General features: G+C 37.7%; 118 protein-coding genes and 2 riboswitches (2 of these 120 only partly in view). Of the genes, 48 read left to right on the top strand and 70 right to left on the bottom strand.

Going from position 1 to position 115,343, the window contains the following annotated elements; translation table 11 throughout:
• Positions 1–226, bottom strand: partial view of a VLRF1 family aeRF1-type release factor gene (locus J2S78_RS16115; protein ID WP_306900197.1) — the 5' portion only. The gene continues 575 nt to the left of window position 1, outside the view; the window shows 226 of its 801 coding nt (coding positions 1–226); the start codon lies at positions 224–226; its stop codon lies beyond the left edge, outside the window.
• Positions 227–413: 187 nt separating this feature from the next.
• Positions 414–842 (bottom strand): YtxH domain-containing protein, encoded by a 429-nt coding sequence (locus J2S78_RS16110; RefSeq protein WP_306900196.1) that lies wholly within the window; start codon positions 840–842, stop codon positions 414–416.
• A 256-nt stretch (positions 843–1,098) separates the two neighbouring features.
• On the opposite strand from J2S78_RS16110, the gene J2S78_RS16105 reads away from it, so the two are divergent.
• On the top strand, positions 1,099–1,251 hold the full coding sequence (locus J2S78_RS16105) for an FbpB family small basic protein (protein ID WP_306900194.1): 153 nt from the start codon (positions 1,099–1,101) through the stop codon (positions 1,249–1,251).
• Between the two features lie 282 nt (positions 1,252–1,533).
• Here J2S78_RS16105 and J2S78_RS16100 read toward each other — a convergent pair whose 3' ends face one another.
• From J2S78_RS16100 to J2S78_RS16030, 15 genes are all read right to left on the bottom strand, one after another.
• Positions 1,534–2,400 carry an alpha/beta hydrolase gene (locus J2S78_RS16100; RefSeq protein ID WP_306900192.1) on the bottom strand — a complete coding sequence of 289 codons (867 nt, stop codon included), beginning with the start codon at positions 2,398–2,400 and terminating at the stop codon, positions 1,534–1,536.
• Between the two features lie 149 nt (positions 2,401–2,549).
• Entirely contained in the window at positions 2,550–2,984 is a 435-nt protein-coding gene (locus tag J2S78_RS16095) for a ferritin-like domain-containing protein (RefSeq protein ID WP_306900190.1), read from the bottom strand.
• Positions 2,985–3,101: 117 nt separating this feature from the next.
• The gene (gene msrB, locus J2S78_RS16090) at positions 3,102–3,536 is read right to left on the bottom strand and encodes a peptide-methionine (R)-S-oxide reductase MsrB (RefSeq protein WP_306900188.1); all 435 of its coding nucleotides are present in this window, start codon (positions 3,534–3,536) and stop codon (positions 3,102–3,104) included.
• 2 nt (positions 3,537–3,538) lie between these two features.
• On the bottom strand, positions 3,539–4,072 hold the full coding sequence (gene msrA, locus J2S78_RS16085; RefSeq protein ID WP_306900186.1) for a peptide-methionine (S)-S-oxide reductase MsrA: 534 nt from the start codon (positions 4,070–4,072) through the stop codon (positions 3,539–3,541).
• A gap of 114 nt (positions 4,073–4,186) precedes the next feature.
• Positions 4,187–4,696, bottom strand: coding sequence for a type 1 glutamine amidotransferase domain-containing protein (locus tag J2S78_RS16080; RefSeq protein ID WP_370871580.1), 510 nt, complete (start codon positions 4,694–4,696; stop codon positions 4,187–4,189).
• Positions 4,697–4,782: 86 nt separating this feature from the next.
• Positions 4,783–5,388: a ribonuclease H1 domain-containing protein gene (locus tag J2S78_RS16075; protein WP_306900183.1), complete on the bottom strand. Its 606-nt coding sequence runs from the start codon at positions 5,386–5,388 to the stop codon at positions 4,783–4,785.
• Positions 5,389–5,413: 25 nt separating this feature from the next.
• The gene (locus tag J2S78_RS16070; RefSeq protein WP_306900181.1) at positions 5,414–5,794 is read right to left on the bottom strand and encodes a hypothetical protein; all 381 of its coding nucleotides are present in this window, start codon (positions 5,792–5,794) and stop codon (positions 5,414–5,416) included.
• 232 nt (positions 5,795–6,026) lie between these two features.
• Positions 6,027–7,334 (bottom strand): Na+/H+ antiporter family protein, encoded by a 1,308-nt coding sequence (locus tag J2S78_RS16065; RefSeq protein WP_306900179.1) that lies wholly within the window; start codon positions 7,332–7,334, stop codon positions 6,027–6,029.
• 74 nt (positions 7,335–7,408) lie between these two features.
• The gene (locus J2S78_RS16060; protein ID WP_306900177.1) at positions 7,409–7,870 is read right to left on the bottom strand and encodes a precorrin-2 dehydrogenase/sirohydrochlorin ferrochelatase family protein; all 462 of its coding nucleotides are present in this window, start codon (positions 7,868–7,870) and stop codon (positions 7,409–7,411) included.
• Positions 7,863–8,633: a sirohydrochlorin chelatase gene (locus tag J2S78_RS16055; RefSeq protein ID WP_306900176.1), complete on the bottom strand. Its 771-nt coding sequence runs from the start codon at positions 8,631–8,633 to the stop codon at positions 7,863–7,865. Before J2S78_RS16055 ends, J2S78_RS16060 begins: the two co-directional genes overlap by 8 nt.
• Before the next feature lie 41 nt (positions 8,634–8,674).
• The gene (gene cobA / locus J2S78_RS16050) at positions 8,675–10,117 is read right to left on the bottom strand and encodes a uroporphyrinogen-III C-methyltransferase (protein ID WP_306900174.1); all 1,443 of its coding nucleotides are present in this window, start codon (positions 10,115–10,117) and stop codon (positions 8,675–8,677) included.
• 42 nt (positions 10,118–10,159) lie between these two features.
• Complete coding sequence (cysC, locus tag J2S78_RS16045) at positions 10,160–10,756, bottom strand: adenylyl-sulfate kinase (protein ID WP_125556727.1); 597 nt, start codon at positions 10,754–10,756, stop codon at positions 10,160–10,162.
• A gap of 33 nt (positions 10,757–10,789) precedes the next feature.
• Positions 10,790–11,932, bottom strand: a complete 1,143-nt coding sequence (sat, locus tag J2S78_RS16040; RefSeq protein WP_306900172.1) for a sulfate adenylyltransferase — start codon at positions 11,930–11,932, stop codon at positions 10,790–10,792.
• A 20-nt stretch (positions 11,933–11,952) separates the two neighbouring features.
• A complete protein-coding gene (locus J2S78_RS16035; protein WP_125556725.1) occupies positions 11,953–12,657 on the bottom strand; it encodes a phosphoadenylyl-sulfate reductase in 705 nt (234 codons plus the stop codon).
• Positions 12,658–13,113: 456 nt separating this feature from the next.
• The gene (locus J2S78_RS16030; RefSeq protein ID WP_306900170.1) at positions 13,114–13,248 is read right to left on the bottom strand and encodes a hypothetical protein; all 135 of its coding nucleotides are present in this window, start codon (positions 13,246–13,248) and stop codon (positions 13,114–13,116) included.
• Positions 13,249–13,507: 259 nt separating this feature from the next.
• On the opposite strand from J2S78_RS16030, the gene lplA reads away from it, so the two are divergent.
• Together lplA and mreBH are read left to right on the top strand one after the other, a co-directional pair.
• Positions 13,508–14,503 (top strand): lipoate--protein ligase, encoded by a 996-nt coding sequence (lplA, locus tag J2S78_RS16025; RefSeq protein WP_306900168.1) that lies wholly within the window; start codon positions 13,508–13,510, stop codon positions 14,501–14,503.
• Between the two features lie 162 nt (positions 14,504–14,665).
• Positions 14,666–15,673, top strand: a complete 1,008-nt coding sequence (gene mreBH / locus J2S78_RS16020; protein ID WP_306900164.1) for a rod-share determining protein MreBH — start codon at positions 14,666–14,668, stop codon at positions 15,671–15,673.
• Between the two features lie 55 nt (positions 15,674–15,728).
• Here the strand turns inward: mreBH and J2S78_RS16015 are convergent, their stop codons facing one another.
• Complete coding sequence (locus J2S78_RS16015) at positions 15,729–17,249, bottom strand: BCCT family transporter (RefSeq protein WP_306900290.1); 1,521 nt, start codon at positions 17,247–17,249, stop codon at positions 15,729–15,731.
• Between the two features lie 299 nt (positions 17,250–17,548).
• Entirely contained in the window at positions 17,549–19,180 is a 1,632-nt protein-coding gene (locus tag J2S78_RS16010; protein ID WP_306900163.1) for a glutathione ABC transporter substrate-binding protein, read from the bottom strand.
• Positions 19,181–19,500: 320 nt separating this feature from the next.
• On the opposite strand from J2S78_RS16010, the gene J2S78_RS16005 reads away from it, so the two are divergent.
• From J2S78_RS16005 to J2S78_RS15980, 6 genes are all read left to right on the top strand, one after another.
• Complete coding sequence (locus J2S78_RS16005; RefSeq protein WP_306900162.1) at positions 19,501–20,391, top strand: ABC transporter permease; 891 nt, start codon at positions 19,501–19,503, stop codon at positions 20,389–20,391.
• Between the two features lie 18 nt (positions 20,392–20,409).
• Positions 20,410–21,330, top strand: a complete 921-nt coding sequence (gene nikB, locus J2S78_RS16000) for a nickel ABC transporter permease (protein WP_306900161.1) — start codon at positions 20,410–20,412, stop codon at positions 21,328–21,330.
• Between the two features lie 39 nt (positions 21,331–21,369).
• On the top strand, positions 21,370–22,404 hold the full coding sequence (locus tag J2S78_RS15995) for an ABC transporter ATP-binding protein (RefSeq protein ID WP_306900160.1): 1,035 nt from the start codon (positions 21,370–21,372) through the stop codon (positions 22,402–22,404).
• Positions 22,376–23,386 carry an ABC transporter ATP-binding protein gene (locus J2S78_RS15990; RefSeq protein ID WP_306900158.1) on the top strand — a complete coding sequence of 337 codons (1,011 nt, stop codon included), beginning with the start codon at positions 22,376–22,378 and terminating at the stop codon, positions 23,384–23,386. The genes J2S78_RS15995 and J2S78_RS15990 overlap by 29 nt, the downstream gene beginning before the upstream one ends.
• 150 nt (positions 23,387–23,536) lie before the next feature.
• Positions 23,537–24,121: an EAL and HDOD domain-containing protein gene (locus J2S78_RS15985; RefSeq protein ID WP_306900156.1), complete on the top strand. Its 585-nt coding sequence runs from the start codon at positions 23,537–23,539 to the stop codon at positions 24,119–24,121.
• Between the two features lie 36 nt (positions 24,122–24,157).
• Positions 24,158–25,093 carry a PD-(D/E)XK nuclease family protein gene (locus tag J2S78_RS15980; protein WP_306900154.1) on the top strand — a complete coding sequence of 312 codons (936 nt, stop codon included), beginning with the start codon at positions 24,158–24,160 and terminating at the stop codon, positions 25,091–25,093.
• Here J2S78_RS15980 and manA read toward each other — a convergent pair whose 3' ends face one another.
• The gene (manA, locus tag J2S78_RS15975; protein ID WP_306900152.1) at positions 25,094–26,056 is read right to left on the bottom strand and encodes a mannose-6-phosphate isomerase, class I; all 963 of its coding nucleotides are present in this window, start codon (positions 26,054–26,056) and stop codon (positions 25,094–25,096) included.
• Positions 26,057–26,128: 72 nt separating this feature from the next.
• Here manA and J2S78_RS15970 point away from each other — a divergent pair, with 72 nt between their 5' ends.
• Positions 26,129–26,584, top strand: a complete 456-nt coding sequence (locus J2S78_RS15970; RefSeq protein WP_306900150.1) for a DUF6884 domain-containing protein — start codon at positions 26,129–26,131, stop codon at positions 26,582–26,584.
• A gap of 2 nt (positions 26,585–26,586) precedes the next feature.
• Here J2S78_RS15970 and J2S78_RS15965 read toward each other — a convergent pair whose 3' ends face one another.
• The gene (locus tag J2S78_RS15965; RefSeq protein WP_306900149.1) at positions 26,587–27,357 is read right to left on the bottom strand and encodes a 3-hydroxyacyl-CoA dehydrogenase; all 771 of its coding nucleotides are present in this window, start codon (positions 27,355–27,357) and stop codon (positions 26,587–26,589) included.
• A gap of 176 nt (positions 27,358–27,533) precedes the next feature.
• Between J2S78_RS15965 and ytvI the strand changes: the two genes are divergently transcribed.
• Both ytvI and J2S78_RS15955 read left to right on the top strand, forming a co-directional pair.
• Entirely contained in the window at positions 27,534–28,655 is a 1,122-nt protein-coding gene (gene ytvI / locus J2S78_RS15960) for a sporulation integral membrane protein YtvI (RefSeq protein ID WP_306900148.1), read from the top strand.
• Between the two features lie 308 nt (positions 28,656–28,963).
• Positions 28,964–29,872: a peptidoglycan-binding protein gene (locus tag J2S78_RS15955; RefSeq protein ID WP_306900147.1), complete on the top strand. Its 909-nt coding sequence runs from the start codon at positions 28,964–28,966 to the stop codon at positions 29,870–29,872.
• Positions 29,873–29,922: 50 nt separating this feature from the next.
• Here J2S78_RS15955 and mnmH read toward each other — a convergent pair whose 3' ends face one another.
• Positions 29,923–30,960 carry a tRNA 2-selenouridine(34) synthase MnmH gene (gene mnmH, locus J2S78_RS15950; RefSeq protein ID WP_306900146.1) on the bottom strand — a complete coding sequence of 346 codons (1,038 nt, stop codon included), beginning with the start codon at positions 30,958–30,960 and terminating at the stop codon, positions 29,923–29,925.
• Between the two features lie 316 nt (positions 30,961–31,276).
• Here mnmH and J2S78_RS15945 point away from each other — a divergent pair, with 316 nt between their 5' ends.
• Positions 31,277–31,717 (top strand): hypothetical protein, encoded by a 441-nt coding sequence (locus tag J2S78_RS15945; protein ID WP_306900145.1) that lies wholly within the window; start codon positions 31,277–31,279, stop codon positions 31,715–31,717.
• Here J2S78_RS15945 and J2S78_RS15940 read toward each other — a convergent pair.
• Positions 31,714–32,379, bottom strand: coding sequence for an MBL fold metallo-hydrolase (locus tag J2S78_RS15940; RefSeq protein WP_306900144.1), 666 nt, complete (start codon positions 32,377–32,379; stop codon positions 31,714–31,716). The genes J2S78_RS15945 and J2S78_RS15940 overlap by 4 nt on opposite strands.
• A 360-nt stretch (positions 32,380–32,739) precedes the next feature.
• On the opposite strand from J2S78_RS15940, the gene J2S78_RS15935 reads away from it, so the two are divergent.
• Both J2S78_RS15935 and J2S78_RS15930 read left to right on the top strand, forming a co-directional pair.
• On the top strand, positions 32,740–33,759 hold the full coding sequence (locus J2S78_RS15935) for an ABC transporter substrate-binding protein (RefSeq protein ID WP_306900143.1): 1,020 nt from the start codon (positions 32,740–32,742) through the stop codon (positions 33,757–33,759).
• A 3-nt stretch (positions 33,760–33,762) separates the two neighbouring features.
• On the top strand, positions 33,763–35,796 hold the full coding sequence (locus J2S78_RS15930) for an iron ABC transporter permease (RefSeq protein ID WP_306900141.1): 2,034 nt from the start codon (positions 33,763–33,765) through the stop codon (positions 35,794–35,796).
• Between the two features lie 50 nt (positions 35,797–35,846).
• Here the strand turns inward: J2S78_RS15930 and J2S78_RS15925 are convergent, their stop codons facing one another.
• Together J2S78_RS15925 and J2S78_RS15920 are read right to left on the bottom strand one after the other, a co-directional pair.
• Positions 35,847–36,632, bottom strand: a complete 786-nt coding sequence (locus J2S78_RS15925; RefSeq protein ID WP_306900140.1) for a hypothetical protein — start codon at positions 36,630–36,632, stop codon at positions 35,847–35,849.
• A 2-nt stretch (positions 36,633–36,634) separates the two neighbouring features.
• Entirely contained in the window at positions 36,635–37,474 is an 840-nt protein-coding gene (locus J2S78_RS15920; RefSeq protein WP_306900139.1) for an ABC transporter ATP-binding protein, read from the bottom strand.
• Positions 37,475–37,676: 202 nt separating this feature from the next.
• On the opposite strand from J2S78_RS15920, the gene J2S78_RS15915 reads away from it, so the two are divergent.
• The 4 genes from J2S78_RS15915 to J2S78_RS15900 all read left to right on the top strand — a co-directional run bounded on the left by J2S78_RS15915 (position 37,677) and on the right by J2S78_RS15900 (position 40,100).
• Positions 37,677–37,853, top strand: coding sequence for an SE1832 family protein (locus J2S78_RS15915; protein WP_306900138.1), 177 nt, complete (start codon positions 37,677–37,679; stop codon positions 37,851–37,853).
• Positions 37,854–37,986: 133 nt separating this feature from the next.
• Positions 37,987–38,877, top strand: coding sequence for a DMT family transporter (locus tag J2S78_RS15910; protein ID WP_306900137.1), 891 nt, complete (start codon positions 37,987–37,989; stop codon positions 38,875–38,877).
• A 697-nt stretch (positions 38,878–39,574) separates the two neighbouring features.
• Positions 39,575–39,973, top strand: a complete 399-nt coding sequence (locus tag J2S78_RS15905) for a helix-turn-helix domain-containing protein (RefSeq protein ID WP_306900135.1) — start codon at positions 39,575–39,577, stop codon at positions 39,971–39,973.
• Positions 39,966–40,100, top strand: a complete 135-nt coding sequence (locus J2S78_RS15900) for an anti-repressor SinI family protein (RefSeq protein WP_306900133.1) — start codon at positions 39,966–39,968, stop codon at positions 40,098–40,100. The genes J2S78_RS15905 and J2S78_RS15900 overlap by 8 nt, the downstream gene beginning before the upstream one ends.
• Positions 40,101–40,229: 129 nt before the next feature.
• On the opposite strand, the gene J2S78_RS15895 is transcribed toward J2S78_RS15900, so the two are convergent.
• From J2S78_RS15895 to J2S78_RS15870, 6 genes are all read right to left on the bottom strand, one after another.
• Positions 40,230–40,556 carry a helix-turn-helix domain-containing protein gene (locus J2S78_RS15895; RefSeq protein ID WP_125556701.1) on the bottom strand — a complete coding sequence of 109 codons (327 nt, stop codon included), beginning with the start codon at positions 40,554–40,556 and terminating at the stop codon, positions 40,230–40,232.
• 202 nt (positions 40,557–40,758) lie between these two features.
• Complete coding sequence (locus J2S78_RS15890; protein WP_306900131.1) at positions 40,759–40,884, bottom strand: anti-repressor SinI family protein; 126 nt, start codon at positions 40,882–40,884, stop codon at positions 40,759–40,761.
• Positions 40,885–40,922: 38 nt separating this feature from the next.
• Positions 40,923–41,013, bottom strand: a riboswitch (cyclic di-GMP riboswitch).
• A 61-nt stretch (positions 41,014–41,074) separates the two neighbouring features.
• Entirely contained in the window at positions 41,075–41,965 is an 891-nt protein-coding gene (locus tag J2S78_RS15885; protein ID WP_306900130.1) for a diacylglycerol/lipid kinase family protein, read from the bottom strand.
• Between the two features lie 182 nt (positions 41,966–42,147).
• A complete protein-coding gene (locus tag J2S78_RS15880; RefSeq protein WP_306900129.1) occupies positions 42,148–42,636 on the bottom strand; it encodes a hypothetical protein in 489 nt (162 codons plus the stop codon).
• A 24-nt stretch (positions 42,637–42,660) separates the two neighbouring features.
• Positions 42,661–42,984 (bottom strand): DUF2325 domain-containing protein, encoded by a 324-nt coding sequence (locus tag J2S78_RS15875; protein ID WP_306900128.1) that lies wholly within the window; start codon positions 42,982–42,984, stop codon positions 42,661–42,663.
• 129 nt (positions 42,985–43,113) lie between these two features.
• The gene (locus J2S78_RS15870) at positions 43,114–44,949 is read right to left on the bottom strand and encodes a cation:proton antiporter (protein WP_306900126.1); all 1,836 of its coding nucleotides are present in this window, start codon (positions 44,947–44,949) and stop codon (positions 43,114–43,116) included.
• A gap of 393 nt (positions 44,950–45,342) precedes the next feature.
• On the opposite strand from J2S78_RS15870, the gene J2S78_RS15865 reads away from it, so the two are divergent.
• Positions 45,343–45,765: an AhpC/TSA family protein gene (locus J2S78_RS15865; protein WP_306900125.1), complete on the top strand. Its 423-nt coding sequence runs from the start codon at positions 45,343–45,345 to the stop codon at positions 45,763–45,765.
• A gap of 158 nt (positions 45,766–45,923) precedes the next feature.
• Here J2S78_RS15865 and J2S78_RS15860 read toward each other — a convergent pair whose 3' ends face one another.
• Complete coding sequence (locus J2S78_RS15860) at positions 45,924–46,478, bottom strand: 3-dehydroquinate synthase II domain-containing protein (RefSeq protein ID WP_306900122.1); 555 nt, start codon at positions 46,476–46,478, stop codon at positions 45,924–45,926.
• A gap of 99 nt (positions 46,479–46,577) precedes the next feature.
• Positions 46,578–46,778: a hypothetical protein gene (locus J2S78_RS15855; protein WP_306900120.1), complete on the bottom strand. Its 201-nt coding sequence runs from the start codon at positions 46,776–46,778 to the stop codon at positions 46,578–46,580.
• A gap of 152 nt (positions 46,779–46,930) precedes the next feature.
• Here J2S78_RS15855 and J2S78_RS15850 point away from each other — a divergent pair, with 152 nt between their 5' ends.
• The gene (locus J2S78_RS15850; RefSeq protein WP_306900119.1) at positions 46,931–47,575 is read left to right on the top strand and encodes a superoxide dismutase family protein; all 645 of its coding nucleotides are present in this window, start codon (positions 46,931–46,933) and stop codon (positions 47,573–47,575) included.
• A 66-nt stretch (positions 47,576–47,641) separates the two neighbouring features.
• Here the strand turns inward: J2S78_RS15850 and J2S78_RS15845 are convergent, their stop codons facing one another.
• From J2S78_RS15845 to J2S78_RS15830, 4 genes are all read right to left on the bottom strand, one after another.
• Positions 47,642–48,427, bottom strand: coding sequence for a TerC family protein (locus J2S78_RS15845; protein ID WP_306900118.1), 786 nt, complete (start codon positions 48,425–48,427; stop codon positions 47,642–47,644).
• Positions 48,428–48,539: 112 nt separating this feature from the next.
• The gene (locus tag J2S78_RS15840) at positions 48,540–50,447 is read right to left on the bottom strand and encodes an ABC-F family ATP-binding cassette domain-containing protein (RefSeq protein WP_306900117.1); all 1,908 of its coding nucleotides are present in this window, start codon (positions 50,445–50,447) and stop codon (positions 48,540–48,542) included.
• A gap of 114 nt (positions 50,448–50,561) precedes the next feature.
• On the bottom strand, positions 50,562–52,004 hold the full coding sequence (gene cshA / locus J2S78_RS15835; protein ID WP_370871579.1) for a degradosome RNA helicase CshA: 1,443 nt from the start codon (positions 52,002–52,004) through the stop codon (positions 50,562–50,564).
• A gap of 241 nt (positions 52,005–52,245) precedes the next feature.
• The gene (locus J2S78_RS15830; RefSeq protein ID WP_306900116.1) at positions 52,246–54,420 is read right to left on the bottom strand and encodes a DNA topoisomerase III; all 2,175 of its coding nucleotides are present in this window, start codon (positions 54,418–54,420) and stop codon (positions 52,246–52,248) included.
• A 145-nt stretch (positions 54,421–54,565) separates the two neighbouring features.
• On the opposite strand from J2S78_RS15830, the gene J2S78_RS15825 reads away from it, so the two are divergent.
• From J2S78_RS15825 to J2S78_RS15805, 5 genes are all read left to right on the top strand, one after another.
• Positions 54,566–56,140 (top strand): ATP-binding protein, encoded by a 1,575-nt coding sequence (locus tag J2S78_RS15825; protein ID WP_306900114.1) that lies wholly within the window; start codon positions 54,566–54,568, stop codon positions 56,138–56,140.
• A 17-nt stretch (positions 56,141–56,157) separates the two neighbouring features.
• Positions 56,158–56,853, top strand: a complete 696-nt coding sequence (locus J2S78_RS15820; protein WP_306900112.1) for a response regulator — start codon at positions 56,158–56,160, stop codon at positions 56,851–56,853.
• 351 nt (positions 56,854–57,204) lie between these two features.
• Positions 57,205–58,233, top strand: a complete 1,029-nt coding sequence (locus J2S78_RS15815; RefSeq protein ID WP_306900111.1) for a tripartite tricarboxylate transporter substrate binding protein — start codon at positions 57,205–57,207, stop codon at positions 58,231–58,233.
• An 87-nt stretch (positions 58,234–58,320) separates the two neighbouring features.
• Positions 58,321–58,779: a tripartite tricarboxylate transporter TctB family protein gene (locus J2S78_RS15810; RefSeq protein ID WP_306900109.1), complete on the top strand. Its 459-nt coding sequence runs from the start codon at positions 58,321–58,323 to the stop codon at positions 58,777–58,779.
• Positions 58,780–58,797: 18 nt separating this feature from the next.
• The gene (locus tag J2S78_RS15805) at positions 58,798–60,294 is read left to right on the top strand and encodes a tripartite tricarboxylate transporter permease (RefSeq protein ID WP_306900108.1); all 1,497 of its coding nucleotides are present in this window, start codon (positions 58,798–58,800) and stop codon (positions 60,292–60,294) included.
• 111 nt (positions 60,295–60,405) lie between these two features.
• Here J2S78_RS15805 and J2S78_RS15800 read toward each other — a convergent pair whose 3' ends face one another.
• Complete coding sequence (locus J2S78_RS15800) at positions 60,406–60,822, bottom strand: organic hydroperoxide resistance protein (RefSeq protein WP_125556787.1); 417 nt, start codon at positions 60,820–60,822, stop codon at positions 60,406–60,408.
• A gap of 181 nt (positions 60,823–61,003) precedes the next feature.
• Between J2S78_RS15800 and ytvA the strand changes: the two genes are divergently transcribed.
• Both ytvA and J2S78_RS15790 read left to right on the top strand, forming a co-directional pair.
• The gene (ytvA, locus tag J2S78_RS15795) at positions 61,004–61,798 is read left to right on the top strand and encodes a YtvA family blue-light photoreceptor (protein ID WP_306900107.1); all 795 of its coding nucleotides are present in this window, start codon (positions 61,004–61,006) and stop codon (positions 61,796–61,798) included.
• A gap of 152 nt (positions 61,799–61,950) precedes the next feature.
• On the top strand, positions 61,951–62,151 hold the full coding sequence (locus tag J2S78_RS15790; RefSeq protein WP_026703289.1) for a cold-shock protein: 201 nt from the start codon (positions 61,951–61,953) through the stop codon (positions 62,149–62,151).
• Between the two features lie 261 nt (positions 62,152–62,412).
• Here the strand turns inward: J2S78_RS15790 and J2S78_RS15785 are convergent, their stop codons facing one another.
• Positions 62,413–62,559, bottom strand: coding sequence for a hypothetical protein (locus J2S78_RS15785; protein WP_306900105.1), 147 nt, complete (start codon positions 62,557–62,559; stop codon positions 62,413–62,415).
• A 61-nt stretch (positions 62,560–62,620) separates the two neighbouring features.
• Positions 62,621–64,408, bottom strand: coding sequence for a DNA helicase RecQ (gene recQ / locus J2S78_RS15780; protein ID WP_306900104.1), 1,788 nt, complete (start codon positions 64,406–64,408; stop codon positions 62,621–62,623).
• 150 nt (positions 64,409–64,558) lie between these two features.
• Here recQ and J2S78_RS15775 point away from each other — a divergent pair, with 150 nt between their 5' ends.
• A complete protein-coding gene (locus tag J2S78_RS15775; protein ID WP_306900101.1) occupies positions 64,559–65,683 on the top strand; it encodes a PQQ-dependent sugar dehydrogenase in 1,125 nt (374 codons plus the stop codon).
• Between the two features lie 179 nt (positions 65,684–65,862).
• Here the strand turns inward: J2S78_RS15775 and J2S78_RS15770 are convergent, their stop codons facing one another.
• The 5 genes from J2S78_RS15770 to J2S78_RS15750 form a co-directional block, all read right to left on the bottom strand.
• A complete protein-coding gene (locus tag J2S78_RS15770) occupies positions 65,863–66,432 on the bottom strand; it encodes a manganese catalase family protein (RefSeq protein ID WP_306900099.1) in 570 nt (189 codons plus the stop codon).
• 15 nt (positions 66,433–66,447) lie between these two features.
• Positions 66,448–66,714, bottom strand: a complete 267-nt coding sequence (locus tag J2S78_RS15765) for a spore coat protein CotJB (RefSeq protein ID WP_125556678.1) — start codon at positions 66,712–66,714, stop codon at positions 66,448–66,450.
• On the bottom strand, positions 66,711–66,938 hold the full coding sequence (locus tag J2S78_RS15760; RefSeq protein ID WP_306900097.1) for a spore coat associated protein CotJA: 228 nt from the start codon (positions 66,936–66,938) through the stop codon (positions 66,711–66,713). Before J2S78_RS15760 ends, J2S78_RS15765 begins: the two co-directional genes overlap by 4 nt.
• A gap of 52 nt (positions 66,939–66,990) precedes the next feature.
• Complete coding sequence (locus J2S78_RS15755; protein WP_306900096.1) at positions 66,991–67,650, bottom strand: hypothetical protein; 660 nt, start codon at positions 67,648–67,650, stop codon at positions 66,991–66,993.
• A 177-nt stretch (positions 67,651–67,827) separates the two neighbouring features.
• A complete protein-coding gene (locus J2S78_RS15750) occupies positions 67,828–69,198 on the bottom strand; it encodes a dipeptidase (RefSeq protein ID WP_306900095.1) in 1,371 nt (456 codons plus the stop codon).
• Between the two features lie 221 nt (positions 69,199–69,419).
• Between J2S78_RS15750 and J2S78_RS15745 the strand changes: the two genes are divergently transcribed.
• Positions 69,420–70,355 (top strand): NADP-dependent oxidoreductase, encoded by a 936-nt coding sequence (locus tag J2S78_RS15745; protein ID WP_306900093.1) that lies wholly within the window; start codon positions 69,420–69,422, stop codon positions 70,353–70,355.
• A 233-nt stretch (positions 70,356–70,588) separates the two neighbouring features.
• Here J2S78_RS15745 and J2S78_RS15740 read toward each other — a convergent pair whose 3' ends face one another.
• Positions 70,589–71,353: a 3-oxoacyl-ACP reductase gene (locus tag J2S78_RS15740; protein WP_306900091.1), complete on the bottom strand. Its 765-nt coding sequence runs from the start codon at positions 71,351–71,353 to the stop codon at positions 70,589–70,591.
• Between the two features lie 344 nt (positions 71,354–71,697).
• On the opposite strand from J2S78_RS15740, the gene J2S78_RS15735 reads away from it, so the two are divergent.
• The gene (locus J2S78_RS15735; RefSeq protein WP_306900089.1) at positions 71,698–72,414 is read left to right on the top strand and encodes an NAD-dependent protein deacylase; all 717 of its coding nucleotides are present in this window, start codon (positions 71,698–71,700) and stop codon (positions 72,412–72,414) included.
• Between the two features lie 41 nt (positions 72,415–72,455).
• Here J2S78_RS15735 and J2S78_RS15730 read toward each other — a convergent pair whose 3' ends face one another.
• From J2S78_RS15730 to J2S78_RS15720, 3 genes are all read right to left on the bottom strand, one after another.
• On the bottom strand, positions 72,456–72,923 hold the full coding sequence (locus tag J2S78_RS15730; RefSeq protein ID WP_306900086.1) for a flavodoxin: 468 nt from the start codon (positions 72,921–72,923) through the stop codon (positions 72,456–72,458).
• A gap of 152 nt (positions 72,924–73,075) precedes the next feature.
• The gene (locus J2S78_RS15725) at positions 73,076–74,326 is read right to left on the bottom strand and encodes a YeeE/YedE family protein (protein ID WP_306900085.1); all 1,251 of its coding nucleotides are present in this window, start codon (positions 74,324–74,326) and stop codon (positions 73,076–73,078) included.
• Positions 74,327–74,428: 102 nt separating this feature from the next.
• Positions 74,429–75,013: a DNA-3-methyladenine glycosylase gene (locus J2S78_RS15720; protein WP_306900084.1), complete on the bottom strand. Its 585-nt coding sequence runs from the start codon at positions 75,011–75,013 to the stop codon at positions 74,429–74,431.
• Positions 75,014–75,128: 115 nt separating this feature from the next.
• Positions 75,129–75,314: riboswitch (cobalamin riboswitch) on the top strand.
• A 239-nt stretch (positions 75,315–75,553) separates the two neighbouring features.
• Between J2S78_RS15720 and metE the strand changes: the two genes are divergently transcribed.
• The 4 genes from metE (at position 75,554) to J2S78_RS15700 (ending at position 82,637) form a co-directional block, all read left to right on the top strand.
• The gene (gene metE, locus J2S78_RS15715) at positions 75,554–77,839 is read left to right on the top strand and encodes a 5-methyltetrahydropteroyltriglutamate--homocysteine S-methyltransferase (protein ID WP_306900082.1); all 2,286 of its coding nucleotides are present in this window, start codon (positions 75,554–75,556) and stop codon (positions 77,837–77,839) included.
• 30 nt (positions 77,840–77,869) lie between these two features.
• Complete coding sequence (locus J2S78_RS15710) at positions 77,870–80,164, top strand: ribonucleoside-diphosphate reductase subunit alpha (protein WP_306900081.1); 2,295 nt, start codon at positions 77,870–77,872, stop codon at positions 80,162–80,164.
• Between the two features lie 101 nt (positions 80,165–80,265).
• Positions 80,266–81,303 carry a ribonucleotide-diphosphate reductase subunit beta gene (locus J2S78_RS15705; protein ID WP_306900080.1) on the top strand — a complete coding sequence of 346 codons (1,038 nt, stop codon included), beginning with the start codon at positions 80,266–80,268 and terminating at the stop codon, positions 81,301–81,303.
• A 128-nt stretch (positions 81,304–81,431) separates the two neighbouring features.
• Entirely contained in the window at positions 81,432–82,637 is a 1,206-nt protein-coding gene (locus J2S78_RS15700) for a CynX/NimT family MFS transporter (RefSeq protein ID WP_306900079.1), read from the top strand.
• A 163-nt stretch (positions 82,638–82,800) separates the two neighbouring features.
• On the opposite strand, the gene J2S78_RS15695 is transcribed toward J2S78_RS15700, so the two are convergent.
• Positions 82,801–84,000 carry a DUF2515 family protein gene (locus J2S78_RS15695; protein ID WP_306900078.1) on the bottom strand — a complete coding sequence of 400 codons (1,200 nt, stop codon included), beginning with the start codon at positions 83,998–84,000 and terminating at the stop codon, positions 82,801–82,803.
• 106 nt (positions 84,001–84,106) lie between these two features.
• Here J2S78_RS15695 and J2S78_RS15690 point away from each other — a divergent pair, with 106 nt between their 5' ends.
• Entirely contained in the window at positions 84,107–85,435 is a 1,329-nt protein-coding gene (locus J2S78_RS15690; protein WP_306900077.1) for a DUF2254 domain-containing protein, read from the top strand.
• A gap of 40 nt (positions 85,436–85,475) precedes the next feature.
• Here J2S78_RS15690 and J2S78_RS15685 read toward each other — a convergent pair whose 3' ends face one another.
• Positions 85,476–86,018, bottom strand: a complete 543-nt coding sequence (locus tag J2S78_RS15685) for a hypothetical protein (protein ID WP_306900076.1) — start codon at positions 86,016–86,018, stop codon at positions 85,476–85,478.
• A gap of 189 nt (positions 86,019–86,207) precedes the next feature.
• Here J2S78_RS15685 and J2S78_RS15680 point away from each other — a divergent pair, with 189 nt between their 5' ends.
• Complete coding sequence (locus J2S78_RS15680; protein ID WP_306900288.1) at positions 86,208–86,918, top strand: DUF421 domain-containing protein; 711 nt, start codon at positions 86,208–86,210, stop codon at positions 86,916–86,918.
• Between the two features lie 30 nt (positions 86,919–86,948).
• Here the strand turns inward: J2S78_RS15680 and J2S78_RS15675 are convergent, their stop codons facing one another.
• Entirely contained in the window at positions 86,949–87,680 is a 732-nt protein-coding gene (locus J2S78_RS15675; protein WP_306900075.1) for a CAP domain-containing protein, read from the bottom strand.
• Positions 87,681–87,788: 108 nt separating this feature from the next.
• Between J2S78_RS15675 and J2S78_RS15670 the strand changes: the two genes are divergently transcribed.
• Together J2S78_RS15670 and J2S78_RS15665 are read left to right on the top strand one after the other, a co-directional pair.
• The gene (locus J2S78_RS15670) at positions 87,789–88,391 is read left to right on the top strand and encodes an RsiV family protein (protein ID WP_306900074.1); all 603 of its coding nucleotides are present in this window, start codon (positions 87,789–87,791) and stop codon (positions 88,389–88,391) included.
• 60 nt (positions 88,392–88,451) lie between these two features.
• A complete protein-coding gene (locus tag J2S78_RS15665; RefSeq protein WP_125556660.1) occupies positions 88,452–88,910 on the top strand; it encodes a hypothetical protein in 459 nt (152 codons plus the stop codon).
• A gap of 199 nt (positions 88,911–89,109) precedes the next feature.
• Here the strand turns inward: J2S78_RS15665 and J2S78_RS15660 are convergent, their stop codons facing one another.
• From J2S78_RS15660 to J2S78_RS15620, 9 genes are all read right to left on the bottom strand, one after another.
• Positions 89,110–91,086, bottom strand: coding sequence for an ABC transporter permease family protein (locus tag J2S78_RS15660; RefSeq protein WP_306900071.1), 1,977 nt, complete (start codon positions 91,084–91,086; stop codon positions 89,110–89,112).
• The gene (locus J2S78_RS15655) at positions 91,061–91,966 is read right to left on the bottom strand and encodes an ABC transporter ATP-binding protein (protein ID WP_306900286.1); all 906 of its coding nucleotides are present in this window, start codon (positions 91,964–91,966) and stop codon (positions 91,061–91,063) included. Before J2S78_RS15655 ends, J2S78_RS15660 begins: the two co-directional genes overlap by 26 nt.
• Positions 91,932–92,342: a GntR family transcriptional regulator gene (locus J2S78_RS15650; RefSeq protein WP_125556658.1), complete on the bottom strand. Its 411-nt coding sequence runs from the start codon at positions 92,340–92,342 to the stop codon at positions 91,932–91,934. The genes J2S78_RS15655 and J2S78_RS15650 overlap by 35 nt, the downstream gene beginning before the upstream one ends.
• A 179-nt stretch (positions 92,343–92,521) precedes the next feature.
• Positions 92,522–93,916: a tetratricopeptide repeat protein gene (locus J2S78_RS15645; protein WP_306900068.1), complete on the bottom strand. Its 1,395-nt coding sequence runs from the start codon at positions 93,914–93,916 to the stop codon at positions 92,522–92,524.
• Between the two features lie 102 nt (positions 93,917–94,018).
• The gene (locus J2S78_RS15640; RefSeq protein ID WP_306900067.1) at positions 94,019–95,002 is read right to left on the bottom strand and encodes a Gfo/Idh/MocA family protein; all 984 of its coding nucleotides are present in this window, start codon (positions 95,000–95,002) and stop codon (positions 94,019–94,021) included.
• A gap of 75 nt (positions 95,003–95,077) precedes the next feature.
• Positions 95,078–95,452 (bottom strand): YbaN family protein, encoded by a 375-nt coding sequence (locus tag J2S78_RS15635; RefSeq protein WP_306900065.1) that lies wholly within the window; start codon positions 95,450–95,452, stop codon positions 95,078–95,080.
• 228 nt (positions 95,453–95,680) lie between these two features.
• Positions 95,681–96,601: an aldo/keto reductase gene (locus J2S78_RS15630; RefSeq protein WP_306900064.1), complete on the bottom strand. Its 921-nt coding sequence runs from the start codon at positions 96,599–96,601 to the stop codon at positions 95,681–95,683.
• 185 nt (positions 96,602–96,786) lie between these two features.
• The gene (locus J2S78_RS15625; protein ID WP_306900062.1) at positions 96,787–97,359 is read right to left on the bottom strand and encodes a nitroreductase family protein; all 573 of its coding nucleotides are present in this window, start codon (positions 97,357–97,359) and stop codon (positions 96,787–96,789) included.
• A gap of 164 nt (positions 97,360–97,523) precedes the next feature.
• Positions 97,524–98,264, bottom strand: coding sequence for a sulfotransferase (locus tag J2S78_RS15620; RefSeq protein WP_306900061.1), 741 nt, complete (start codon positions 98,262–98,264; stop codon positions 97,524–97,526).
• A gap of 148 nt (positions 98,265–98,412) precedes the next feature.
• Between J2S78_RS15620 and J2S78_RS15615 the strand changes: the two genes are divergently transcribed.
• Positions 98,413–99,294: a glycosyltransferase gene (locus J2S78_RS15615; RefSeq protein ID WP_306900060.1), complete on the top strand. Its 882-nt coding sequence runs from the start codon at positions 98,413–98,415 to the stop codon at positions 99,292–99,294.
• A 4-nt stretch (positions 99,295–99,298) separates the two neighbouring features.
• Here the strand turns inward: J2S78_RS15615 and J2S78_RS15610 are convergent, their stop codons facing one another.
• Both J2S78_RS15610 and J2S78_RS15605 read right to left on the bottom strand, forming a co-directional pair.
• Positions 99,299–99,991 (bottom strand): glycosyltransferase, encoded by a 693-nt coding sequence (locus J2S78_RS15610; protein ID WP_306900057.1) that lies wholly within the window; start codon positions 99,989–99,991, stop codon positions 99,299–99,301.
• A 40-nt stretch (positions 99,992–100,031) separates the two neighbouring features.
• Positions 100,032–101,354 carry a nucleotide sugar dehydrogenase gene (locus J2S78_RS15605; RefSeq protein ID WP_306900055.1) on the bottom strand — a complete coding sequence of 441 codons (1,323 nt, stop codon included), beginning with the start codon at positions 101,352–101,354 and terminating at the stop codon, positions 100,032–100,034.
• Positions 101,355–101,611: 257 nt separating this feature from the next.
• On the opposite strand from J2S78_RS15605, the gene J2S78_RS15600 reads away from it, so the two are divergent.
• Positions 101,612–102,301: a galactosyltransferase-related protein gene (locus J2S78_RS15600; protein ID WP_306900054.1), complete on the top strand. Its 690-nt coding sequence runs from the start codon at positions 101,612–101,614 to the stop codon at positions 102,299–102,301.
• A 44-nt stretch (positions 102,302–102,345) separates the two neighbouring features.
• On the opposite strand, the gene J2S78_RS15595 is transcribed toward J2S78_RS15600, so the two are convergent.
• Positions 102,346–103,281: an SDR family oxidoreductase gene (locus J2S78_RS15595; protein WP_306900052.1), complete on the bottom strand. Its 936-nt coding sequence runs from the start codon at positions 103,279–103,281 to the stop codon at positions 102,346–102,348.
• 192 nt (positions 103,282–103,473) lie between these two features.
• Here J2S78_RS15595 and J2S78_RS15590 point away from each other — a divergent pair, with 192 nt between their 5' ends.
• The 5 genes from J2S78_RS15590 to J2S78_RS15570 all read left to right on the top strand — a co-directional run bounded on the left by J2S78_RS15590 (position 103,474) and on the right by J2S78_RS15570 (position 107,890).
• Positions 103,474–104,169: a galactosyltransferase-related protein gene (locus tag J2S78_RS15590; protein WP_306900051.1), complete on the top strand. Its 696-nt coding sequence runs from the start codon at positions 103,474–103,476 to the stop codon at positions 104,167–104,169.
• A gap of 22 nt (positions 104,170–104,191) precedes the next feature.
• Positions 104,192–105,097 carry a glycosyltransferase family 4 protein gene (locus J2S78_RS15585; protein ID WP_306900050.1) on the top strand — a complete coding sequence of 302 codons (906 nt, stop codon included), beginning with the start codon at positions 104,192–104,194 and terminating at the stop codon, positions 105,095–105,097.
• 23 nt (positions 105,098–105,120) lie between these two features.
• A complete protein-coding gene (locus J2S78_RS15580) occupies positions 105,121–106,080 on the top strand; it encodes a glycosyltransferase family 4 protein (protein WP_306900048.1) in 960 nt (319 codons plus the stop codon).
• Between the two features lie 252 nt (positions 106,081–106,332).
• Positions 106,333–106,914: a hypothetical protein gene (locus J2S78_RS15575; protein WP_306900046.1), complete on the top strand. Its 582-nt coding sequence runs from the start codon at positions 106,333–106,335 to the stop codon at positions 106,912–106,914.
• 205 nt (positions 106,915–107,119) lie between these two features.
• On the top strand, positions 107,120–107,890 hold the full coding sequence (locus tag J2S78_RS15570) for a polysaccharide pyruvyl transferase family protein (RefSeq protein WP_306900043.1): 771 nt from the start codon (positions 107,120–107,122) through the stop codon (positions 107,888–107,890).
• A 156-nt stretch (positions 107,891–108,046) separates the two neighbouring features.
• On the opposite strand, the gene J2S78_RS15565 is transcribed toward J2S78_RS15570, so the two are convergent.
• The 3 genes from J2S78_RS15565 to J2S78_RS15555 form a co-directional block, all read right to left on the bottom strand.
• A complete protein-coding gene (locus J2S78_RS15565) occupies positions 108,047–108,496 on the bottom strand; it encodes a M67 family metallopeptidase (RefSeq protein ID WP_306900041.1) in 450 nt (149 codons plus the stop codon).
• A 102-nt stretch (positions 108,497–108,598) separates the two neighbouring features.
• Complete coding sequence (locus J2S78_RS15560) at positions 108,599–110,026, bottom strand: coiled-coil domain-containing protein (RefSeq protein WP_306900039.1); 1,428 nt, start codon at positions 110,024–110,026, stop codon at positions 108,599–108,601.
• Positions 110,027–110,129: 103 nt separating this feature from the next.
• Complete coding sequence (locus tag J2S78_RS15555; RefSeq protein ID WP_306900037.1) at positions 110,130–111,287, bottom strand: BMQ_0737 family morphogenetic spore coat protein; 1,158 nt, start codon at positions 111,285–111,287, stop codon at positions 110,130–110,132.
• 184 nt (positions 111,288–111,471) lie between these two features.
• Between J2S78_RS15555 and J2S78_RS15550 the strand changes: the two genes are divergently transcribed.
• Positions 111,472–112,668, top strand: coding sequence for a hypothetical protein (locus J2S78_RS15550; RefSeq protein ID WP_306900036.1), 1,197 nt, complete (start codon positions 111,472–111,474; stop codon positions 112,666–112,668).
• Positions 112,669–113,006: 338 nt separating this feature from the next.
• The gene (locus J2S78_RS15545; RefSeq protein ID WP_306900034.1) at positions 113,007–113,858 is read left to right on the top strand and encodes a coiled-coil domain-containing protein; all 852 of its coding nucleotides are present in this window, start codon (positions 113,007–113,009) and stop codon (positions 113,856–113,858) included.
• Positions 113,859–113,860: 2 nt separating this feature from the next.
• On the opposite strand, the gene J2S78_RS15540 is transcribed toward J2S78_RS15545, so the two are convergent.
• From J2S78_RS15540 to J2S78_RS15530, 3 genes are all read right to left on the bottom strand, one after another.
• Complete coding sequence (locus tag J2S78_RS15540; protein ID WP_306900032.1) at positions 113,861–114,502, bottom strand: nuclease-related domain-containing protein; 642 nt, start codon at positions 114,500–114,502, stop codon at positions 113,861–113,863.
• A gap of 94 nt (positions 114,503–114,596) precedes the next feature.
• A complete protein-coding gene (locus tag J2S78_RS15535; RefSeq protein WP_306900031.1) occupies positions 114,597–114,815 on the bottom strand; it encodes a YdbC family protein in 219 nt (72 codons plus the stop codon).
• Positions 114,816–115,052: 237 nt separating this feature from the next.
• Positions 115,053–115,343 carry the 3' portion of a hypothetical protein gene (locus J2S78_RS15530; RefSeq protein WP_306900029.1) on the bottom strand. The gene runs 54 nt beyond the window's last position, so the window shows 291 of its 345 coding nt (coding positions 55–345); its start codon lies beyond the right edge, outside the window; the stop codon is at positions 115,053–115,055.

Raw genomic sequence — 115,343 nt, 5'->3', positions numbered from 1 at the left:
TATGCTGATTCGCCATATCTGCTAATTTTTTATATGCTTTTTGTTCCTCCTTTGTACCGCTTGTATCTATATATTCTTTAATTTTTTTTAAACCATTTTTCAATCGAATTTTCCATTCTCCGCCATGTTGAGACCCATCTGCAAAGTCTGTATTTAAGTATATCGTTAGTATCCCAGTTTCGTCTGTCTGATGCTTAAAATCATTTAAATCTTCAATCAAAGCCATAGAAAAAATCCTCCTTGCCCTTTAAATAATCTTCTACACTTTCTAGTTGTTAATATTACCTTTACAAAAGCAAGCTAAACTGAGAATTTAGGAAGAATTGCAACAAACCTTTATTGGCTCGAGATACGGTGTCACTAATGCAAAAAAACAGGGGATGCCATTCATCGTGGTATCCCCTGTTTTATAATTAAGAATTATTATTTGTTGGCAATTGTTTTACATTATCTGTTCGATTCAATGATATCGACTCGTCATCGTCAACATCCTTTAAGTCTTTAATCTCATCAGCTGCCTGTAAAGTCCTATCTTTCATATTTACTGATGTTTCTTTTAAATGATTAGCTTTATCTGTAATAAATTGAATATCATGGGTTGCCGACTTTAATAATTCAGACAAGTCATTGGATGTTGTTTTCACTTTTGCGATGATTTCTTCCCTATTGTTCGACAAAAAACTACTTGCTTCATTTACTGTTGAAGCTGTTTGTTTTGTTCCATCAACAATCTTTTCTCTTGTTTTTCGGTTAGCAAACATAACGAGTATTGCCGAAATACCACTCACGATGATGCCAAGTTTCCACCTCTTATACCATTTGATATCTTTTTTCTCCATCATTGTGCCCGCCTTTCTTATTAGACCTTCCCTATTTCCATACCACGAACGAACCTGAAATATTCCTTAAATTAATTTGTACTTCATGAACTTCACTCTTTATTATATACTGTTTTTCGTCTGTTTCAAAATTTCCTCCGCCTATTTTTATATAAATTTGAAGTATTCAAAAAATAGTAACATTTCAAATCTCGACAACATCTGTTTATTCATTATAATGAAGACGGAGGGATGAGTACAGAATAAAGGATGGTGGAGTATGAGAAAACCTATGCGCTCTACAATGAAAGACTTAATTGATGAAAATAAGAGAGAGCTTTTAAGTGATCCGTCTGCGATAAACGAGATAGAAAAAAAACTGGACGATAAAAAAGCAAAAGAAGTTTATATTGACTCGGAATATAAAGAATAAGTCTATACCTAAGTAGGGGCTGTCCCCTGTTTAGATATAGGGAATTATTATAATAATTCAGGCATTCACTGCCCCCGAACGCTATAAGTCGGCAGCGCCTTTTGAACAAACAGGGGGATATTGCCTTGCTGCCTTCATCAACAAGTCCTGTTATTAAAAAAGCAACCGTATTGTACTGCACCAAACAGTAAAATAAAATCTGACGTTTCGGAGGTGTTTATTCATCACGGTTGCTTTTTATTCTTTTTACAAATGCCCTTTGGAACAGACCCTCTGTATTGCTTATTTCTTGTTAAGATATTCTAACAGCAATCGATAAATAATATCTTTTTGTGCTTTCCGCTCATTTAACAAATGATGACGCCCATTATCAATTAATATTCTCGTCGAGTCAGGAAATAGGGTGTGATACACATTCATATTATGTTTCCACTCTACCGTTTGATCGTTTGTTCCCTGTAAAATCAATATCGGTTTGGAAGACGGGGTTTTTTCCATTATTTCTTTTTCCCATTCAAACATCGCAAGTACCCACTTTACTGGTATCTTTCTTCCTTCTAGAGGATCTTGTTTTAAACTTTCCATAAAAGCAGATTCGCCAGTGTCTCTTCGAAATGTTCGAGGCAGTTCTTTTTGAAAAGTGGAAACAAGCGGTGCAGCTATTTTAGAGAGCCACCATTGATTCGAACGGATTAACGGAGAAATTAAAGCAGCCTTGTGAAACAACGTATCATTATTCGATAACAGATAATCCGCAATCACTGCCCCTCCCGTACTATGTCCAACTCCATGGACATCATTCATTCCCTGCCCACGTAAATACTCCAACACAGAACGCAATGCCTCTTGATAATCTTGAAAAGACTCTATTTCAAAAGGAGGACCTCCTGATTGACCATGCCCAGGCAAATCAAAAGCAGCCACATTAAAATTTTTAGCTGTTAAATACCGAATCCACTCTGCATGAGTTCCGGTATGATCGAAAAATCCATGTAGAAACAAAATTGTCCTTTCTGCCTCTGGAGGAGAAAACATTTGGAAAAACAATTGAAAGTCCTTATGATCAATAAACTTCCATGTATGATTTACGTTATCACCTGGCAAATTGTAAGTTTTTCTATACTTTTTTATGTCAAAATCTGCATTCATGCGTCTAAGAAGTTCCTTTCTATATGTTATAGGAAACAAAACTATATGTTATGCAATGCCTTTAGGCCGATGCTAAACATCACATGTTAGCTTGTACAAAAAACTGTTCACCTCTCCATTAAGAGGCGAACAGTTTATCGTGAAAAGGATTATTGCATGCGAGGATCAGACAATAAGCGTTCCAATTCCTCCATATGACCCGTTTCATCTGTAATAAAGTCTTCCAGTTTATTTTGTAACTCAATTAAACCGAGTTCATCTGCCTGCTTAGCTCTTGTTTTATACCGAGCTATCGTGTCCGCTTCTGATTGGCGTGCTGCTTCAAGCATTGTTTTTACATCATCCGTTTGTTTTACTTCAGCGGGTTTTGTTGTAGGCTCTCCGCCAAGCGTTTTTATTTTTTCGGCAAGGTAAAGGGCATGCCCTTGCTCATCAGTAACTTCCCCTTCGAAAAAAGGTTTTAACACTTGGCGATACATTCCGGAAACTACCGCCGCATAGTTATTATACATAATAATAGCAGCATATTCGTTCGCTAAATCTTCATTCAAACCTTCAACAAGCTCTTGCGTTTGTTTATCCATGGGAATCTTCCTCCTTGACATCTGTTCTATTTATTATTTTTTATGAATTCTCCACTATCATTTCTACCCTTCCGTTCAACGAAATAAACATATTTTTCCCATTAAAAAAAGATAAGGTTATTTTTCGAATAAAGACTTATACTCTCCATAACCTTCTTTTTCAAGATCATCTTTCGAAATAAACTTGAGAGCAGCTGAGTTAATGCAATACCTTAATCCTTCTGGAGGAGGACCATCCGGAAACACATGACCTAAGTGAGAATCAGAGTTTTTACTTCTAACTTCTGTCCGTCTCATTCCCATTGTTGTATCAAGGTGTTCAACGATTTTTTCGTCACTTAATGCTTTTGTAAAACTAGGCCAGCCACAATTGGATTCAAACTTCTCCACAGAGCTGAACAAAGGTTCACCATTGATAATATCCACATAAAGTCCATCATCCATTAAGTCCCAATACTCGTTTTTAAACGGCTGTTCCGTCCCATTTTTTTGAGTTACTTCGAATTGAATCGGTGTTAGTCGTTGTTTTAGTTCTTCTTTGTTTTCAGCCATAATTAAGCTCCCCCCCAGTATTGTTTGATAAACCCTTCTCGGCCGGAGCCTTTTTTATACAATTGATAATGAAATTTATTTTTTTTATGGTAGTCTTGATGGTGTTCTTCCGCCAAATAAAACACTTTTGCAGGTCGTATCGGTGTAACGATTGGCTCCGTAAATGGTCCGTTTTGTTCCAGATTTTGAATGGATGCTTCGGCCATTTGTTTTTGGTCTTCATCGTGATAAAAAATCGCGGTTTGATATGATTCACCACGATCATTAAACTGACCGCCCTTGTCCGTTGGATCAATTTGTCTCCAAAATGTGTTCAACAGTTCCTCATAACTTACTTTATCCGGATCATACCTCATTTGAATCGCTTCAACATGTCCTGTAGTGTCCGAACATACTTCTTCATAGGTTGGATTTTCAGTGTGCCCTCCTGTGTAACCAGAAACGATGGAATCAACTCCATCTAACTGCTCAAAAGGTCCAACCATACACCAAAAACATCCACCCGCAAACGTTGCAAGCTTTGTGTCCGCACTCATCTTCTCACCTCTTATTGAAGAAAACTTCTTTAGTTTATTATATCACTTTTCATATAGACAGAAATGAAATCTGCTTCGTTAAAAAGGACAACCTTTAAACGGCTGCCCTTTTGCTTATTGAAGCTGTTTCAGTGATTCGCGATTAAAGGCCGGTAAATCGTCTGGCGTCCTACTTGTCACCAAGTTATGACATACAACAACCTCTTCATCGTGTACATTCGCTTTCGCATATTCCAAGTCAACTTGAATAGAAGTGAAACCTGTAACTTTGCGACCTTCTAATGCCTTAGCTGTAATCAAAAGCTGCGGCCCATGACAAATAGCAAATACTGGTTTATTTTCATCTATAAAATGCTTTGCAAAACTAACAAAACGTTGATCGGCTCGCAGGATATCTGGAGAAAATCCGCCAGGAATAAACAGTGCATCAAAGTCTTCCGGGTTTACATCATTAATAGACGCATCTACCGTCACCTCTGCTTCTTTATTCTTTCCTGTCACCGTTTTCCCTTTCTCTTTTTCAATAACAGTTAACGTGTGCCCTTCTTTTTCAAAAGCTTCTTGTGGGCTTGTATATTCGGAGTCTTCAAACATATCAGTCATAACAGTTGCGATACTACTCATTATTACATCACTCCTTAACTAATATCCTGTTCCAATCTAAAGTATACCCAAGCTGAGTTAGTCATTAAACATTTTGAATACAACATTCACTTTCGACCGTAATCCGCCTTTATCTCTCCCCACGCCTTTGTATTCCATTTTAAAATTCGATTGTTCCAGCTATTATGTTTCAGCCATTTTTCGGCTTTTTCTACGAGACTCCAAATCTCCTCTGTTTCTTTCGTATGTTTTAAGCTTGAATTTGCTTTACCTTTCTTCACCCAAATGATTGCTGTGTCAGAATCGCTATATACAGGTATATCGCTCTTCTTTTCCGTTAAATACTGAAGAGCATGAACAATGGCTAAAAATTCTCCTAAATTATTCGTTCCCTTTTGAATACCTGGATGTGAAAATAATACTTCACCGTTTTTCGTATAAACTCCCTTGTACTCAACAAATCCCGGATTTCCGTGTGAACCCACATCTACAGACACGCTATTTTCTATGTAAGAAGAACGTCCTGTTTCTGAATTTGAAACGGCAGAAGTTTCTCCGTTCTCCAATGCATTGGCTGCTTCTTCTTTTGTTTTGAACGATTTAAAGGAAGCACCTGCGTATCCCTTCACTTGTTTTTCGCAATCTGCCCAGTTATCATATATACCGGTTTGTCTTCCTTTCCAAACCACATAGTATTTTTTTTTACCTGCCATGTGACAGTCCCTCCTCCCCTGTTTCTCACCTTATTCGTCTTGTTTTTAAATAAATGACATTACTGTGTTTACTAATACGGTATGGTTGTATCGATGTCTGAAAAAACTTAGCTGCACTTATGTACGATACAAATAATATCGGCAATGGATATACATAGGCATACAGGGAGACAACTCCCCATCCTTTTTCATTAATGGCATCCAACATAAATCCATGAAAGACGACCGAGCTCGTCCCGCACATCATCATAATTAAGATAACATTAATAATGTGAAAAGGGAAAAAGGATTTTTTATTATTCACTTCTTTTTCTAGCATCCATTTTAAAGGTAGCAATGTCGCCATCGTAACAACAGAAATAACCGAAGGAATAACAACGATACAAAGAAAAGATGGGAGCATCACAATTCTAATCTCCTTTTTTGAATATATCAATTCAGCTGTGATGTTATGTTTTCCAGCTCCCCGTTGAATTATCCCCATTCTAGAGTGTATGAAGGTGATTGAACCTCAAGCCCTAAGTTCGTCCCTCATCCACTTCTACTCGGGGTGTTTGTACTGCATGAAATGAGCTACTAAAAAAGACTGACCCCAAAAGTTGTTTTCCATCACTTTTGGGCCAGCCCCTTAAAATACATCATAATACAATTGTAGCTATCAATCCAAATAAAAACAGCGGAATATTGTAATGGATAAATGTTGGTACACAAGTATCCCATATGTGGTGATGCCTTCCATCTGCATTTAAACCGGATGTCGGTCCTAATGTACTGTCAGAAGCAGGTGACCCAGCATCTCCCATTGCTGCTGCTGTACCTATTAAAGCAGTCGTTGCTAAAGGGGAATACCCGATACTTAAACAAAATGGAACAAATAAAGCTGCTAATATAGGGATTGTTCCAAATGAGGTTCCAATCCCCATTGTAACTACTAGGCCTACTAACAACATAATAGCAGCAGTCGCTACATTTGCACCACCCGATACGCTTACTGCCTTCTCTACCATTTCATCAACTGCACCTGTTTCTGTGAGTACGTTGGAAAAGCCGGATGCAATCAACATAACAAACGCTATCATGCCCATTAACTTAACGCCATCATTAACCATATCATCTCCATGGCGGAATGGAACTACTTTTAATGCAAACATTAGAATAATTCCACTTAGTGCACCAAAAATAAGGGAATCCAGTAATATCTGAATAATAAGAGCCCCAACTATAGCTACTAACGTCAATATTTGTTTTAAGCCAAATGAAGGTGCTTGTTCCACTTCAAAATTAGAAGGATCAATGGCTTTATCTATACTTTTATTAAGTGTTCTAGGTTTTCTATACGTAATAAATACAGCAACGAAAAGGCCGACAATCATGCCGCTTCCAGGAATAAGCATTGCTTTCCATATATTGTCGAGAGGCATATTCATACCGTTCGATATCATTTCCTCAGACATCGTTTCGTGAAAGATATATCCAAAACCAACAGGAATCATTACATACGGTGCTTTTAAACCAAATGTTAAGGCAGACGCAACAGCTCGTCTATCCACATTCATTTCATCAAATATTTTTAACATCGGTGGAATTAAAATCGGAATAAAAGCAATATGGACAGGGATTGCGTTTTGAGATAAACAGGCAGCTGCCGCTATCGTCATAATTAAAAATCCTCGTTTTCCTTTAAGTACGTGTAAAAGAGACGAAACTAGTACCCCAGTAATTCCCGAATATCCAATCATCATCGCAAATACTCCAAGAAGGATGTAGCTAAGTGCGGTTTCTGCCTGTCCCCCCATTCCTTCTACTAATAATTGTAATGAATCATTTAAATTCAAGCCCGACATAATCCCTGCCGTTATACCGGCAACGAGTATTGCAAGCACTACATTCACTCGAAGAAGGCTTAACAGAATCATAATTAACACAGATACAATAACGGTTACCATTAAAAAAGACCCCTTTACTCTTTTAGCTCTCTGCCAAAATAAAGTATAAGGGTCTTATTCTCATGGTGCAATCCTTAATTTTTATATTTCTTTTCTTTAAACCATTTTTTTAACTTTTGTTTTATTGATTTGGCTTTTGCAGGAGATGCTCCATTTGTTGAAACGGCGACGTGAAACATATCCTCTTGAAAAGACGCCGGGAATGCCACGTTACCAAGCTTTTGATTATCCGCACCATTTACCAGTTGATATGGACTACTAGATTGGCGGATAATGTCTTGTGCTTCTTTATTTCCGGAAGCAGAAATAATAATAAAAGCAGAAGTTAAATAATCTGCTTTACATACATCTTTTATCCAATGTATATTCTCTTTTAAATAATGACACATCAAGTCATCATGAAGTTCCGGTGCGATAACCGTTATTTTAGCTCCTGCATCTAACAGTTTATTCACCTTTCGACAAGCGATTTTACCGCCACCGACAACTACTGCGGATTTTCCTTCCATATGTATAAAGAGCGGGAAATTAAACATTTTCCTCGCTCTTTTCGAATAGAAATGGTTGATCAAATGTTTCTACTGCTCTTTCTTTCAAAACTTCTATCAACTGTTTATCATACCCAAGATAATCACATAAATACAAAGAAGATTCACTTATTTGATTCGCTTTTTCTATCTTTTCCTCCATTTCTTGCATGAGGAGGCCGGTGAATAATAAGTATGGTAGCACATAAACACTTTTCGCCTTGCTTTTCGTCTTATTTGCTAGTCCTTCATCAAAAGTAGGTTTTGCTGCCGCCAAAAACGCAGTATCAACTTTTTCAACAGCAGTTCGATTTTGTAAAAGAGAAGCAATTTCATGAAAATCGGAAATCGCATTAGAGTCACTGCTTCCCCGACCGACTAATAAAATTTCAGCATCTTCACCTTTTTGCCAACCTTTGCTTTCCAAGCGTTGCTGTAACACTTCAATCATTTTTGTGTGAAGTCCAAAAGGCGCCCCGTATTGTATTGTAAGTTCCGGATATGCTTTTTGCACTTTCTCAAGTTCTTTTGGGATATCCTCTTTAATATGTCCAGCAGATAGTAATAAAACAGGGATGACCGCTATAGAATCTGCCCCCCGTTCAACACAACGAGCGACTCCTTCCATAATATCGGGTTCAGAAAGTTCTAAAAAACAGGTCTCTTGAATGTCATAGGGAATATCTTTCTTCGCATCCTCTACAAACTTTTTCAACTGTTCACTTCCTTTAAGCACTCTAGTTCCATGCCCTACATAAAGGACGGCTTTCATACTATTCCCCCCAGCGCAAAAGTGTACATCTCCTAACTAACCTAAAGGTCACTTCGTAAGGTACTAACCAATTCTTTACTATTCGGAGACGTTAACGTGCTGTGTACCGTCAAACCTTTTGCTATTGCAGCTTCTTTCGTATGTGGACCATAACAAATAATTGTCTTATTGTTTAACCATTCTACAGCAGAAACACCTGCGTTGTACAGTTCTTCAATCACGGTATTTATAGCTTTCGAAGAAGGAAGAACAACAGCATTAATAAGATCATCTTGAATCAGTCTATCCAGTGTCTCACGGGTTTTAGAGCTTTTAATGACAGTATGAGTACAATAAGAAGAAAGATTTGTAATACTAGACAACGATTCTTCAGATCCGATACACAAACAATAATCTGGGTTATCTATATTTTGAATATTCTGTTTTTCTGCGAAAATTCCATATTCGGCTAATTTATTTACAATTCTTTGAGTACTCCCAGAAATATTTTTTGGCAAAAACCTAATATCAATCTGCCTTTGTTTTAACATGTCAAAAAAATACGAGACACTTTCAAAAGCATTGAAATATAGGGAATGATAACGACTTACCTCATCAGGAAATGTTACCTTTGATTTATTAAATAAATAACACGGCGCCTCTAAAACTTCAGCCCCGTTTTCTCGCAACACATTCGCTATTTCACCTGGAAATGATGATGTTTTTACGACCCATACAAATTGCCCAAACAAAGGTTTTTTCTCAAACCAATTCAACTGTTTATGAAGAGAAGCCACTTCTCCAACTAAAGTCATTGCAGGGTTTTTCACATTCGCTTCGTCGGCCTTTTCTTTTATAGTAGATAGTGTTCCTTCAATCGTACGCTGTCTTCCTGTCGTTCCCCACTCAACAGTGAGGACAGGAGTATGAGGAGATTTTCCGTATGTTGTTAGCTGCTCTACAATAGTTTCAAGGTTTTTCCTCCCCATATAAAAAGCAATTGTATCTATACCTTCTGCTAACGCTTTCCAATTCGGTGAAGGTTGTCCATTTTCCGCTTTTGTATGTCCTGTTACAGCAGCAAAACTTCCCGAAAAATCACGATGAGTGACCGGAACCCCGGCATATAACGGAACTGCCATGCCAGCGGTAATGCCTGGAACCATTTCATAGGTTATCCCAGCATCTACTAAAGCCTCTGCCTCTTCACCTGCTCTTCCAAACATTCCTGGGTCTCCACCTTTTAAGCGAACAACCCGGAGTCCTTCTTTTGCTTTGTCAATTAATAACTGTTGGATAGCTTCTTGACGGAGGTGATGACGATCCGGAAGTTTTCCACAATAAATACACTCTGCTTCTTCATTCACTCTCTCTAGTAGAAGTGGATTTACTAGACGATCATATAAAACAACGTCTGCTTTTTCCAAACATTCTAAACCTCTCACTGTTATAAGTCCTGCATCACCGGGGCCGGCTCCTACAAGATACACTTTTCCAGTTTTCATGATGTTTATCCTCCCCGACAATGCAGTTTTCAAAAAATGCTGTTACACTAATCCTTTGTCTTCTAGCTTTTTAACAATAATATCAACAGCAGCTTCAATTGAATTTTCTTCCGTATTTACGACAATTTCAGGATTTTCAGGTGCTTCATAAGGAGAACTAACACCTGTAAAAGATGGGATTTCACCTGTTCTAGCTTTTTTATACAATCCTTTAGGGTCTCTTTCTTCACAAGTAGACAAACTACAATCGACGTGAATTTCTATAAATTCATTTTCTTGTAAAAGATCGCGAACCTGCTGTCTATCTTCACGATACGGAGAAATAAAGGCTGTGCTCACAATTTGACCGCTATCGACGAATAGTTTTGCTACTTCACCAATTCGGCGTATGTTTTCTGTTCGAGCTTCTGGTGAAAAACCTAAATCCTTATTTAAACCATGACGTACATTATCGCCGTCTAAGACGTATGTCTGTTTATTCTCTTCAAACAATTTTCTAGATACAGCATTTGCAAGCGTTGACTTCCCTGATCCGGAAAGTCCAGTAAACCAAAGCACAAAGCTTTCATGCCCATTTTTATTATTTCTTTCTTTTCGATCTACAGACGCATCATGCCAAACAATATTTTTAGAATCCATTTTGCCCTTGCCCCTCTCCATTCTCTGTCAAAACTATGATACCGTTTCTTGCATCCCTTTAATTAATACTTCGATTACTTCAGGTCTGCTGAATTCACGTGGCGGTTTCTCACCGTTTTTCAACATTTCTCTTACTTTCGTGCCAGATAAAATAACGTGGTCTTCTTTTCCATGAGGGCACGTTTTTGCTGATGCCATGTTTTCACACTTGGTGCAGTAAAAGCTATGTTCGAAAAAGAGCGGTTTGATTCCAAGTTCTTCGAGGGTAAATTCCTGAAAGATTTTTTGAGCATCATACGTACCGTAATAATCGCCCACACCTGCGTGATCTCTTCCAACAATAAAGTGCGTGCATCCATAGTTTCGGCGTACCATGGAGTGGAAAACGGCTTCTCTTGGTCCTGCATATCTCATTGCTGCCGGAAAAACCGCTAAAAAAGTACGCTGTTCAGGATAATAATCCTTTAATAGAACTTCATAACTCTCCATTCTTACATCTGCAGGAATATCGCCTGCTTTCGTTGCTCCAACAAGTGGATTTAAAAACAAACCATCGACGGTTTCTAATGCAGTTTTTTGAATATACTCGTGCGCACGATGAACCGGGTTTCTCGTTTGAAAGCCGACGACCGTCTTCCAGCCTTTTTTAGCAAAAGCTTCTCTTGTCTCAGCGGGATCAAGGTAGTAAGCATTAAATTGCTCATGCGGAATTTCCTTAACCAATGTAATATCTCCTGCCGCATACTGGTTAGGGCGTTCATATAATTTATTAACTCCTGGGTGTTCATCATCTGTCGTTTGATATACTTTTTCCGCTTCATATTTTTTATTCGGGGTAAATAGTTCTTCAATTTGAATAACCCCATATGTCGTACCTTGATAAACAAGACGAGCTTCTTTACCTGCCTCCAACTGTGATGCCGTATCTTCATCCACAGGAAGTGTGATTGGAATACTCCACACTGAACCATCTGTCAGGCGCATGTTGTCGACAACAGAATCATACTCTTTTTTATTTAAGAAACCGGTTAAAGGACTGAAAGCCCCATTTGCTATTAATTCTAAATCTGATACAGAAACATCATCCAATTCAATTGCTGTATCAATACTTGACGTATCTTTAGAAAAATCTTTTCGGTTAATTAATGTTCCTCCATTGGGTGTACTAAGCGTCATATTACCACTGTCCTTTCTATTTATTTATGCAATCCACACTCTGTTTTCCCTTGACCGTTCCAACGACCGCTTCTTAAATCATCTCCATCTAAGACAGCGGATGTACATTGAATACATCCAATACTAGGGTAGTTCTGGTCATGTAAAGAATTATACGGAAGGTTGAATGCTTCTACATACATCCAAATGTCATCCCACGTCCAGTGAATAAGAGGGCAAATTTTCACGGAAGAAAAACGATTGTCCACATTCACAAACTCCGTATTTTTACGTGAAGGGGACTGTTCTCTTCTTAATCCCGACATCCACGCATGGTATTGTTGAAGTTCGTTTTCTAACGGCTCCAACTTTCTAATTTGACAGCAGCGGTCTGGATTTGTTTCCCACAACTTGTCACCTTCTTGCTCTGCTTGTTCTTCTGGGGTCCATTTCGGACGGAGCATTTTGATGTTCAAGGTTGGATAACGATCTTTCACTCTGTCAATTAAATCATACGTTTCTTTAAAATGAAAATCTGTATCTAAAAATATTATTGTGGCGTCCGATTTTATCTTGCTGATCAAATCAATAAGAACTATTCCTTCCACTCCAAAGCTGCAGGCATAAACCAAATCATCACCATAATTGTCATAACTCCAGCGTATTACATCACGAGCACTTTTTCCTTCAAGTACTTTGTTAACCTCATCTATCTCGCTCTGATTCATGGTTTCATAAGTAATCATGAGCCTTCCTCCTTTTTTTTACGAGGATAGAAACGTTGTATCTTCTGTTAATTCATAGTATGCTTATCAACATTATAAGTTTACTTGTTTATCGTTATTTTAGTTAGGTTCAGAAGAAAAGTCAATGATTTCAGCTTAATCTTTCTTGGTTGATTCAAATATACTCTTTTATCTCATAAACAAACAAAAGAGGTTGGGACAAAAGAAAAATATGCGGTAGTAAACACGAATGTCTTGTGGTGCTGGTCAAGAGCTGCATATTAGCGGAGCCAAAATACTTCGTCTCCTGCGGGAAAAGCACGTGTCTCGAGACCCCGCAGGCAGGGGTTTTCTGCCGAGGAGGCTCGAGCCGTGCCCGCGGAAAGCGAAGTATTTTGGCGCAGCGATTTGTCTTAGGAACGAAAAATGCCGAACGATTTTGTAAAATCGTTCGGCATTTTTCATTCTTATAAAGGTTTAGTCCCAACCCCATTCATCTCCGTTTTCCACAACGGAAGTGAAATTACTTTCTATTGTTGGCAGGTGGTCTGCGTTTAACTGCATGAGGAATCCAATAACAATAAAACCAGGGATAAGAAGCAATCGCTTCATCTTTTAACCAACTTTCCTTACGCTTCATTTTAATTATCTTATTAGTATTATAGAAGGAAAAGAACATAACGCCAACTTCTCTCCTATCGTAATGCTTTGCTTCTGCTTAGATTTTCCCGAAAAATTCTAAACATTATCGTTCTTATGCCAATATGCTCTTTTAGAGAATATATAACGCCTATAACTGCTAGTAATTGGCTATCGTAGCTGCCTTATGCGATAATAAAATCATAATAATTGTTTCAAGGGAGGACATTCCATGCGTTTTATCGATAATGAAGGAATCACTGATCCGCGAATAAATCTAGCTATAGAGGAATTCGCCCTTCATCATATGGATCTTGATAAAGAAGACACGTATTTATTGTTTTATGTTAACAAACCATCCATTATCATAGGTAAAAATCAAAATACCATTGAAGAAATCAATGTCGACTATGTCAATGAACATGACATTCATGTAGTGAGACGATTGTCCGGCGGTGGCGCAGTTTACCATGACCTCGGCAACCTCAATTTTAGTTTTCTTACAAAAGATGACGGTGATAGCTTTCACAATTTCAAAAAGTTTACACAACCCGTCGTTGATGCCTTAAACAGCATGGGTGTACCAGCAGAAATGTCTGGTAGAAACGATTTACAAGTAGATGGCAAAAAAATATCCGGTAATGCTCAGTTTTCATCGAAGAGTCGCATGTTCAGTCATGGAACATTAATGCTTGATTCGAAAACAGAAAATATTGTCTCTGCTCTTAATGTGAAAGATGAAAAAATAAAATCAAAAGGAATCAAATCTATCAAAAGCCGGGTCGGAAATATTAACGATTATTTAGATGAACCATTAACTGTCGAAGATTTCAAACATCTGCTGCTTCGATTTATTTTTGGAGAAGATGACATAATCCCTACGTATACCTTATCAGACGAAGATTGGGATCAAATTCACCAAATTGCAGATAAACGCTACAATAACTGGGATTGGAATTATGGTAAATCCCCTTCTTTTGATATCCACAGATCTAAAAAATTTGACGCTGGTCTCATAGACATCCGTTTCAATGTAAAAAAAGGAGTCATTCAAGAATGCAAAATATACGGTGACTTTTTCGGTGTATCAGAAGTCGCAGACATCGAACGGACTTTAGAAGGAACCAAGTATGAGTCCAATGCCATAAAAGAAGCCATCTCTCCATTTAATTTACAGGAATACTTTGGTCCAATAGATAAAGAAGATTTCCTTCACCTGCTATATTAAGGGGATATATTGACTATATAATCAGCTTTAAAGGCTTTCATCCTATATCTCATTCACATATTATTTTTTCTCCTGTTCTAATCTATTCGCCCCTTACAAAGTCAGCTACAGGCTTTTACAATGGGGAAATGAGAAAAATAACCTCAAGAAGGGTGAATTCGGATGATATCAAACGCTGAAATTGGAATTGATTTGGGAACAGCTAATATTCTCGTCTATACAAAGGAAAAAGGCATTGTGCTAAACGAACCTTCCGTCGTTGCTCTTAACACTGACACAAATAACGTGTTGGCTGTTGGTACAGAAGCAAAAGACATGGTTGGGAAAACACCCGGCAATATTGTCGCAATGCGTCCTTTGAGACTAGGAGTCATAGCTGATTACGATATAACTTCTACCATGTTAAAACATGTCATGAAACGAATTAGTAAGGACACCGGGTTTTCCATTCGGAAACCTAAAGTCATTGTCTGCACTCCATGCGGCTCCACTTCTGTCGAGCGCCGCGCTATTCGTGACGCCATCATAAGTTGTGGTGCAAAATCTGTGCATTTAATTGAAGAACCTGTAGCAGCGGCTATTGGTGCTGACTTGCCAGTGGACGAGCCTGTAGCAAACGTCGTGGTCGATATTGGAGGTGGAACCTCGGAAGTAGGAATTATTTCTTACGGGGGAGTGGTAACGTCTCAATCCGTACGAAGAGGCGGAGACAACTTAGATGAAGATATTATTCAATACGTAAGAAAGACTTATAACCTGTTGATTGGGGAACGGACAGCAGAAGAAGTGAAGATAAACATAGGAAATGCTGATCCTAATCATCCAGAGCAATCAATAGAAATAAGAGGGCGCGACCTTGTGACCGGTCTACCAAAACCGATTGTATTACGTTCTAGTGAAATTCACGATGCCATTTCTGAATCACTCGATCATATTTTGGAGGCCATCCGGGAAACACTTGAAAGCTGTCCGCCAGAATTAAGCGGCGACATCGTCGATCAAGGTATTATCTTGACAGGAGGCGGTTCCCTGTTGAGTGGCATTCAGGAATGGCTCAGTGATAAGATTATTGTTCCCGTTCACCTGGCACCTAACCCGTTAGAAGCTGTAGCCATGGGAACAGGAAAATCACTAAAAATTATCCACAAACTTCAAGAAGCTTCGGTATAAGAAAAATTGTAAAAAAGCTGTTCGGGACCTACTTCCGAACAGCTTTTTACATTATTTATTTTATCCCTTGACCTTTTGCCATTTTCTTCACGACACGAGGGGCTAACCAAATCATCGGCAGTAATAGAATAGAAACAGGAACAGCTGTAACTACAATAAAGTTTTGCAGTGCTTCTACGCTTCCTTCACCGATGTATAGCAAAATAGCTGCGATGATTCCCATAAGCACTGCCCAAAAAATTCGAATACTACCTGGAGGATTTTCTTCCCCAGTCACTCCCATCGAAATCGTAAATGCCATAGAATCCGTAGTCGTTACAACAAACAAAATCGTAAGCAATAAAAACAACGGAGTAATGACACTTGCTAGCGGAAACTGTTCTGTTATAGCAATCATTGCTGCATGCATACCTGTATTCATAAGTGCATCGGAAACAGAACCTGGATTTTGGATTTCAAAAAAGATTCCAGATCCACCCACGACTGTAAACCAAAACGTAGTAACAAGTGGGGCAATGACGGAAACAGCAATCATTATTTCTCGAACGGTACGTCCTCTTGAGATACGACTAACTAACATCGCCATCATAGGACCATATCCTATGAACCATCCCCAGAAGAATATTGTCCAAAGTCCAAGCCAATCATCATCGCCCCTGTACATACCCATTGAAATGAATTGATCCAAGTAAGTTCCAAGTGATACTACATACTGATCGATGATAAATCCAGCCGGTCCTACAATGAGTAAGATAGCCATAAGTACTAGAGCAAGCCTCACATTAAATTTACTTAACCATTGTATTCCTTTATATAGACCAGTTACTGCAGAAATAGTTGATATAATAACTACTCCAATAATGATAACCAATTGTGTGACAAAGACGTCTGGAATACCGAAAACAGCCTGCAAACCATAGCTTGCCTGCAGTCCTAAGAAACCGATCGGACCTATTGTACCTGCTGCAACAGAAATAATAGAAAAAGCATCAATAAGTTTCCCTGCTATTCCATGATTTATTTTATCGCCAAACATTGGATAAAGCAGCGTTCTCGGTTTCATTGGCATACCTTTATGATAATGACCATACATAAGCACAACCGCACTCAACGTACCTAGAATCGCCCAAGCTAAAAAGCCCCAGTGCATGAAGCTTTGTGCAAGAGCAGGCGCAGCTCCGCTTCCATTACCGTTATTATTAAATAGAGGGGGCGAATCCATGAAATGATACATAGGTTCTGCTGCTGCCCAGAATACTCCACCACCAGCTAATAATGTAGCCATTATCATAGAAACCCATTTAAATGTACTAATTTCTGGATTCGACATGTTTCCTAATTTAATTTTTCCATACTTTGACATTGCAAGCCAAATGGAAACAACAAATGTAGCTAACATAAGCAATTGCCAAAAAGCACCAAAATAAGTGACGGACCAACCGAAAGTCGTATTAACAAAAGCCGTAATAGCATCTAAATTAATAAACGAAATAATAACAAATAGAGATAATAGACCTCCGCTTATTCCTAATACCGTCCAATCAATCTTTGACTTGCTGTGTTCATTTGTAGTGATATTTTTCTCTCCTTTGTCTTTTCATGAGATGAAGTTTGCCATCCTCTAACACTTTCAGTTGGCGACTGCATCCTAGAATTTTTATTGTCCATTGTTTTAAAGTGTTTTTCACACAATGAACTACACTAACATCTCCATTATTGTATGTAAATAAAACAAATAACAAACGAGTAACGGCATTTTTATTTGTTGTTTTTTTAAGAATAATCATGGAACAAAGTGTACCTTCGTCTTCCAATACAAAAAAGGCTGTCCTCAAAAGTTGCTTTTAACCACTTTTGGGACAGTCCTCATCTCAATTATTCAGATATGCTTACATCTTGGAGCTGGAATATTCCATTTGGATGTTTCCAAAATCCTTCGACGTCGTCACTAACACCTACTAGATAATCATCATGGTGTGAATAAATCATCGGTGCTTCTTCAACTAGTAACTCCATCGCTTCTTTATACAACTCTTCTCTTTTGGCGTCATCACCTGCTCGGCGTGCTTCTTCTAAAACAGAATCTATTTCGTCGTTCTCAAAAAACGCACGGTTTCCAGGTTCACCGACATTGTCAGAATGGAATAATGGATACATTCCATAGTCCGCATCCCCGGTCACAGTGCTCCAACCAAGGATAAACATGTCATGTTCTCCTTCTGCTGTACTATCGAGGTAAGCGCCCCATTCCAGTACTTCAATCTCTACATCAACATTAATTTCTTTCAATTGTTGTTGTACAACTTCCGCAATATCTTGGCGTTCCCGATCATCATTAGTCCAAAGTGTTGTAGAAAACCCGTCTTCGTATCCAGCTTCAGCCAGAAGTTCTTTCGCTTGTTCCGGATCATAAGGAAGCCCTTCTACTTCATCACTAAAGCCAAACACGTTTTCACCAATTGGTGCTACTGCTTTTGTAGCAGCACCATCCATTATGCCATCCACAATTTGGTCTTTATCAACAGCCATGGAAAGAGCTTGGCGAACCCGTTTATCATCAAAAGGTTCTTTTTGTGTATTAAAACTAATATACTCCAAACTTAAACTCTTTTGCACATACATACTTGCGTTCTCCATATTGTCGACACGGGATGTATCACTTGGACTGACAGGGAAAATAATATCAGATTTACCCGTTTCAAGTTCGCCTACTCTCGTCAAGTCTTCCGGTGTAACTTGAAATGTCACAGTATCAAGAGATGGGTTTTCGCCCCAATAGTCTTCATTTTTTTCAAGAACGATTTTATTACCAGAGTCCCATTCTTGTAATTTAAACATACCAGTACCGGCTGGATTCTCGTCGATATAAGAACCAGGGTCTTCCCCTTCCTCCATCGCAGCATAATCTTCTTCAATTGCATCTGGACTTATAATACCACCGCCATTATGAGCAAGGTGAGATGGTAGTGGTGCAAACGGAAATTCTGTTACAAATTCGACCGTATAGTCATCTATCACATTAACCTCTTCCACCATTTCGTATAAGAAAGCTCGCGGCGATCCAATATCTTCATCACGAATCCGGTCGAATGACGCCTTTACAGCTTCCGCGTTAAATTCTGCCTCGTCATGGAACGTAACATCTTCACGAAGTGTAAACTCCCAAGTTGTGTCCTCTGTTTGCTCCCACTCTGTTGCTAAATTAGGTTGAATGTCCATGTTTTCATCTTGGGTTACAAGCGTTTCAAAAATATTATGTTGGACGTTACTAGAAGGAACATCATTAGAACCTTGTGGATCAATTCCTTTTACATCTGACGACCAAGCAATAGTCAAATCTTGTCCATTAGACGATTCACTATCACTTTCTCCCCCATTTTCTTCTGCCCCTGTATCTTGCTCTGTTTCTTCCCCGCCTTCATTAGGTTCGCTAGCACAAGCAGCCAGTACTAGACTGAAAAGAACCGCAAGAAAGAATGTTCTGAAAATATTCAGCGATAACTTCATTACTTCAACCCCTTATGTCTTTTTCAATTAAAACAATTACTAATATAACTTATATAATATTATTATTCAAGTGAATTTTTTAAAAATTTCTGTAATAGATACCTTTTCACTTTCCTGCTTTAAAGGGTGATGGCAAGATTTAAACAAAATATATAACGTAAATATATAGAAAGTGATTACATATTCATGTCTATTACACTATTATTTTGTTATAATATATTTATCATTGTAATATAATTCAATCATGATATAATTCATTTTTGTAATATGTTGAAATATAAGAATTTTACACATAACGAATGTAGAAAGGAGATTAATCATTGCCAGAAACAACAATTCATCAACCTGTAGAAAAACCCCGAAATCCACACATTGAAAATTTTAAAAATATCGTAAAGCGGCTTAAAAAGAATAAAGCCGCTATGGTTGGCGGGTTTCTTATTCTTTTGTTTGTTATTACAGCTTTTGTAGGCCCGTATCTAGTCCCTTTTAGTGCAGGAGAACAAGTTCTTGTCAATAAACTTCAAGGACCATCTGCTGAACATTGGTTTGGAACTGATCATCTTGGACGTGATATATTCAGCCGTATTATTCATGGCATGTCCATCACTCTTTACATAGGATTCTTTTCCGTTGTGATTGGTGCCATTGTTGGGGTAATTTTCGGCATTATTTCAGGCTATTTCGGAGGGAAAATTGACACTCTCATTATGAGAGCAATGGACATTTTGCTCGCATTTCCTGGTATTTTACTCGCACTTGGAGTAGTAACGATACTTGGACCTAGTTTAAATAACGTCATCATTGCAGTTGGAGTTTTTTCTGTTCCATCTTTTGCAAGAATTGTAAGAGGGTCCACTCTTTCTGTTAAAGAATTAGAATACATTGATGCTGTTCGAGCCTTAGGAGCTAGTGACTTTCGAATTATTGTTCGTCATGTGCTTCCTAACGTTTTTTCTCCTATTATTGTCCAAGCTACATTACGTATAGCTACCGCTATTTTGACTGCTGCTGGTCTCTCTTTTCTCGGGTTGGGTGCCCAACCTCCAAAACCTGAATGGGGAGCAATGTTAAGTGATGGACGAAACTACATCTTTGATGCTGGTCATGTCGCCTTGTTTCCTGGTTTAGCAATCGTTATTGTCGTGTTGGCATTTAATATATTTGGAGATGGGTTACGAGATGCTCTCGATCCTAAAATGAAATCGTAATAGAAAGGAGTGAACCGTGTGTTTGTTTTTACTATCAGACGAATCTTGCAAACTATACCTGTATTACTAGGTGTCACAATATTAGTATTTTTAATGATGCATCTTGTTCCTGGAGATGCAGCCCAAATTATTGCCGGGGAAGCTGCTAGTCAGCAGACAATTGAGCAAATCCGGGAACGTCTCGGGTTAAATGATCCACTTCCGATGCAATATTTTAATTTCCTCTTAAACGCTCTCCAAGGTGACCTTGGCACGTCCATTCAAAGTGGACAAGAAGTTACAGAAGAAGTTTTCAGTCGTTTTTGGGTTACACTTGAACTTGCTTTTTACAGCATGATACTAAGTGTATTTATAGGATTAATCGCAGGTATCATTTCGGCCGTCCGCCATTATACACTCACTGATGCACTTACAATGATTATTGCTCTGTTTGGTTTATCTATGCCTAACTTTTGGCTCGGATTAATGCTGATGCAATGGTTCGCTATTGAGCTAAAAATATTTCCTGTATCAGGGTGGGGATCACCAGAACAAATTGTGCTTCCAGTTATAGCTCTTGGTACAGCCGGTGCTGCGATTATCGCCCGTATGACCCGTTCAAGTATGCTTGAAGTCATTAGTCAAGATTATATTAGAACAGCCCGTGCAAAAGGTGTTAAAGAACGTTATGTCATTTACAAACACGCTTTGAAGAATGCACTGATCCCTGTCGTCACGGTGATTGGACTTGAATTTGGAACACTTTTAACAGGAGCCGTTTTAACAGAAACGGTCTTTTCCATTAATGGATTAGGACGTTACATTGTTGAATCCATTCAAGCCCGGGATTTCCCTGCAGTCCAAGGATCTGTTTTAGTTGTTGCCGTTATATTTATTATAGTCAACTTACTCGTTGATATTTCTTATCGGTTCTTAAACAAAAGAATTGATTTAAACTAATATAGAATGCTCGAATAGAAAGAAAGGCGGAATAAAAACATGTCACAGAACGAAAATGTTCTTGAAATTTCCGACTTGCGAACTTCCTTTTTTATTGAAGGAGATGAAATAAAAGCCGTTGATGGTGTTACTATTAATGTTCCAAAAGGGAAAACCGTTGGGGTAGTTGGCGAATCCGGATCCGGAAAAAGTATTACCTCTTTATCGATAATGAGACTGATTCAACATCCTGGTGAAATTGTCGAAGGATCTATCTCTATGAATGGAGAGGATTTACTTTCCAAGTCGGAACGCCAAATGCAGCAACTGCGCGGAAATCAAATATCGATGATTTTTCAAGAACCTATGACGTCTCTTAATCCGGTTTATACAGTAGGTGAACAAATCTCGGAAGTTTATAGAATTCACCAAGGGCTCTCCAAAAAAGAAGCTCTCACAAAATCTGTTGAAATGTTGGAATTAGTCGGTATTCCTTCACCAAAAGAACGAATTAAACAATATCCTCATGAGTTGTCGGGCGGTATGCGTCAGCGTGTAATGATAGCTATTGCTTTAGCATGTAACCCTGAACTGCTTATTGCAGACGAGCCAACTACCGCGTTAGATGTAACGATACAAGCTCAAATTCTAGAGTTAATAAAAAAGTTACAAAGTCAACTTGGAATGTCAGTCTTTCTCATCACCCATGACTTAGGTGTCGTTGCAGAAACATGTGATTATGTTGCTGTCATGTATGCTGGAAAGATTGTCGAATATGCTGATGTACATTCGTTATTCAGATCTCCAAAACATCCGTACACTGTTGGTTTAATGCAATCTTTGCCAAGACATGACATCGATCAGGAAGAATTGAATGTTATAGAAGGCAATGTCCCTAAGCCTGGTAATATGCCTGATGGCTGTCGCTTTGCCCCAAGATGTCCTTTTGCCAGCGACATCTGCGAAAAACGGCTTCCTGATTTAGATGAATTAGAGAATGGAAATAAAGTGAGATGCTGGATTTATAGTGACGAATGGGATGGAAAAGCGGAGGTGAATGTTGTCGATGACTACAAAACTGCTGGAAATCAATAATTTAAAGCAATACTTTCCAATAAAAGGTGGTATTTTCGGGCGTACCGTTAACCATGTCAAAGCGGTTGATGACGTCAGTTTTTATGTAAATGAAGGAGAAACTTTAAGTATCGTGGGAGAATCAGGGTGTGGAAAATCTACGACTGGACGTGCTGTTCTTCGACTCGATGACCCCACTTCAGGTGAAATAACATTCCAAGGTGACGATTTACTTGCCTTAAACAAGCAACAGATGAGGAGAAAGCGTAAAGATCTTCAAATTATTTTTCAAGATCCGTATGCATCTATCAATCCTAGGCAGACCGTTAGACAGATTCTCGAAGAAGCTATGAGTATTCAAAAAGTCTTACCTAAAGCGGAGCGGATGGACAAGATTATGGAACTGCTAGACACAGTAGGACTAGGTTCTCATCAACTTGATCGGTTTCCGCATGAATTTAGCGGCGGACAACGCCAACGAATTGGAATTGCCCGGGCATTAGCTGTTGATCCTAAATTCATTGTTTGTGATGAATCAGTGTCTGCGTTAGACGTTTCCATCCAAGCACAAGTTCTAAATTTGTTGAAACAACTGCAACGTGATTTAAATCTCACTTATTTATTCATCGCACACGATTTAGGCGTTGTTCGACATATTTCTGATCGTGTTGCCGTCATGTATTTAGGAAAAATAGTTGAAATCGGAGAAAAAAAAGAAATATTCGATAATCCTAAACATCCTTATACGAAGTCTTTATTATCAGCCATACCAGTACCTGATCCTAGTAATCAGCAGGAACGTATTCACCTAAAAGGAGATGTCCCTTCTCCGATTGACCCTCCTACTGGATGTCGTTTCCATACACGTTGTCCATTTGCAACCGAAAAATGTAAAAACGAAGTACCAGAATTAAGAGTAACAAAAGACATGACAGGAACTCATCAAGCAGCTTGTCATCATATTGAAGAAATTGAATCCGGAGCAAAACAACCTAATTATTAAACTTTTAATACTATTTTCATAAGACATAATTCTTCTCTTCTTATGAAAATAGTTTTTTCTTAAGCTGTTTGTTATAATGAAGCTAATATCACTTATATAGAACATCTATTATAGTTGCAGATAACATATTTAAATCAGTCGGAGGCTAACATGACCGTCTCAGTGGCAAGACAACCTATCGTTACAGCAGAAAAAAAAATTATCGGATACGAACTATTATATCGGGAAGATTCATGCAAAAGTTTTCGTGCCAAAAACCCCGATCAAGCGACATCCGATGTCATCTTTAAAAGTTTTTTAGATATCGGATTAGACACCATTACAGACAATAACACGGCTTTTATCAATTTCACCAAAAACTCATTAATACAAAGAGTTCCTTTATTATTACCTGCCTCAAAAATGATGGTAGAAATTTTAGAAGATATCGAAGTGAGCCCTGAAATTTTACACATTCTGCAGGAACTAAAGGAAAAGGACTATCAAATTGCGCTAGATGATTTCATATTAACGGAAAAAAGTGACTCATTTCTGCCTTTTGCCGATATCGTGAAAATAGACTGGCAAGATAGTGATGTAACGAATATTAAAAATGTCGTGCAGGCTTCTAAGGTTTATTCATTTACATTATTAGCTGAAAAATTGGAAACAAAATCTGAATTTGAAAAAGCTAAATCTATGGGGTTTACCCTATTCCAAGGATATTATTTTGGTCACCCGCTTATTGTAAAATAAGCTTCTTATTCATTGTTTGAAGGAAGGTGCTCTCCTTTGTTTGAAATAAAAACGTATCCTGAATTCTCCTGGTCTCTTTCCCGCCATAAAACATTGATGCATTGTGCAAGACAATATGCCCACCAATATTACACATCTCACAACGGTTGGCTTCGTGACGCTTCCCAAACAAGCAAGCATGCTTATCGTTTGAAAAACTTAACCAATCTAGAAATGTTTTTTGGCTCGATTGTCCATGACGTGATAGATCATGTCATTGATGAATACTTAAACACAGGTTATATTCCTAGTGAAGAAAACCTGCGGGAACAAGTGAGACATCAGCTGAACAAAGGATTTGTCGATTCTACGAAACGGTATAGTAATTGGTGGGACCGTCCAAAAAAGACAACCATGTTTCATGAAATCTATTACGGAAATACTAGTCAACTTCCCCAAAGTAAAGTAGATAAGATAACACATCGTCTTCACGTAACGATGCACCATTTTCTGACAAGCCAAACTATGAAAGAACTCGCTTATAATGAACAAATCGAATTTTTAGAAGCCGAGAAGTTTCGAATTTTACAAGTAGGGCAGTTAAAAGTCTTTGTCGTATTGGATTTGTTATACAAAGATTTAGATCGAACCAAGTGGGTTATTGTGGACTGGAAAACGGGCAAGCAATCGGAGGAAGATCCTTATCAGCTTGCTCTTTACGTTCTTTATTTATTACAAACCTATGAAGTGGATAGTCTTGATGACATTATCATTAGAAATGAATATTTGTTAGAAGGGGAGCACGTCGAACACCAACTAGATCCCGTAACATTAGAAAAAGTGCAGGAATTGATTGGGAGCAGTGTAGAGTGGATGACAAAATATTTGGAAGATGCGTCAGAAAATCAACCTCTCCCTTTAGAGTCATTTCCACAAACAAGCGACCAAAAAGCCTGCACGTATTGTAATTTTTATGAATTGTGTTTTCCCTAATCACGACTCTCTTGTGCTTGTTACTAATTCTACATCCCCTTTTATAACATAACTGCCTATCGAAGCAGGAATAATAAAATGGTCCCCTTTTGTAATCGCCACTTTAGAAGTCTCTGATTCTATTGTGCCCTCACCATTTAACACGGTTGCTAGCATGTAAGGCGCTGTTACAACCGGATCTAATATATCATTCACTTTTATGTGATAGACCGAAAAAAAAGGGGACATTACAAGCTGTTCGACTATGCCACTATCGTTATCTATGAGCTTTTTTCGCATTTTTTTTGGGTTTTGGTGCGGCACAGTGGCTACTTCTATCGATTTATCCAAATGCAACTCCCGCTTATTCCCTAGTTGATCTGTACGGTCATAATCGTAAACCCGATAAGTCGTATCAGAACTTTGCTGTGTTTCTAAAATAAGTGCTCCTTTACCAATCGCATGGATGGTACCGCTCGGAACATAAAAAAAGTCTCCTGTTTGTATAGGAACTTCTCTCAAGAGAGTGTCCCATTCACCTTCTCTCATTTTCGTCTCCAACTGTTTCTTTGACTCAGCATGGTGGCCAAGAATTAATGCAGCACCAGGTTCTGCGCTTACAACATACCAGCACTCTGTCTTTCCAAACGCTTCTTTATCCTCCAGCTTATGTGCTTGATCATCATTAGGATGCACTTGAACAGATAAATCCGCAGCTGCATCCAACAATTTAATAAGTAAAGGAAATTCTTCTCCGGACTCATCGCCAAATAATCCCTTGTGGTTGTCCCAAACAGTTTTCAACGATTTTCCTTTTAAAGGTCCATTTTTTATAATACTTGCTCCGTTTGAATGGGCAGAAATTCCCCAACATTCCCCTGTTGTTTCGGATGGTATATCGTAACCGAATTCTTCTTTCAACTTGGTCCCGCCCCAAATTCTTTCTTTAAAGACTGGTTCCAAAAATATCGGTTCCTCATACATTTGCTCCACTCCAAACTTTTGCTGATTATACTTCATTTATTATAACATAGTAAAAGAAAGGACAGTGATAGAATGGAGAACCTTTGTATTGTTCCATGTGGAAAAAAGAAAATTTGGGATATAAAACCACAAACCGGTGCCGTGTATGCTAAAGACGCTTACCAAGGTACTTTGCATAAAAAATGCCAATCGTTTGCTGATAAAAACAACTATCCATGGGTCATACTTTCAGCAAAACACGGCTTTCTTCTTCCATTCGACATTGTGCCGGAAAACTATGATGCAGGGTTTCATTTTCCTAAGCGGGAAGTTATTTCGGACACCGATCTTCATTCCCAATGGCAAACAAAAAAACTAAATGAGACTAAATCTATTATTTTATTAACCGGCCAAAAACATGAAAAAGTGATGCACCGTATCATAGAGAATCCCCACCATTATACGTGGGTAACTCCTTTAAAAGGTTGTCGCGGTATCGGTGATATGCTTCGTCGTTTAAATGAAATAACAACCAAACATAATGTTTAATGTTATTGGGGAGGCATTCGCAAGGCACCATCAAGTCTTATCGTTTCTCCATTCAACATTGGATTTTCGATTATTTGTTTTGAAAGGGCTGCATACTCCGACGGGCGTCCAAGCCTTTGCGGGAATGGTGTCATCCCACCTAATGTGTCTTTAGCACTTTCGGGAAGTGCTTCATACAATGGAGTTTCAAATAATCCCGGCGCTATTGTCATTACTCTTATCCCGTATCTAGCCAGTTCGCGCGCAGCTGGTAAAGTCAGTCCTGCAATACCCGCTTTAGAAGCACTATAAGCAGCTTGTCCAATTTGTCCTTCAAATGCTGCGACAGAAGCTGTATTAATAATTACGCCTTGTTCTTCATCCTGATTAGGTTCATTTCTTTTTAATTTGTCAGCCACTTGCTTTAACATATTAAATGTTCCTACTAAATTAATTTGAACCACTCTGGAGAAATGCTCAAGGGAGTGGGTACTCTTCTTATTTAAAATCTTTTCAGCAACTCCAAGCGCCGCACAGTTAATGAGTCCATTAAGTTTACCAAAATGATTGATGCTGTCTTCCACTGTCCGGCTTGCATCTTCTTCTGACGTAACATCCGTCTTTAAAAAGATAGCATTTTTTCCTAATTCCTCTGAAAGTTTTCTCCCTTTCCGTACATTGATATCAGCGATGACAACTTTCCCGCCGTTATTTACAATCATTTTCGCGCAGGCACCTCCCATTCCGGAAGCTGCTCCTGTTACAATCCATACATTATCTTTTAACTGCATCATATTCCCTCATTTCATGGAAATGTAGTATAAATTATAAATATGTGTCTTCTTTTTATATTTCCATAACAAAAATTATTAAACCTCTTATTTTCATTATTTCATGACTGGTAATTTAGACAAGAATAAAGGTAAAATAGATAATACACAGAAATCAATAAAAAAAGAGGAGGATACGTGTGAAAAAACAGACAGGTTGGATTATCGTCAGACTTTTTTTAGTTATCGTTGCAGTTACCGTTCTTCTATGGACCATTATGACCGTGTTTAAACTCACGTATCCGTTTTGGCTAGCAGCGTTATTTGCGTGGATATTAAAACCGTTATCTTCATTTCTTCACCGTAAAGCAAGATTTCCTAAAGGTATTGCTGCACTAACTGCCTTACTTATCGGCCTTTCTATTATAGGAGGAATTATTACTGGATTAACCTTTTTAGTTATTGATGCTGTCCAGCGATTTGCGGACAAAGCACCTTCCTGGATGGAACAAGCTTTTGTGAACATTCAACAGTTCTTTAATCAAACAGTTTTTCCTGTCTGGCAGGATATAATTGGAGTTGCTGATAATTTAAGTGAAGGGGACGGCTTCACTTTTAACGATGGTATTTCAGAAATAGGAACTCAAATAGGAACAGCCCTTGGCCAATTTGCACAGAAAATTGCCGACGGATTGACTCAAATTGTCATCAATGTTCCTACATTCCTTGTCGCTTTACTATTCATATTATTGTCTATCTATTTCATAGGAAAAGATTGGGAACGAATTATGGAATGGTTTAGAAAATATATTCCAAGCGGAGTCAATAAAAAAATACATGCTTTTCACCGTGCCATGTGGGGAAGGGTGTTTGGATATATTAGAGCCCAATTAATACTAATGTTTATCACTGGTATTATCGTATTTGTAGGGTTGTCGATTTTACAAGTAGACGGAAAAGTATTGCTTGCGATTATCGTCGGTATCGCTGAATTTCTTCCGTATCTCGGGACAGGTACCATCTTATTACCTTGGGCTGTCTATCTTTTAGTGACAGGAAGCATTGGACTGAGTATAAGTCTAGCCGTTCTTTACAGCATTACAATGATTGTGCGCCAAACCATTGAGCCTAAAGTGTTATCATCTAGCATGAATTTAAATCCTATTGCCGTCCTTGTTTCTTTATTTGCCGGCCTTCAATTATTTGGACCAGTTGGACTTTTATTCGGTCCAGCACTTTTAGTCCTTATCGTTATCTTCATCGATATTGGGGTTTTCAAAGATATCAAACAATTTATTATATACGGTTTTAAAGAAAACTAGCCCTGCGTTTTACAGGGCTGGTTTTCATGCTATAGTAGAAGAAAACTACGAACGTACTGATACCTCCATAAAAAATGCAAATGCATATTTCATCTCTTCCTCCCGCTCTTCTCTCATATTTTATTCTTCTATCATATTTCATATGGGTTGAAAAACGAACAGATATATTGTGGACAGATTTCCCTAATTACATTCATATTTCATTTTGTTTAAGAAGCCTTTTTTCCATTGATTTCCCTTAATAAAGATTGATACGATGTAAATCGTCAAAGGGACAACAAATTTTAAGGAATTGGAGGTTTCGTATTTTGAAACTTAAACCATCATTTCATACATGGAAGTTAATAGGTGTCCCTGCAATTGTAGCGACGATTGGTTTGTTAACCGGTCCTGCAGGTGCAGATGCCAGTGAATTATTAAGTACGGACTTGAAATCAGGACAAGAAAATTCCGAAGTAGAAACATTGCAAGAGCTGTTAAATGAGCGCGGTTTCCTTGATGATGAGGAAGTGAACGGTGAATTCGGAAAAGAAACAACTTCCGCCATTGAAAAGTATCAAGAAAAGCACGGACTCGATGAAGATGGAATTCCTGGACCAATAACGGTTGGTTCTTTAGAAATCCTATCGGAAGGAGACGAAGGAGAATCTGTTGAAACACTTCAAGAACAATTAAACCTCCTAGGGTTTTTTGATGATGAAGTAGACGGTGAATTTGAATCTAACACTCATGATGCAGTCATTGACTTTCAACAATCAGAAAATATTCTCGTCGACGGCCTTGTCGGTCCACAAACGTTCGGAGCTTTAACAGCTGCTACTGAAGCTGTTCATGAGGAAGAAGCAACAGCATCCGAAGAGCAATCAGAAGCCAACGATCACAGTGAAGAAGTTGCTTCTGAATCAAGCGATCATTCAGAATCTGCAGGTCGTACCATCAATGTGAAGGCAACTGCTTATACAGCTGATTGCAGCGGCTGTTCCGGTGTAACATCAACAGGAGTTGATTTAAACGCTAATCCAAACGCAAAAGTAATTGCCGTTGATCCAAATGTTATCCCACTTGGATCAAAAGTTGAAATTGAAGGATACGGAACTTACACAGCTGCAGACACCGGTGGCGCTATAAACGGAAATAAAATTGATGTTCATATGCCAAATAAAAGCGAAGCCCAAAGCTTTGGGCGCCGCAATGTGAATGTGACAATACTAGAATAATAGACATTTGACAAAAGCTGTCCACCAAGTTGTGGACAGCTTTTTGTAGGTTATCCATTCGGTGTAAGGGTAGCATCTTTGACAGTATAGTTTAGATAGTTTCTTATTTTACGAAAATTTTCGTGGATATTATCAGCATCTATCAGCAGAGGGGTGTCTTCATATTTTTGAAAAGCATGATTGTAACGTGGATCATAATAGTGATAAAGAAGTAATAATATCACATCTCTGTAATCTTTTCTTTCCAACGAATGAATAATTTTTTCATAAACATTCAATGTTAATTTGTTCTTGATGCGCTCAATAGCACTTTTTATATCTTCATGATGTTTCCAAGGATGATATGTATCTGAAATAACCGACAATCTTTGTTCAATAGGTAGAGAAACTTCAAGCCGTCTGCCACTCCCCTTCCCCTCAGTAATGAAATCAGGCAAAAAAATATCTCCGATTCTTCTGCTTTCTCCTTCGATGATTATATAAGAACTATTCTTTAATTCCATTATTCTTTGCCATAAATCAAGCTCAAACTGCTTTTGACTTTTTCTTTGCATTCCTATTTGACCAAACGCCGATCCTCTATGATTTGCCAAACCTTCTAAATCTATAACCGGGTAGCCTTCTAGTTGTAACTTTTCAAGCATTAATGTCTTGGCTGTTCCCGTCCCTCCGGATAACACAATATACTTTCTCGGGTAGTGAATTTCTTGTTCAAATGTGTACTCAATTTCCTTTCTAATAGAACGAATGCCGCCTGGCAATTGTTCACAATCTATTCCAAGCATTTGCATAGTAGATACGAAAGAACCACTTCTCATTCCGCCGCGCCAACAATATACGACAATTTCTTTTCCCTCTGTCTCTGTTTTTAATTCTTTCATTTTTTCATAATGATCCGAAAGCTTTGGACCTACTATTTTTAAGCCTTCTTGTATCGCTGTTTCTTTTCCCGATTTCTTATATGTAGTGCCGATATCAGCCCGTTCCTCATTTGAAAAAAGAGGGATATTTACTGCTCCAGGAAGCGCGTATTCTTTAAACTCAGCAGGAGATCTTACATCTACGAATTGTTTCTCTTTCAATGTCATACATTTTCTCCTTTCTATGCCACCTATATATAAGTTTATGCTTGTTTAAAAATACAAACAAGAGGAACACTTCAAGGATTACCTTCATGCGAATAAAAAAATCGACTAGACGCAACAGAACTGAAATCGTCTAGTCTCCCTGAAACAAGAGGCCAACTACCTTTTGAGATTGGTCTCTTTTTTATAAACATTTCTCCTTACCAAATCCGTTCTCTGTATACTGTGATTTATGAGAGAAAGGTGTGATATAAAGGCTTATATTTCTGTGTTACACTATTAGAGTCTTACTAATGTGTAAATATAGGAGCCAATAAATATGCGTTTCAAATTTAATATAGCTAACTTTCATCCAAAAACTCTCATTAATAAATGGATCAAACGAGGAGCCACTTTAGTTTCCACAGAAAAAGCAAATCCGATGGATGCACTCAGCCGCATGGAGAGAAAAAGACAATTAAAAGAATCTAAAACAGATAACTATTTATTTCGAGCGTCCCTTTATGCATTTGCTGTTATATGTTTCGTTTTAGGCTCCATGCCGGTAATTTATTTTCTTCCATGGGAACAAGCTGCTGAGTGGTTTGTATATTTTCTATTAGTTGCTCTATTTCTATCCTTTAGTCTTTCTGCCTTAACAATAAAAAAACAATCAAAATATGTGAAACTACCATATATGTGGGCAATCATGATTTTTTCTATATTGTTACTATTGTTTTATTTATTTATTTTAATTTATTTTCGTTTTCTCCTCCCTTAACTTTTTTCGTATTCTAACCGATATTTTTCGTACTGCTTGGAAGGGTTTAATATGTCCTTTCCATGACAAATAGAGAGAATATCAGGGGTCCGCTTCTTTACAATCCCACCGCTCATCACTGCCTGTTTCATATCCGCTGTAAACATTTTTATGGGAGGGGTCAGCTCCCCTTTTTTTGATGTGAACAAATCTCCGCAAATTAAAACATTATCATCAGGATGATAGAATACGGTATGACCTGGAGAATGTCCTGGTGTATAATACGGGATTAATCCCATCATCGTATGTAAAACTCCTTCTCCATCCTCTGGTAGTTTTTTTACTACTCCTTTATCAACTAAATATTGTGGCTTTTTTTTCCTTGGATAAATTAAATCTCCTTCCATGTATGGGATTTCAAGACGATGTGCATACACTGGCACCGTTTCTTTTTTTAAAATCGAGCTGAGACCTCCAGTATGATCAATATGACCGTGCGTAAGTAAAATCATTTGTAACGGTCCGTATTTTTCAGCTTGCTCAAGAATGCGAGATGTCATCCATCCCATACCTGTATCAACTATAATTGATCCGTTATCTGTTTTGACTATCCAAGCACTAACAATAATCCCCATCCAAGCCTCGATTTTATATATGTGGTTGGATACTTTTTTCACTTTCATGATTAAATTAAACTCTCCTTCCTGCATACAAAATCGGGGCAGCATCTTTATCGATCTGCCCCATTCCCCTTATCTGTCTTTTACAGAGGCCTGTTTTAATAAAGCTACAGCCATGATAACGCTAGTAAAAATTAGACCAAAAGCTAATCCAAGTATCGCAATAAGTTCAGCAACCATATATATCCCTCCTGCTAAAATGGTAAGGTTCTTCTCGGATGCTGTTAATAATTATATTTACCCTTTTTTCAAACTATTCAAACAATCTGTTTCATCCGTATATTCTATTGACCTGCCGTCGATTACATAGTATCATTTGTCTGAGATTGAGAATCTTTATCAATAATGAAGGGTTGGTTATATATGAAATTTCACTATTACATAAGTATATTTGCTATACTTCTCTTACTTAGTGTTGCTGGTTGCGGTCAAGGAAATGACGCAGGAGATACGGAGAATCAAGAGGAACAAAATGCAAATGAAAATACTGATGAAACAGCGGACGGTGAAACAACTACTGTCACCGATGCCACCGGCGAAAAAGAAATAGAAGGAACACCGGAAAACATCGTCGTACTGGAATGGGTTTATGCGGAAGACCTACTTGCTCTTGGTGAAGATCCCATTGGTGTAGCTGATATTGAAGGATATGAAAGTTGGGTTAATATTGAACCCGAACTGCCTGACAATGTTACCAATGTAGGAACACGTCAAGAACCTAGTCTAGAAGAAATTGCACAATTAGAACCAGATTTAATTATCACTGCACAATCCAGACATGAATCTATTAGTGATGAATTAAATGAAATTGCACCAACTCTCATGTTTGAACCATACCCTGAAGAAGGTGAAGGTAATCAATACGAGGAGATGGAAACCACATTTCAAGAGATAGCTAAAGTCGTCGGTAAAGAAGATAAAGCAGATGAAGTATTAACTGACTTGGATGAATCCTATGAACAGTTGGAAACACAACTTACTGAAGCAGAAATGGATGGCACAGACGTATTATTATCTCAAGCGTTCAGTGCTAATGAAACAGCTTCTCTTCGTTTGTTTACAGACAACTCCATGGTGATGCAAATTATGAACAATATTGGGTTGGATAATGCATATGATGGTGAAGAGTTTGAGTTATACGGCTACACGGAAACAACAGTAGAAAGTCTTGAACCATATCAAGATGCTGCATTTATGCACATTGTTCAAGAAGACGATAATGTGTTTGAGAATCAATTAGACGGGAATCCTGTATGGGAAAACCTTAATTTCGTCGAAGAAGAACGCACTTATGCTCTTCCAGGTGATACGTGGACTTTTGGCGGACCCCTCGCTGCAGAAGTATTCGCGGAAGAAACGGTTAATGCTCTAATAGGAGAATAATTCATGAAACCACAATCTCGCACATTTAAGGCTGTCTTTATCTTCGGAGGTGGGACAGCCCTATTGCTTTTTCTCGCTAGTCTGCACTTATTTCAAAGCTCACAAGAAATGCCGCTCACAATCGTTTGGGAAGCACTATGGAATCAAGGGGACTCCCTAGAACATAAAATTGTTCAATCTGTTTATTTACCAAGAATTGTTATCGGTATTATTTCAGGGGCAGCGCTTGCAGCAGCAGGCGTTATTTTTCAAACGCTTACCAAAAACCCATTAGCGTCACCAAGTACACTTGGCGTCCATTCAGGAGCCTATTTTTTTGTGATTATAGGAACTGTTGCCGGCCCTGTTTGGCTTGACAGCTTGGGTTTTTTATTAGCGTTTATCGGAGGGTCTTTTGCTGCCGTTATGGTGTTCTTACTTTCAGGCGGACATAACGCTACTCCAGTTCGTATGGCGTTGGCAGGCATGGTATTGACTTTAATGTTCAGCTCTTTCACTTCCACTCTTCAAATATTTTTTGAATATGAAACCTCAGGGTTATTTTTATGGGGAAATGGAACGTTAGTACAACAGGACTGGGATGGAGTGACTTTTTCCCTTCCATGGATTGCTATTCTCTTTTTAATTATTATTTGGCTAGGAAGAAAAATGGACGTTTTACTACTCGGCGAAGACCAAGCACGTACGTTAGGAGAAAAAGTTCGACTCATTCAAGTCTTCATGTTTTTTACTGCTGTAGGTTTAACCGCTCTTGCTGTTAGTGTGGTTGGTCCTATTGCATTTATAGGCTTGATTGCACCGCACATTATCCGGCTGACTGGTTATCAATTGCATGGTATTCTAATTCCTGCTGCCATGCTTTGGGGAGCTAATTTATTAATAGGGGCTGATGTCCTTGGTCGTTATCTCGACCCTTCCTTATCAGAACTTCCCGTTGGTTCCATCACTGCACTTATAGGTGCTCCATGGCTGGTTTGGTTAATTTTACGTCATCGAAAGGCCATTTTCGGAGCTCAGTCTAATGACTCCTTGTCTCCGGGGAATCTTTCTTTCACTATTCCATATCCTTTAGTGATAATTGGTTCTGTTGTTTTGCTAATTGGAGCATTTTTTGCTGCTTTAGCCGGGGGGGGAGATGGCTTTGATTTTGGATCTACTTGGAGTGCCCTTTTCTCTGCCGAATCTTCAGGACAACGTTACATTATATTTGATTTAAGACTTGGAAGGATTCTTGCTGCTTTGTTCGCCGGTATACTACTTGCTCTAAGCGGATTATTATTCCAAGGAATATTACGGAATCCCCTTGCTGATCCTTCTATCATTGGGGTGACTTCAGGTGCAGGTGTCGGTGTGTTGTCAATCATGTTTGTATTTACCAACCTGTCTGCAACCTGGTATCCAATAGGCGCCATTGTCGGTTCTTTTGTGACTGTTGGAATTGTATTGTTTATTTCATGGAAAACAGAGTTTCAACCAGCAGTTCTTGCTCTCGTCGGCATTGCTGCTTCCGCAGTCGGAAGTGCCATTACACAAATATTGATTACTCGGTCAAACATGAATGCAGCCTCAGCTCTGACCTGGCTGTCTGGGAGCACTTACGCTTCTGGTTATTCGGAACTTCAACAGTTCTTAATTTGGCCCGTTATTTTTCTTATTCCTATAACCATCTTTCTTTTAAATAAACTCAATATATTATCACTTGGTGAACAAACCGCCATTGGACTTGGTGTTCGGACATTAGTTATAAGATGGATTACAGCTTTACTTGCCACATTTGCTTCTGCCATGGCTGTTGCTGCCGTTGGAACAATAGGGTTTATAGGTCTAGTTGCGCCACATCTCGCCAGACTCTTAACAGGCTATGATCATCGTAAAATTATGCCTGTTGCGATATTAATTGGTGCTGCCTTACTCATCATCGCAGACATGACAGGCAGAATGATACTAGCACCAAAGGAAATACCGTCAGGACTCGTTACAGCCATTATAGGCGCTCCCTTCTTTCTGTGGTTAATGAGTAAAACACCTAAAAAATAAGGATGGAATAGGGGTTCTTTACTGACCTGATTCCATCCTTATTTTTACTCTTAATCTTCCTTATATTTTTGATAGTATTCATCTCGTTGTTCAGGTTTCATTCTTGGACAACGATAGCAGTAACGATTCGATCCTTTATAAGCTAAACAGCATGTCGGTTTTGTATGCAAAGGCTTATCGTCGTCTACTGGGTTAGGAATAGATATACATTTATACAGAAGCGGATGCTTTTTTTCCTCAAAGTCTTCAGGTTTCGTCTGCGTCGTAATGTAGATCCAATCTTCTTGTAAGTTAATCTTTACTTCTTCTGATTCAGTTACTTTGGCAAGATCAATAAAATAAGGAACAGCATGATAGACTTGCCCCCATAATTCGCGAGTACGAACACCAATATGAGAGGCTATCGCTTGGAATAAGGGTACAACATGATATTGATAAAAAGAAAGCAGTCTTTTTTCTCGGTCGGTTTTGCTTTCGTTAATTGTTTCTTCTGTATAAGAAGTATAGAATTCGAAAGCAGGCTCTGCGATCCCAGAACGTTCACAATGATACACAATCAGACCTTCAAGAGATGTATCTAATTGATATCCTTTAGCAATAGCCCAATGGACAAAAGCGATATACCTGCTATAGCGGTTAGCCCAAAACATTGCCGGCATATCCAAACTAGGCGCATTAATATAGTATCCATATTTGCTTAAGAATTCCGTCAATTCTCCTTGTAGAAGCCATTGTTCAGATATATGCTTCCATTTATAAGACAGAGCTGGTTCAGATCTCACCGAAAACAAGTCATAAGCTTTTGAATCTGCTTTCTTTGTCAATACCGCTGTCATTGTTATACCCTCGCTAGTTTCGAATCTATTTCTTTATCAGGAACGGATTCTAAATGTCGATCAACCAAATCATACGTCATGCACAGTGGTTTACCGGTACGTGGGTCAGGAACAACGTGTGCATCTATACCAAAGACTCTACGAAGAACGGGTTTACTGATCACATCCGATGGTTGGCCTATCTCTTGCGCTTCTCCAGCTTTCATTGCAATTAAATGATCAGAGAAACGAGCTGCATGATTTAAGTCATGTAGGACCATAACAATCGTTCGATTTTCTTTTTTGTTTAATTCTTGCAACAGTTCTAATATTTCAAGTTGATGTGCCATATCTAAATAAGTAGTAGGTTCATCCAGCAGCATTACTTCTGTTTCTTGAGCTAGTGCCATCGCAATCCATGCTCGTTGACGCTGACCGCCGGAGAGAGCATCCAATGAACGATCTTTAAACTCTTCCATCCCTGTATCAACGATTGCCTGATCTACAGCTGCTTTATCTTGAGTTGTCATTCTGCCTGCGCCTCGACGGTGAGGATAACGTCCAAAAGAAACAAGCTGGCTCACTGTAAGTGTTTGGGGAATATCAGGTGATTGTGCAAGAATAGCCATTTCTTTAGCTACTTCTCTCGTTTTCATCTCGTGAATACTGCGACCATTTAGATAAACAGCTCCTTGAGAAGGCTTCATAATACGAGACATCGCTTTTAAAAGCGTCGATTTACCGCAACCGTTTGGACCAATAATAGAAGTAACCATTCCATCGGGTACATCTATGTTCATATCTTCAATGATGGTGTGATCGTTATATGCAACTGCAATATGTTCTGTTGATAGGTTTGACACGTCAGAAACCCCTTTCGTTTTCTCCGTGAATTCTTTCATTTATTCAATAACATTGATAATCATTTTCATTTAAAATTATAACGGCTTTGGGCGTAAATTTCAAGGCGTTTTGAAAACTCATTTTTTATATTATCATTTGAGGTATTTGAGAAGATGTGATATCTTTCGAGTATTGATGTTTTATGAGACGGGGGAATACTACATGACTCGTGAAGAAATGGAAGAACATTTGCAACATTTGAAAATGGACTACATACGAATACAAGGTGATTTAGAAAAACTTGAATTCGTAGGTGGAAACGCTGGTGGTGCCTTGAGAGAACTAGAAGCAATAGAAGATGAAATTAGTGAAATAAATCTTGCATTAAAGAAAACATAATGTTATTAGAATATGTTTGGAAAAATTCCAAATACCATGTGCTTTTTCGCAGCACATGGTATTTATTTATGGAAGAACGCCTGTGCCGTTTACTAGTGATTATAATACTTTCGTTACATAAGGGTGAACTATAGTGAATAAACAATCAACTATTATTGCTTTATTAATCATTTTTCTTACCGTGAGTTGGGGGTATTCTTGGCCACTTATGAAGATTGGTCTCCAATACACAGATCCTTTCACCTTTTCGTTCTTGCGTTTTTTTGTAGGTGCATCTGTATTATTACTTATCCTTTTGTTGAAAAAGGGAATTGTTAATAGTTTTACTAACATTCCTTATAAGCACGTGGTTGTTCTTGGATTTCTACAAACATTCACAGTGTTCGGATTGATTACCTATGCAATGTTATTTGTCGATGCCGGTAAAACATCAATTATATTGTATACAATGCCGATATGGTCCAGTGTATTAGCTGCTGTCTTTTTAAAAGAAACCATTACAAGAAAAAACATTATTGGATTAGGTTTGGGTTTAATAGGTTTACTTCTTATTATAGGGGCTGACATTTACCAACAAGCATCGTTAGAGAACACAATTGGAATTGCGCTTATTCTCATTGCTTCTGTTTCATGGGCCATTGCAAATGTGTATTTCCGCTTGAAGTTATCAGGAACGGATTCTTTTGCCGTTACTACCTTTCAAATGCTGACTGGAGCTTTAGGATTAGGTGTTCTCGCTCTTATTTTAGAACAAGGACAAAATATGGAGTGGACAGCAGAAAGTGTATTTTCTATCGTTTTCACCGGTGTGATTGCTTCTGCTGTATGCTTCTCTATTTGGTACTATTTACTCCGGGTTGTTAATACCATCACTGCTTCCATATCAACGTTGCTTGTCCCTGTATTTGGGGTGTTATTTGGTTACCTACTGTTGCAAGAAGTGCTTGGTACATTTATGATATTTGGAGCGATTTTCATTCTAAGCGGCATATTCATCAGCCAAACTTCTTTTAGAAAACAATAGGTTTTCATCTGATGAAAACGGAATTGTCCAAAAGATACTTAGAGTAGAAAGAATTCTTTATGGTGATATGGCTTCCCTGCTAACAGACCTTTCCAAGCTGCACCTTGACAAAGTTTTCGTAGCTTGTTCTTAAAGACGTTTGTCTTCAACGGTTCCTGTATCAAAAAAGAAGCTGTAATGATTTGTTATTTCATCACGGCTTCTTATTATCTTTGAAACATATCGGATTTAAACCACAATATTTATCAAAGTTCCCTTTTCCGCCTCTTTCCATATATTTAATCCTTCATATTCTACTCTTTTTGTTTTCGATTTTTTCTCTAATCTATTCACTTGCTGTTTCACGTAACTGAATGGACATAGGCCTGCGTATGTTCTATTTATATATAACTCACACACATTATTTTGAAGATATACTAATAAAATTGTATGTCCATACACGTAAGAGTAATATTTTCCCCCTTTTAATCGTACCATTAACGTTTTCCCCTTTCCCTTTCGTTCGTTTTATAGAATTTAAATTGACTATATAATGAATATTCTTGGATGAAAAGTGCCAAAAAAAGTGATTTTTTCTATATAACGCACAATTTTTGTTCTTTATAACGTATTTTCTCGTTCGTTCTCTTGATTTCATTTTTTAAAAATTTATTATTGTTTTATATAATGAACAAAAAGGAGAAAAGGGAGGGGGAATATGATAGGGCAAAAAATAAAATTGTATCGAAGGAAAAAAGGGCTTTCCTTATCTGAGCTTTCTACTAAATCGAATATTTCAAAATCTTATTTAAGTTACATTGAAAGAGATGTTAAACAAAATCCCTCCATAGATGTGTTAAAAAAAATAGCTGCCGTTATGGAAATTTCCGTTGAAGAACTCATTGAAGATTCTTTGCCAGGCTTATATCAGGAGGAACAATTGTTAGATGATGAATGGATTTTGTTAATCCAACAAGCCATTAGAGAAGGTGTTAGCAAACAACAATTCAAAGATTTTCAGGAATATGTTAAATATGAAAATTGGACAAGACGAAAACGAGAAAATAGTAATTATAGTGTTAAGAAAAAAAGTGTTAGGGGTGATTTAAATGTGTAAACATATAAATGACTATTATGAGTTGGATGAAGAGTGGGTTCAATTAATCGGAAAAGCTAAAGATATTGGACTCTCTCCTGACGAGGTTATAAGCTTTTTAGTTAAGGAAGAAAGAAGAAAGGAATAACATAAAGTCAAATTTGTTTCTTCGGATTATTGTGAACAGGAGAATCTTCATCCACTCTGAGCACCCCTCTAAATAAAAAGGCTGACCTCAAAAGTTGTTTTTTAAACACTTTTGGGACAGCCCCAAGCATTAATGGTTTTTAGAACGCCATTTATTAAATTCTAGAAACTCTTTAAATTGTTCTTTCGTTACACCTGAGTCCATTGCGTCTTGAACAATCGAAAGCCATTCATCATCTAAGTCTTGTTCATTCCATTCTTGCTCGTCTTTTATCAAGGAATCTACAGATATATTCAAAACAGTTGATACTTTTTCTAGAAATTGTACAGATGGATTGGTTTGAATATTTCTTTCGATTGCACTTAAATATGATTTTGCTACTCCTGCTCTTTCTGCCAACTCCGTTAATGAAATATCTTTTTGTTTACGATATTTTTTTACTCGGTCGCCAATCATCACGTGAACTCCTTTTTCTATACCAAGGTATCACCTATTATAACATATAACGAATAAAAGTAGGCTAAAAAGTATGTTATATGGAACAATAATTCTTTATAAGAAAAACAGATCTTGAGAAAAGCACCCAAGACTCATTTAGTTGATCCAACTATTAAAAGGAGCCATCAATTGTAGATGGCTCCTTTCTGAAAAACTTGATTCATCTATTTATATCAAGGTCTTCTCTGTCAAAAAATGCCTTAACCTCTTCCAATGTCAAGCCTGCCTCTTTTGCTTCCTTAATGAGGTCTACCCATTCTTGATCTAATTTTATTGGTACTAGCATATTCATTCAACCTCCCACCGCCTTTTTAGGGTAACTCCCCAGGCAACCCAGCCGCCTTAGTTATCAACGTTGAACCTTAGACCTGTGATTTTGCGTACCTGTTTTTCAACAGATTTGCCTTTTTCTGGAGGTTGTTATAAAAATGTGTAGTAGCACCATTATATTTCTATAAATTGATTATGTCAAAAAATTACTGTGATGGTACTAATAACGGGATTTTCTCAGATTGTGTTGTTATCGATACCGGTGTTTGCATGTATATTTCCCCATCGGTATCCACCTTCATAGGTGATGACGTTTGTAATTCTATCTTTCTCCCTTGGTAATGACGGATGTCATTTTTGTCCGGATTCCATGCAAATGGATTTTTTGCTTGCAAGTATTCCCGTAACAAGGACGCTCCACCTTGATTGACGACAAAAATATTGCACTCCCCATCGTCTAATATAATATGTTGAAATGGAAGTTGATTTGTTCCTAAAAAATTTCCATTTGCAATGAGTAGCATCACTGCCTCATCAACAATTTCATAACCATCGATAGTTAATTTAAAAGAAAAGGGAGCGGTAATCGTTAAGGTATGCAAAGCACTTACAAAATAACTAAACCTTCCAAGTCTTCCTTTCCAGTTATCGTTTATATTATCTGAAGTGTCTGCAATCAAGCCTATACCACAAAAATTTGTAAAATAACGATCATTTATTTGACCTACATCAATATATCTAATAGTTCCGTTCATTATTGACTCAGTAGCTCGTCTTAGCTGTTGTGGAATAGACAAAGCCCTTGAAAAATCGTTGCATGTGCCTCCCGGTAGAATCCCCAATGGAGGCGGATTATCTAAAACGGCTAATCCATTTACCGCTTCATGAACTGTGCCGTCACCACCTATTATAATGATTAACTCATAATCATGCCCCCATTCTTTACAAATAAACTCGGTGTGTCCTTTATATCGAGTTCTCTCGATATTTAACTGTTCTATGTGTTTAAATAAAATTCCTGCTGTCGCTTCTATATTTTTTTGAATCATGCTTTGATCTGTATTCCCATTTACGAGCAAAAGCGCATTTTTAAACATAATTGTCCTTCCTATTAATGATTAGGTTTATTTTTTTACGTTTACCCATCTGAGATGTATTTATAAACACAATCAATACACGTGTGATTTTGATCCTCGATGATAACTGGTCGAACCAAGATTCTTTCCTATATTAAAAAAAGTCCCTACAATAACATGGATTCATTGTAGAGACTTTTATTTCAATATTTCGTTTTAGTTCTCAAAAATCTTTCACCTGTTGTTACATCTATTGCTTTTAAAACCCATTCTTCCTGTTTATTTGAGATTTCAAGAAAATGCATTGCTTTAAACAAAATCCGTTGTTTATATTCATTTGAACCAGTGAAAAACATCCAGGCCTCTACCTTTGATTCGTCTCTTGAACAAAATCCAGTCATGTATACACCCTCAAAATGGCGAATAATATGTTGATTTGATAATGGAAAGGCCGGAAGCAATTTTAATGATTCATCCATGATTGCAATCATCGTTGTTACATAGTGGCAGACAATGTCAAATTGCTTTATGTCAATATGTCTCCATTTTTGTTTAATGGTATAAAGCAATTCTGTTTGATTTCTCACGTCCCCTACAGCCATTTGATGCAATAGATTGTTCAATAACACTTGTACCCCTATGTAGGATTGCTGACTACCTTTTTCCTGCAAATGCTCTCTATCTGGTTCCATTACATTTCCTCCTTAGTGTTGCAATTACATGCTGTCTTTATCTAAAAATGGACATTTTTCACATACCTCATCACAATTAGTTAATGCTTTATAAATAGAACACCAAGAGCGCCTAGCATAACAAACAGGAATACAGCGTTCCTTTGCTTTTTCTTTTAGTTTGGTTGCTACATTATGATTAATAAAATCTGTCAAAACTAAAACAAGGTCTACTTTATCAGGTATTTTCTTATGAACCATTTTCACTTTACGACCACTGACATGAGAAATATCTTCGAAACCTAGTTCCTGCAACCTTTTTGGAATAGAACCCAACTTGTCCGCTCCAACAATCATTAACGTATCCATAAGTACCCTCCAATAAGAATGAAAATCATTCTCAATAAAGCTTGCCTTTATTTTATTGAAAAAAATTCCTAATGTCAACCACTGCTTTTATAAAAAACCTCCCGCATAAACAGCGAGAGGTTTCCTAGGTTATTCATCCGTATGATTTTTCCGTTCTGGCTCTACTATCTTTTCGTCAGGAGGTACTAAGCTTACAATCGTATCTCCCGCTTCTGGTTTAAGCGGAGCCTCACTTGTGAAAAAGTCAAATCTACCAGTTGGTTTAAAATTAAACAATGGTAGTGTATCATCTTCGATTTCTTGTAAAAACTTTTTATAGCCATACTGTTTCGTAAGCTTCGTTCTCACAAAATCATAGCCTTCTTCCACTTTTCTATTCAATTCAGCAAATGTTGCTCCCTTTTCGAATAGAACACGTCCTCCAACCCGTCTAACCAAATCATCGGGATGATCACGATCTGGATCATGCCAGCTTAATTGGAAAAGGTCATTCCGGCCAATTTCTGGAACTAATGTAGTACATACTAATGAATTGTAAGAGTCCCTATCTGTTGCAGCGATTAATTTCTCATATGGTGTCATGTCCAGATAATATTCGGTTTGTTCCGACAATATCTCGCCTCTATAATAAGGAATTCCTACTTTTCTTGCATTAAACAGTTGCTCAAATGACGTATCCGTAATAAGTACCGGTATGTCCATATCCTTCAATGCTTTTGCCAATGATGTCGTAAAACTGCTTCCTCCAACAATTATGACACCTGGATTTCCTTCTAGTGACAAACCTAACTTCCGAGCCAACGGTCCAATCGTAAATCCATGTGCACAAACGGTTGCAAACACAAGCGCAAAAGTTAATGGAGTCACAATCGAAGCGCCAGGATAACCAGCTTCCTCTAATACATTGGCAAAATAGTTTGCAACAGTCAATGCAACGATACCTCTTGGTGCAATCCATCCTACTAACGCCTTCTCTTTAAAAGAAAGTTCCGTATTTATCGTAGATAACCAAATAGAAAGCGGCCTAACCACAAATAACATCAATATTACATAAGCGAGAATATTCGGGTCAAACACTTGCAATAGTGTTTCTCTATCCAGCGAAGCTGTAATCATAATAAAAATACCGGAAATTAAAAGGACCGATATATTTTCTTTAAAGTGCCTCATATCACTTAAAGATGCTATATGCATATTTGCCAGCGTCATTCCCATCGCTGTGACAGCAAGTAAACCTGTCTCATGCATCACTTCGTCCGCCACCGCAAAACACGCAATAACAACGGTAAAAACGATAGGTGACTTCAAAAATTCCGGCACAAAGCCGTTTTCAAACATCCATCCTATACCTCTTCCACAACCTAATCCTAGTGCCACAGCAAATAACGAGGCCAAAAAGAATAATACTAAAGCTTCTATTGTTACAGATTCAAGCATCAAAAATTGAATGATCTCAAAAGCAAAAACAGCCAAAAGAGCACCTAACGGATCAACAACGACACCTTCCCATTTAAGAATGGCTGCAGGTCTTGCTTTTAACTTTGCCTGTCGTAAAAGGGGTAAAATAACCGTGGGACCCGTTACAATAAACAATCCACCGATAACGAACGAAACAGCCCATGATAATCCGGCGATAAAAAAAGCTGTTAATGACCCTAAAATCCAAGCCAGTAAAGCTCCTAACGTAATAATACGGTAAACCGATTTTCCTAACCCTTTAATTTCTCTATAGTCTAAATTTAAACTTCCTTCAAATAATATAATTGCCACAGCTACAGAAATGATAGGATTAAATAAACTGCCAAAATCCTCAGCCGGATTCATCCATCCAAAAATAGGACCAATTAACAAACCAGCAACTGACATGACAACAATTGCCGGCATACGAAAACGCCACGCAAACCATTGAGACCCTATCCCTAAAACACCAATCAGCATAAGATGAGATAAAATTGAATCAAACATACCAGGTACCTCTCTCTCTTCATTCTACTACGCAGCCTATACAATTAAGTACAAGCGGTTGATAAATCCGATATGTAATTATTTCGTCATGTTACTAGCTTACTATTCCCTGATTGGAAGCTAAGAAGTAATTAAATGTGACAAACAACATGCCCGAAACAAAACAATACAACATGTAATGGGTTTTTATCAATCCATTGGATTTAATTTTTATATACTTTATAATAAGTTCAGGTATTATATTAGGAGGTAAACTTTGTGCATAAAGATTATATCTTAAAAAAAACAGATGGCTCCGATTGTCACCTTGAAAATATTTTAGGTAACACCCCAACGCTGGTTGTATTTCTACGGCATCCCGGCTGACCATTCTGTAGAGAATATCTTGCGCAGTTGCGCGAGAATGCCAATATTATTCAAGAAGATAAAGGAGTAAAAATTGTTCCTGTTTTTCCCGCCCTTGTCTCGTTATTATCTTCCTTTGAAGAAGCGTATGGACCCTATCCGTTTTTGCTTTATGCAGATCCAGAAAAAGATGTCTTTAAAGGCTTTGGACATCAGAATATGAATAAAGTAAAGCTTTTAAGTAAAGCAGCTGCAGGAGTAATCACTGGCCAAGTTAAACATTTACTTCCAAAAAATCCAGAGAAGAAAAAAGTTGTCAAAACTTCTATGCAAAAGTCGGATATCTATATTCAAGGGGGAACGTGGCTTTTCGACAACAATCAACAACTAAAGTGGAAACACGTTGATAAATCCCCAGAAAAACATGCCGATGTGTCAGAAATATTACATGCTATCAATCATTTTATTTAGGTTAGAAGAACTGGCTCACTTGTCAGTTCTTTTTATATAACTAATAATTTTGCAGAACGGTGTTAGACACGTATACGTACTTTAACTTGATATGACGCATTCTCAATAAGAGAAAAAAGTATAACATGGCATTTTCTCCGGTGTCTAGCGTAGTATCCTTAGTATTCGCTAATTTCTTCTTCTATTTTTTCTCCGAGGTGTCTGCCCGGTTCATCACTAAAACAACAAATACAGTCCCCTTCTTGTAACTCCTTCACGGACAATGAATCTCCATTCTCTTGAAGAAATGATACACTGTCAGCAAATTGCACCGTAACAGAAATTTTTTTGTTTTCTCCCTGTATTTCCACACGTACTAAATCACGCTTTTCCATTTTCACGCGTCCAATTGGAATTTCTTTTTCATTCACTCCGTCATAAACAAACAAATTATCTCCACCACGCAATTCTTCTAGATAACGCGTTTGACCAGCTTGAAAAAGATACTGGTGCAATCCACCAGCGTTAATTCGAAAAGAACGCGGTGGATAAGTGTTCGTTGACCTATTCTCTGATAAAACCAAAACATACCCACTTCCAGTATTTCCAACAAATACACCTTCTGTTGGAGTCAAAATATCCGCAAAATCTATACACACGCGTGTTCCTTTCCCGATATGAGTTATCTTTTCCACCGTTCCATAAGTAAATGCTTCTTTTATGTTTTTCTCCATTTTACCCTTCCTTTCGATACACTAGAACATTAATTAAATAAATAACAAGATCATCTTCAAACAAAAAACAGTACTTCTGCACATCAGGAGTACTGCTTATTAACGACCAGACGAATCTTTTTCTAACTCACGAATTATGCCTTTTTTAAATTCACGCACCATAACAGCGGCAAACAAAAACAGACATGTAATCAGTAAGTAATCTGGAATAACTACTATGTTCTGCCCAAAAGATACGAGTGTTTGAATCATCAATATAATAAACCATATGCTAGTTAAAATTTTTAATATGTTGGCCAACATTTATCACCTTATATATTTTTATGAAAATCCTTCCTTTCTTAATAGTATAACGTAAGACATGTCTCTCTTCATCTATTTTATAAAAACAACTAAAAATTATTATAAAATCTAGATAACTTGGTAAAAATGATGCACATGGAGGTGGTATAGTGATTAAAAAAAATCTATTTATCTTATTAATTGTTGCTGTTAGTGTTTTGTATGGTTGTAATACAAACAATAACGAAAATGACGAACAAAGCATTCCAACCGAAGATGCTGAAGAAGTTCTATCAGATATTGAAAATACAAATAATCAAAGTTTTGCAGAAGCTAGTATGCAGGACACTTCTGGTAACATCATCGGTAATGTACGTTTCTTTGAGAACGACAAGATGATTTTAGCGGAAGCTTTGTTTAATGAAGGAATTTCCAGCGGTTTTCATGGTTTTCATATCCATGAGACAGGCTTATGTGAACCAGAAGCAGAAGACGGACCGTTTACAACAGCAGGAGGGCACTATAATCCAGAAGGCACCTCACATGGGAGCCATCTTGGTGATATGACTGCTTTACAAGGACTTGAGGATGGATCTGCTTATCTAGTAACAGCACTCGACCGTATTAGTGCTGAGCAAATAACAAATGAAAATTTAGCCGTTATTGTTCATTCAGATCCTAATAATTTTGCTAACATTCCTGATCGTTACACTTCTTCAGAAAGCAACAGCCCTGGTCCTGATGAAGAAACGTTAAGTACAGGTGATGCAGGCTCAAGAACAGCTTGCGGTATCATACAGGCATCAAACCAATAAAATCGTAAAAAGCCCCCGCCAAAAACTAAATTGGCGCGGGAGTTTTTATTTAGAACTTAATGGATGTTACACCATTTTTTCTACATCGGCATCTTCTTTTTTATCCGATAAAAACCATCCAGCTAAAGCTATACAGACAAGTACCGTATAAAAAATGATTTTCCACATCTTTGATTCTGCAAAAGCTTCAGGCAAAAAATCTAACGCAGGATGAGATAATGTGTACACGGCAAGTTTAACACCTACCCACCCTACAATTAAAAATGCTGCAATTTCAAGGCCTGGCCGCTTATGCAATAATTTCACAAATATAGTAGCAGCAAAACGCATAATGATAACACCAATTAAGCCGCCGGTTAAGATAACGATAAACTTTCCGCCATCCATCCCTCCAATACTTGCAATCGGTGTATTTGGAAGTGTTACAGCTAATGCCACTGCTGCTAAAATAGAATCCACCGCAAACGCAATATCTGCAATTTCTACCTTTATAACAGTACCCCAAAAGCCAGCGGTTCCTACCTTTTTTCGTTCAGCTTTTTCTTCAGCCGAATCTTTTTTCTTAAACCATACTTTTCTAACAATATGATTTCCTGACATAAACAATAAATATAATGCTCCAATTGCCTGTACTTGCCACACATCAATTAAGTAGGATATGACAAATAGAGAACCAAAACGAAAGATAAAAGCGCCGGCTAAGCCATAAAACAATGCTTTTTTTCGTTGATCTTCGGGTAAATTTTTTACCATAATCGCCAAAACCAATGCATTATCTGCTGCAAGAATCCCTTCCAATAATATAAGGACAAGCAGCACCCAGCCATATTCCAATAGCAAACTTAACTCCATGGCGATCTCCCTTTTTTAGTATGTGCGATTATGTTTCCCGGATTTTTACAATAAATATGCACCAATTTCTAAAGAAGTGATGACTCATTATGATATCCTATTGTCCTGTCCTTTAATTGTGCTGATTTTGTTGATTTATCTCTTCCATTACTAACGACAATTCCGTCCATCTCTCCATTGCATACTCTAATTCTTCGTCAATTTCCTTTTCTTTTTCCATCCATTCCTGCGCTTGTTCAAAATCGCTGCCTGCTTTTTCTATTTCACCTTGTATTTGTTCTTTCCGTTTCTCTAGTTGGTCAATTTTTTCCTCCATCCCTTCCCATTCCTGTTTTTCTTTATAAGACAGTTTTTTGCGAGATTTAGGTGTGGACGAAGTGTCTTTTTCTTGTTGAGCTTTAGGCTGTTCTTCCGTTGAATTATCTTTTTTTTGATCCTCGATGAATTGAGAGTAATTTCCTTGATATCTTTCGATTCCTGTTCCTTGTTTGAAAACGAGTAAAGAATCGACAACTCGGTCAAGGAAGTATCTGTCATGAGATACCGTGATAACAACACCTGGAAATTGATCTAAATAACTTTCCAATACACTTAACGTTTGTGTATCTAAATCATTCGTTGGCTCATCCAGAAAAAGGACATTCGGTTCTTGCATTAGGACGCTGAGTAGATAAAGTCTTCTACGTTCACCACCAGATAATCTATGGATATAATTCCATTGCAAAGGGCGTGGAAAAAGAAAACGTTCTAACATTTGTTCAGCGGTAATTTCTTTTCCTTCTATTGTTTGAACAACTTCAGCAACTTCTCTAATATATTCAATCACACGTTTATTCTCATCTAAGTCTTCGTTTTCTTGAGAGTAGTACCCTATCTTTACGGTGGAGCCCTTTTCCACATATCCTTGATCTGGTTCGAATTTACCGGCAAAAATGTTTAAAAGTGTTGACTTCCCGCTTCCATTGGCACCAACAATTCCTAGACGTTCCCCCGGAGTAACTAAATAGTCAAACGAAGTAAACAGCTGAGTCGTACCAAAAGATTTTGAAATACCTACAGCTTCTATTACTTTTTTGCCAAGGCGCGTAGAACCAATAGCAAAGTCAACGTCTTGCTTTTGCGCAGGCCCTTTTTGGTTTTTTAAATTTTCAACACGATCCACTCGAGCCTTTTGTTTTGTTCCTCTTGCTTTTGGCCCTCTTTTCAGCCATGCTAACTCTGTTCGGAGAATGTTTTGCCGTTTTACTTCATCTTGTTGTTCTAAAGCTTCTCTTTCTGCCTTTTTTTCTAAAAATAATTCGTAGTTCCCGTCATATACATATAGATTGCCTTGATCTAATTCATAAATCCGATTCGTGACACGGTTTAAAAAATACCTATCATGTGTAACAAGGATTAACGCTCCCTTATAAGAGGCTAAATAACTTTCGAGCCATTCAATCGATTCGTTATCAAGGTGGTTAGTCGGCTCATCCATAATAAGAATATCAGCTGGTTGTATTAATGCTTTTGCTATAGCAACTCTTTTCTTCTGACCACCGGATAATTCTTTCACTTTTTTCGAGAAATCAGAAATACCAAGACGCATTAATACTTGTTTTGCAACAGTATTTGCTTCCCAAGCTTGATTTTCATCCATTTGCTGCTGTGCGGCAATGAACTTTTCTTGTACCTTTGTATCTTCACTGTTTTCCTCTAGTTCTTGAAGGGTCGATTCATATTTTCTCATCGTCTGCATGATAGAAGAATCACCATAATAAATTTGTTCTAAAACGCTAATATCTTCTTCCAATTCTGGTGACTGAGACAGGTATTCTATGTGTAAATGATTGGAATGGTATAAATGTCCACGTTCCGGTGTATCAATATTTGCGAGAATTTTAAGTAACGAGGATTTCCCGGTACCATTCACCCCTATTAATCCGATACGATCCCTATCTTCAACGACGAAGGAAATATCATTAAATAATATTTTATCTCCAAATGTTTGATGTAAATTTTCAGCTCTTAACAAACTCACTGAACAACCTCCTTTGGGTGAGGGAATACCACACCATATTCATAATAACATGAATGACATTATTTTTAATGTAAACAGAAAAAGCCGCCCCTTATCGGAGCAGCTTCGTTGGAGTTACGACCTTTTATTTTTTTTCGACGGGTGTGGTTTATTAGACTTACTGTAATTATTAGATCTTCTTCTGTCCGGTCTTTTTCCTTTGTTCCCATTATTGCGATGACCTGATTTATTTTTTGGACGCAAAGATGCTTCTTCTGTCAGCTGAACCGACACATTATCTGGTTCTTTCGTGTTCATTTTCACCGCTGCCGCTACTAACGTAACAGCATCATAACCATTTAAAAGTGTTTTTGCAACATTTTCTAATTCTGTTGTTTGTTCTTCCGCTGCTGTTTCCTTTAATTTGTTCACCGCTTGCTGATAGCGACCGTGCATCGCTTCTTCAAACGTCGGCATTTCATATCTTGTCATTTCTTTCTTTATGGTTTGTTCAATAAAGCGCAAATGACTGATTTCTTTAGGCGTTGAAAAACTGTAAGCTACACCCTCATTGCCTGCTCGGCCTGTACGGCCAATGCGGTGCACATAGCTCTCAGGATCTTGCGGAAGGTCGAAATTGTAAACATGAGTAACTCCTGTTACGTCCAATCCTCTTGCTGCCACGTCTGTTGCAACGAGAATGTCTATAATTCCTTTTTTAAATTTACGCAGTACTTTGTCACGTTGATCTTGCTTTAAATCACCGTGAATACCTGCCGCTGCGTAACCTCTTTGGTTTAGTGCTTCTGATAACTCATCGACTCTGCGTTTTGTTCTGCCGAATACAATCGCAAGCTCAGGTGGCGTGATATCAAGCAAGTGACATAATGTATCAAACTTTTGTTTCTCCGGAACTTCGATAAAACGTTGTTCAGTGTTTGATACAGTCATGCCTTTACTCTTCACTTTCACAACATCTGGTTCATGCATGAATTTTGACGTCACCGATTGAAGACGTTTAGGCATTGTTGCAGAAAAAAGAAGTGTCTGACGGTTGTCAGCAACCGACCCAAGTATCGTTTCGATGTCTTCAATGAAACCCATGCTCAGCATTTCATCCGCTTCATCTAAAACGACCATATTCATGTGCTCGGGCCGTATCGTTTTTCTTCGCATATGGTCCATAAATCGACCTGGTGTCGCAACAATTATTTGCGGACGACGTTTCAGTGCTTTAATTTGTCTGCTAATATCTTGTCCACCGTATACAGCCAACGATTGAACTTTTTTGAAACGTCCAAGTCTATTCAGCTCTTCAGATACTTGAATAGCCAGTTCCCTTGTTGGTGCTAAAACTAATCCTTGTGGATAGTCTGTCTCTTCTTCCATTTGTTCTATAAGAGGAATACCGAAAGCTGCTGTTTTACCAGTACCTGTTTGAGCTTGTCCAATGATATCTCGGCCCTTTTTGAACTTTGGAATAACTTCTGCTTGAATAGGGGTCGCCTCTTCAAAACCCATTTCATTAACTGCTCGTAAAATTTGTTCATCCATCTGTAATTCTGAAAACAATGTCAATATAGTATATCTCCTTTTTCTTTAATAACCGTTTAATATTATTTTTAGCGTACATGTCGTGAAATATAATGCCTCCTATAAAAAAAGTACCCCGTTTCCTAAACAGGATACAGCCCATTTCGGATTCATTCGTTTCAACTAATTAATCTTACCATAACTTGCATGAAAATTCTACTTACATTTTTATTGTCATTATAATCCCGCCCAGCACTTATATTGTTTGAGCGGGAACTCTGTGTTTTTAATCATCTTTTTTAAATTTCTTTAATGCCTCGGCTAAAGCAGGATTCGTCATTTCTTCTTGTTGTTGATTATTTAAATACTTTTTCACATCCTGCTTTGAAGCCTTATCGCGTTTTTCTTTGTTTCTTCTATCCACAAATGACGATTCCTTTTCTTTATATCCACATTTGCAAACGAATAATTTACCTTCGCCTTCTCCTCTTAACTCCATTTGTTTTTTACACTTAGGGCAACGAGCGTTTGTTATTTTGGAAATGTTCTTTTTATATCCGCAGGATTTATCTTGACACACTTTCATCTTCCCACGTTTTCCCTTCACTTCAAGCAATAACTTCCCACATTCAGGGCAAGGGGTTCCTGTAACATTGTCATGTTTAAAAGACTTTGAACTATGCTTAATATCTTCTACTACATCTGAGGCGTATTTTTTAATGTTCCCAACAAATACTTTTTTATCCAAATTCCCCTTTTCTATTTCATCTAACTGTTGTTCCCACTCTGCTGTTAACGTAGCCGATTTTAATTCATCCGGAACAAGGTCCAACAACTGTTTTCCTTTTGAAGTCAGGTGAAGAGTTTTGCCTCGTTTTTCAAGCAGAAAACTGTTTTGTAATTTTTCAATAATATCTGCTCTTGTCGCTACTGTCCCTATACCTCCTGTATTTTTTATCGTTTCTAGAAGCTCCTTATCTTCTCCTTTCATGAAACGGGACGGATTTTCCATTGCAGATAAAAGATTCGCTTCTGTTAAAGGCGATGGAGGCTTGGTTTCTCCATGTTCTACATTGCTTTTAATAATAGAAATAGAATCGTTTTCTTTCATATCAGGTAAACCTTCGTTTTGATGTTGCTTATTGTCTGTCTGATATACCTCTTTCCAACCCAGCGTTTTGACGGTTTGTCCTTTTGCGATAAAGGTTTCATTCTCGATGGTTGCTTGTACTTCTGTCTCAACACGGTGTTCAGCTGGATAAAACGCTGCAATAAAACGAGTTACGACTAATTCATATATCTTCTTTTCCTTATCGGACATATCAGGAAATTTAGGAGGTTCTTCGGTTGGAATAATAGCATGGTGATCGGTTACTTTTTTATCATTAATCATTTGTTTTGATATGGATAAGTTCTGTTTGTTAATTTTCAACACGAACTTTGAAAACGGCGGGACATCACTTGCGTTTAACCGTTCTCTCATTGTCCCTTTTAAATCAGATGACAAATAACGGGAATCTGTTCTCGGATACGTCAGTACTTTATGTACTTCATATAAACGCTGCAATGCACTCAATGTTTCCTTTGCAGAATAGCCAAAACGCTGATTACATTCTCTTTGTAGTTCTGTCAAGTCAAATAACAATGGAGGTCCCTGTTGTTTTTCCTTATTTACCACCGAAGTGATAACAGCTTTTTTATTTTTCACTTTATCTAATAACTTATCTGTTTTTTCCTTAGAAAAAGTCCGGGTGCTTCCACTTTTTTCTTCCTTCCACCAAAAGGGAACGCCATTTTCAGCTTCGGCTTTTACTTGATAATAGGTGTCCGGACGAAATTCTTTGATTTCTTTTTCTCGTTCTGCAACCATAGCTATCGTAGGTGTTTGAACTCGCCCACAGGATAGAGATGCGTTAAACTTTGTAGTCAAAGCTCTAGTCGCATTCATTCCAACATACCAATCCGCTTCTGCTCTTGCTTGAGCTGCTTTATATAAGGAAGAAAATTTTTGTCCATCATGTAGCTGTTGAAACCCTTTCTTGATTGCTTGATCGGTTACAGATGATATCCACAGACGTTTTATATTCTTTTTCACATTTGTTTTTTCTAGTACCCATCTAGCAACTAATTCTCCTTCCCTTCCAGCATCTGTCGCGATAATAACGTCCTTCACATCATTTCGATACAGCTGTTGTTTGACGGTATTAAATTGTTTCCCCGATTTTTTTATGACAGCTAATTTTAATTGTGATGGAAGCATCGGCAAGTCTTCCAAACGCCACGTTTTATATTTTGTATCATAGGTTTCCGGCTCGGCTAAAGTGACTAAGTGACCAAAAGCCCAAGTAACAATATATTTTGACCCTTCTATATATCCATTTTTTTGTTGGGTACATCCTAAGACTCTCGCAATATCTTTTCCAACAGATGGTTTTTCTGCAAGAACAATTGATTTACTCATTGATTGAAAATCCTTCCTCTTCTTTTCATGATTGATTCCATATTATCACACAATCTCATCTTTCTGTGTCGTTTATCGTTCACCTCGTGATTCATATTATGGTAGAATTTATTTAAAATGTTCTGACAAGAACGGTGAGGTCTACATGCGCGTTAGCATTCAAACAAAAATTATTATTCTAATTCTTGTCCTTATCACGTTGGTCACTGTCGTTTTATCCGGTTTCTTTGCCTACATAGAATCTCAGGACATCGAAGAGACGCTAGGTGATAAAGCACTTAGTACTGCTACATACGTTGCCGGAGCACCAACTGTACAAGAAGCATTCAATACAGAAAATCCTTCTACTATTTTGCAGCCTTATGCAGAAAGAATTCGTGAACAGTCAGGTGCAGAATTTGTTGTTATCGGAGACAAAAATGGTATTCGATATGCCCATCCAGATGAATGGAAAATTGGCAAACATATGGTGGGCGGCGATAATGATCGCGCTCTGTTAAATGGTGAATCATATATTTCTCAAGCAGAAGGAACGCTTGGCCCTTCTCTTCGTGGAAAAGCCCCTGTAAGAGATGAAGATGGCAATATTATCGGTATTATTTCTGTCGGTTTTTTAATAGAAGACTTACGTGCGACGATATTCCAGCGTATCGGTATGCTAGCTTTACTTGCTCTTGCCGCTATTGGACTAAGTACAATAGGTGCTGTTTTATTATCAAAAAGTATCAAAAAAGATATGTACGGACTCGAACCTATTCAAATTGCGACGTTGTATCAAGAACGCCAGGCCACTTTAAAAGCTATACCAGAAGGAATTATCGCCATCGATACGAACGCGAAGATTACAATGATTAACGATGCTGCCAAAGAGATGCTGCAATTTGATAAAGACGTACAAGGTACCCCCGTCAAAGATATTCTTCCTAATTCGGTGATGGAACGAGTATTACAGCATGGTCAGCCGGAATTCAACCAAGAGTTATCAATGAAGGGAAAATTATTTATTGTCAACCGAGAACCTATTTTTGATGATCACAGAATTGTCGGTGTCGTTGCTACTTTTCGTGACAAAACTGAAATGATGGAGATGGCTAACACCCTTTCTGATATTAAAAAGTATTCTGATGATTTGCGTTCTCAAAATCATGAATATTCGAATAAACTTTATGCGTTAGCTGGTTATTTACATTTAGGGCGGATTAATGATGCGATTAACTTAATTAACGAAGAAACAAGGATACAAAAAAGACAAACAACCGTCTTATTCCATCAAATAAAAGATGCAGCTGTGCAGGCTATTCTTACTGGAAAATCCGGTCGCGCCTCAGAACGAAAAATTAATTTTGAAATTGATGAAACAAGCCAATTAGAACCCTTGCCCGCTCATATTAGTCAAACACAATTGATTTCTATACTCGGCAATGTGATTGACAATGCGATGGATGCATCGTTACACAATGAGAATCCAACCGTGTCGTTTTTTGTGACAGATATCGGTCATGACATCATTTTTGAAATAACTGATAACGGTCCTGGTCTGCCTACAGACCTTACTGCAATGATGGAAAAAGGATTTTCCACAAAACACGGACAAAATGAACGTGGATATGGATTAGCCATAATAAGGGATACAATAGAAGAACTTGACGGTATGCTAGAGTTCGAAACTATTGGAGAAAGCGGCGCTATTTTTTCTGTTTATCTACCTAAAGAAATATAAAAAAGGAGTACCATCTTATGATTAACGTAGGAATTGCAGAAGATGATTTTCGAATTGCTTCGATACATCAGGAACTTGTTAATCGAGTCGGTGACTTCACTTGCAAGCACCAGGCGCTGAATGCAAGTGAAACGATGACAATGCTTGAACAACAGCCTATAGACCTACTATTGCTCGATATTTATATGCCTGATGCACTCGGGACAAATTTATTAAGTAACATACGTGAAACCTTTCCTTCTGTCGATATCGTGATTATATCAGCTTCTACAGATACAGAACATGTTCAAAAATCACTTCGTTATGGTGTATTTGATTATATTATCAAGCCGGTATCGCTCAAGCGGCTTGAGAAAACGTTGCAAGAATATCAGTTATTTCAGAAACAACTAAACGAAACGAATGAAATGACACAAGATCATATAGACAAATTAACATCTTTTCGTTCTCCTTCAGGCGACACAGTCTCCTCAAACGGTGATGAATTAGATCAACTCCCTAAAGGAATTGATTCTCTTACACTGCAAACCGTTCGTCAAGAATTAGAAAAAACAGAAGACGGAGTCACGGCTGAAGAAATGGGGAAATATTTAGGTGCATCGCGTACGACAGCCAGACGCTACCTTGAGTTTTTGATTTCAAAAAACCAAGCCGAGGCAAAACCTATATACGGAATAGTCGGTAGACCAGAAAGAAAATATTTTAATACCTAAGAAAAGAGCAAGCGCCCTGAAAGTCGACGTCGTTTCTGGACCTACGCACGAGACTGCCCACAATCCGGAGTTTTCCGGGTTTTTTTAATGAGAAATTATAAAATAACGTGTCTTTGAAGAAGCTACCTAATGAAATTTTACTAGCGAAACCGCACGTTTACTTTCAAAACATTATTTAATACTTGCTAAATTACTACCATTACTGGCCGACTTTCCCCTTCCTATTAAATTTCTGTGAACAAAATGAACTTTATTATATTTTTTGTTTTTTATACAGGTTATTTTGAAAACGGTTACAAATTTAAGAATATTTTTTATCATGAAGTTATCAATTAAAGGGGGAATTTCATTATGAAGAAAACATGGCTATTATTCTTAGCTCTTTTTACAATGATAGTACTTGCTGCCTGTGGCAGTGCTGACTCAAGTAGTGACGAAGAAGAAAGCGCTTCCGGTTCTTCGGACGAAAATTGGAAACCAGATCAATCGATTGAAATCGTTGCTCCATCAAGTGCTGGTGGCGGCTGGGATACAACTGCAAGAATGGCCGCTGAAGGATTTGAAGAGGAAGGAATAATTGATCAAGGTCTTGGTGTTGTTAACAAAGAAGGAGGAGGCGGAGCTATCGGTTGGTCTTACGTCGCCGAAAAATCTGGAAATCCGCATCATCTGTTTGTCGGATCTCCACCGCTTTTATTGGTTCCTTTAAATGGGCAGTCCGAATATGGTTATGAAGATTTTACACCGCTTGCTAATATGATTTCTGATTACGGAGCATTTGCGGTTCGTGAAGATGCTTCTTGGGACAATCTTAATGAATTGTTTGACGATATGAAAGATAATCCTGATGATATTACGGTTATCGGAGAATCTTCACCAGGAAGTATGGATCATATCCAATTTGTAAAAATCGCAAAAGCAGCAGGCGTTGACCCGAAATCAGTTAAATATGTTTCTGCTCAAGACGGAAGCACCATGACAAACCTGTTAAACGGAAACGCAGATGTTTATTCTTCCGGTGTGACAGAAACGATTGAACAGGTTCGAGCTGATAAAATCAGGGTGCTTGGCGTAACATCAGAAGAACGTATGGAGGGAGACGTTGTTGAAGACTTCCCTACTGCAAAAGAACAAGGCATTGATGAAACATTCGTTAACTGGAGAGGGTTCTTCGGACCTCCCGATATGAGCGAAGCGGAAATTGCTTACTATGAAGAAAAGTTTGCAGAATTAAATGAGTCTGAACATTGGCAAGAAACACGCGAAAAGTTCGCCTGGAATGAAATGTACATGGAGAGCGAAGAATACAAGGAATTTTTAAGTGAAGAAAAAGAATCCATGCAAGAGTTATTGAACGAATTAAACATTCAAGGTGAATAACGGTGCGAAAAGTCGTGGTCTCTTATTTAATAAGACCACGACTTCCTAGCATTGTTTATCAGTCATCAATGATTGGAGGATTGAAATATGTTAAAACCAATTCACAGAAAAGTTAGTCTTGTACTTATTGCTCTTGCCGTTTTTTATTTATATTTAGCTTTTCAACTGCAAAGTTTTGGAAATGGACCTATTGGTACGGATACTATGCCAAAAGCGTTGGGTTTTCTCCTTATTTTATTAAGCGTTCTACTATTCTTTACAAAGGATAAAGAAACAGAAGAAGAAAAAAAGAAACGCCATATCCCAAAAGACGATGTCATAAAAATACTAGGAGTTCTCGTCATTACTTTCGGTTATATATTTTTCCTTGAACGTTTAGGTTTTATTCTTGTATCTTTTTTATTTATTTATAGTTGTAGTTTATTTCTCGGGTATCAAAAACACATTGCAAATCTTATCGTATCTTTTGTTTTTCCTACTGTACTTTACAGTGTGTTCACAATATTACTCGGAATCAATTTACCTTCGGGGGTTATTCCGTTTTAGAAAGGAGGACATTATCTTATGGGATCTTTAGAAGGAATATTCAGCGGAGTTCAGCTGGCATTTAGTTTTCAAGGAATTTTGTTTGTCTTTCTTGGTGTCATGGCAGGAACGTTAATTGGAATGATGCCTGGTCTCGGTCCAATAAGTGCTATTGCCATTATGATCCCGTTAACATACAACATGGATCCTCCTATTGCATTAGTGCTTATGGCAGGTGTATATTACGGGGCTGTATTTGGAGGATCCACCTCGTCTATTCTTTTAAATGCTCCTGGAATTTCAGGAACCGTTGCCACTTCATTTGACGGCTATCCAATGGCACAACGTGGAGAAGCGGGAAAGGCTCTTGCGATTGCGGCTATTTCCTCGTTTGTTGGCGGAACCATCAGCGTTATCCTATTAATGCTTTTTGCTCCTATGCTTTCAAGTATTGCAATTGTGTTCGGTCCACCTGAATACTTCGCATTAATGGTACTTGGCCTTACGGCTATTTCCAGCTTAGCAGACGGTTCTACGATTAAAGCACTTATATCTGCTGTTGTAGGTATGATGGCTGTTACCATTGGAATCGATACACAAACCGGTACGACACGTTTCACATTCGGAAATCCTAATCTTCTCGAAGGGATAGATTTCCTTGTCGTTGCCCTTGGTTTATTTGCACTGGCAGAAGTATGTGCATTAATTATTAACCGCAAACAAACAACTGGAAAAAATGATTCGATTGGAAGTTTGAAACTTTCAAAAAGCGATTTTAAAGACATGAGCGGTCCAATGGGGAGACAATCTTTCTTAGGTTTTATTTTAGGTATTTTACCTGGAGCTGGCGCAACCATTGCCTCTTTCATCGGTTACATTACAGAAAAAAAGATAACAAAAAAACCAGAAGAATTTGGTAAAGGGGCTGTTCGAGGAGTCTCTGCTCCTGAAACAGCAAATAATGCCGCTACAAGTGGTGCTTTTGTGCCATTACTAAGTTTAGGTATACCCGGATCAGGGACAACCGCCGTTTTATTAGGTGCTTTGTTAGTGATGGATATCCAGCCTGGCCCTTTGTTAATGACTGACCAACCTGAATTATTCTGGGGAGTTATTGTCAGTATGTATATCGGTAACATGTTTCTACTGATATTAAATCTTCCTTTAATACCTTATATCGCAAAAATACTTTCGATTCCGCGTCCTATGCTTGTATCATTAGTTATCATGTTTAGCATGATTGGGGTCTATTCAATCAGCTTTAACGTATTCGATTTATATTTATTGCTTATTTTTGGTGCCCTCGGTTACATTATGCGTCTACTCAAGTTTCCACCGGCCCCATTCATTCTCGCTTTTATCCTTGGCGGTATGATGGAAGAATCATTTAGACAAGCCATGACTATGTCAAACAACGATATAACGATTTTCTTCACTCAACCTATTGCACTAGGCATGTTGATTGTTGGATTTCTTTCCTTTATCGTACCGATTTTACAAAGTCTTCGGCAGAAAAATAAGAATGCTGTTGAGTAACAAGAAAAGCGCAAATCGCCTAAACGTGGAAGACTAAGCAAAGAATAAGAACCTGTTGGACACATCACAATTGGATTGTCCAACAGGTTCTTTTAATGTATTACCCCATAATTATTTTGCTTCGGTGTTAATCGTTACTTCAATATTTCCGCGAGTCGCCTTGGAATACGGGCAGACTTGATGAGCAGCAGCAGTTAATTCCTCTGCTTCTTCTTGCGAAACACCTTTTACTTCTACATTAAGCTCCACCGCTATTTTAAATCCATTGTCACCTTCATCTTTTAAAAGACTAACGGCTCCATCCACTTTTGACTCAATCTCTTTGTTCTGGTTTTTTGCTACAAGATTTAGAGCTCCATCGTAGCAAGCTGAATAACCAGCAGCAAATAACTGTTCAGGATTCGAGCCTGTTTCTGAGGAAGATCCCGGCGTGATAAGATTTAAATCAATCAAACCATCTTCTGATCTAACATGTCCGTCTCTTCCACCGTGTGCTGTTGCTTTTGCTGTAAAAATAGCCATATTTATCACCTTTTCTAAAAAAATTTTTTGTTATGATGAATCATAGGTGCTCAATATTGTTATTCCTCTAAAGGAGGTTATTTTAAACATTACTTTTCATTTTATTTTTCCATACAGAAAATAATTCTTCATTCGACAAGTTCTGATATAATGGAAATAGTAAATTTTTAAAGGAGTCTGTATTTGTATGTCTAAGCCAGTAACTTATCCCCCTTCCACTGATTTGTTGATAAAAGCAATGGATTCAACACGAGTAGGGGTTATTATTACAGATCCAGATCAAGAAGATAATCCCATTATTTATGTTAACGAGGGATTTGTTCAATTGACAGGCTACTCTCCAGATGAAATCATCGGAAAAAATTGCCGCTTTCTACAAGGAACACAAACAGATCATGGAACTGTTGCAAACATCCGGCTTGCCATTTCTCAACAAAAGGCTGTTTCAGCAGAGATTCTCAACTACCGGAAAGACGGTTCACTATTTTGGAACGAACTTCACATTGACCCAATATACGTTGAAGAAGAAAATAAATATTATTTCATAGGTGTTCAAAAAGATATAACGAAACAAAAACACGCTGAAGAACGTGCTAACGCATATAACAAAGAGATTAATTTAATGTCCGCTCCAATTGTGCCTATTATAGACAACGTTTTCGCATTACCTATTATTGGAAACGTTGATGAAGATCGGCTAAAAATCATTTTTAATCATGTAACAGAAATGATTCATTCATCCGATGTGGAAACATTGATTCTTGATTTATCTGGATTAAACAACCTTGATGATGAAATCATGAAAGGTTTATTTAATCTTAATGATTTAGTTAAATTATTAGGAGCAGAACTCATTATAACTGGTGTAAACCCCGATATTGCAGTGAAATCAAAGTCTTTGGATATCTCATTAAGTAACCTTCAAACGTATTCCACAATCAAACAAGCCGTAAAAGCTAAACAGAAAAAAAGTCATTTATAAATTTTATTACTAAAGGGCTTGCATTAATTTTGAAAGCATGATATCATGAACTTGCTATTTTGTCACCTAAGGTTAATCGAAATTAACCATAGCGTTTAGCAAGATAAGTAATTTATTTTGTGCGTGTAGAGAATCGCACACAGGAGGATCACATGGAACAAGGAACAGTTAAATGGTTTAACGCAGAAAAAGGATTTGGTTTTATCGAGCGCGAAGGTGCAGATGACGTATTTGTTCACTTCTCCGCTATTCAGGAAGAAGGATTCAAAACACTAGAAGAAGGTCAACAGGTGAGCTTCGAAATCGTTGAAGGCGACCGTGGCCCACAAGCTGCTAACGTAAACAAACAATAAATCGCACCATTCATATCAAAAGAACTCTCTTTATAGAGAGTTCTTTTTTGTATATTTGGAGATACTACAATTGAAATGGATAATTTCTCAATATACAGTGATTGTCTGTAACATGAAAACAACATAGGTGATGATATATGATCATCCATTGTTATAAGGAGTCATTGCCTAGAAATCCACTCTTATTGTTACCACCGTTAAAAAAACAAGCTGATATTTACCGAGAGATGATAAATAAATCAGCCTGTTTATTATTTAGCATTAATCTTTATGAAAGTAATCCGAGAATAATGTCATAAAAGCTTGTGCAATTTCAACCGATTGAAATGCCATTAAGCTTAAAGCTGTTATAGAAAAAATTCCGACCACAAATATTCTCGCATGCTGTAAAGCGTGAAGTATTACCATATTATCTCCTCCTATTCATTCCATCATACTCCTGTATTGGAACATTGAAAAGAAATAGTAACTACACTTTTTCCTGCTGAGTTTCTGTTTTATACCGTTTCATTACTTCTAAAAATTCGTGCCCAAACGTTTCTAATTTTTGCTGGCCAATTCCTTTAATTTTCAGCATTTCTCGTTCACTTTCAGGCAAATACGTACATAATTCTTTTAATGTTTGATCAGAAAAAACCATATATGGCGCAATTTCATGTTGTTTTGCAAGAGATAACCTGAGCTGCCTCATCTCTTCAAATAACGGGTCTTCGTTAGAGATTGTTTTTGCAACGAGCGTCTCTTTTTTCATCACTTTAGCTTTCCCTTGGAGGACATCAAGCGCCCGATTCGCAAGTTTTAAGACAGGATAGGCTCCTTCAGACAAAGCTAAGTACTCATGAGCCACTAAAAAATCAATAAATTCTGTAACGTTTTTTTGTGGTTGTTTTTTTAACAATCCATACGTAGATAAAGTGTTTAAACGAAATTGACGAATTTTTTGATTGGATGATCCAGTGAGAACTTGAGTCACTAATGTCTTTCCGTATCGTTCTCTCATCCGCTTCACACAAGAAAAAACCATTTGAGCATCCCTTGTCACATCTTGCAGAGAACGATTATCTGTACAATGCAGACATATTCCACAAGATTCTTCTGCTACATCCCCAAAATAAGAAAGAATTTGATTTTGCAAACAATCCTCGGAGTGGCAATAATTCACCATTTGTCTCAACTTTTGATATTCATTTTCCTTTCGTTTATCATCCATACGCGATTGATCAATCAAAAATTGATGAGTTTGTATATCTTGAGGGGCAAATAACAAGACGCAATCACTTTCCGCTCCATCTCTACCTGCCCTTCCTGCCTCTTGATAGTATGACTCTATATTCCTTGGCATTTGGGCATGAAGGACAAAACGAACATTGGACTTATTAATCCCCATACCAAAAGCGGTGGTTGCGACCATAACATCCACCTCATCATAGACAAACCGTTCTTGCCCCGACGCTCTTTCATCAGCCCCCATTCCTCCATGATATTTTTCTGCCTGTATATTTTCTTTTTCTAGACGTTGATGCAATCGTTCCACTTCTTTACGTGTTGTCGCGTAAATAATGCCCGGCTGGCCTCGATGTTTTTTTACATAATCTATAGTATATGCATCTCGATCTTGTCCCTTTATTACGGAAAATGTAAGATTTTTTCGAGCGAAACCAGTTTTTACAACATCTTCATCCGGAATAGACAGCGCCCTGCAGATGTCGGTTGCCACTTGTGGCGTTGCTGTAGCAGTTAATGCAAGAACAGATATATCCTTTCCAACGAAATCAAGGAATTTCGGTATATCCATATAACTTGGTCGAAAATCATGTCCCCATTGTGATAAACAATGGGCTTCATCTATCGCAATAAGTGAAACAGGCACGTTTTTAAGTTGTTTTAAAAATTCGGTATGTCCCAATCTTTCTGGTGCTAAATAAAGTAGGCTGTATTCTTTATTTTGCAATCCTTTCATACGATCCCTTGTTTCTTCATAAGAAAGAGAGCTGTTAATATATGTCGCTGATATTCCCGCTTCCCGTACTTCGTCCACTTGGTCTTTCATTAAAGATATCAACGGAGAGATAACAATGGTAATGCCATCATGTATAAGCGAAGGGATTTGATAGCAGACAGATTTTCCACCGCCTGTTGGCATAATTCCCATGACTCTTTTATGTTGCAGTACTTTATCTATTATTTTTTCCTGTCCATCCAGGAAACGGTCATATCCAAAATATTGTCTTAAATGTTCTTCCGCTTCTTTCAGCATAGCTTGCCTCCTAGTAAACTACGATACGCTATTTTTCATTATACCTTCGTTTTCTTGCGTGAGAAAGGTGTTCATTTTTGGTTTCGAGATTAGACATCCGTTGTAACGGGAATCATAGATATTACTATACCAGAAACGGAGGATGTTGTTTTGTTTAAATATCTATCTTTCTACTATTTACTTCCGATTTTTCTTATCATTACAGCTTGTGGATCAGAAGAAGAAATGAGAGAAAACGAATCGAATATGAGCGATCAACAAACAAATGATAGTAGTCAACCAGAAACATCATCAGAAAGTTTTTCTGTTGAAACGGTTGCGACAGAACTTAATGTTCCTTGGGCCATTCAATTTCATGACGATTATTTTTATGTGACCGAACGTAATGGTACCATTGCACGTATTGATGAAAACGGAACAGTACACCGACAAAATGTTGAAAGCACGGAAGAAATCGCAAGCAACGGTGAAGGTGGATTGCTCGGTTTTCAACTCGATCCGAATTTTTCAGAATCACAGAAAGCTTACTTATATCACAGCTATCAACAGAATAATTCTATATTCAATCGAATCATTGCTGTAACAAAACAAGGCGAAAGCTGGGTCGAAGAGGAGATATTACTTGATAACATTCCCGGATCGCAAATTCACAATGGCGGTCGATTAAAAATCGGTCCTGACGGGTTTCTTTATGCGACAACGGGGGATGCGAACATGGAAGATAAATCCCAACAAACCGATGATTTTGCCGGAAGTATTTTAAGAATGACCCTTGATGGCAGCGTTCCTGACGACAACCCCATCGATAATTCATACGTCTATTCTTACGGGCATCGAAACCCTCAAGGTCTTGGCTGGAATGAAGATAACCAACTATACAGTTCTGAACACGGTTCCTCAGCACATGATGAAATAAACCACATTCAACCCGGGGAAAACTATGGCTGGCCTGTCATCACTGGAGACGAGGAACAAAACGATATGGAAACTCCACTCTTACACTCTGGAAGTGACACTTGGGCTCCTTCCGGCAGCACATTTGACAGTAACAATGATTTTTATGTAACCGGATTACGCGGCACACAACTTATGCGAATCGATGTGGAAGAGGAAACAATGGAAGTCGTTTTTTCGGGGGAAGGTCGATTGAGAGATGTGTTCATTAGAGATGAGGATATGTATGTCATCACAAACAACAGAGATGGACGCGGGAATCCTGATGAAAACGACGACCAGCTGCTCAAACTGAGTCATTTTGAAAATCATAGCGAGTAGAGGAAACACTGAAAAAACAAAGCGGACCGGTACTCATATATATGTACAGACAGCAACAACTAGGTTGGTTAGTAAATTATGTTAAAACCACCTGTAGTATCGGAATAAACGTATACTCTCCTGCTCATGATTATAAAAAAGGGACCTCATGAGCAAATGCCCATAAGCCCCTTCATTCGTTAAAATATTTTTTGCCGGTCTCTCTCTTCTTTTAAAATTTCAACGGCTTCTCTAAATCGTTGCGAATGAACGATTTCACGTTCTCGCAAAAACTTTAAGCCGTCATTCAGATCCGGATCATCCGACATGTCAATGATCCATTGATACGTAGCACGAGCTTTTTCCTCAGCTGCAATATCTTCATACAAATCAGCAATAGGATCACCTTTTGCATTAATGTACGAAGCCGTCCAGGGAACACCTGCTGCATTTTCATAATACAAGGCGTTATCGTGATTAGCATAATGGGCCCCTAATCCGGCCTCTTTCATCTGATCAGCGGTTGCATCTTTTGTCAATTTAAACACCATCGTCGCAATCATTTCAAGATGGGCAAACTCTTCTGTTCCAATGTCTGTAAGTAATCCAATCACTTCATCCGGAATCGAATAACGCTGATTTAAGTATCGAAGAGCAGCGGACAATTCCCCATCCGCTCCGCCATACTGCTCAATCAGAAACTTAGCAAGCATCGGGTTGCAAGTACCTACTTTCACCGGGTATTGCAGCTTTTTTTCATATACCCACATAAAAAGCCTCCTTTTCTATAATTGCCATGGCCAAGGGGCTTCATTCCAATTCCAAGGATAGCCGCTATAACTGTTCCCAAATTGCTGTAACGGTCCCAAATACTGCTCTACCTGAGGTACTAATTGATGACGGTAATATGCAGCTTCATTAAATTGTTGAATCGCCGCTGTATCATTAGGATGAGTATCCAAATAAAGCGTTAGTTCCACCAATACAAAATCAACAACTTGCAATTCTTCCATTAACGGATAAAATTCTTTTGGGAGCTGTTTTTGACTCATGCTTCTTCCCTCCCCCAATATCTTCCATTGTACGGAGAAAATAAAGCCGGCCACAGTGTTCCGCAATACAAAGCTTGCTGTGGTTTATACTGTGGTAACCCGTAAGGTTGAAAACCGAGGTAAAGTTGGGGCGGGGTTTCATATGATTTCACTCTAATAGGGGGACAAGGATTAAATGGACTGATGTAAGGGCGGTAATACTTTCGCTGCGTAAAGTCGCTCATGCTGATACCTGCCTTTTTCATCTGAATTACTACATTCTATGCCGATGCCAGCTTATTTAGAAGAACGATTCCACTTTTCTTTTCCTTTCTTTATCCATGTTTGAATCCACTGTGATTGGTATAATACATCAAATAAAGTGCTAATGATTAAACCATAAAGAACGACACCTAAAATACTAAGTATAACGAGTAGAAATTGCCCGACTCCCGTCACAGGTTCAAAATTAGATCTTCCAAAAAAAATCAAGGAAAGCAGGCTGCTCGAAAAAGCGTCCCAGTACCCTTTTAATTCCGGTTCTAAATGGTTTAGAGGGATAATGGTGATAAACAATAATCCAAACGTCATGGTTACAACAACAATAAGATTCTGCTGCTTCAAAAATCGAATAAACGGCATCGTATAATACTTTGTTATTGTTTTTAACCGTAGTAAATGTAAAATTCGCGCAAAACGCGCAAACTGAAAAATCGCATCCAACGGAATAATCGCAATCACTAAGAATGGATTAGCTTTAATGAACCCCCATTTATCTTCGCTTTTGTAAAAACGGATTACAAAATCAACAAAGAATACCCCCCATGTCCCCCAAATGAGGTAATTGTCCATACCGGTGTCATACCATAAGGTTCCAATCGATAGTGCGGCTAAAAGCACCATAAACGTTTCGTATGTTATATCCATTTTAGAACGATCTTGAACGGTAGAACTCATGAAGGCGCACTACTTTCTATGATAAAATCTATTTTTCTCTTTTTTTATTTTATCATTGATGCTTCTGAATACAACGTCAAAAAAGGCGGACATAGTAGCTATTGATTTTGGAAAAATGATCCATATAAACAACCTGTTGAAAAACTGATTATTGTTTCCAACAGGTTGTTTTTGATATTAGATAGAGCAATCACTTAATTCATGTAATAACTGCACAAACACCTTTTGTCCTTTCTCAAATTGACTTAGTCTATAAAATTCATTCGGAGCATGCATTCCTTCATCAAACACGGAAAAGCCTAACTGCAACGTATGCACTCCAATATGTTGTTCTAACAAACCTGTAATAGGAATAGAACCTCCAATTCTTAATTTAGCAGGGGTTTTCTTTTCTACAGTCCAAACAGCCTGCTCTATCGCTTTTAAACCGGGATGATCATAAGGGAGCATATAAGGATGAGCTTTACCGGCCAATGGAATGATTTTAGTCTGAACTTCTTTTGGTGCGTGTGCTTCAACATGGCTTCGAAGCTTCTCTATTATTTCTTCCGGCGTTTGATTTGGCACTAGTCGACAGGTCACTTTTGCATGTGCTTCAGCCGGTATTACCGTTTTCACCCCCATGCCTTGATATCCGCTCCACATTCCATTTATATCAACAGTAGGACGTGTCAGTGTTTGTTCTCCAACCGTATAATCCGGCTCTCCGACTGTGTTATAAACACCTGCTGATTTCTTAAAATCTTCTATCCCCGATTGACTTTGATTTATATCTGCTCGCTCTTCTTCACTTCTTTCTTCTACCTGCTCATAAAAGCCGTCTATCGCTATCTTACCGTCTTTAGTTTTCATCGAATCCAAAATAGTCGCAAGAGCTTGAGCTGCATTAGGTACCGCTCCTCCATATAAACCGGAGTGAAGATCACCGTCTGCGCTTTGAACGTCTATTTGCACGCCTGCTAACCCGCGTAAGCTTACCATAGTGGCAGGTTGTTCTTCCTGCATTTGTCCAGAGTCAGCACTTACAGCTAAGTCAGCCGTTAGTAATGATTTATGTTGTTCCATAAAATCCGCAAGAGACGGACTACCGATTTCTTCTTCTCCCTCAAATAAAAATTTTACATTTACCGGTATTTCCCCCTTTTCTGTCAGCCAGGCTTCGCATGCTATGATTGGAAGTAGAACGTTGGCTTTCATATCAGTGGCACCGCGCCCATAAATACGTCCGTTTTCAATGTGAGGTTCAAATGGAGAATACTCCCATAACTCTAGCGGTTCAGCCGGTTGTACGTCATAATGACCATAAAACAGTACAGTCGGTTGATCTAAAGCATGAAGCCAATCTCCATAAACAATTGGGTGTCCCTTTGTCTCCATTGCCTTCACATTTTCCAATCCTGCCATTTGTAATCGCGAGGATACCCATTCTGCCGCCTGTTCCACATCTCCTTTCTTTTCCGGTAACGTGGAAACACTTGGAATACTTAAAAATTCTTCTAATTCTTCAACAAAACGCTTCTGATTTTTATCTAAAAAAGAATCATTCATTTCTTCCCCCTCCTTTATATTTTGTACCATACAAGTGATGTTTGTATCCTACCTAGTTGTATTTTTCATTCACTCTCTTCAGTACATCATATATTCAGCTGTGGCCGTATATCAAGTTCTTTAACTTTCTTTATTCCCAAGCATTATGCTTGATTAAGGAAAATACAGTGGATAATATGGACTTGTCTAAACAAAACTAAACATTAAAGGAGGAAGTATTCATGAAAGCTGTAGTAATTGATCAATACGGAGGACAAGAAGAACTCAAAGAAAAAGAAATCGACCGCCCTTCGATAAGCAGCGATCAAGTTTTAGTTCAAATATATGCAACATCCATTAACCCTATCGATTGGAAGGTACGGGCCGGATACCTTCAAGAAATGCTTTCCTTTGATTTTCCTATTACACTTGGCTGGGATGCTGCCGGAGTTATTGTAGAAAAAGGGGAGAACGTCACTAATTATAATGTTGGGGACTCCGTCTTCACTCGGCCTGCGACAACTAGAGAGGGTACGTATGCAGAGTATGTTGCTGTGGACGAAGATTTACTTGCCAACATACCTGAATCCATGAGCTTTGAAGAAGCAGCCTCCATTCCTCTAGCTGGCCTAACCGCTTGGCAATGTCTTGTCAATCACGCAAATATTAAAAAAGGAGATAAAGTGTTAATACATGGCGGAGCGGGCGGTGTTGGAATATTCGCCATTCAAATTGCAAAACATTTTGGCGCCTATGTCGCCACCACAGCAAGTGAGAAAAACGATGAGTTTTTAACGTCCTTGGGAGCAGACACCGTTGTACATTATAAACAAGAAAACTTTAGTGACATCCTCTCAGATTATGATATTGTATTAGACTCCATTGGCGGCGATGTACAATCTAAAAGTTACGAAGTCTTAAAACAAAACGGAACACTTGTTTCCATTGCGCAACCTCCTTCAGAAGAAGAAGCAAAAAGTTACGGTGTAACAGCTAGCTTTGTTTGGCTTGAACCAAAAGGAGAGGAGTTACAAACATTGGCCAATATGTTTAAAGAAGGTAATCTAAAAACAGTCATCAACAAGACTTTTCCATTTAAGGAAAGTAGTATCAAAGAAGCCCATGCCTTAAGTGAGACACATCATGTACGCGGTAAAATTGTTATAAATATGAAATAGGTTCCTTTATATTCCGTTGCGGACAGAGGGTACCTAATTTCATCGTTTTTGACCTATTTACGGACATTCCCATACGCTAGCTAAATGTCTTGTTTTATAGGAATCACACCTTCCTGTCAATAAATAGCTAGGAACAATGTCCCCCTCTTGACCCCTAGTAATCAAGGAAGAGGGGGCATAATCTCCCTACCTCTCACACCACTATCGTATACAGCAGTCACTTTGGGATCGTTTCAATCCATAACTAGTCCGCCATCTACCACTAAGTTTTGACCGGTGACAGCACGACTCCACGGGGAAGCAAAAAATAATACTGAGTCTGCCACTTCCTCTGGTGTCACTGCTTTTTTTAATGGTGTATTTTCTTTTATCACGTCAAATACATCATCCGGTGTTGCAGCACTAGCATCCGTTTTGTCCAGCAAACCACTTGAAACCATATTGACCGTTATATTTTCAACTCCCAGCTCTCTTGCCATATTTCTTGTAAAACCAAGCAATGCTGCTTTACTTGTATTATAGTCATGATAAGGAACAACTGGATTTTGAAACAGATTGGTTCCAATATTAATAATACGGCCAAAATTCAAATCAACCATATCTTTCTTACCTGCCTGTATAGTGTATAAGGCCGCTTTCACACTGCCTTCCAGTTGCGCATTATAGTCTTCCCACGTCACCGTATCTGTTGTTTTTCGGTTTACGGCATCAAAAGCAAACTGAATAAGTGCATTATTTACTATTGTCGTAACCGGTTTTTGGAAATGTTCTTTCGCTTTCTCAAATAATTTGTCCACTTGATATTCATCTCGAACATCCGCCTGAATCGCTATCGCACGTTCATTCCCAATACGTTCTACTACTTGTTGTGCTTTATCTTCATTTTTTACATAATTGACGACAACGTTTGCTCCCTCTTTACCAAACGATGTTGCAATTTCTGCTCCTAGCCCCCTGCTGCTTCCTGTTACCAATACGACTTGTTCATCAATATACACGTTCACATCTCCTCTTCTATGTCTTTGCCAAACCTTAAATATACAGTCTCTTATTCATGCTCCCCTACTGATGGTACTATTATAACTAATTGTCGTTTTCATCACTTTACATTATTTATGTTCAGAATGTAAGATTGAAGTTGTCTTCTATGATTCAACGGCTGTAACAAAACAAACAGTCGCACTAACTCCCTTTCTTTTATTTCCTTGAAATATAGAAGTTTGCATCAACAACGCTGGTTTGTCAGCGTTGTTTTTTTATATGACTGTAACCATTTGTTATGATGAATAAAAGCAAACCTTTTAAAACAAATGCTGATTTATTGATACGGAGGAATCCAACGATGGAAAAGTTAGCAGAATGGCTAAATAAAGCAGAACATGCAGTTGTCATGACGGGTGCCGGGATGTCTACAGAAAGTGGACTTCCTGATTTTCGTTCTGATAAGGGACTATGGAATAACCGGGATCCTGCTAAATTAGCGAGCGTAGACATGATGCAGCAGAACTGGGAAGAATTTTTTTCGTTTTATCGTTCACGTATACAATCATTAGCTCAAGTTGAACCAAATAACGGACATTACATTTTAGCTGAATGGGAAAAACATGGATTAGTAAAAAGTATTATTACTCAAAATGTGGACGGGCTTCACCAAGCAGCAGGCAGTGAGAATATAACAGAACTTCACGGATCTATCACATCATTACGTTGTCATTCCTGCGGTAAAACAACAAACAGTGCTGCTTATCTTGAAAACAAATCCAGCTGCAGCGATTGTAGCGGAGTGTTGCGGCCTAATATTGTTTTATTCGGTGAAATGCTTCCAGAACAGGCGATAGCCTTTGCTCAGACGGAAACAGCTAATGCCGATCTTTTTATTGTGCTTGGATCAAGCTTATCTGTTGCACCTGCCTCTTTTTTTCCAGCAGATGCAAAGGATCAGGGAGCGAAACTTGTAATTATAAACCGTACGCCTACAGATATAGACCAAAAAGCTGATCTACTGTTGCCAAACGAAGATATTGGCTCTATTTTAACAAAAACGAATAAGATAATTTAAACATTAAACCGTCTATTTCTAATAAATGAAAGCAGCTTTCTTTATGAGTAAGCTGCTTTCGTTTCTATTTTCTTTATAAAGTCTTGCGCGAAAGTTTCACAGCGCGTAACATCTTCATCTTGGGGATCAAGTTCAATTTTCAAATTATCCAAAACAATCTCTGCACCCTGCGCCTTTAATTTCTCCGACATTGTATCTATCGCTTTGCCGTATTCCGCATAACACGAATCACAAGAACCAAATACTGCCGCATCTTTACCTGTCAAATCTACATCATCTAAGTCATCATGAAAGTCCTCAAGTTCATACGGGAGATCTCCATCCCCCCATGTATACGTTCCTATTAATATTCCATCATAATCCTCCAAGGATTCCGCCTCTAATCCATCCATATCTATATCTTTTCTTGTCACTGTCACAGAAGTATCATCAAATTGATCTTCAATCAAATCAGCTATTTCTTCTGTATTCCCTGACATACTAACAAAAGCTAAAAGCACTTCAACCATACGATTGCCTCCTCGCACGATGTAACGTTACAATCATCTTAATTGATAACGATTATCATTGTCAACAAAAATCTTCCCGTATTTCGTTATCTCAAATAGTAAAAGCCCCTCCTCAAAGGATTTTGTCCGATGAGGAGAGGCTTTTGGTTTTATTAACAAAAAGAATCTTTAGATTTAGGAACGGAAAGGCCGAACAATGGCCTGATAAACAAGGCCAAAAATGTGCCGGCCATTGCTACTATTCCCCAAATATATCCGTGTAGACTAAAGGAAGCTATACCTGTGAAGTACGCCCCAATATTACATCCAAAGGCTAGGCGGGCGCCATATCCCATTAGCAGCCCCCCAATGACAGCTGCTGTCACGTTTTTCACGTTTAGGTTGGTGAAACGGAACAAGCCGCCAGCAGCGGATGCGAGAAAAGCACCTAAAATGACACCAAAGTTCAAAACGGTTGTCGTGTCAGCAAAAATCGTTGTTTGCAACGCTTCCGTGTTACCCTGCCAATAGCCCCAGCTAGCAACATCAATGCCCATGCCATCTGCAACCTTGGATCCCCATAATGCCAAAGCGGACGTAACTCCCCAGCCACTTCCTCTCGTTAGCAATGTAATAGCATTAAGAACGGCCAACACAACAGCTGCTGTAATTAATGGCCAAGATCCGCGAAGGATTCTTTTCCAACCAGTTATCTTAGGCAAATCTGCCATTTTCGGAGGATTTTTCTTTTTTTCGATTCTCAAAGTGAACCATATCATTAATCCAAAAAATAGAATCGATACAACCCAAGCTCCGAAATAACCTAGTCCCGTTGACGTAGCAAGAGATACGGACCCAAATGAAGGCATATCATTCACCCAGAAATCAAAGTGAGCTGCCCCAACAGTAGAGCCGACAATGAAAAACAGCAGTGTAATAAACATAACAGAACGACCGCCGCCGACTGCGTATAACGTTCCGGAGGCACATCCGCCCCCAAGCTGCATGCCTATTCCAAATAGAAAGGACCCAACGATAAGACTGACTCCAATAGGAGAAATATTGCCTGTAGCTTCTCCACCGAAAAATGTGACACCTATTGCTAAAATAGGAGCAAATAATGTCACAGCTACGGCTAACATTACCATGTGTGCCCGCAGCGCCTGTCCGTTACCAACAGATGCGAAACGCCGGAATGCTGATGTGAAACCAAAACGAGCATGAAATAACGTATACCCAAGTAGTAGACCTATAATTAATAATAATGGCTGTGAAACATCTTGGGTAAATGCTAAAAATATTGCAAGAATAGCAGACACGATTAAACCGCCAACGACAAGAGGTGTCTGAGCCTGATTTAACGTTGAATTGCTTTTTTCTGCAGATTGTTGCGGTTGAGCTTGTGCTTCAACACTTGTTGCCATCTTCAATCACTCCTTATCCTATAATGTTAGTAGGAATTATAATAATACTGAATTATAATACAGGTATCTGCTTTGATTTGTCAAAAACTTTTTATCACTTCTTCACCTTGAAACAAAGCGATTTCCTGTCTCCCAAAATCGATACGGATAAAATCGTGCCTCTCCTGTGTTCTCAATACCTATCCGCGGTCCCGATGAAATCGATTCAGGTTTTTCACCTTCCGTAATATAAAGTGGCCTTTCAGAGAAATGGTGGCCATAGTCCTTCTTTATAATCCCAAGTGCTTTTGTCAGTTTTCCCGGTCCATTCGTTAACTCTTTCTCTTTTTGTACCTTCCTTCTCTCATACATTAGTTCCAATCCTGTAATGGGTTCTAATGCTCTTATAAGAACTGCTTCTGGCTGTCCTTCTGGTTCACTTACAACATTTACTAAACAATGCGTGTGCATTTCAAACGTATACACATACCCAGGTCCTCCATACATAATCTCTGTTCGTTTCGTCCGTTTATTACCATAACTATGAGCTGCTCTATCTTCTATACCTAAATAAGCTTCTGTTTCTACAATTTTTCCGGCAGCAAGTCCTTCTTCTGTTTCTTTATACAATATTTTTCCTAATAAATTGTAAGCCAAATCTAACGTACCCTGATAAAAAAATTTTTTCGAAATCGGATGTTTACTCATAAGCTTCACCTCGTATATATTGCGCTTTATATCTATCCTATACCACTACATATACCATTTAAACACACTTGACACATTACGATACAGGATATATAGTTTCTCTACATACATAGACATATAACGAAAGAAAACAGGTACCTTAGATATTCTAAGGTTTAAAAGGGAAGTCCGGTGAAATACCGGCGCGGTCCCGCCACTGTGACAGAAGAGCCCTAATGACAAAACCACTGAATTTGTTTCGGGAAGGCCATTACGGCAATGAAACTGAAGCCAGGAGACCTGCCTGTTTTGACAACACCGCAGTAACCTACGGGAGATAGGGAGGTGTTCACACGTTATATATATCCTTAAAGGGTATTTTTACAATGCGTTTCTCCCATCGCCGTATTGTAAAAATACCTTTTTTTATGAACAGCTTTGTTAAGTGAAACTAGAAGGAGTATGCAATTTCAGACGAAAGCCGTCTCCAACTATTAGCAAAGCTTTCACACGGGAACATTTAGACTGCATCTATTTTAATTTATCAAGGAGGAGATTTATATGGGAACAACTTGGACAAACAGTAATTTAGGTTACCCGAGACTCGGAGAAAATCGGGAATGGAAACGTGCATTGGAAAGCTTTTGGGCTGGACGACTAGACGAATCAGAGTTCTTAAAAGAAGTGAAAGAACTCCGTTTAAGTTATTTGAAAAAACAACAAGAAAGTGGACTCGAACTCATACCTGTTGGTGATTTTTCCCTTTATGATCACATCCTTGATACGGCTACTATGTTTGGTTTTATTCCGGAACGTTTTAAGGAAGACAGTAACACTGTTTCATTAACTACTTATTTTAATATGGCTCGTGGTACAGCAGAGGCTCCGGCGTGTGAAATGACAAAGTGGTTTAATACAAACTATCATTATATTGTTCCAGAAATTGGAGATATTACTCCTGTCTTAACAGAAAATAAGCCATTAAACGCTTATAAAGAAGCCAAAAATGAACTAAATATTGATGGTAAACCAGTATTAACAGGCCCTATTACTTTTTTAAAACTTTCCAAAGGATATAGTCAGGACGATTTTGAAAAAAAATTAGATCAGCTTTTGCCTCTCTATGTGGAAGTCTTGAGCGAATTAAAAGATGCTGGAGCCTCTTGGGTCCAAATTGATGAGCCTTCTCTGGTCGCTTCTTTACCAAAAGAGGACATTCATTTTGTACAAAAAGCTTATGACACCTTTGCTAAAGAAGTGCCCGGGCTGTCGATAATGCTGCAAACATACTTCGAAGCCATCGATCACTATGAAGAGATAGTGAACTTACCAGTAGACGGTATTGGACTTGATTTTGTGCATGGTCGGGAGAAGAACATCGCATCTCTTGAAAAACATGGATTTCCAACTGCTAAAACATTAGGCGTGGGACTTGTAGATGGACGTAATATTTGGCGTGCAGACCTTAAAGAAAAAGAAACAGCCCTTCAAAAGATTAACCAATTAGCGCCAGAGGCGAATAAAGTGATACAGCCTTCTTGCAGTCTGCTCCATGTACCTGTTACGAAAAAACATGAAACTAAATTAGAATCCGTATTACACGACGCTCTGTCATTCGCCGATGAAAAACTAACAGAAATTGTTACTCTTTCAACCATGATTAACGGACAAGCGGAGGATAAAACCGTAAAAGAAAATCAACAAGCTTTACAACGTTTTTCTGAAAACTACCGGAAACAATCCGCTGACTTAACGAAACGAAGGGAATCACTTCCATCAGAGCGTGAACTTTCCTTTGCTGAACGAAAAAAGTATCAGGATGAAAAATGGAATTTACCATTACTCCCAACAACGACAATCGGAAGTTTTCCTCAAACAAAAGAGGTTCGTGTTGCGCGTCAGCAATTCCGTAAGGGCGAAAAGACAGCAGCAGAGTATCAAGAATTTATCCAGAATAAAATGAAAGAATGGATTGACATTCAAGAAGATATCGGAATTGATGTCCTTGTTCACGGAGAATTTGAACGTAACGACATGGTTGAATTTTTCGGGGAAAAGCTGAATGGTTTTGCTTTCACGAGCAATGGCTGGGTTCAATCATACGGCTCCCGTTGCGTAAAACCACCTGTCATTTATGACGATGTAACATTCGATAAACCAATGACAGTGGCAGAATCTCAATACGCACAATCTTTAACAGATAAGCCGGTAAAAGGAATGTTGACCGGTCCCGTGACGATTTTGAATTGGTCTTTTGAAAGAGACGACATTTCAAGAAAAGAAGTGTCTTATCAAATAGCTGTTGCGCTGAGTCAAGAAGTTCAGGCACTTGAAGAAGCTGGTATCGAAATGATTCAGGTTGATGAACCGGCTGTCCGTGAGGGTATGCCTCTGAAAACAGAAGAATGGAATGACTATTTAGACTGGTCTGTTCACGCTTTTCGCCTAGCTACTTCAAATGTTAAACATTCGACACAGATTCATACCCATATGTGCTATAGCGAGTTCCAAGACATGATCGAGTCGATTCGTGCATTAGATGCCGATGTTATCTCTATTGAAACATCTCGAAGTCATGGCGAACTCATCGAATCCTTTGAAACGGCTGTATATGAAAAAGGAATCGGCCTTGGTGTCTACGACATACACAGCCCTAGAGTTCCTTCAGTAGAAGAAATGAAAGAAATGATGGAAAGAGCATTGCGTGTTCTTCCAGCCTCCTTATTCTGGATTAATCCGGATTGTGGCTTGAAAACAAGAAACACTCCAGAAACTATTGATTCTTTGAAAAATATGGTTCTAGCAGCTAAAGAAATTAGAAAAACACAAGAAACTACCACATCCTAGACGTTGAAGCATTAATCAGGAGGAATAAAAGTGACAGTAATTACGAAAGATAACGGAAATAGAGAACTTCCTTTTGACAAAGATAGACTGAGCCGTTTTATAGATAAAATATCCAGCGATTATCCAGATCTTTCAATATCAGATTATAAAAATGAAATACTAACTAATATAGAATTTAAAGATGAATATTCTTCAGAACAGATTACAAATTTATTAGCATTAAATGCTTCAGAACGAATCGACCGTTTTGAACCAGATTGGACATACGTTGCAGCAAATATTTATCTTCACAAATTATACAAGGAAGCATCGAAAAACCGTGCCTATGATACAGATCAAAAATACGGCTCCCTTTACGGCCTGTTAAAAGTACTCGGGTCTAAAGGGGTCTATGATCAGACTTTATTACGCGATTATTCCAAGGAAGAAATCATGGAGCTCGGACAAGCAATTGAACCTGAGCGGGATAAATTGTTTTCCTATGTAGGTATCTTAACTCTTGCTCACAAATATTTGGCAACGGACAAAAGTAGCAATGTATTTGAATTGCCGCAAGAACGTTTCATGGTTATTGCAATGAAACTTATGATTAACGAACCTAGTGCTTATCGCCTTGAACTAGTAAAAGAAGCGTATTGGGCTCTGTCGAACTTATACATGACGGTTGCCACTCCTACACTTACTAATGCAGGAAAAAACACAGGACAATTAAGCTCTTGTTTTATTGACACGGTGGAGGACAGTTTACGCAGTATTTTTGATTCCAATACAGATGTTGCTAACCTTTCCAAAAATGGAGGAGGCGTCGGCATCTATTTCGGTAAGCTGCGAAGTAGAGGTTCTGACATTAAAGGATATAAAGGTGTAGCCGGTGGCATTATGGGCTGGATGAAACAATTAAACAATACAGCTGTTTCCGTCGATCAGCTCGGCCAAAGACAAGGAGCATTTGCCATATATTTAGATGTTTGGCATAAAGATATTTTTGAATTTCTAGATGCGAAACTAAACACGGGTGATGAAAGACTACGGACCCACGATATATTCACAGGGGCATGCATTCCTGATTTGTTTATGGAAAAGGTGGAAAACCGGGAAGACTGGTATCTATTTGATCCTCATGAAGTGAAGACCGTAATGGGATGGTCTCTTGAAGATTTTTATGATGAAAAACAAGGAGCTGGCACTTTTCGTGAAAAATATCAAGAGTGCATGGATCACCCTGAATTAACAAAAGAACGAGTACCAGCTATAGAAATCATGAAAAGAATTATGAAATCCCAGCTTCAGACGGGAACTCCGTATATGTTTTACAGAGACACAGTTAACCGCACCAACCCGAATAAACACGAAGGCATTATTTACAGTTCAAACCTTTGTACCGAAATTATGCAAAATATGAGCCCTACGACAGTTCAAGAAGAATACTTGAGCGAAGAAGGAAAAATTATTACAGAGAAAGTTCCAGGAGATATGGTTGTATGTAATCTTTCTTCCATTTCACTGGCAAGAGCTGTAACAAACGATGTATTAGAACGACTTATTCCTATTCAAGTCCGCATGCTTGATAACGTTATTGACTTAAACACGATAGACGTCCTTCAAGCCCGTCATACTAATCAAAGATATCGTGCCATTGGACTTGGAACATTTGGCTGGCATCATCTTTTAGCTTTAAAAGGTATTAGTTGGGAGTCCGAAGAGGCTGTGGAGTTAGCCGATCAATTATATGAAAAAATCAACTACCTAACCTTAACGGCTTCCAATCAACTGGCCGCCGAAAAAGGAGCTTATCCTCTCTTTGAAGGAAGCGAATGGAATACCGGCCGATACTTGGAAAGATCATATGGCATAGAAAATCATGACGGTTCCATTTCATGGTCAGATAACAAGTGGAAAGAGCTGTCCGAAGATATTCAAAACGACGGACTTCGTAACGGATACTTGATTGCAGTCGCTCCAAATGCGACAACATCTCTCATTGCTGGTTCTACTGCCAGTATCGACCCTGTGTTCCGCCAAGAACATGTGGAAGAAAAGAAAGGATTCCGTTCCCCGGTAACTGCACCGGATATAAGTTCTGCGACCATTTGGTATTATAAATCGGCCTTTAATATTGATCAGTCATGGAGTATCAAACAAAATGCCGCAAGACAAAAGCATATTGATCAATCCATCAGTTTTAACTTATATATTCATAGAAGTATTAAAGCTAAAGAATTACTCGGTCTTCATATGCAAGCATGGAAATCTGGATTAAAAACAACGTATTACACAAGATCCACTTCCACCTTAATCGAAGATTGTGAAAGCTGCTCAAGTTAAAATCCTGTAGATCAGTCCTTCTACGAAACAGTTGTGTGTTCGTAGAAGGGCTCTTTTTCCAAAGAATCACTTAAGAACTTTATTAAAGGAGTATCGTTATTATGAGTACGATAAATAAACGTAAGCTATACGACACGAATGCCCCTAACCAATCAACTGGTATTATTAATGGGCAAAGTTCCAACATATTAAACTGGGACGATACCGCCAGAAAATGGGCTTATCCGATGTACAAAAATATGCTGCGAAACTTCTGGATTCCAGACGAAGTTAGTTTAATTAATGACAAGAATCAATACGAAAGCTTAACCGAAGACGAAAGAGAAGCTTTTAACAAAATTATCGGCTTACTTGCTTTCCTCGATAGTGTACAAACGGACTTTTCTTCCAAAGTAGCTGACTATTTAACAGATTCCAGCCTTTCCGCCTTAATGTCTGTGTTGGCTTTCCAAGAAGTTGTTCATAATGAATCTTATACTTACGTTTTGTCGAGTGTAACGGATAGTCAAACACAAGAAGAAATCTTCGAATATTGGAAGACAGACGAAGTGTTACTAGAACGAAACAAGTTTATTGCGGATGGCTATACCGAATTCACAGATAATCCGACCAAAGAAAATTTCATTCGCGCCATCGTTTATGATGTTATTTTAGAAGGGCTCTTCTTTTATTCTGGGTTTGCGTTCTTTTACAATCTTGCCAGAAATGAAAAAATGCTCGGAACTTCAAAAATGATTAACTTTATTAACCGGGACGAGCAGCTTCACGTAAGACTGTTTGCTAATATTTTAAAAGAAACATTGGAAGAAAACCCTGAGCTGAATACCGACGAGTTTGCTCAATTTGTTCATGACTGCTTTATAGAAGCAGCGGAACTTGAAATCAAATGGGGAAACTATATTATCGGTAACAAAATTGAAGGCATTAATTCCAATGAACTGGAAAGTTATATAAAGTTTATGGCCAACAAGCGTGTAAAAGAACTTGGATTTGAACATGTATATGAAGGATATAAGAAAAATCCGATGCGTTGGATTTCTGTATATAACGATAATTCTACCGGGAAAGCTGACTTTTTCGAAACAACGGTGACCGACTATAACCTAGTAGACTCTGATAACGATTTTGATTCGCTGTAACTTTCCTATTTTTTTGTTATAATACGTAAGAGATTCGGTTAACCAATCGAGTCTCTTTCTTTTTTTATACACGCTACGGGTGATAAATACATTTTAATTCAGACTCATAAAAAAGGACAGGATACAAAATGATTAAACATCCAGATGATAATTCACCCTCGAAAAATATCGCTCTGCTCCTCGGCATTATTTTTATTGCGTTTAACTTAAGACCAGCCATTACTTCGGTTGGTCCTTTAATTGGTTTTATTCGTGAAGATACGGGGATTTCTAACGGGGTAGCCGGCTTACTTACAACAATACCACTACTTGCGTTTGCCCTTCTTTCCCCGTTTGCACCAACCATTGGACAGCGATTAGGAAAGGAACGAACTGTATTTATAGGAGGAATTATATTAACAGCTGGGATTCTCGTACGAGCTACTGGCCTCATCCCGCCGCTCTTCTTAGGAACAGCGTTAGCAGGCGCAGGAATTGCAATCTGTAATGTCCTTTTGCCAGGGATTGTAAAGGAACATTTTCCTACAAAAGTGGGTTTAATGACAGGAGTATATACCACTTCCATGGTACTGTGGGCAAGCGCTGCTTCCGGTTTTAGCATCCCTATCACCAACGGGTTCGACTTAGAATGGAATACGTCTCTTGGGACATGGGTACTGCTCACTCTACCGGCATTACTTTTTTGGTTACCACAATTGAAAAATAAACCAAACACGGTTCATTCTTTTGATGATGAGACAAATCAACCTTCCGTGTGGCGATCGAAATTGGCTTGGCAAGTCACGTTCTTTATGGGATTACAATCTTTTTTATTTTACTGCTTAATCACATGGCTCCCAGAGATACTACAAGCTCGTGGGATAGACGCTTCCGCTGCAGGTTGGATGCTTTCTATCATGCAATTTATCGGGTTTCCGCTCAGTTTTTTTATCCCTGTGATTGCCGACCGATTATCGAATCAAAAGGGAATCGTTATCGGAATCAGTTGCCTTTATTTTATAGGCTTAGGCGGTTTATTGATGGATGGATCATTTGTTCTGCTTGCCGTAAGTGTCTTTCTGTTCGGTTTAGCCCAAGGCGGAGCACTGAGTCTATCATTAACGTTGCTTGGACTTCGCGCTCAATCAGCAAAGCAAGCATCCCAACTCTCAGGAATGGCTCAATCCTTTGGATATCTGCTAGCTGCTATCGGTCCTTTTTCTATCGGGATATTATTTGATATGTATCATAGTTGGATCCCGGCTATTATTATTTTCCTTATTGTTACTGCAGGAATGCTCTGGTCCGGCATAGGCGCTGGCCGCAACCGCTATGTCTTTGAGAATTCAGCGTAAAACTAGCATCCATCCCCCTTCCGTTCACGCCATATAGTCCGCATGAACGGAAAAGTGGGTTACACTACACATATTTACTGATGCTAAAAATTTTTTCTTAAAAGCCTGACTTGCTTTTTCACTCATTATACTTTCCTTATTGGCCTCCTTATTCCTCTATTTACTATTTACTTTTTACATTTATAAATTTCTGTTTTGCTAGAACAGCCAACTCTAGTTTATTCAAGCCAAAGTAATATTCATTGGTCATATCAAAACGTACAGGAACATTAAAGCTCCGCAATTCTTTCAGCATAGATGTATGGTTAAACCAATCTGACAATGAGACCGCAGGAATCGTTTGATCGTTCCACACCTCATTCAATCTTGGACTATAAAACGGTGGAGCTTCTTTCAGCATATGCCCTCCAATGATCCGTTCTTTCTGATAGCGACTGTTTTTATATTTATCATTATCACTGAACAGCTGATTCCAATAATCTTTGCGAGAACCGCAGTGACAAACATTCTCTGCAAACGCAAATACCCCGTTAAATACATCTTCTATTCCAAAAAGAATAGCATACAGTTTTTTCCCAATAGCAATACGTTCTTGCACATCGGCAAAATGCTCCAAGATAAGTCCTGCTAGTCTCGTCCCTTGTCTTGTCCATAAAAATTTCTTTGCTTTATAAGGGAAAATCACCTGCGTCAATTGAGCCATTTCTTGTCCTTTAAACTTTAATGTGTCCAAGACCGATTGTTGGTAGTACTTGTTTCGAATAACCCGATCTTCTATATAATGTTGTTCATTTATAATTAATGCAGTCGTTAATGTAACGGGATCTCGGTTTATAAGAAAATGATCCCAAAATGGTCTCATAAAACGAGATACATGAAACGCAGGAAGAAGATGGAATAGGTTAGTTTGACGCTTTTTACTTTCTACATAAAGAAGTAGCTGCGGATAAGCATCTTGAAAAATCAGGGCATTCGCTGTTTCATAGAAATGAAATAAAGCATTTCTTTCTTCTTCAGTCATTACGTGCGGAAGCAGTTCCCCTTTTAAATCCGTCATGCACCACCCACTGTTTCTCGATACCATGTGAGCAAGCAATGCCCAATGCAGCTCTTGATGATGAAAATATACCTTTCTATAAGCTTCTGTTCTCGTGATATTATTTCGATTATGCTTTTTTGTTTCCGCTTTAATGCCATTTATTAAATTAACTTCCTCATCAGACATATTTACCTTTTCATGTTCTATCATATGTATTTTTTCGCTGATGATAAACTTTTTTCTATACCTTTGAGCGTGAACATTCCGGATCATACTCTCGAATTTGCCGCTCATATTATAAAGGACATGTTTGTAGGTAAACATAGGCAGCACCTCGTTAGAACATAAAGCCTGTTTATAAATAGGATTTTCTATTAATAAAAAAATATTCTTTGTTAAAACTAAGTTCGTAACAAGGGGGGATGCGCGGATGATATCATTCAAGCATTTACTAAATCGAGTTCGTTCCAACTTCTTATATATTCCTTCTCTATATGGGATAATAGCATTTATTTTCGCTATCATCAGTATTCAGCTTGATACATATCTTTTACATCGAGAACATTTTCATGAATGGATTCCATCTTCTTTATTCATTAACATTGATCTTGCCCGGACCATTCTGGGTTCCATATCAGCAGCATTATTAACGATGACTACCATCACTTTTTCAACAATTTTAGTTGTTCTCACCACTTATATTTCCGAGTTTTCCCCGAGAACACTGCAAAATTTCATTAGTAATCCTAACACGCAACGTGTTCTTGGCTTTTTTGTTGCGGGGATTATTTACTCGATTCTGTTACTTTTGCTTCTACGTGAATCAGATACCGTCACCCAGTTTCTATCGCCTTCTTTCGCTGTATTCTTTGCGATTATTTGTATATTTGTGTTTGTATTTTTCATTCATCACGTATCCAGTTGGATACAAGTAAGCAGTCTGCTTCATCACATAACACAGCAAACTATTGATAATATAAAAAAAGAGCTGACGGATGAACAACATGCGCATAAGGATAATCCATGGGAAGATTGGGAAGGGGAGGATATCAAGCATATTTCTCCTCTAAGAATCAGTACAGATCAATCTGGATATGTACAACAAATTGATATGAAAGGACTGGTAGGGCAGGCCGCCAAAGATGATTGTATCGTTCGTGTTAATACGAAAATAAGTGAATATGTCGAGTCCGGCGCCGCCTATCTTTCTTTATGGGAACTGAGCACTCCTTGTCATAAAGATTCTTACAAAAACCTTATAACAATTGGCCCTGAAAAGTCATCCAAGGATACCATCGAGCTATCGCTAATAAAAATTGTGGAGATAGCTGTTCGCGCTTTATCTTCGGGCATTAATGATCCGAATACAGCCATCAATTGCATTAATAACCTCGGAAAAATTTTAGCTAAATTAGGGACAAAACACTTACCTCGTTCTTATCACCACGATAAAGAAAGAAATTTACGGGTGATAATGGATACACCTAGTTTCGCTGATTATCTTTATAAATGTTTTGCCCCGATTCGTCAATACGGATTTCATGATATCTCTGTGCTCACATCTGGTATTCACGCTTTCATTCTTATCGCAGAAACAAATTCTGATAACATCAAACAAGCAACATGGGAGTTTGCCGAATACGTTATCGAAGGGATAGATACTGACAATTTATTATCTCTTGATAAACGTTTCCTTGATGAGCAATTGAATACATTGGCAACAGCTTGCGGTCAAAGTAGAAACTTTCATGGTTTATAGCTTTGCATATACCTGTACTGAGATTTAACTACACAATATTTTATCTCACTTCCATTTCTACTTTTCCAAGCGTTGTTACTTGTCCGTCATTTACTGCATTCAAATAAAGAAATGCTGCTCCCTCTGTCTGACCGTACACACTGATTTCTTTCTCTGTTATTGTCTCATCAAAAATGGCTTTTTCTTTTGTCTGTTTCTCTTCTTCTAAACTAATTACGTCCGGATTACTGACAACCAATTCGAGGTTACCCTCTGCATTATTTATAAAATCTCCGTTTTGTTCTTTTGTTGTAAATATATCTGCGATCGAAGAAGTCAAAACAGATTCGTTTTCCTCAAATCCTTTTTCTCCATCTGCCGTATTTATTCCGATATTTAAATCGTTAGATTGAGCGTTATCCTCATGATGCACCATTTTTTCAAAAGCGTAGAAAAAGGAGATCTTTTCATTTGTATGAACTGTCCCTGTTTCTTCAGCCTGCACGCCATTTGTCCAACTTCCGGTCGAATACACCACAGCAGCAATTAGTATAATAACAGAATTTTTCATTAATTTTGGGAATAGAAACTTTTTATTTATCATTATGTTGCCCCCCCTCTGCGGTTTGTTCTATTTTATGTATACCTTTACAGTTTTATATTCAAACATAAAATAAATAAAACATTACAAAAAGACTACATTTAGATTACAAACAGTAATGTATAAAACAGATAACTAGGAAAGAAAATACGAAGGAAGGTCTATAAAAGGAGAAGAGGATACGTGAATACTATGATGGAATTACTTATCGTTGCGGGACGTGTTATAACCATTCTGCCTTTACTACTCGCAATGGCTGTTTTTATGGGAAAGCGTGCGATTGGGGAATTACCCATTTTTGACTTCTTAATTGTGTTGACTCTCGGTTCGGTAGTAGGGGCTGACATTGCTGACCCAAGTATTCAACATCTGCATACAGCTGTAGCTATTGTTTTAATCGCAGTTCTTCAGCGTCTTGTTGCAATTATCAAATTGAAAAATCGGGACGTAGGCAAATATATTACATTTGAACCGACAATTATTATCCAAAATGGGACACTGCTGCGTGAAAACTTAGAAAAGATTCGTTATTCTATCGACAATGTTCTTGAGGCGCTTCGTGAAAAAGATGTTTTTGATGTGAATGATGTTGAAACAGCTATTATCGAGGCGAACGGCAGTTTGAGTGTATTAAAAAAGCCTCACAAGAACACTGTTACTCTAGAAGATATCAATATTATGAACAAAACATCCTCCCTGGCCTTTCCCATCATTATTGAAGGTAAAATCCAGCACTCTGTTCTCACGAAATTAAATGTAAATGAAACTTGGCTCAAAAATCAATTAAAAAATCAAAACATCGACGAAACTAATATTTTTTTCGCCTCCATCAACCGAGACATGCAGTTGCATATTTCTTTAAAAAATCAACATGAAATAGAAATCCCCCCTTTATACAATTAAAAAACCGCCTTTTACAGGCGATTTTTTAATTTATTTTCCAATAAACATTTGTGTCCAATATTTTCCGTTTTCTTCAAATCCTATGCCGATATGAGTAAGATTTGGATTCATAATATTTTTTCGATGGCCCTCGCTGTTCATCCAGCCTTCCACTACTTGATCAGCTGTCTGCTGTCCTTGAGCAATGTTTTCTGCCGCAATCGTAAACTCCACATTATAGTCCTCTAACATATCAAAGGGAGATCCGTAATTCGGAGACCTGTGGGCAAAATAATCATTGTTTGACATATCTTCTGATTTGGCTTGAGCCACTTCCGCTACGTTTGAGTCCTGTTTTAACGGGGATAATCCTTCCTTTTCTCTTTCAGCATTCGTTAACGTCACTACTTCTTCTTCCATTCCCGTGGCATCGTTTTCGTTGTTCGTCCCTTCTCCTTCTTCTTCTCTGTCATTATCACTTTCCTGATTTTCATCTGGCTCTATTTCGGTTGCGTCGTCTCTTTCCCGGCCAATTTCATCTTCAGGAATAAACTCATCGATTGCTTCATCAGGGTTTGTTTGTCCTTCATCATCTGGAAGTAGCGAAAAAGGAAATCCTGTCTCTCCTTGTTCTTCCGTTTCTCCAGTGTTCCCCGCATCCATTTGTTCCAGTTCATTATTTCCATCGGTTGGCGCCCCTTGATCTTCGTAATTATTGCACCCACTCAATAAACTAAGCATCAACAGAGTACCAAAACTCATTCGTACGAAAAGAACGTTCATGTTATCTCCCTTCTTTCATATAAATAAAACTAATACTACTATGCTCGGTTTAACACTTTTTTATGCTTTTATGCCTGTTAAAAACCGAAAAAAAAAGGAGATACTGATATGGAACATTGCATGCAACCTATCCCTGTTCAAACATATGCACTGCCTTATCCTTCTATTTGCTTTCCACAGCTTATCGCCTGGAATACCAACATCATTAATACGACAATTTTTGAAAAAGTAATGGCTCTTTTTAGAAATGTTAATGACTTGGGCTATTATCAACCTGGTGTGACCGAAATGATTGGCACTTATGAAATGAAAAATAACCAACGAGGTATCATCAGCTTCACCTTTACCAACTTCGCCAATATGCCCGGTCTCGCCCACCCCGTTGAATTTATGGATTCGATTACTGCTGATGCTAACACAGATATAATTTATCCGTTATCCGATTTATTTAAGCCAGGCAGCCGTTACATGGAACAAATCAATGCGATAATCGAAAAACAAATCTCAGACAGAAACATACCATTGCTTGACGGATTTCAAGGTATCAAACCCAATCAAAAATATTATTTAGCAGATAAGTCCATTGTCATTTATTTCGATGAATACGACATTACACCGGGATATGTTGGTTTTCCTATGTTTCCTATTTCGGGATTTGATCTTCAAGAGAGCGTAAAGGAAACATCTCCACTTGGAATGATGTTAAGCTAATGATTTACGTGGTATAATAACAAATGGCAACATTATGGTTACATTAACGTTGGAGGTATTATGCTTACATTTGAAGAAAAAATAGACATCCTTGATTCCTTCCCAGAACTCACAAAAAAAGAAGTATCATTAGGTCGAGTCAATTACCATTACGAAGAGAGCGTGATTGATAAAAAGAACGTCGTTTATCATCTGCATCCCAATGGCAACGGGTTTGTATATGCCGGACAATTAAAAGGGTATCAAACCGATGACAAAGGGATGGTCAACATTCGCAATTACAGCGAATCCGAACTCCGCTCGATTGTTTATGAGGCAATTGAATCCCTATCCCCGCAGGAAGATCCAGAAGAATTAACGATGGAAGAATGGGTTAATTTTAACGATCAAACGTTAGTTGTCATGAAAGAAGGAGAATTGTGGAACGTATATGCTGGGCTTGATTTAGACGGCACATTCAACTCTTACCCGGAAGCTACGGATTTCCTTGAAAAAGAAGGATTCACACGAGCTTATTAGATTTGGTTCGCTCGGGAAGTTTGGACAGTAAACCTGCGAATTGTGCTAGTAAATCGTCTCGTTCGGACAGTAAATGTTGAATGTGGATCATAAATCCATGCTGACTCCTTCATTTTAATAAAGAACGAATCACGACGCAGCCGATCACCACAAAAAAAGCAGAGACACCCGCCAATTGGCGAGGGTTCTCTGCTTTTTATCATTCAAATGAGGAGCGAATCTCGTCTGGAACTCGATCTTTCGGGACAACCCCATATGCTTCTTGATCTCCTTCAAGAACGATACGTATAATGTACTCTCCTGTTCCAGATTCACTATAACGCTTTAACGTTTCCTCCATCACTGCTTCATCTTCTACTTCCATTACTTCATTCCCTTGATCTTTTCGTTCGGTGAACACCTGGTGTGGAGACCTCATACCACTGTATGCTCCACCAGAGAGGCGTATAACCTCTATAGAGTTGACATTTTCCGTCGTAATACGAGCCTGATCCAAATATCCGTTGTTTTTAAGCCAAATATCTAGTTCTTCGAATGATTTGTTCCACGGAACCTCGAACGTTTTTTCATGTTCTCCGTCCTCTGTTCCTACTTGAAGTGTACCCCACTCCATACCTCGATTGCGCATATCTTCCACTTCCATCGTAGAAATTTCGTATTTGATAATCTCCTGAAGTTCTTTAATTTCCTCTGTATCATTTATTGTAAGTCTTCCATTATGAACGGGATGATGAGATAAAAAGTGGACACTTGTGATATCCTGGTCTAAGTCTTCTAAATTATATTCTTGGTTTTTATAAGATTTAGATTCCATCACAGCACTCATTTCTTCCATACCGTCCATTGAAATATTTCGGTATTCTCGAACGACCATAGAACCATTTTCCAATTTATAACCAAATACATAATTACTGTTGTATAACCTCCTATGACCAACAGATATCTCTTTAGGTTTTTCTGTTGTAATTTCTTTGTGAAAAGCACGAACATTTTCTATATAATTTTCGTTCTTACTATACGATTGATCGTGCATTTGGGCTTCTCTTATTTGATAGATGTTGTGTCCAAAATAAACAGAATCAACATCTTCAACACTTGGAACATTGGATTCAAAACCAATCACATCAAATCTAATTACAATGCCTACAAGAAGAATAACAATACCATAGCCTGCATATCCAAAAAGGGTCTTCACTTGAAATACCCGCCATGTTTTCTGCAATATAATTTCTGCCACAAGATATCCAATCAGAGATCCGAAAATATAACCAAAAATGACCCAATTCATGCTTTCATATTGATCAAAATATAAGCCGCCGACCAACATTGCACAAAAGGTGACGCCATATTTAAACACCGGACGTAATGGCTTAAACGTTATCGCTTGCGTGGCTGTCTCTATATGACGAAATCTATAAAGCATCCAGGCAGCCAATCCACTGAGAATCGCTAATACGAAATAAATAACAATTTGCCACGGATCGATTTCTTGATGACTTAACTGTGACAGCATAACAATTGGTGACCAGTTTGCGATTGGTGCTCCACCTGCGTAAGAAGACGGAAAACCGTATACATACATCGATAAGTTAACATTTATTAATGAAATTAATCCTACTGGCAACATTAAAACAATAACAGTTAATATACCAGAAGCAAGCGAAATTCCTGTCATCATCCCTATAAAAACTGTAAATAGGAAGAAAAACAACGACATGGTAGAAACAATAGCTATCCAAATCCAAACATCACCAGCCGAAATAAGCTCAAAAAAAGGATATGCACTTTCTATCAAAAACACTACAATACCTGTAAGCCAAACAGGAATAAGTAACATTACTGTTCCTGATGTTATTTGATTCCATAGTAACTGCCCTCTTTTAATAGGAAAACTATGCATCATATCCGCTGATACCGGCACTTGTAAGTAACGAAATAGAACAATACCTGTAACAATCGATATCCCGATAACAATTAACGTTTGTGGAGCAAACGGGGAGGCGAATAAATTCTCTATGGTTAGATCGCTCCCTCTATACTCATCTTCAGCAAGCAGGACCATTCGTAGCGGCAAGGCGAATAATAAAGCGATGAAGTAAACGAGACTAATCCAGCCATGCTGTTTGATATTTTGTTTTTGTATGCCTAGATTAAAGTAGGACATTTTCGATTTCATAGCCGATTCCTCCCATTTCATAAATAAAAATTTCTTCTAGTGTGAGCGGGAGCATATCAAATACAAGCGGCTGATAAGGCCGGATTTTTTTCTCGATATCCCATTTGTTCCCTCTAATGATGAAAAGATGAACGCTTCCCCGTTTTTCCTCATGCAATATATTGAGTTCTTCTGTCAAATGATCTTTTACTTCTTCGTCCTCTTCAAACGCTACCTGGATTTTATGTGTATCCGTTTTTAGTTCATCTAATTCTTTTTCTATTTGCAGCGTTCCCTTGTGCATAATTCCAACATGATCGCAAATATCTTCGAGTTCACGCAAATTATGGGATGAAATAATAACCGTCAGTTCACGTTCGGCGATATCCTGAAATAATAGATTTTTAATCTTCTGCCTCATGACAGGATCAAGACCATCGACCGGTTCATCAAGAATCAATACCTTTGGCATCGTCGAAAGCGCAAGCCAAAAAGCAACTTGCCGCTGCATCCCTTTTGACAACCGATGCACTTTTCGTTTGGGGTTTATATCAAATACTTGTTTCAACTTTTCATAGCGTTCTTGGTTCCAATTTGGATAAAATGATTTATAATAGCCCGCCATTTGCTGAATAGTCGCCTGCGGTAGAAAGTACAAAGCATCTGGAATAAAAACCACGTCTTGTTTCAATGTTACATTTTCATAAACGGGTTCATCCTCAATACGTACACTTCCATGATCTGGACGATAAATTCCAGCCAATATTTTTAATAATGTTGTTTTCCCTGCACCGTTTGAACCTAATAGTCCATAAATCGATCCTTTATTTACTGTAATATTCAGGTCTTCAACTGCTGCTTCACCTTCAAAGCGTTTCGTCAGATTCTCCACTTGAATCATCATCTTCCCCACCTTCCGCTTTTGCTTCCTCAAACCATTGCAGCCATTCTTCTTTCGTTAATCCAAAATAAAGAGCTTCTCTTAACAATGGTTGAAATTTTTGCTTCACCTCATCCAACTTATCCTCGTTTGAAATCCAATCAATGGGAGCCACAAAATACCCCTTTCTGCTTGCCGAGTACACGTATCCTTCTCTCTCGAGTTCCCGATACGCTTTTTGAATCGTATTCGGATTAATTGTTAAGTCTTTCGATACATTCCGGACCGACGGCAACTTTTCATCCGGTTGCAGCACTTGCGTCACGATTAATTCTTTTATGTTATCAATAAGCTGCTCATATATGGGCTTTCGGCTTCTAACATCTAATTCAAACAAGACATCCCCTCCTTTTCATACAACACTAAACACCCTGTACTAACTGTATTATTTGTACCAACACAGAAAAGTATATAAAAAAATCCTCTTTTTGTAAAGAGGATCTTTCAGAAAAGTATTGTTTCCCACCATACAGGATCACGTTTTGTTATTCCGTAATTGTCAGCCTTTCAGAACACTTACGCATTTTCCTGCATATTTCTATAAAGCTGCTGATACGCTCTTGATTCTTCTTTTTTCCCGAGTTCTAAATAAATTTTTGAGAGCCATCGCACTGGTTGAGGGTCCGACTTATTCAGTTCCATCTCCCAACTGAAGCAATCAATCGCCTGATCAAGTTGATTAAACTCATAATACATTTCACCCAATTGAAGCTGTTTATCTGGATCTTCTCTCATTTTTTTCATCTTATCAATTTGTGAAACAACCGGTGACTTTTGTGATTTTTGACGAATTGGGTCTAGCCACTGATATATATAATTTATATCACGATTGGCCAATAGTTGATTCATGCATTTTTGGAGAATTTTTTCCGCTTTCGTTGGCTGGGTTTCAAATAAAGGAGCAATGTAGATGTTTAATTGTTCCACTTCTACTGTTCCTGAAGTGATATCAATTTCTTCCAACATATTTTCAAATGCTTCCCCTTGTTCTTCTCCAAGGGTAATGTTATGCCGTTCAAGAAGCTGCATTGCGGAATGCAATTGGTGAAGGGTGAGGTAAGTTTGTAATAAATCACGTTGCAGAGACTCTATATAAGGATATTTCGCATATAAATCTTCTAGAATTAATTGTTTTGCTTCATCTGAATAATATAATTCTAGCCATTGTACAAATTCGTCGTAATATGCATCTGCTCCGTTCAAGGAAATGTAGTCCATCAGAAGGGATAATACATCTATCCAGCGTTTTTCTTCTTTCAGAAAGTGTAAAAGCTGCTGAAAATTATTAGCCTGTTTCCGTCGAAAATATAGAGCTTTTTCCATATAAATCGGGTCCTGATCCCACAATTTCTCAGACAGGTCCTGATACATTTCTTTAAATGTAGAGAATTCCATTTCATTCGATAACTGCTTTACCCAGCTATGTTTCGGTGTGAAATCCATAAGAACTCGAATAACCCGGTATCCCAAAAACAATTGGCCATTTCGCCTGTGTTGATAATACAAGGACTGAATATCTTCAAATAATTCTTTTTTTGACATAAATGCATCAAAAAAAGTTAACATGAGCGCTGTTTCCTGGGTGGTATGCTGGTGTTGAAATTTTCCACGGAGCTGATTTAAACTTCGTTTTTGATAGGTTGAATGAGGAGACAATATGTCGTCAATGAAAGGGTGTGGTGCCGTAAACGTTACTCCGTATTTATATGCTTTCTCAAGAAAGGATCGACGCCGAACACTAGTAACTTTAAGAGTAGTTAAATACTCCTCTTTAAAAAAGAGCAAGTAGTGGATGTCTCCCTTTTCATCAAACGTCTCGATGATTTTGCACTGGAGGTACATCACCATTTTTGACGGTTGAACCGTCCATTTCTTTTTTCCATCCGTAATTACACATTCGAGGTTTTCCATTCCAAGCCCTCCTTTTCTTCATCCAAGATACCATACATTGCGAATTCATTCACTATGCGTGTAAAAAGAAGCAGTTATGCACAACTGCTTCTTCTGTCTTTACTACACAAACGTATCATCTGCATCAAACACAACACCAAGTTGATCACGGATACGATCGGTATGCTGTATCACTAACTTGGAATTATCCCAGTTCAGATTGTCTGCTTTTATTTTTTTACATGCATCAACAAAGTGTTTAGCTTCATAATACATCGCCGGTTCATCTGTTGAAAATTCAATCTCTTCTGTCTCACCCTTAATAGGAACAAACGTGATTTTTTCCGGGCGGTGAATGGTTTGAATATACAACGTCCCTTTTTCTCCCTGAATTTCGCTTGGTCCAGAGGATGCGGTAATTTTAGAATAAGACGCGACAGCATCCATTTTTTCATAATCTAATAAAACATTAGCTTCTCCATCCACACCGCTGTCAAGAACATAACCTGATGCCTTGACACTCCGTGGCTCTCCAAATAAATAAAGAAGCGGATGAAGACAATAGACACCGATATCCATCGTAGCACCATTTGATAAGGATGGCTTAAAAGCATTCAGTACTTCACCATTCAAATAGGCATCATAACGACTGGAATATTGGCAGAATGAAAAAATGGCTTTTCGGACCGTCCCGACTTTTGGCAGCCATTGCTGCAATGTTTGAATGGATGGTAAATATAAAGTCTTTATGGCTTCCATGAAGATAACATTATGTTTTTCTGCTGTCTCCATCAATTTCTCTGCTTCTCTAGCATTGCTACAAAGCGGCTTTTCACATATGACGTGCTTTCCTTTTTCCATCGCCATTATCGCCTGCTCTGCATGATATCGGGTTGGACTTGCGATATAAACACCTTCGAGTTTTTCATCACTGAACATTTTTTCAAGATCATCATAATATGTATCCGCACGATGTTTATCAGCAAACTCTTTCGCCTTTTTATCATCCCGAGAGTACACCGCATACAAATGAAAGTCATCTGCAAGCTTCCCTGCTTCAATGAATGATTCTGTGATCCAGTTTGTTCCAATCGTAGCAATATTCACGTTCTATCCCTCCCTCTTGTCTCCCTAGACTACTCTTCTATACTTTATTATATCATACCTTTTTCTCTGTTCGATTTAACGATATGTTTTTAACGAGAATATATAGTACGTAATATATATTACCACACCAAAAAGCATTAATTGAACAATGATTAATGGAACGATATAAATAATCGAATAAAAGGAGCTAGTCCAAAGAACGATGACAGCAATCCATTTCGTCTTTAACGGTATTCCTTTGCCAGAACGAAAATTTTCTATATATGTACCAAGCCATTTTGTTTCGAGTAGGCGTCGGTATAAAGTGTCCGATGACCTTGCAAAACAATAGGCTGCAAGCAATAAAAATGGAGTCGTAGGTAATAAGGGCAATATAATACCGATTACACCTAATATCGTGGAGACAATTCCCCCTATTATTAGTAAAAATCTTATTAGCCCCTTCGCCATAAAGCATCTCCCTTTATACATGTATATCCTATACATATTTTATCATGTATCTTATACATTGTATCTCTTGCGAATAATTTTACTTCAGCCATTGTGGTGTCATTGTATCTAGACAAAAGTTGCACCACCCCAATATTCGATACTGTTTCGCTGTCATCTTACACAGATTTTTTCAAAATAGAAAAAAGGCAATCCATCGGATCACCTTTTAACCATTCATCTTTTTAACTATACTGTTGCTTGTGGATGATTTGTTTTTACCATTTCAAGCTCTGCTGCTTTCGCGTTGGATTCGACTTGTTCTGGGTTTTTACAGCCTGGAATAACACATGTAACAGCTGGATGTTTCAGACACCAGGCAAGGGCCCATTGCGCCATCGGAACTCCTTCCGGAACTTCGTTTTTCTCAAGTTCAGCGACTGTTGCTAATTTTCGCCGCGTCTCTTCTTGATCATGACGATGGCGCACATCATTTTCTGCAAACGTGGCACCTGGTTTGTATTTTCCACTTAAATAACCGCTAGCCATTGGCACACGAGCAAGCACACCAAGATTTTGCTCTTCGCAAGAAGAAAACACTTCTTCTTCCGGGGTCCGGTCTAATCTATTATAAACAACCTGAACCGCCTCTGAACCAATTTCAGAAGATTTATTGGTTTGATAAATATTATCGTTTTTTCCGATAGAAAGACCGATATGCCGGATTTTCCCCTCTTTTACTTGTTTATCAAGCATCGTCCAAAGCTTATCATTATCAAATTCTTCGCCTACACCTGAATGCAGCTGATACAAGTCTATATAATCTGTCCGTAACGAACGAAGCGAATCTTCAAGCTGTTGTTGTACTTCTTCAGGTTTGAAATGACGGGTTCGTTCATATAAGTCATGAAATTTATGGCCAAACTTTGTTGCAAGAACCCACTGATCCCGGTCTTTTTCGATAGCTTTTCCTATGAATTCTTCTGACAAATGATCTCCATAACACTCAGCTGTATCGATTAAATTAATACCAGTCTCTCTTGCCTTTTCAAAAATGGCATCCACTTCAAGTTGGGTATAATCTTGTCCCCATTCTCCTCCAAACTGCCAAGTTCCAAGTCCAATAACAGAAACATCTAAGCCTGTCTTACCTAATGTACGATATTTCATAAGATTACCCCTTTCTGTGATTCCATGCCATTATATCAGAAGAATGTTCTAAAACTTAATCTCAGCCATTTAACTAGAAAGTCTTTTTCAAATATTTGTTTGCTTTTTACGTATGAATATAGTTTTTCTTTTAGTATCTTCATAAAAATGAACCCTATCCTCAAAAGGGAACAGGGTTCTAATCGTTACTCAAAAACCTCCATCTTTTCCTCCACTGGTGTCCGTTCTTTTGTTTTTGGGATATCTTCTGAATTGAAATATCCCATATGCAAAAATCCGACAATTTTCTCCCCAGGATCTACTCCTATAATTTCTCTTGCTTTCGGTTCGTAAATATGAGCGTTCGTTTTCCATACGACACCTAACTGCTGTTCCCAGGCAAGCAATTGAAAGTTTTGAATCATCGAACTTACTGCACCAAAGTTTTCTTCCCACTGTTTCTGTCGAGGGTCGTTTGGCATAATAACAATTAATATCGCAGACGGCTGGCTAAAATAATTTCTTCTATTTTCTTGAAAGTCTTGTGGAAATGCGGGTAGGAGCCGTTCTATAAATTCTTCTTTCTTTTTTGTCGGAACAAAAACAAACCGCCATGGTTCTCTATTTCCATGATTCGGGGCATACACAGCATCGTTTAACAATTTAAATACGAGTTCCTGTGGTACCGGATCCGTTTTATATTTCTTTTTTATGGAACGTCGTTCGCGGACAATTTGTGCAAGACTGGATGTATTGGTCATTCTCAGTGTATGATTCATCTTATTTCCACCCTTCTTCTTAACATCTTATCTCATTATACATGATATTGATAATCAATATCAATAAAAGGTTTTCCAGCTGGACTTCAATAACCTTATCGAGGAGCGGAATAATGATAAAAGAGAGCTCCCGTCCATGATTGGGATGCTCTCTTTTTGTGGATTTAATAATGGAATTTCTTCATCACCTTACCGCATAATGTAATAATTTTATTCTCATCATCAGCGGTAATTGGTTTTGTTGAACTACTTATTTTCTTATTAATAACATAATTCATTTCTTCTAATGAAAGTCGGCCTATTTTTCCTATCGACGTTAACGTATCTTCGTCCTTTGAAACAATATCTTCATACCTTACTAACGTCACTTTTTTATTACGTTTAGATAATTTTATATAGTCATCAGCATTGTTCCTCCATACTTCACAAAAGCTTTCAATCGTAAATGGATTCCACTCTTTCCCTGATAAACTTTTCCATATATCAATCGGATGTCGAACAAGAAGTACTACTTTGCAATCCGGGAACGCTTTTTGAAACAATGAGATTTCCTCGATTCCATACAACACTTCTTTAAAACCTATCATATCATGACTTTCGCTGTATTCTTCATAGAAATTTTCGAAAAATCCTTTTATTGAATCATGTAACGCATGTTCTAGATAACGGTGGCCCGGGGTCATATTTGCAATCGAAGTATTAGGGTCTTCATTGTTTAGAAAATATTTATTTTTTTGATAATCAAATTTTTCTTGAGATGCTTTTATTTTTGTATAAATGTTTAAAAAATCCTTCAAACATCGATCGTGCTGTCCCCAAATTAATGTCTGCTTTCTAGCATTAAATATTCGCTGTAACAATGTGGAGCCTGACCGGTGAGCAACCGAACAAACAATGATATGCATATTATCACCCCCATCTTAATGTCAGCTTCATAGTAATCTATTCGTTTACGCTGACTATTGAAACGGCTGTTGCTAAATGTCTCACATTGCATTCGACAGGAACATATACTATGAAAAACCTATTTGGTAAAAAAGGGAGCGAATCTTTATGACAACTTCTTTCCCTATCATTTCTGTTATTTTCCCTGCAAAAAACGAAGGAGATAATGTCAAAAAAACATTGGATTCTTTATTTGCCGCCTCTTCTAACATAAAATACGAAGTTATCATTGTAGATGATGGATCCAATGACGGTTGCTGTGATTTTCTATCACATTATCCAAAGCGCCATAAAGTCCAACGAATTCGAACCGAAGGAATAGGTGCAGCTAATGCGAGAAATCTTGGAGCGAAACATGCAAACGGGCACTACTTTGTCTTTTGTGATGCCCATCTTTTTTTCACAAACATGTGGATGGATAAATTAATTGCTCCGCTGCAAGCTGGTAAAACAGACGCTGTATGTCCAGCGATTGCAGATGCGAATCATCCAGCCTCGATTGGATACGGACAGACACTCAAACCGAACCTTATCGTAGATTGGAATAAAAAGTCCTTATCGATGTTCGATACTGCTGTATTGCCCGGCGGGTGTTTAATGATTTCGAAAAAAGTTTTTAATGACGTTGGTGGCTTTGAGACTGGATTTAAGACATGGGGGTATGAAGACATTGAACTGTCTATAAAATTATGGTTGTTTGGGTATAAATGCAGCGTTGTTCCAAACGTAAGAGTGTTACATCTATTTAGAAAATCCCACCCTTATACCTTGAGCAATAGCCATATTTATTATAATTTAATGAGAATGGCCTACTCTCACTTCAATCATAACCGCATCAAAAAAAGCAAAGCGTTGATCAAAAACGAAAATTCTGTAACAGTGGAAAAAGATGTCCTGCAAGATGGTGTATTGCAACAAAGGAATGCGTACTTCAAAAAAAGAAAGTACGACGATAATTGGTATTTCAAAAAATTCAATATTTCATTTTAACGTATTAAACAGGTGATGTGACAATTGGTTTAAAATCATTAGTATGAACAATGTTTGTGCATGTCTTCAACAAATCGCTGTCATTAATTTTCCAAGTATGATTGTTTGGATTCTCACTCCTTATCACCGTATGATCATGTCTACTTGTAGAATAAATATAAAATCCTTTTTTCTTACAATCCATTTGAAATCTCTGATCTGATCCTACCTTCATTTTCGAAAACTGAACGTGTTTAAAAATTTCCTTCTTAAACACGAGGGTTGAATCAGCTACCCATTTAACAAACTGATATTCTGCATTAGACGAAAATAAACCTAATTTCATACTTCTTTTAAAGTAATAGTAAATACTGCTTTTTCCTACAATAGCGGCTTGTTTATTCTTTCGAAAAGCCTTCCAGGCAAATTCAAGGTATCGAGGAGCATAGTAGTCATCGTCATCAAACTTTGCAATATGCGAATAGTTTGTTTTTGGAACCGCAAAGTTTTTGCATTGCCCAACCGTCATTTTCTCCGGCAAATGATAAATAAAAACATTCTTATACTTTTTTGCTTTTGCTTTCCATTTTTTTATATCCATATCGTCTTTATTTAATATAATAATTAGTTCCTTATTCTTTAATCTTTGATTCGCATAATTTTGAAACACATTATCCATCATGCCATCTCTATTTGTACAAGTTATAACGGAAATCATGAGATACTACTTCCCTCCCCTCTATACCTTATATCCATTACTACAGTGAATCCATGCCTCCACCTAATACAATTGTTTCAGCTTTTCCATTCCATCCCTTTGTTGCGTTTCTTGTATCATAAATGAGTGTTGCGTAATCCATCATTTTTTGAATAGATACAGGCGAATGATCTTGCAAAATCACGACACAGTCCGTTTGACCTAGCTTTTTTTCTGAAATAGGACTGCTTTTATACTTTTGACCATCAATAACAACTTCGGGAACAAATGGATCGTGATACTCTACATCTGCCCCTAATTTAGTAAAATATTTTAACATTTTAATACCTGGTGAACTTCTTAAATCATTCGAATCTTTCTTATATGATATTCCACATAATAATATTTTTGCATTGGCTATCCCTTTTTCTTTTTCGATTCGTTCTTTTATCTGTTCTAATACATATAACGTAATATAATTATTTGTTTGTTCCGCTAAAGAGAGAAATTTATTATGAAATCCGTGTTCATTTCCGGCCCAGTACAAGTACAAAGGGTCCACTGGGATACAATGACCGCCGATTCCGGGGCCTGGATAAAATGGATGAAACCCATAAGGCTTCGTATTGGCTGCTGTGATAGCTTCCCACACATTAATATTTAATTTATCACAAAGCATTGCCACCTCGTTAATAAAAGAAATATTAATAAATCGATAACTATTCTCTAACAGTTTAGAGAGTTCCGCTATTTCCACCGAAGGAACAGGCACAACGTCTTCGAATATATTTTCATAAAATGTTGTAACCGACCTCAAGCAATTCTCTGTTACCCCACTAACAACTTTTGGAATGTGCTCTACTTTCATCGTCTTGTTTCCCGGGTCAATTCGTTCCGGAGAATACCCTAATGAAAACTCTTCCCCAACACGTAATTTACTTAATTCAAGTAAAGGTTGAACGACTTCTCTCGTGGTACCAGGATAGGTGGAACTTTCAATGATAACCATTTGGTTCCTTCGAAGTCTTGGTCCGAGTTGTTCACTGACACTTTTCAAATATTTTAAATCAGGCTGTCCTTCACTGCTTAAAGGTGTTGGAACACAAACGACGATAATATCCAACGATGCTGTTAGGTCATAGTTAGCAGTAAATGTTAATCCTCCCGATGACAACGCATGTTTTAATTCATCATCTTCTATATCAGGTATATGACTTACAGATTTTTGTAAATCATTTATTTTCTTTTTATCAATATCCAGACCAGTTACTTGATAGCCTTTTTGTAAAAATAATAAAGCCAGTGGTAAACCTACATAACCTAAACCTACTACCCCAACTCTAGTGTGGGCAGGGACATGTATAGTATTCTCATAGCTGTTCAATTTATATCTCCTTTCTCTTTGCATTTCAAAATCTATTTTGATTGTTATTTTATTTTATTCATTTACTTTCTCTATGAAACGGCATGAATCTAGGGTGGAATGTTCCCTTCTTTCTTTTAACATATGCTGACTCTATTGTTCTGTTAGGGCGGAACGATAGAAAAATTCCCTTCCTTTTTTAACTTATCAGCTACTAAACTTATTTCCTTCTATTGCATATAAATAGTGATAACCATTTATGATGGAGAGGATTACTCATGATAACAACTTCGATTATCATTCCCTTTGAAACGGATAATGGTCCAAGAGACAAAGCTTTTCATTGGCTAAAAACCTATTATAAAAATGTTATAGCTAATGCTGAAATATGTATTGGAACTTCCCAATCCAAACCTTTTTCCAAATCAAAAGCCATTAACAATGCTGCACAAAAGGCTAAAGGTTCTATATTTGTTCTTATAGACGCTGATATAATCTGTCATCCAGTTCTCATTTCAAAATCCATTCACCTTCTCAAAAAGCATACGTGGATTATTCCCTACAGTCGTGTAAAAAATATTACTACCGGCAGCACGACTAAACTGTTAAATACAAAACCTGTATGGCCTCTGCAAACTACTGTAAAAACCGAAAAAATGCACGAAGAAAAAAAGCTTCCGGTGGGTGGAATTAATATCATGCCTAAAGAATGCTTTCGTAAGGTACGAGGGTTTGATGAAAGGTTTGCTGGCTGGGGAGGAGAAGATGATGCGTTTGCTTGTTCTGTTGATACGCTATGCGGACCGCATCATAGACTAGATACAAGCATTTACCACTTGTGGCACCCAAAATCAATTGTTCAAAAAAGCCTTCATTACAAAAGAAATGTACAACTAGCTTACAAATATTGTGAAGCTTATGGAAACAAACGAACCATGCAACAAATAATACAATCAAGAAATAAATAATCAAAAAAGCTTATGACCAACATTAGATCATAAGCTTTTTTCTATTACTTGTTTTCTTTAAACCATTCAATTGTTTGGTCCAGTCCTTTTGTAAAGGATACGTTAGGACGATAACCAATCAACTTTTCAGCACGTGTAATGTCTGCTAAGGAATGTTTCACATCCCCCACCCGTTCTGCAGCGTAAGTTGGCTTTATTTCTTTTCCTAGTTTTTTGTTAATTTTTGAGACAAGTTGATTCAAATCAATCTGTTCTCCACTGCCAATATTGATCACTTCCCCACTTAGATGAGCCGCTTCTGCTGCAAGTATATTAGCAGATACCACATTATCAATATACGTGAAGTCCCGTGATTGTGTCCCATCTCCATAAATAGTCGGCGATTGATCACGCAACACGGAATGGATAAACTTAGGAATTACTGCCGAATACTCAGAATAAGGATCTTGCTTAGGTCCAAATACGTTAAAATATCTGAGTGATAATGTTTCAAGACCGTGTATTTCGTGAAATGCTTTGCAATAATGTTCTCCTGCATATTTACTTACAGCATAAGGTGACATCGGTTTCCCCAACATATCCTCACGCTTTGGCAATACTTCACTATCTCCGTATGCAGAAGAGGACGCAGCATAAATAACTCGACTGACCTTTTCTTCTACTGCTGCTTGTAATAATTGAACCGTCCCCGTCACATTTGCATGATTTGTATCCATTGGTTCATTTATAGATTTAGGAACAGACGGGATTGCACCTTGGTGAAAGACAGTATCTACCCCTTTAAGTGCTTTTTTCAGTACTGTTAGATCCGTAAAGTCTCCTTCTATCCATTCAATATCATGAACATATGCTGATATATTCTCTTCTTTGCCTGTTTTTAAATTATCGAGAACCCTTACCTGCTCCCCTTTTTCTATCAGTGCTTTAACAATGTGAGAGCCTATAAAACCGGCCCCCCCGGTTACTAGATAACGTGCCACCGTAAAACCTCCTACATCTATCGAATAACTTCAACGTATTGTATGTAGAATTTGTCTGAGTCGGCATAGACAAGCGTGGAAATTATCTCTATTTAGACATTTGAACCTCAAAATATGATAGAAGCCGTTCCTTTTCAGCACTGATAGCAATACATATTATTACAAGTCGTTTCACAGAAGGAGGTTGTATTTTTGTTTCAAGACGTATCCATCTTAATTCCTTATCAACTTGACAATGGTCCAAGAGACAAAGCTTTCAAATGGATAGCCGATTTTTATAAAACTAATATGCCAAAAGCAGAGCTTTGTATAGGTGAAAGTACTTCAACACTATTTTCACGTTCTCAAGCCATAAATGATGCTGCTCGTAAAGCAACAAAAAGCATTTTTTTAATCGTAGATGCTGATTTAATCTTCAATCCATTAATCGTGAAGAAATCAATCCAATTACTAAACAAACATGCATGGGTGATTCCCTTTCAAACGATAAACTATTTAACAGAAACAAGTACTAACACTATTTATGCAGATTCACCACAGTGGCCTATTAGTCATCAAATCGAGTTTGAGAGAGTAAAGAAACCGACGAAACGAACGCCATGCGTAGGAGGATGTAATATCGTTACACGTAAAAACTTTGAACGAGTGAATGGTTTTGATGAAAGGTTTATTGGCTGGGGAGGGGAAGACCAAGCTTTCATGAGTGCAATGAATACATTGTGCGGCCCTTATAAACGAACGAATACTGACATTTTTCATTTATGGCATCCTCACGTAGGGAATAAACGAAACCCCAATTATAAGAACAATTCTATGTTACGTAATCGTTATATATCTGTGTCGGGAGATACAAGTGCTATGACAAAACTCATCAAAGAAAGAAAATAGTAAAAGGATGTGACTCAACTATATGAAAGTTTTATTAGTTCCTGCGATTCCACGGTGGGCTTTTGATAATAGGGCAAAGGATATTACTAGTCTCTCATTTAAAAAAGTGAAATTTTCCATGAAATATGCAAAAGAAGTTACCAAAAACGATTTAAATTATTACGATATTATATATCCGATGTCGCCAACCATCGCGAGAAGATTAAATAATACCGGCATACCTTATCATAAAATGGCAACAAGTATTACTTCTGTACGTTTATATGAAAACCAAATGATAAATAACCGAAAATTCAAAGACAGCTTCTTGCATCATCTTCAAAGTTATAGAGGAATCAATGCATGGTCCAATGAAATCATTAACACCTTCAAACCCCATCATCCTATTTATAAAACACGAATCGGGATTAATCATAAATTATTTAAACCCATTAAAAAAAAGCAAAACAAAAAATTTACTATAGGATGGGTAGGACGAATTGACAAAGAAAACTATAGGGAATTAAAGGGATATGACATCGTTTTAGAAGCGCTGAAAGATTTAAACGTAAATCTAGACATTCGAACATTTACAACCAATTACGTCCCAAGAGAAAAAATGGTTGAGTTTTATCAAGGGTTAGATTGTTTTATTTGTTCAAGTAAAACAGAAGGACTGCCAAACCCAGTATTAGAAGCCGCTTCATGCGGAGTTCCTATTATTTCAACCAATGTCGGATTTGTTCCAGAAATTATTCAACATGATAAGAATGGACTTATCGTACCTCGTACTTCTGCTGCGATACGAAAAGCTGTACAGGAACTTCGGAATAATCCCAAAAAAAGAGATCAATTTTCCAAGAATATAAGAAAAACAGTTGTCAAACATTGGACGTGGGGAAATTGCAAAACAGACTGGGAAAAATTCTTCTTATCTCTAAAAAAATAATGTAATAGGAGGATAGCAAATCAGTGAAAAAACATTTACTTGTATACGATTACGATTGGTGGGTCCTTGGTCAAAAAGCACGCATTATAAAAAAGCATCATCCAAATTTAGACATTCTTTCTAATAAAGAAATCAGACTTCTAACAAGTACAAAAGGCGCTGGTTATATAAATTCTTATTATGAAATCATTTCAACATTGAGTTTAGGATTAGCCCAGCTTCTTGTACGGTTGAACATCCGAGTAGATACTTCACAAATTGGTTCTTATAACTATTTCATGAAAAATCATGAAACGTACCAAGAATGGCGTGATAAAGTGCAGCCTAACAAACATTTCCTTCAGAAAATTATGAAACCAATAAAACAGTTCGGTGCCATCAATCCTAAACTAGCTCAAGAAGTTAAAAAACTAACACCTGAAAAGAATGTTAATTATATCCGTCAATTTGTAGATACCGATCGATTTCGTCCTATTCCAAGCAAACAAAAACGGAACAAGAAGGAAATAATTATAGGGTGGGCTGGAAATAACACACGAAGCGTGAAGAACCATAAAACATTGTATCAGCCGATTGTTAAATCACTCCAAAAAAATTCTAATATTACTTTTGTCGAAGCCACCCGTGCCTCAAGAGTGCCATTAAAAGATATGCCCGCATTTTATCGCTCGTTGGATTTACTATTAATTACTTCTTCAAATGAAGGCGGACCTGCTCCAGCTTTAGAAGCGAACGCATGCGGTATTCCTGTACTTTCAACTAATGTCGGATATGTACAAAAAATCACAGATCCAGCCGGGAAATTCTTAATTTTGAACAGCGATCGACCCAATGATTTTATCAAAAAAATAAAATTCCTAGAAGAAAATCGCGATGTACTTCAGAAATTAAAAAGAAGAGCTAGAGAAAACATTATGTCGCACTGGACTATTGAAAAAACGATAAGTGATTGGATGCAGACACTATTTCATATAAGTATATAAAGGGAGGAAAATATCATTAGACCATTATGTATTTCTGTCACCGTATTTGGAAGTTACACAAAGTTTATTCCTTATTATATTTACAGTATTTTAAAAAGCTATCCTAACTATTATGTTAAAGTTTTTACGAATACTAACCTATCCCCAGCTGAAAAATCTTGCTTACAAATAATCCAAAATGAGTTATCTGAGAATTTCCATGTGTATGAAAAGTTTATCAATATCCCTTTTAACAACAAGCAGGTCGGTAAAATGCTACGTTTTTTAATCCCTTATAATCAATATAAAAATTTTGAAAATGTGTATATTGGCGATGTTGACTTTTTAATCGTTAAAGAAGAACCCTCTCTTTTAGACTCTCATTTAAATCATTGTTCACAAATTCAATTGCCATATAGTAATCAAATTAGACCCGATTCCAATAGACTGACTGGTTTACACTTTTTTAAGACAAAACCTTATTATCAAAAAATGAACGCCATCATTAACTTTTATCGGGATAACCCAGACAAACTTCAAAAAAAAATAGAAAAGCTGGGAGGTAACGAACAAGTTTTATACGAAATCACAAAACAAATAGGATTTGGAAAAATGAAAAATAATCACTATAGACCACACCATGGCTTTCACTTAGGAATTATTAGAAATGGACCTTCTCGATTCAAAGATTATGTTATTGGTGGGTATGACCATTCATTCCATCAACTTCCAAAGTATCAAACGTTAAAAAAACAACTTTTAAAGTACTATAACGATCCATTATTTGAAAATATGATAAAAATTCATCCTACAAAAGAAATTCTTCTTTTAAAAAAACAATTGCTTATGTATTAGTTTCCGAAGGGCTGGCTTAAAAAGGTTGCATATCTTTTAAGTCAGTCCTTTTCGCAACTTTTCAGATTACACAAATTTTCTATTTCAACCTCTCCATTAAACTAGCAATGACGCCGTTCCTATTCTCCATAAATGACATACACTTTTACTATAATGGCTCTAATATTTTCTATATTTATTCATCAATAAGAAAGGAGAAATAATTGTGGAGAAATTACCGAGAGGATTTTCTAACTTTCAAAAAGGCATTCAGACGAGCCGTAAACGACTGCTTACATCCATTGCATCTGCCCCTGATCTCACTTTCATTATTCCTGGCGGCAACATTGGTGATCACTTAATATGGTCTGGTACACGCCAGCTGTTAGATGGTAAACAGTATAAAGAAATATTAAAAGATGAAATAGACCAAGCGGACGGCCATACTGCAGTTATCGCAGGATCTGGTGGTTGGTGTAAAGCTTATCATTCCATGCCCCGCCAATTAGCAATTATTGAAAAGAATTTTAAAAACGTCATTATATTTCCTTCGTCCTTCGATATATCTGTTCCTGCTGTGAAAGAAGCCCTTACTAAAACCAAAGCCACCGTCTTTGCACGTGAACTTATTTCATATAAACAAATTAAAAACCTATGTGATGCAAATATTGCTTACGATGGTGCATTCTACTTTGATTACACTAACTATAAACAAAAGGGGAAGGGAACCTTGCACGCTTATCGAAACGATAAAGAAAAAGGAAAAAATGATATGAATACAGTAGAATCCAATAACGATATCTCTAAGACTAGTAAAACCCTTGATGAATTCTTGGGAACAGTTTCCAAACACAACACCATTCATACAGATAGAGCTCATGTGATGATTGCAGGAGCAATGTTGAATAAAACTGTTTATTATTCTCCATCTAATTATCACAAAATACCAGGCATAGCTAAATTCTCTCTTCAAGACTTTCCAGTTCGTGAAAAATAAAAAAACGCAACTGCCCTGAATAGTGGAAGTTCGGCTAAAAACGCCACGTCCTGTGGCAACCGGAATTGATCTGCACCCTGCAGGCAGACCCGCGACAGGACGTTATCTAATATAAAAAAGCCGCGAAGATTGTTTTTACAATCTTTACGGCTTTTCTTATATTACTATGATTTTAATTGAGACAACTCTTTTTCCTTCTATACGATAACATTTGATTTTTGGCTTTAATCTAGCTAAAGAAATGATGAAATAAGCTGCTTCAGGGTAATGATGATTTTCTATATCATGCAAAGACGGATAAGGATCCGTAGTTGGATGAGAATGATAAATTCCTGTTAATCTTTGTTGTTTTTCTTTAATGAAGCGGAATGTCCTATCTGTTTCGGCCTGACTCACTTCAAAAGAATCTTTACTTCGCTTCATGTTCCTCATTGGCCAAAGAACGTCACATCTTCGGTCATATCCTGATAGAATGCCACACGCCTCCAACGGAAACTCGTGTTTACAATGATAGATCATCTCTTCCCAAACAGCTCTTTTTATCATAACCGACTTCGCTAAACTAGGCTTTTTTGCCGCAACCGCAGCCTTTGCTTTTTTTTGCATAAATGCTTTTACTGCCAGGGACGGGAGTTCCTCCAGATGCGGACTTTTGACGTCTGTATAATCGACGAACTTGTTCTGGTGTCATCGTTTGCCAGCCTCCTTTTATTCTTTATGATTATTGTATTTATACGGATTAAAAACAGTAGTCTGAGATTTAGATGATGGGAGAGGAATGTTATAGTATTGTTCCATATTAGGTTGACTCATTTGCGTGCTGTTTTTCGAATTTTCCATAGCGGAACTATTTTGCTGATAAGTTTTCATTAATTTATCATTTTCTCCAACTTTTTGTTTGAGTTCCCAGTTCTTTTTTTCATAACTTTTTAATCGATCATAAAGCTTTTTTAGTTTTTGGTCGTATTTTTCTTTCATTTTTTCATAATTACTATCCATTCCACTGTTTTGGATTTCTTCCTCTTCCATTTTTTGTTCTAATACAGAATATTGGTGTTTTAGCGATTGGTATTTATTTTCCATTTCTTTTATTTGATCTTTGTAATCCTGTTCCTTCATTTTTAATTGATTAATATCATCCTCCTTATTAGAATAATCTACTGATTTACGATGACTGGTTAGTTCATGCAAAAGCTCCTCGATTCGTGAGTCATCCTTTTCATTTCTTTGCATATTCTCAATCATATTTTTATAACTGCTTAGTTCATCTTTAAGACCTTGAATATCTTCTCTGATTTTCTCCACATTTTCTTTCGTTTCGGCGTCTCTTTCGTTATTCCAAAAATTCCACATTTCTATCCACCAGCCTTTATCTTTCTCATGAAGTGAAACCAACTCACGATGCACGTTCTTTTCCACTTGTTTTATCTGATCTATCGCCTCCACCATATCGGTTTTTATATAACGAAGATCAATTTTTCGCTCATTCATCTTTTGTCTTATATCCTCACACTCATCTACAACTTTATCCATATACACCTTTTCGTTATCGATTTCTCTTTGCTTTCGTTCATTTTCTTCATGTTTGAAGCTTTGAATGAAAGTGTTCTTATTCTTTATTTTCTTCATTAACTCCTTCTTTGACTGTTCATGGACAGTCATTAAATATTGTTTTGTTTTTAGTTTGCCTTTTAAATGTTTTTCTCTTCGCTTATACGTTTTATTTTCTCGTTGAAACGCTTCTACTTTCTGCTGCAATTCGTTTTGTAACTTTTTATGCTCTTTAATCCTTGCCGTTTTTTGTGCAGCTTCCTGCTCGTTTTTATCACTGTTATCTTTTAATTCGTTCACGATACGTATAATATCTTGAAACACGTCCTCCATTTCCTGCAATCCTGTGTTATTGAATATTGGTCTGTTTTTACTCAACCGCTCTTCTTTGTTCTGATGTATCTTCTCTATTTGTTTATCTAATGCGTCCTTTAGTTGATATTCTTTTTCTTTAAAACCTTTTATCTCCTGTTTTCGTTCCTTCACTTGTTTGTTCTGGTCAAAAAGTTTCTCCTCATACTTCATAAGAATATGAAAGATAAGACTCTGGTCTGTTTTATGGTTCTGTGACTTTTCATTTAACATACAGTCCCCACCTTATATACATTAATTTAAATATATGTACGAACACGTAATTATGTTAAAAAATGGGGAGGAGGCGGTTTTTCCTCCTCGCCCGATTCAACTTTTAACCATTGTTATTGTTAAGAATGTCTGCAAATGTGTCACATTCCTCATATCTAACTAGTGCATCGACAACTCCGCTGTCAAACACTTGTGTTCCAGCGCCGTTACGCAAGATGAGTTGGAAACCTTCAGGGTCGCTGAAAATCCGAAGCTCATAAAACACATGTTCAGGAATGCCATTAAAGAAGCGCTCCCCTTCACCATAAACAGTAACCGATTCTCCGGCTAAATCGCACACTGCCCGCTCTATTGTTGAAGGATCAAACGTAAAGCTGTAGTCGTTTGGTGTTGGTGTTGGAGTAGGACCATTGTCATCATCGTCTGTGTCTGTAAATGAGTAAGAGAAACGGCTATCAGCTAGTGCACATTCTTGACAAATTTCTGCTTCTAAAGTTGATGTCCCGGTAATGATTGTATCAGGACCAAATGTCGCAAGTGTTTCTTCATTTCTAGCTAAAGCTGTTGCTTGACACTCACAGTTGTTTGGAGGGAAAATATCCGGACACTGTGGTGGGAATTCAAAGGAATCTAATGGACATTCAAGCATATCTTTCGGTACAGGTATATTGTTTGGCCGTGGGAAACAGAATTTAGCGAGAACTTCTAGTTTTACTGGAAATTCCACTTGCACATCTTTACACAACAATACCTTCAATGGAATCATCGGACCGAACGGATCTGGTCCCATTAGTGGACGGTTGGTACGGCATAATACGTCTGTTGCACGACAATTAATGTTGTCGTTAGTTATGCCTTCTGGTACACACAACATGATTTCATCGTCAAACTGAGTACGTACAGTAAAGCTGCAAACCTTCGTACCATTTATAAGAATTGTCACTTCCACTGGTACTGTCCAAACGATAGAAACTCTTCCAGGATTACCGTTTTCGATAATCGTTGCATTACAGGTGACATCATCCGAGTCTGGTGGTGTACATTTAACATCTACATCTTCCCCTGCGGCAACTGCTTCACTTACAGCCACACGGCAGTCTTCATCCGGTATGAAATTTTTATTTTCATATCGACTAGAATAAAATACCCAGTCATATACTTTATCAACCAGTATACATTCTGGCGCTAAATCATTCGGATCAAGTGGCACAGGAGTCGGTGTTGGAGTTTGTGAACCTTTAATTGGCCTGTTTTTCTTCAATTATATCCTTCCTTCCACATGAGTATATTCATATCTCACTTATAGAGTATGGATAGAATAATTTTTTGGTATAGGCAATTTTCACGTTTCTTTTTAAATCAGCTGATGCCTTTAAGGATTCATTTTTCTTAAGCCGCGTTCATAATGTATCGTATGACGTTTTGAAAATAGGGGGAGGAATCTGATGAAAATAAATGTAAAATATCATCATTACTTTTTAGGGGAAATAGATTATACTTCTATGATTTCTTTTTCTCGTTTTTGTGAAGAAAAAGGATTTACATTAAAGTGGGACCTTGAAGAGAATACCTTACTTATTATGTCTGGTTTAGCCCACCAGACGATTACATTTTTCACAGAGGAAAGACAACAATCTCTGTTTCTATCTGATTTTATCAAAAGCTTTAAACACATTTTGTTAGACACTGGTATCACCATTGAAGAAGTGAGAGGTACACGGGCCCTGACAGAAAAAAATTTAAATATGAAATGGTTTGACACAATGAATGAACATATCACCATTCCAAAAGTGAACATTTTTTATAATCTCAGCCCGAAGCACAAAAACGTAAAGACTTTTCTTGAAAACCAGTTAGAGAATTTAGAAATAGAATTTGTATCTAAAAAAGAAAAAAATAATTTACCAAGTCCAACGCTTGTTGTACAGTGTGAACTTCCCCCTGATTTTGAAAACTTTCAAACATGGATGAATAAGGTAAGTCTTGGCTTTGGTGCTGGTATATGCCACTACTTATGTGAAAAATTAGATAAAAGCACACTATCATTTTCACCTGCTAGTCTTATCCCGTTTCTTCATCATGTAAAACCAGACACAATAGACGATGAACACTCCCCCATAAAGACCGAAGACAATTCAGATGCAGACGTTGAGGAACATCATATATCTTCTAAAACAGAATTAAATGCCGAAGTGTTTTTTGATTATACTATCTTTCCCTCCACCTCCAAAAATCAATTTATTGCCTCAGGCGATTTATATATTAAAAATACGGGAGATGCGGAATTAATTAACCCTCTCATTTGCATGAAAGTTCAACCAACAGAGTTAATCAATGTAGGAGGACAAATTTTACCACCAGAAGTGGCAGATGTACTCGGCGTACAAAGCTCAACTGGTATGAGGGGATGGAAGTTCATGGATAGTGATTGGTTTGAAAAAGCACAAGATCGAGGGGAATACTGGATAGGACCGATTGAACATCTGCGGATTCCAGTTGGTGAAATCAGTTCTTTACCGCGTTTCCAATTAACCATTGAAAAGCCGGAGGAAAAGGTTGAAGCTATCATTCGAAGTGTTGTTTTTTTTCAAGATAAGAATGTGTCCTTTCCATCCAATAACGACATTAGATTCTCTTTTTAATTATAATTGGGTAAAGAACAGGTCACTTTTGCTTTTGTTTCCATACGATAAAGAAACGAGGAGGTGATTGCTTCATAACAAACACTGCATCATTTCTTGATTATATTCATTGAACCGCTTTGGTTCGATTTTATTATATATGTTTTTATCTTAATTGGCCGCTTTTATATTATTATCCTTTTATTCCGCGTCCGTTAAATCATGAGTATTAGAACGGTGTAAGAAAAGCTTCATGGCTGGCCGGCCCAAAAACCTGTGATTATTCACAGGTTTTTTATTTATGCATATGTATAATTAGTACAAACGCCTATATCTAGTTAAAAAGGGGGTATAATCACATGGAAAATGTACATTCAACGGGTACAGAAATCTATCATGGAGATGAAGTTCAATTGAAACAAAAATTAATCCATTACAAATCTGAACTCGACAAATACAAAGCCATCGTAAAGGATTATGAAAAAGAAGATAAATATCAAAGAATTAAAACGCTGAAATCAGAAAGAGACCACTTAAAAGAAGAACTCGCACATCAAAAAAAAGAATATGAAGAAAGATATCAAACACAACGAGAGGAACAAGAGGAAGTAATGGTAAACATGCAGAATGCCAATAAGAATTTGGCCGAAGACATACAACAATTGAAGACAGATCAGAGGGAGTATCAACATTCATTGCAACAAATAGATAAAGAAAATACACAACTAAAAGAACAGCTGAACCAGATGGACAATAATTATCTGACATTACAAAGCAGCAAAACAGAATTAGAGAGCAGATATTCCACCTTAATGGAAAACATTCAATTATTAAAAAATGAATTAGAAGAAAAGAAATCCTTGAATGACAAATTAGACACAAAAATTCATACCATATCTGAAGAAAAAAAGCAGTATAAAGAAGAAATCATTCACCTAAGATCATTACACCAGGATGTCGTTGCTAGGATTCATGAGTTAAGACAAGAGATTATTCACCTCACAAATGATAATGCTGCCAACACTGATGTGGCAGTTCACTCTGACAATCCTCATGAAATGGAAGAACAAATCAAAAAACTCATTATCCAAGTAAATGATTATGGGGACGATCTTTATAAAAGCAGTGCATTGATTCATGAACTAGAACAAGAAATCAAACAACAAACAAATGATATTAAGCGATTAAAAGAAAACCTATTATCTTCATAAGATTAATACTTTTCTTTTATCTTTGAACCTTTTACATTTTGATAAGATTTAAGAGAGTGATAGATATAATCAAGCGACTCTTCATTCAATAGCGGCACAGAAAATTGAAATCTCGCAACAAAAATCTTTCGATGGATAAACTCTAACAGTTCTTCCTCTGTTACAATTAATTCATTTGAAGCGATTTTTCGAAAACCTGGTGCTATATCAAAAGTAGACTTTTCCTGAAAAGAAACTATCGATATGAAATAGTCCTGGTAACTCGGGGAGTCTAGGAGATGCTGTAAGCCTTCTATATGTTGATTTATTTCTATAAAAGGATTCGGGATTTCCGTATGTTTATCAATGGTCCACGTTTTTTGATTTTCTTCAGCTTTTACAACACCTTTCGTTTCGTTCATTTTTATAGTGAAAATGCCGTAAGGGGAAAGAATAACGTAGTCTAATTTAGAATGTCTTGATCCTTTATCAGGATTGTTCATCATTACACTACGAAAAATCTTAAAGTCATTTGGCAGCCTATCCAACTGAGCTTCAGCAACAGCCCATTTATTTTTCTTAGTAACCACTTTCGGGTGTTTTTGATTCTGCCTAAATTCCTTATCGTCATGTTTTTGTTTAAAAATTCGTTGAAAAAGCACCATTATTCTTCCCCCGATTTCTGTCTCTTTACTTCTTATATCGTAAAAAAGTAACAATACTTAAGACGCAATTAGAGAAAATAAAAAATTTCCTGTTTTAATGGAAGGTATCTAATAATTTCTTTAACTCTAGTACCTCTTCCTTTGTTAAGGTTATTCCCTTCCCCATTTTTTCTTTATTTGGAGCCCAATCTCTCAAATCATATTTCGGTTCACGTCCATTCCAGCTAATACGATTTAGTTCTTTCGTCCACCCTTTTGGTGATTCTGATATAATTCCAACTGTTTCAATAATCTCATATTTAATATCTGCCATGATAAAGACTTCACTCCTAAATGATAGATAAAATATCTTACCAATAATATTTGTTTACACCAAATATTATACCCTCTCTTTTTTAGTTAGGAAAGGAAGACTACTTTTTAGTTATTACTTTCATATGAGTAACATCTACTAGCCAATTTGCGCTTATAGCACAGATAATATCCACATTTTACAAATCTTTGTCTTTCAAGTAAAAGAGCTGCCCTCTATGGACAGCTCTCGAAACATTTATTTAATTTTTATTTCTGCATTTATGGTGCCGCTATTTTTAGATTTAACGGAGAGACCAGATCCACCTTTCATTTGAATAGCCTCGAACACAACTTTTTTATTAACTCCTGACACGTCTATCTTATAAATTTGTTCTCCTCCCGGTTTTAAAGTTGCTGTATGAGTGCGTTTATCATTTAAATAAATAGGAAGAGATTCTTTTTGTTCTGAATCTTTATCATACGCATTCATCTGGAGTTTACGAGTTTCCTTACCAATACTTCCATTAATTATTTTAACCAGCATTTC

Source organism: Salibacterium salarium, assembly GCF_030813635.1.
Classification (GTDB): Bacteria; Bacillota; Bacilli; order Bacillales; family Marinococcaceae; genus Salibacterium; species Salibacterium salarium.
The sequence above is the reverse complement of the archived record's forward strand: the minus strand, read 5'-3'. Positions and strand labels throughout refer to the sequence as shown.

Coding starts and splice junctions, on each gene's coding strand:
- J2S78_RS15830 (WP_306900116.1), bottom strand. CDS start 54,420: ATGAGTAAATCAATTGTTCTTGCAGAAAAACCATCTGTTGGAAAAGAT.
- J2S78_RS16100 (WP_306900192.1), bottom strand. CDS start 2,400: ATGAATGCAGATTTTGACATAAAAAAGTATAGAAAAACTTACAATTTG.
- J2S78_RS15895 (WP_125556701.1), bottom strand. CDS start 40,556: ATGATTGGCGACCGAGTAAAAAAATATCGTAAACAAAAAGATATTTCA.
- J2S78_RS15680 (WP_306900288.1), top strand. CDS start 86,208: ATGATGGAATTACTTATCGTTGCGGGACGTGTTATAACCATTCTGCCT.
- J2S78_RS15730 (WP_306900086.1), bottom strand. CDS start 72,923: ATGGTTGAAGTGCTTTTAGCTTTTGTTAGTATGTCAGGGAATACAGAA.
- J2S78_RS15560 (WP_306900039.1), bottom strand. CDS start 110,026: ATGTTAAATGAAAAGTCACAGAACCATAAAACAGACCAGAGTCTTATC.
- lplA (WP_306900168.1), top strand. CDS start 13,508: ATGCGTTTTATCGATAATGAAGGAATCACTGATCCGCGAATAAATCTA.
- J2S78_RS16010 (WP_306900163.1), bottom strand. CDS start 19,180: ATGAAGTTATCGCTGAATATTTTCAGAACATTCTTTCTTGCGGTTCTT.
- J2S78_RS15700 (WP_306900079.1), top strand. CDS start 81,432: ATGATTAAACATCCAGATGATAATTCACCCTCGAAAAATATCGCTCTG.
- J2S78_RS15965 (WP_306900149.1), bottom strand. CDS start 27,357: ATGATGCAGTTAAAAGATAATGTATGGATTGTAACAGGAGCAGCTTCC.
- J2S78_RS16110 (WP_306900196.1), bottom strand. CDS start 842: ATGATGGAGAAAAAAGATATCAAATGGTATAAGAGGTGGAAACTTGGC.
- recQ (WP_306900104.1), bottom strand. CDS start 64,408: ATGCTGAAAGAAGCGGAAGAACATTTAAGACAATATTTTGGATATGAC.
- J2S78_RS16055 (WP_306900176.1), bottom strand. CDS start 8,633: ATGAAAGCCGTCCTTTATGTAGGGCATGGAACTAGAGTGCTTAAAGGA.
- J2S78_RS15725 (WP_306900085.1), bottom strand. CDS start 74,326: ATGGCAACAAGTGTTGAAGCACAAGCTCAACCGCAACAATCTGCAGAA.
- J2S78_RS15815 (WP_306900111.1), top strand. CDS start 57,205: ATGAAGAAAACATGGCTATTATTCTTAGCTCTTTTTACAATGATAGTA.
- J2S78_RS15575 (WP_306900046.1), top strand. CDS start 106,333: ATGCTACGTTTTTTAATCCCTTATAATCAATATAAAAATTTTGAAAAT.
- manA (WP_306900152.1), bottom strand. CDS start 26,056: ATGTATGAGGAACCGATATTTTTGGAACCAGTCTTTAAAGAAAGAATT.
- J2S78_RS16075 (WP_306900183.1), bottom strand. CDS start 5,388: ATGGCAGGTAAAAAAAAATACTATGTGGTTTGGAAAGGAAGACAAACC.
- J2S78_RS15545 (WP_306900034.1), top strand. CDS start 113,007: ATGGAAAATGTACATTCAACGGGTACAGAAATCTATCATGGAGATGAA.
- J2S78_RS15870 (WP_306900126.1), bottom strand. CDS start 44,949: ATGTTTGATTCAATTTTATCTCATCTTATGCTGATTGGTGTTTTAGGG.
- J2S78_RS15770 (WP_306900099.1), bottom strand. CDS start 66,432: ATGTGGGTATATGAAAAAAAGCTGCAATACCCGGTGAAAGTAGGTACT.
- J2S78_RS15565 (WP_306900041.1), bottom strand. CDS start 108,496: ATGCAAAAAAAAGCAAAGGCTGCGGTTGCGGCAAAAAAGCCTAGTTTA.
- J2S78_RS15670 (WP_306900074.1), top strand. CDS start 87,789: ATGGAACATTGCATGCAACCTATCCCTGTTCAAACATATGCACTGCCT.
- J2S78_RS16030 (WP_306900170.1), bottom strand. CDS start 13,248: ATGAAGCGATTGCTTCTTATCCCTGGTTTTATTGTTATTGGATTCCTC.
- J2S78_RS15825 (WP_306900114.1), top strand. CDS start 54,566: ATGCGCGTTAGCATTCAAACAAAAATTATTATTCTAATTCTTGTCCTT.
- J2S78_RS15685 (WP_306900076.1), bottom strand. CDS start 86,018: ATGATAAATAAAAAGTTTCTATTCCCAAAATTAATGAAAAATTCTGTT.
- J2S78_RS15750 (WP_306900095.1), bottom strand. CDS start 69,198: ATGAATGATTCTTTTTTAGATAAAAATCAGAAGCGTTTTGTTGAAGAA.
- J2S78_RS15615 (WP_306900060.1), top strand. CDS start 98,413: ATGACAACTTCTTTCCCTATCATTTCTGTTATTTTCCCTGCAAAAAAC.
- J2S78_RS15550 (WP_306900036.1), top strand. CDS start 111,472: ATGAAAATAAATGTAAAATATCATCATTACTTTTTAGGGGAAATAGAT.
- cobA (WP_306900174.1), bottom strand. CDS start 10,117: ATGAAAACTGGAAAAGTGTATCTTGTAGGAGCCGGCCCCGGTGATGCA.
- metE (WP_306900082.1), top strand. CDS start 75,554: ATGGGAACAACTTGGACAAACAGTAATTTAGGTTACCCGAGACTCGGA.
- J2S78_RS15540 (WP_306900032.1), bottom strand. CDS start 114,502: ATGGTGCTTTTTCAACGAATTTTTAAACAAAAACATGACGATAAGGAA.
- J2S78_RS16065 (WP_306900179.1), bottom strand. CDS start 7,334: ATGGTAACCGTTATTGTATCTGTGTTAATTATGATTCTGTTAAGCCTT.
- J2S78_RS15905 (WP_306900135.1), top strand. CDS start 39,575: ATGATAGGGCAAAAAATAAAATTGTATCGAAGGAAAAAAGGGCTTTCC.
- J2S78_RS15875 (WP_306900128.1), bottom strand. CDS start 42,984: ATGGATACGTTAATGATTGTTGGAGCGGACAAGTTGGGTTCTATTCCA.
- J2S78_RS15645 (WP_306900068.1), bottom strand. CDS start 93,916: ATGGAAAACCTCGAATGTGTAATTACGGATGGAAAAAAGAAATGGACG.
- J2S78_RS16080 (WP_370871580.1), bottom strand. CDS start 4,696: ATGAGTAGTATCGCAACTGTTATGACTGATATGTTTGAAGACTCCGAA.
- J2S78_RS15810 (WP_306900109.1), top strand. CDS start 58,321: ATGTTAAAACCAATTCACAGAAAAGTTAGTCTTGTACTTATTGCTCTT.
- J2S78_RS15585 (WP_306900050.1), top strand. CDS start 104,192: ATGAAAGTTTTATTAGTTCCTGCGATTCCACGGTGGGCTTTTGATAAT.
- J2S78_RS15735 (WP_306900089.1), top strand. CDS start 71,698: ATGGAAAAGTTAGCAGAATGGCTAAATAAAGCAGAACATGCAGTTGTC.
- J2S78_RS15755 (WP_306900096.1), bottom strand. CDS start 67,650: ATGAGTTCTACCGTTCAAGATCGTTCTAAAATGGATATAACATACGAA.
- J2S78_RS15785 (WP_306900105.1), bottom strand. CDS start 62,559: ATGGTAATACTTCACGCTTTACAGCATGCGAGAATATTTGTGGTCGGA.
- J2S78_RS15880 (WP_306900129.1), bottom strand. CDS start 42,636: ATGGAACCAGATAGAGAGCATTTGCAGGAAAAAGGTAGTCAGCAATCC.
- J2S78_RS15935 (WP_306900143.1), top strand. CDS start 32,740: ATGAAATTTCACTATTACATAAGTATATTTGCTATACTTCTCTTACTT.
- J2S78_RS15845 (WP_306900118.1), bottom strand. CDS start 48,427: ATGGAGTTAAGTTTGCTATTGGAATATGGCTGGGTGCTGCTTGTCCTT.
- J2S78_RS15940 (WP_306900144.1), bottom strand. CDS start 32,379: ATGAAAGTGAAAAAAGTATCCAACCACATATATAAAATCGAGGCTTGG.
- mreBH (WP_306900164.1), top strand. CDS start 14,666: ATGATATCAAACGCTGAAATTGGAATTGATTTGGGAACAGCTAATATT.
- J2S78_RS15930 (WP_306900141.1), top strand. CDS start 33,763: ATGAAACCACAATCTCGCACATTTAAGGCTGTCTTTATCTTCGGAGGT.
- J2S78_RS15885 (WP_306900130.1), bottom strand. CDS start 41,965: ATGTTTAAAAATGCGCTTTTGCTCGTAAATGGGAATACAGATCAAAGC.
- J2S78_RS16035 (WP_125556725.1), bottom strand. CDS start 12,657: ATGATTACTTATGAAACCATGAATCAGAGCGAGATAGATGAGGTTAAC.
- J2S78_RS15890 (WP_306900131.1), bottom strand. CDS start 40,884: ATGCTAGTACCAATAAAATTAGATCAAGAATGGGTAGACCTCATTAAG.
- msrA (WP_306900186.1), bottom strand. CDS start 4,072: ATGAGTGCGGACACAAAGCTTGCAACGTTTGCGGGTGGATGTTTTTGG.
- J2S78_RS15610 (WP_306900057.1), bottom strand. CDS start 99,991: ATGATTTCCGTTATAACTTGTACAAATAGAGATGGCATGATGGATAAT.
- J2S78_RS15860 (WP_306900122.1), bottom strand. CDS start 46,478: ATGGAGAAAAACATAAAAGAAGCATTTACTTATGGAACGGTGGAAAAG.
- J2S78_RS15765 (WP_125556678.1), bottom strand. CDS start 66,714: ATGAGTCAAAAACAGCTCCCAAAAGAATTTTATCCGTTAATGGAAGAA.
- J2S78_RS15900 (WP_306900133.1), top strand. CDS start 39,966: ATGTGTAAACATATAAATGACTATTATGAGTTGGATGAAGAGTGGGTT.
- J2S78_RS15675 (WP_306900075.1), bottom strand. CDS start 87,680: ATGAACGTTCTTTTCGTACGAATGAGTTTTGGTACTCTGTTGATGCTT.
- ytvA (WP_306900107.1), top strand. CDS start 61,004: ATGTCTAAGCCAGTAACTTATCCCCCTTCCACTGATTTGTTGATAAAA.
- J2S78_RS15925 (WP_306900140.1), bottom strand. CDS start 36,632: ATGACAGCGGTATTGACAAAGAAAGCAGATTCAAAAGCTTATGACTTG.
- J2S78_RS15790 (WP_026703289.1), top strand. CDS start 61,951: ATGGAACAAGGAACAGTTAAATGGTTTAACGCAGAAAAAGGATTTGGT.
- J2S78_RS15915 (WP_306900138.1), top strand. CDS start 37,677: ATGACTCGTGAAGAAATGGAAGAACATTTGCAACATTTGAAAATGGAC.
- J2S78_RS16095 (WP_306900190.1), bottom strand. CDS start 2,984: ATGGATAAACAAACGCAAGAGCTTGTTGAAGGTTTGAATGAAGATTTA.
- J2S78_RS15985 (WP_306900156.1), top strand. CDS start 23,537: ATGACCGTCTCAGTGGCAAGACAACCTATCGTTACAGCAGAAAAAAAA.
- J2S78_RS15620 (WP_306900061.1), bottom strand. CDS start 98,264: ATGCATATCATTGTTTGTTCGGTTGCTCACCGGTCAGGCTCCACATTG.
- J2S78_RS15990 (WP_306900158.1), top strand. CDS start 22,376: ATGACTACAAAACTGCTGGAAATCAATAATTTAAAGCAATACTTTCCA.
- J2S78_RS15660 (WP_306900071.1), bottom strand. CDS start 91,086: ATGAAATCGAAAATGTCCTACTTTAATCTAGGCATACAAAAACAAAAT.
- J2S78_RS15720 (WP_306900084.1), bottom strand. CDS start 75,013: ATGAGTAAACATCCGATTTCGAAAAAATTTTTTTATCAGGGTACGTTA.
- J2S78_RS15745 (WP_306900093.1), top strand. CDS start 69,420: ATGAAAGCTGTAGTAATTGATCAATACGGAGGACAAGAAGAACTCAAA.
- J2S78_RS15665 (WP_125556660.1), top strand. CDS start 88,452: ATGCTTACATTTGAAGAAAAAATAGACATCCTTGATTCCTTCCCAGAA.
- J2S78_RS15695 (WP_306900078.1), bottom strand. CDS start 84,000: ATGTTTACCTACAAACATGTCCTTTATAATATGAGCGGCAAATTCGAG.
- J2S78_RS15820 (WP_306900112.1), top strand. CDS start 56,158: ATGATTAACGTAGGAATTGCAGAAGATGATTTTCGAATTGCTTCGATA.
- mnmH (WP_306900146.1), bottom strand. CDS start 30,960: ATGACATTGAAAGAGAAACAATTCGTAGATGTAAGATCTCCTGCTGAG.
- J2S78_RS15600 (WP_306900054.1), top strand. CDS start 101,612: ATGATAACAACTTCGATTATCATTCCCTTTGAAACGGATAATGGTCCA.
- J2S78_RS15995 (WP_306900160.1), top strand. CDS start 21,370: ATGTCACAGAACGAAAATGTTCTTGAAATTTCCGACTTGCGAACTTCC.
- J2S78_RS15760 (WP_306900097.1), bottom strand. CDS start 66,938: ATGAGCGACTTTACGCAGCGAAAGTATTACCGCCCTTACATCAGTCCA.
- J2S78_RS15690 (WP_306900077.1), top strand. CDS start 84,107: ATGATATCATTCAAGCATTTACTAAATCGAGTTCGTTCCAACTTCTTA.
- J2S78_RS15655 (WP_306900286.1), bottom strand. CDS start 91,966: ATGATTCAAGTGGAGAATCTGACGAAACGCTTTGAAGGTGAAGCAGCA.
- J2S78_RS15635 (WP_306900065.1), bottom strand. CDS start 95,452: ATGGCGAAGGGGCTAATAAGATTTTTACTAATAATAGGGGGAATTGTC.
- cysC (WP_125556727.1), bottom strand. CDS start 10,756: ATGGATTCTAAAAATATTGTTTGGCATGATGCGTCTGTAGATCGAAAA.
- J2S78_RS15970 (WP_306900150.1), top strand. CDS start 26,129: ATGGAGAACCTTTGTATTGTTCCATGTGGAAAAAAGAAAATTTGGGAT.
- J2S78_RS15945 (WP_306900145.1), top strand. CDS start 31,277: ATGCGTTTCAAATTTAATATAGCTAACTTTCATCCAAAAACTCTCATT.
- J2S78_RS15535 (WP_306900031.1), bottom strand. CDS start 114,815: ATGGCAGATATTAAATATGAGATTATTGAAACAGTTGGAATTATATCA.
- J2S78_RS16060 (WP_306900177.1), bottom strand. CDS start 7,870: ATGTTTAATTTCCCGCTCTTTATACATATGGAAGGAAAATCCGCAGTA.
- J2S78_RS15625 (WP_306900062.1), bottom strand. CDS start 97,359: ATGAATCATACACTGAGAATGACCAATACATCCAGTCTTGCACAAATT.
- J2S78_RS15630 (WP_306900064.1), bottom strand. CDS start 96,601: ATGAAATATCGTACATTAGGTAAGACAGGCTTAGATGTTTCTGTTATT.
- J2S78_RS15805 (WP_306900108.1), top strand. CDS start 58,798: ATGGGATCTTTAGAAGGAATATTCAGCGGAGTTCAGCTGGCATTTAGT.
- sat (WP_306900172.1), bottom strand. CDS start 11,932: ATGACGCTTAGTACACCCAATGGAGGAACATTAATTAACCGAAAAGAT.
- msrB (WP_306900188.1), bottom strand. CDS start 3,536: ATGGCTGAAAACAAAGAAGAACTAAAACAACGACTAACACCGATTCAA.
- J2S78_RS15705 (WP_306900080.1), top strand. CDS start 80,266: ATGAGTACGATAAATAAACGTAAGCTATACGACACGAATGCCCCTAAC.
- J2S78_RS16105 (WP_306900194.1), top strand. CDS start 1,099: ATGAGAAAACCTATGCGCTCTACAATGAAAGACTTAATTGATGAAAAT.